General features: G+C 53.3%; 74 protein-coding genes, 1 tRNA gene, 1 other RNA gene and 2 pseudogenes (1 of these 78 cut by a window edge). 51 read left to right on the top strand and 27 right to left on the bottom strand.

What is annotated here, in order from left to right; all coding sequences use genetic code 11:
- Positions 1 to 934, top strand: a 934-nt coding sequence (locus OGY06_RS19980; protein ID WP_286605900.1) for a type IV pilus twitching motility protein PilT, incomplete at its 5' end; no start/stop codon positions are given.
- Here OGY06_RS19980 and ruvX read toward each other — a convergent pair.
- The 8 genes from ruvX to metK all read right to left on the bottom strand — a co-directional run bounded on the left by ruvX (position 931) and on the right by metK (position 8,183).
- Entirely contained in the window at positions 931 to 1,347 is a 417-nt protein-coding gene (gene ruvX / locus OGY06_RS19975; protein WP_286605899.1) for a Holliday junction resolvase RuvX, read from the bottom strand. The two genes, OGY06_RS19980 and ruvX, sit on opposite strands and share 4 nt — an antisense overlap.
- Positions 1,347 to 1,910 carry a YqgE/AlgH family protein gene (locus OGY06_RS19970; RefSeq protein WP_003027086.1) on the bottom strand — a complete coding sequence of 188 codons (564 nt, stop codon included), beginning with the start codon at positions 1,908 to 1,910 and terminating at the stop codon, positions 1,347 to 1,349. The genes ruvX and OGY06_RS19970 overlap by 1 nt, the downstream gene beginning before the upstream one ends.
- A 176-nt stretch (positions 1,911 to 2,086) precedes the next feature.
- On the bottom strand, positions 2,087 to 3,034 hold the full coding sequence (gene gshB, locus OGY06_RS19965; RefSeq protein ID WP_003027083.1) for a glutathione synthase: 948 nt from the start codon (positions 3,032 to 3,034) through the stop codon (positions 2,087 to 2,089).
- A gap of 19 nt (positions 3,035 to 3,053) precedes the next feature.
- On the bottom strand, positions 3,054 to 3,785 hold the full coding sequence (gene rsmE / locus OGY06_RS19960; RefSeq protein ID WP_008785768.1) for a 16S rRNA (uracil(1498)-N(3))-methyltransferase: 732 nt from the start codon (positions 3,783 to 3,785) through the stop codon (positions 3,054 to 3,056).
- A gap of 74 nt (positions 3,786 to 3,859) precedes the next feature.
- Positions 3,860 to 4,567 (bottom strand): deoxyribonuclease I, encoded by a 708-nt coding sequence (endA, locus tag OGY06_RS19955; RefSeq protein WP_003825437.1) that lies wholly within the window; start codon positions 4,565 to 4,567, stop codon positions 3,860 to 3,862.
- Positions 4,568 to 4,661: 94 nt separating this feature from the next.
- A complete protein-coding gene (locus tag OGY06_RS19950) occupies positions 4,662 to 5,159 on the bottom strand; it encodes a SprT family zinc-dependent metalloprotease (RefSeq protein WP_003825440.1) in 498 nt (165 codons plus the stop codon).
- A 76-nt stretch (positions 5,160 to 5,235) separates the two neighbouring features.
- Positions 5,236 to 6,630 carry a galactose/proton symporter gene (gene galP, locus OGY06_RS19945; protein WP_008785766.1) on the bottom strand — a complete coding sequence of 465 codons (1,395 nt, stop codon included), beginning with the start codon at positions 6,628 to 6,630 and terminating at the stop codon, positions 5,236 to 5,238.
- A gap of 398 nt (positions 6,631 to 7,028) precedes the next feature.
- Positions 7,029 to 8,183: a methionine adenosyltransferase gene (metK, locus tag OGY06_RS19940; RefSeq protein WP_020996311.1), complete on the bottom strand. Its 1,155-nt coding sequence runs from the start codon at positions 8,181 to 8,183 to the stop codon at positions 7,029 to 7,031.
- Between the two features lie 542 nt (positions 8,184 to 8,725).
- On the opposite strand from metK, the pseudogene yqgG reads away from it, so the two are divergent.
- From yqgG to speB, 4 genes and pseudogenes are all read left to right on the top strand, one after another.
- Positions 8,726 to 8,827, top strand: a pseudogene (yqgG, locus tag OGY06_RS19935) (small protein YqgG); the annotation flags it as partial.
- Positions 8,828 to 9,085: 258 nt separating this feature from the next.
- Positions 9,086 to 9,217: an acid stress response protein YqgB gene (gene yqgB, locus OGY06_RS19930; RefSeq protein WP_003027062.1), complete on the top strand. Its 132-nt coding sequence runs from the start codon at positions 9,086 to 9,088 to the stop codon at positions 9,215 to 9,217.
- An 8-nt stretch (positions 9,218 to 9,225) separates the two neighbouring features.
- Entirely contained in the window at positions 9,226 to 11,202 is a 1,977-nt protein-coding gene (gene speA, locus OGY06_RS19925) for a biosynthetic arginine decarboxylase (RefSeq protein WP_071692619.1), read from the top strand.
- Positions 11,203 to 11,409: 207 nt separating this feature from the next.
- The gene (gene speB / locus OGY06_RS19920; protein ID WP_003825449.1) at positions 11,410 to 12,330 is read left to right on the top strand and encodes an agmatinase; all 921 of its coding nucleotides are present in this window, start codon (positions 11,410 to 11,412) and stop codon (positions 12,328 to 12,330) included.
- Positions 12,331 to 12,429: 99 nt separating this feature from the next.
- On the opposite strand, the gene loiP is transcribed toward speB, so the two are convergent.
- On the bottom strand, positions 12,430 to 13,188 hold the full coding sequence (loiP, locus tag OGY06_RS19915) for a metalloprotease LoiP (RefSeq protein ID WP_003825452.1): 759 nt from the start codon (positions 13,186 to 13,188) through the stop codon (positions 12,430 to 12,432).
- A 279-nt stretch (positions 13,189 to 13,467) separates the two neighbouring features.
- Between loiP and tkt the strand changes: the two genes are divergently transcribed.
- The 8 genes from tkt to srsR all read left to right on the top strand — a co-directional run bounded on the left by tkt (position 13,468) and on the right by srsR (position 23,094).
- Positions 13,468 to 15,459: a transketolase gene (gene tkt, locus OGY06_RS19910; RefSeq protein WP_003825453.1), complete on the top strand. Its 1,992-nt coding sequence runs from the start codon at positions 13,468 to 13,470 to the stop codon at positions 15,457 to 15,459.
- 491 nt (positions 15,460 to 15,950) lie between these two features.
- Entirely contained in the window at positions 15,951 to 16,979 is a 1,029-nt protein-coding gene (gene epd, locus OGY06_RS19905) for an erythrose-4-phosphate dehydrogenase (protein WP_008785759.1), read from the top strand.
- A gap of 39 nt (positions 16,980 to 17,018) precedes the next feature.
- Complete coding sequence (gene pgk, locus OGY06_RS19900) at positions 17,019 to 18,182, top strand: phosphoglycerate kinase (protein ID WP_003027032.1); 1,164 nt, start codon at positions 17,019 to 17,021, stop codon at positions 18,180 to 18,182.
- Positions 18,183 to 18,270: 88 nt separating this feature from the next.
- Positions 18,271 to 19,350, top strand: a complete 1,080-nt coding sequence (gene fbaA / locus OGY06_RS19895; RefSeq protein WP_003027029.1) for a class II fructose-bisphosphate aldolase — start codon at positions 18,271 to 18,273, stop codon at positions 19,348 to 19,350.
- A gap of 191 nt (positions 19,351 to 19,541) precedes the next feature.
- Positions 19,542 to 20,402, top strand: coding sequence for a small-conductance mechanosensitive channel MscS (locus OGY06_RS19890; RefSeq protein ID WP_003825461.1), 861 nt, complete (start codon positions 19,542 to 19,544; stop codon positions 20,400 to 20,402).
- A 196-nt stretch (positions 20,403 to 20,598) separates the two neighbouring features.
- Positions 20,599 to 21,234: an arginine exporter ArgO gene (gene argO, locus OGY06_RS19885; RefSeq protein ID WP_003027005.1), complete on the top strand. Its 636-nt coding sequence runs from the start codon at positions 20,599 to 20,601 to the stop codon at positions 21,232 to 21,234.
- A gap of 93 nt (positions 21,235 to 21,327) precedes the next feature.
- The gene (locus OGY06_RS19880) at positions 21,328 to 22,074 is read left to right on the top strand and encodes an oxidative stress defense protein (RefSeq protein WP_003825465.1); all 747 of its coding nucleotides are present in this window, start codon (positions 21,328 to 21,330) and stop codon (positions 22,072 to 22,074) included.
- 123 nt (positions 22,075 to 22,197) lie between these two features.
- A complete protein-coding gene (gene srsR / locus OGY06_RS19875; protein WP_286605898.1) occupies positions 22,198 to 23,094 on the top strand; it encodes a LysR family transcriptional regulator SrsR in 897 nt (298 codons plus the stop codon).
- Here srsR and scpC read toward each other — a convergent pair.
- The 5 genes from scpC to argP all read right to left on the bottom strand — a co-directional run bounded on the left by scpC (position 23,091) and on the right by argP (position 29,637).
- Complete coding sequence (gene scpC / locus OGY06_RS19870) at positions 23,091 to 24,557, bottom strand: succinyl-CoA:acetate CoA-transferase ScpC (RefSeq protein WP_257662081.1); 1,467 nt, start codon at positions 24,555 to 24,557, stop codon at positions 23,091 to 23,093. The genes srsR and scpC overlap by 4 nt on opposite strands.
- 24 nt (positions 24,558 to 24,581) lie before the next feature.
- Complete coding sequence (scpB, locus tag OGY06_RS19865; RefSeq protein WP_003825473.1) at positions 24,582 to 25,367, bottom strand: methylmalonyl-CoA decarboxylase; 786 nt, start codon at positions 25,365 to 25,367, stop codon at positions 24,582 to 24,584.
- A 10-nt stretch (positions 25,368 to 25,377) separates the two neighbouring features.
- Positions 25,378 to 26,373, bottom strand: coding sequence for a methylmalonyl Co-A mutase-associated GTPase MeaB (gene meaB / locus OGY06_RS19860; RefSeq protein WP_148361495.1), 996 nt, complete (start codon positions 26,371 to 26,373; stop codon positions 25,378 to 25,380).
- On the bottom strand, positions 26,366 to 28,510 hold the full coding sequence (gene scpA / locus OGY06_RS19855; RefSeq protein ID WP_063940906.1) for a methylmalonyl-CoA mutase: 2,145 nt from the start codon (positions 28,508 to 28,510) through the stop codon (positions 26,366 to 26,368). The genes meaB and scpA overlap by 8 nt, the downstream gene beginning before the upstream one ends.
- A 233-nt stretch (positions 28,511 to 28,743) precedes the next feature.
- Entirely contained in the window at positions 28,744 to 29,637 is an 894-nt protein-coding gene (argP, locus tag OGY06_RS19850; RefSeq protein ID WP_003825477.1) for a DNA-binding transcriptional regulator ArgP, read from the bottom strand.
- Between the two features lie 170 nt (positions 29,638 to 29,807).
- On the opposite strand from argP, the gene rpiA reads away from it, so the two are divergent.
- Positions 29,808 to 30,467 carry a ribose-5-phosphate isomerase RpiA gene (gene rpiA, locus OGY06_RS19845; RefSeq protein WP_003825479.1) on the top strand — a complete coding sequence of 220 codons (660 nt, stop codon included), beginning with the start codon at positions 29,808 to 29,810 and terminating at the stop codon, positions 30,465 to 30,467.
- Between the two features lie 271 nt (positions 30,468 to 30,738).
- Complete coding sequence (gene serA / locus OGY06_RS19840) at positions 30,739 to 31,971, top strand: phosphoglycerate dehydrogenase (RefSeq protein ID WP_003825480.1); 1,233 nt, start codon at positions 30,739 to 30,741, stop codon at positions 31,969 to 31,971.
- 120 nt (positions 31,972 to 32,091) lie between these two features.
- Here the strand turns inward: serA and OGY06_RS19835 are convergent, their stop codons facing one another.
- From OGY06_RS19835 to zapA, 3 genes are all read right to left on the bottom strand, one after another.
- Positions 32,092 to 32,688 (bottom strand): 5-formyltetrahydrofolate cyclo-ligase, encoded by a 597-nt coding sequence (locus tag OGY06_RS19835; protein ID WP_003825482.1) that lies wholly within the window; start codon positions 32,686 to 32,688, stop codon positions 32,092 to 32,094.
- Positions 32,689 to 32,707: 19 nt separating this feature from the next.
- A non-coding RNA gene (ssrS, locus tag OGY06_RS19830) (6S RNA) lies at positions 32,708 to 32,891 on the bottom strand.
- A gap of 41 nt (positions 32,892 to 32,932) precedes the next feature.
- A complete protein-coding gene (zapA, locus tag OGY06_RS19825) occupies positions 32,933 to 33,262 on the bottom strand; it encodes a cell division protein ZapA (RefSeq protein ID WP_003026980.1) in 330 nt (109 codons plus the stop codon).
- 167 nt (positions 33,263 to 33,429) lie between these two features.
- On the opposite strand from zapA, the gene OGY06_RS19820 reads away from it, so the two are divergent.
- From OGY06_RS19820 to OGY06_RS19785, 8 genes and pseudogenes are all read left to right on the top strand, one after another.
- Entirely contained in the window at positions 33,430 to 34,008 is a 579-nt protein-coding gene (locus OGY06_RS19820) for a YecA/YgfB family protein (RefSeq protein ID WP_003026978.1), read from the top strand.
- Positions 34,009 to 34,032: 24 nt separating this feature from the next.
- Positions 34,033 to 35,358: a Xaa-Pro aminopeptidase gene (pepP, locus tag OGY06_RS19815; protein ID WP_063940908.1), complete on the top strand. Its 1,326-nt coding sequence runs from the start codon at positions 34,033 to 34,035 to the stop codon at positions 35,356 to 35,358.
- A complete protein-coding gene (ubiH, locus tag OGY06_RS19810) occupies positions 35,355 to 36,533 on the top strand; it encodes a 2-octaprenyl-6-methoxyphenyl hydroxylase (protein WP_126317436.1) in 1,179 nt (392 codons plus the stop codon). The genes pepP and ubiH overlap by 4 nt, the downstream gene beginning before the upstream one ends.
- Positions 36,534 to 36,648: 115 nt before the next feature.
- The gene (gene ubiI, locus OGY06_RS19805; RefSeq protein ID WP_003825492.1) at positions 36,649 to 37,851 is read left to right on the top strand and encodes an FAD-dependent 2-octaprenylphenol hydroxylase; all 1,203 of its coding nucleotides are present in this window, start codon (positions 36,649 to 36,651) and stop codon (positions 37,849 to 37,851) included.
- 452 nt (positions 37,852 to 38,303) lie between these two features.
- Entirely contained in the window at positions 38,304 to 39,398 is a 1,095-nt protein-coding gene (gcvT, locus tag OGY06_RS19800) for a glycine cleavage system aminomethyltransferase GcvT (RefSeq protein ID WP_286605897.1), read from the top strand.
- Positions 39,399 to 39,423: 25 nt separating this feature from the next.
- Positions 39,424 to 39,813 (top strand): glycine cleavage system protein GcvH, encoded by a 390-nt coding sequence (gcvH, locus tag OGY06_RS19795; RefSeq protein WP_003026965.1) that lies wholly within the window; start codon positions 39,424 to 39,426, stop codon positions 39,811 to 39,813.
- 131 nt (positions 39,814 to 39,944) lie between these two features.
- The gene (gene gcvP / locus OGY06_RS19790) at positions 39,945 to 42,818 is read left to right on the top strand and encodes an aminomethyl-transferring glycine dehydrogenase (protein ID WP_003825499.1); all 2,874 of its coding nucleotides are present in this window, start codon (positions 39,945 to 39,947) and stop codon (positions 42,816 to 42,818) included.
- Positions 42,819 to 42,895: 77 nt separating this feature from the next.
- Positions 42,896 to 43,640, top strand: a pseudogene (locus OGY06_RS19785) (SDR family oxidoreductase).
- A 93-nt stretch (positions 43,641 to 43,733) separates the two neighbouring features.
- On the opposite strand, the gene bglA reads toward OGY06_RS19785, so the two are convergent.
- Positions 43,734 to 45,167 (bottom strand): 6-phospho-beta-glucosidase BglA, encoded by a 1,434-nt coding sequence (gene bglA / locus OGY06_RS19780; RefSeq protein WP_126956613.1) that lies wholly within the window; start codon positions 45,165 to 45,167, stop codon positions 43,734 to 43,736.
- Positions 45,168 to 45,287: 120 nt separating this feature from the next.
- On the bottom strand, positions 45,288 to 46,016 hold the full coding sequence (locus tag OGY06_RS19775) for a MurR/RpiR family transcriptional regulator (RefSeq protein WP_008785744.1): 729 nt from the start codon (positions 46,014 to 46,016) through the stop codon (positions 45,288 to 45,290).
- Between the two features lie 52 nt (positions 46,017 to 46,068).
- Between OGY06_RS19775 and yqfB the strand changes: the two genes are divergently transcribed.
- Together yqfB and trhA are read left to right on the top strand one after the other, a co-directional pair.
- A complete protein-coding gene (gene yqfB, locus OGY06_RS19770; protein ID WP_003825508.1) occupies positions 46,069 to 46,380 on the top strand; it encodes a N(4)-acetylcytidine aminohydrolase in 312 nt (103 codons plus the stop codon).
- A gap of 163 nt (positions 46,381 to 46,543) precedes the next feature.
- Entirely contained in the window at positions 46,544 to 47,206 is a 663-nt protein-coding gene (gene trhA / locus OGY06_RS19765) for a PAQR family membrane homeostasis protein TrhA (protein WP_063940912.1), read from the top strand.
- Between the two features lie 131 nt (positions 47,207 to 47,337).
- Here trhA and ygfZ read toward each other — a convergent pair whose 3' ends face one another.
- Complete coding sequence (gene ygfZ / locus OGY06_RS19760; RefSeq protein WP_286605896.1) at positions 47,338 to 48,321, bottom strand: tRNA-modifying protein YgfZ; 984 nt, start codon at positions 48,319 to 48,321, stop codon at positions 47,338 to 47,340.
- A 257-nt stretch (positions 48,322 to 48,578) separates the two neighbouring features.
- Here ygfZ and sdhE point away from each other — a divergent pair, with 257 nt between their 5' ends.
- Both sdhE and OGY06_RS19750 read left to right on the top strand, forming a co-directional pair.
- Positions 48,579 to 48,845, top strand: a complete 267-nt coding sequence (gene sdhE / locus OGY06_RS19755; RefSeq protein WP_003825514.1) for an FAD assembly factor SdhE — start codon at positions 48,579 to 48,581, stop codon at positions 48,843 to 48,845.
- Positions 48,826 to 49,233: a protein YgfX gene (locus OGY06_RS19750; RefSeq protein ID WP_003825515.1), complete on the top strand. Its 408-nt coding sequence runs from the start codon at positions 48,826 to 48,828 to the stop codon at positions 49,231 to 49,233. Before sdhE ends, OGY06_RS19750 begins: the two co-directional genes overlap by 20 nt.
- Before the next feature lie 101 nt (positions 49,234 to 49,334).
- Here OGY06_RS19750 and fldB read toward each other — a convergent pair whose 3' ends face one another.
- Positions 49,335 to 49,856 (bottom strand): flavodoxin FldB, encoded by a 522-nt coding sequence (gene fldB, locus OGY06_RS19745; protein WP_003825517.1) that lies wholly within the window; start codon positions 49,854 to 49,856, stop codon positions 49,335 to 49,337.
- Positions 49,857 to 49,969: 113 nt separating this feature from the next.
- Between fldB and xerD the strand changes: the two genes are divergently transcribed.
- The 5 genes from xerD to lysS all read left to right on the top strand — a co-directional run bounded on the left by xerD (position 49,970) and on the right by lysS (position 56,059).
- Complete coding sequence (gene xerD, locus OGY06_RS19740) at positions 49,970 to 50,866, top strand: site-specific tyrosine recombinase XerD (RefSeq protein ID WP_286605895.1); 897 nt, start codon at positions 49,970 to 49,972, stop codon at positions 50,864 to 50,866.
- A gap of 23 nt (positions 50,867 to 50,889) precedes the next feature.
- Positions 50,890 to 51,603, top strand: a complete 714-nt coding sequence (gene dsbC / locus OGY06_RS19735; protein ID WP_003825520.1) for a bifunctional protein-disulfide isomerase/oxidoreductase DsbC — start codon at positions 50,890 to 50,892, stop codon at positions 51,601 to 51,603.
- A 5-nt stretch (positions 51,604 to 51,608) separates the two neighbouring features.
- Positions 51,609 to 53,342, top strand: coding sequence for a single-stranded-DNA-specific exonuclease RecJ (gene recJ / locus OGY06_RS19730; RefSeq protein WP_148361504.1), 1,734 nt, complete (start codon positions 51,609 to 51,611; stop codon positions 53,340 to 53,342).
- Positions 53,343 to 53,433: 91 nt separating this feature from the next.
- Positions 53,434 to 54,532, top strand: a protein-coding gene (prfB, locus tag OGY06_RS19725) for a peptide chain release factor 2 (protein ID WP_100194817.1) whose coding sequence is annotated in 2 segments (ribosomal slippage) — positions 53,434 to 53,508 and positions 53,510 to 54,532 — 1,098 coding nt in all. Because the reading frame shifts where the segments join, the coding sequence is not laid out codon by codon here.
- Between the two features lie 9 nt (positions 54,533 to 54,541).
- Positions 54,542 to 56,059: a lysine--tRNA ligase gene (gene lysS, locus OGY06_RS19720; protein ID WP_063940917.1), complete on the top strand. Its 1,518-nt coding sequence runs from the start codon at positions 54,542 to 54,544 to the stop codon at positions 56,057 to 56,059.
- Between the two features lie 95 nt (positions 56,060 to 56,154).
- On the opposite strand, the gene idi is transcribed toward lysS, so the two are convergent.
- Positions 56,155 to 56,703, bottom strand: a complete 549-nt coding sequence (idi, locus tag OGY06_RS19715) for an isopentenyl-diphosphate Delta-isomerase (RefSeq protein ID WP_286605894.1) — start codon at positions 56,701 to 56,703, stop codon at positions 56,155 to 56,157.
- A 166-nt stretch (positions 56,704 to 56,869) separates the two neighbouring features.
- On the opposite strand from idi, the gene actS reads away from it, so the two are divergent.
- Both actS and OGY06_RS19705 read left to right on the top strand, forming a co-directional pair.
- A complete protein-coding gene (gene actS / locus OGY06_RS19710) occupies positions 56,870 to 57,628 on the top strand; it encodes an amidase activator ActS (protein ID WP_032945492.1) in 759 nt (252 codons plus the stop codon).
- A 79-nt stretch (positions 57,629 to 57,707) separates the two neighbouring features.
- Positions 57,708 to 57,781 (top strand) — tRNA-Gly (locus OGY06_RS19705).
- Positions 57,782 to 57,814: 33 nt separating this feature from the next.
- Here OGY06_RS19705 and OGY06_RS19700 read toward each other — a convergent pair.
- Entirely contained in the window at positions 57,815 to 58,351 is a 537-nt protein-coding gene (locus OGY06_RS19700; RefSeq protein WP_191236024.1) for a GNAT family N-acetyltransferase, read from the bottom strand.
- An 816-nt stretch (positions 58,352 to 59,167) separates the two neighbouring features.
- Between OGY06_RS19700 and pgaA the strand changes: the two genes are divergently transcribed.
- From pgaA to OGY06_RS19670, 6 genes are all read left to right on the top strand, one after another.
- A complete protein-coding gene (gene pgaA / locus OGY06_RS19695) occupies positions 59,168 to 61,630 on the top strand; it encodes a poly-beta-1,6 N-acetyl-D-glucosamine export porin PgaA (protein ID WP_003825533.1) in 2,463 nt (820 codons plus the stop codon).
- A gap of 9 nt (positions 61,631 to 61,639) precedes the next feature.
- Positions 61,640 to 63,661 (top strand): poly-beta-1,6-N-acetyl-D-glucosamine N-deacetylase PgaB, encoded by a 2,022-nt coding sequence (gene pgaB, locus OGY06_RS19690; protein ID WP_003825535.1) that lies wholly within the window; start codon positions 61,640 to 61,642, stop codon positions 63,659 to 63,661.
- Positions 63,658 to 64,992 carry a poly-beta-1,6-N-acetyl-D-glucosamine synthase gene (gene pgaC, locus OGY06_RS19685; protein ID WP_003033859.1) on the top strand — a complete coding sequence of 445 codons (1,335 nt, stop codon included), beginning with the start codon at positions 63,658 to 63,660 and terminating at the stop codon, positions 64,990 to 64,992. Before pgaB ends, pgaC begins: the two co-directional genes overlap by 4 nt.
- Positions 64,989 to 65,495 carry a poly-beta-1,6-N-acetyl-D-glucosamine biosynthesis protein PgaD gene (gene pgaD, locus OGY06_RS19680; protein WP_003825542.1) on the top strand — a complete coding sequence of 169 codons (507 nt, stop codon included), beginning with the start codon at positions 64,989 to 64,991 and terminating at the stop codon, positions 65,493 to 65,495. Before pgaC ends, pgaD begins: the two co-directional genes overlap by 4 nt.
- Positions 65,496 to 65,577: 82 nt before the next feature.
- Positions 65,578 to 65,808, top strand: a complete 231-nt coding sequence (yjdI, locus tag OGY06_RS19675; protein ID WP_003825544.1) for a 4Fe-4S mono-cluster protein YjdI — start codon at positions 65,578 to 65,580, stop codon at positions 65,806 to 65,808.
- Between the two features lie 11 nt (positions 65,809 to 65,819).
- Complete coding sequence (locus tag OGY06_RS19670) at positions 65,820 to 66,092, top strand: GNAT family N-acetyltransferase (protein ID WP_003033869.1); 273 nt, start codon at positions 65,820 to 65,822, stop codon at positions 66,090 to 66,092.
- 42 nt (positions 66,093 to 66,134) lie between these two features.
- Here OGY06_RS19670 and OGY06_RS19665 read toward each other — a convergent pair whose 3' ends face one another.
- Entirely contained in the window at positions 66,135 to 67,064 is a 930-nt protein-coding gene (locus OGY06_RS19665) for a LysR substrate-binding domain-containing protein (RefSeq protein WP_003825551.1), read from the bottom strand.
- Positions 67,065 to 67,454: 390 nt separating this feature from the next.
- On the opposite strand from OGY06_RS19665, the gene OGY06_RS19660 reads away from it, so the two are divergent.
- The 7 genes from OGY06_RS19660 (at position 67,455) to OGY06_RS19630 (ending at position 75,958) form a co-directional block, all read left to right on the top strand.
- Positions 67,455 to 68,060: an ankyrin repeat domain-containing protein gene (locus OGY06_RS19660; protein ID WP_003825553.1), complete on the top strand. Its 606-nt coding sequence runs from the start codon at positions 67,455 to 67,457 to the stop codon at positions 68,058 to 68,060.
- A 15-nt stretch (positions 68,061 to 68,075) separates the two neighbouring features.
- Entirely contained in the window at positions 68,076 to 68,975 is a 900-nt protein-coding gene (locus OGY06_RS19655) for an oxamate carbamoyltransferase subunit AllH family protein (RefSeq protein ID WP_082190868.1), read from the top strand.
- A complete protein-coding gene (gene fdrA / locus OGY06_RS19650; protein ID WP_063940924.1) occupies positions 68,953 to 70,500 on the top strand; it encodes an acyl-CoA synthetase FdrA in 1,548 nt (515 codons plus the stop codon). Before OGY06_RS19655 ends, fdrA begins: the two co-directional genes overlap by 23 nt.
- The gene (locus OGY06_RS19645; RefSeq protein WP_003825558.1) at positions 70,500 to 71,918 is read left to right on the top strand and encodes a YlbE family protein; all 1,419 of its coding nucleotides are present in this window, start codon (positions 70,500 to 70,502) and stop codon (positions 71,916 to 71,918) included. Before fdrA ends, OGY06_RS19645 begins: the two co-directional genes overlap by 1 nt.
- 117 nt (positions 71,919 to 72,035) lie before the next feature.
- On the top strand, positions 72,036 to 73,586 hold the full coding sequence (locus tag OGY06_RS19640) for a hypothetical protein (RefSeq protein ID WP_003825560.1): 1,551 nt from the start codon (positions 72,036 to 72,038) through the stop codon (positions 73,584 to 73,586).
- A 26-nt stretch (positions 73,587 to 73,612) separates the two neighbouring features.
- On the top strand, positions 73,613 to 74,563 hold the full coding sequence (locus tag OGY06_RS19635) for a carbamate kinase family protein (protein WP_003825562.1): 951 nt from the start codon (positions 73,613 to 73,615) through the stop codon (positions 74,561 to 74,563).
- Between the two features lie 12 nt (positions 74,564 to 74,575).
- On the top strand, positions 74,576 to 75,958 hold the full coding sequence (locus OGY06_RS19630; protein ID WP_063940928.1) for an amidohydrolase family protein: 1,383 nt from the start codon (positions 74,576 to 74,578) through the stop codon (positions 75,956 to 75,958).
- 45 nt (positions 75,959 to 76,003) lie between these two features.
- Here OGY06_RS19630 and OGY06_RS19625 read toward each other — a convergent pair whose 3' ends face one another.
- Positions 76,004 to 76,906: a nickel/cobalt efflux protein RcnA gene (locus tag OGY06_RS19625; RefSeq protein WP_286605893.1), complete on the bottom strand. Its 903-nt coding sequence runs from the start codon at positions 76,904 to 76,906 to the stop codon at positions 76,004 to 76,006.
- Positions 76,907 to 77,026: 120 nt separating this feature from the next.
- Here OGY06_RS19625 and rcnR point away from each other — a divergent pair, with 120 nt between their 5' ends.
- The gene (gene rcnR, locus OGY06_RS19620) at positions 77,027 to 77,299 is read left to right on the top strand and encodes a Ni(II)/Co(II)-binding transcriptional repressor RcnR (RefSeq protein WP_003825567.1); all 273 of its coding nucleotides are present in this window, start codon (positions 77,027 to 77,029) and stop codon (positions 77,297 to 77,299) included.
- A 52-nt stretch (positions 77,300 to 77,351) separates the two neighbouring features.
- Here the strand turns inward: rcnR and OGY06_RS19615 are convergent, their stop codons facing one another.
- Entirely contained in the window at positions 77,352 to 78,581 is a 1,230-nt protein-coding gene (locus OGY06_RS19615) for an amino acid permease (RefSeq protein ID WP_003825569.1), read from the bottom strand.
- Positions 78,582 to 78,723: 142 nt separating this feature from the next.
- Entirely contained in the window at positions 78,724 to 79,179 is a 456-nt protein-coding gene (locus OGY06_RS19610) for a multidrug/biocide efflux PACE transporter (RefSeq protein WP_003825572.1), read from the bottom strand.
- 101 nt (positions 79,180 to 79,280) lie between these two features.
- On the opposite strand from OGY06_RS19610, the gene OGY06_RS19605 reads away from it, so the two are divergent.
- The 3 genes from OGY06_RS19605 to kduI all read left to right on the top strand — a co-directional run.
- Positions 79,281 to 80,165: a LysR family transcriptional regulator gene (locus tag OGY06_RS19605; RefSeq protein WP_286605892.1), complete on the top strand. Its 885-nt coding sequence runs from the start codon at positions 79,281 to 79,283 to the stop codon at positions 80,163 to 80,165.
- A 102-nt stretch (positions 80,166 to 80,267) separates the two neighbouring features.
- Positions 80,268 to 81,446 carry an acetyl-CoA C-acetyltransferase gene (locus OGY06_RS19600; RefSeq protein WP_003825576.1) on the top strand — a complete coding sequence of 393 codons (1,179 nt, stop codon included), beginning with the start codon at positions 80,268 to 80,270 and terminating at the stop codon, positions 81,444 to 81,446.
- Positions 81,447 to 81,930: 484 nt separating this feature from the next.
- Positions 81,931 to 82,297, top strand: partial view of a 5-dehydro-4-deoxy-D-glucuronate isomerase gene (gene kduI, locus OGY06_RS19595; protein ID WP_003825578.1) — the 5' end (the start) only. The gene runs 470 nt beyond the window's last position; only the first 367 of its 837 coding nucleotides appear in the window; the start codon lies at positions 81,931 to 81,933; its stop codon lies beyond the right edge, outside the window.

The following is an 82,297-nucleotide window of genomic DNA, read 5'->3' as shown; positions in this document are numbered from 1 at the left end:
GGATCTACACCTGTGCAATGCATGGCCTGCGCGCTGGCGCATACGTGGAAAAGTCGAAATCGCACCCTTTACTACGCCTGACGTGGAGAATCTGCTGATGTGCTGGCTCAATGAGCAACAACAGGTACAGTGGCAGGAACAGGGGCAGCTGGATTTTGCTATTGCGCTGGCAGGTTCCCAGCGGCTGCGCGCCAGTGCTTTTGTTCATCAACAGGGAACCTCGCTGGCGCTAAGATTGCTCCCGCTTGATTGTCCACGTTTAGACGATCTCCAGACCCCTGACGTCATACCTGAACTGCTGCGCAGTGAAAATGGGTTAATTCTGGTGACAGGCGCTACCGGTAGCGGTAAATCAACGACCCTGGCGGCGATGGTGGCATATCTTAACCAGCACGTTGCGGGACATATTTTGACGCTGGAAGATCCCATTGAATATCGCTACACCAGCCAGCGTTGTCTTATTCACCAACGGGAGGTGGGCGTACACTGCGCTTCTTTTGCCGCCGGTTTACGCGGCGCGCTGCGTGAAGATCCCGACGTCATTTTGCTGGGCGAACTGCGCGACGCGGAAACTATTCGCCTGGCGTTAACGGCAGCGGAAACCGGGCATCTGGTGCTGGCAACGTTACATACGCGAGGGGCGGCGCAGGCCATCGCGCGGCTGGTGGATACCTTTCCCGCACAGGAGAAAGATCCGGTGCGTAATCAGCTGGCAGACAGCCTACGGGCGGTACTTTCGCAAAAGCTGGAGGAAGATAAGTTGGGAGGACGCGTGGCGCTATTTGAGCTGCTCGTCAACACGCCAGCCGTGGGCAATTTGATTCGTGAAGGGAAAACGCATCAGCTACCCGGCGTAATTCAAACCGGGCAGCAGACAGGTATGCAGACGTTTACGCAGAGCCAGCAGCAGCGCCAGGCGCAGGGTCGGCTTTAGTCGCCCTGCTCGAAATAGCTTTCGAGAATAATAACGGCAGAAGCGGAGTCCACTTTGCCTTTATTCAACGCCCGGTATCCGCCTTGTTCGAACAGGCCGGAGCGGGCCTCGACGGTGCTCAAGCGTTCATCGTGCAGCGTTACGGTTACGCCAAAGCGACCGTGAATACGGTTAGCGAACTTACGCGCGCGTGCGGTAAGGGGCTGTTCTGTGCCATCCATGTTGAGTGGTAGGCCGACAATGATTTCATCCGGCTGCCATTCTTTCAGCAGGCGTTCAATCAAACTCCAGTCTGGCGTACCGTCCTGCGCCTTAATGGCGGGCAACGGTCTGGCCGTACCGGTAATGCGCTGACCAACAGCAACACCAATACTTTTCGTACCAAAATCAAAAGAGAGTAATGTTCCGCTCATCAGGCATGTCCCGCCACGCCAGGCATGGTCTGAATATCTATCCCGATAAGCTTCGCCGCATCGCGCCAGCGGTCGGCAATCGGCGTTTTGAATAAGATGTTGAGGTCTGCGGGCGCCGTGAGCCAGGCGTTATCCAGTAGCTCTTGTTCCAGTTGACCTTTTTCCCATGATGAATAACCCAGAGCAACCAGCACTTCGGACGGTTGTTCTTGCGTGCCCAGGGTTTCTAGTACATCGCGGGAGGTTGTGATGATGGTGTTATCTGAGATGCGAATACTGGAGGCAAAGCGTGACGGTGGAGTGTGGAGAATAAATCCACGGTCTTCCGCCAGCGGGCCGCCGAGCATCACTGGTTTATCCAGACGAATGGCCGGATCGCGTTCTTCTGGGGTAATCTTCAGCTTTTCCAGAATCCCTTCAATTTGTAAGTTTTCCAGAGGCTTATTGACGATAATCCCCATTGCTCCGTTCTCATTATGTTCACAGATGTACACCACGGAACGGCGGAAAATCGGATCCTGGAGAGCAGGCATGGCAATCAGAAAGTGATGCTGTAAATTCATTGTCAGAGGTTCTGTTTCCTGGTTCAAAAAAGCAACAGAGCCCAGTATGTGGGCAAAGCTCGAAGATGTCACCCTCTGAAGATAGCATTGCCGGATGACGGCTTCGCCTAATCCGGCCTGCGGGGTGCAATTCCAGGCCGGATAAGACGCGATAGCGTCGCTATCCGGCAACGTATTTATTTCTGTAAACGCGCCTCAATGGCATCCATCAGCATACCGGTAATCGAAACCGGGAACTCCGCTTCAATTTCACGAATACAGGTTGGGCTGGTAACGTTAATTTCCGTCAGACGATCGCCAATGATATCCAGACCGACAAAAATCAAACCTTTCGCTTTCAGCGTTGGCCCAATGCGACGTGCAATTTCCCAGTCGCTGTCGGTCAATGGACGCGGCTCGCCACGACCGCCAGCGGCCAGGTTGCCACGGGTTTCGCCGCCCTGCGGAATACGCGCCAGGCAATAAGGAACGGGTTCGCCATCGACCACCAGGACGCGTTTATCGCCATCTTTAATTGCTGGCAGATAGTTCTGCGCCATGCAGTAGCGGGTACCGTGCTCGGTCAGCGTTTCAGCAATGACGCCAAGGTTCGGGTCGCCTTCCTTCACACGGAAAATAGATGCGCCGCCCATGCCGTCCAGCGGTTTGAGAATGATGTCGCTGTGTTTTTGCCAGAAGGCTTTCAGCTGCGCTTTGTTACGCGTGACCAGCGTTTCCGGCGTCAGGTCGGCAAACCATGCGGTGAACAGCTTTTCGTTGCAGTCGCGCAGGCTCTGCGGTTTGTTGACGATCAGCGTCCCTTTTTCTTCTGCACGTTCCAGAATATAGGTTGCGTAGATGAACTCGGTATCAAACGGCGGATCCTTACGCATCAGAATAACGTCCAGGTCTGCCAGCGGGAGATCCTGCTCGCTCTTGAACTCATACCATTTGTCGTAGTTCTGCTCTACGCTCAGGGTACGCGTATGGGCGCGGGCTTCACCGTTGATCAGATAAAGATCGGCCATCTCCATATAATGAATTTCGTAACCGCGACGTTGCGCTTCCAGCAGCATAGCGAAGCTGGAATCTTTCTTGATGTTGATGCTTGCGATGGGATCCATCACGATGCCGAGCTTGATCATTTTCTTCTCCGTTTATGCCTTAGCCTAGATCGCCAAAACGCACCTGTAGCGCAGTAATGGCGGTGAGCGCGGTTGTCTCAGTACGCAGAACGCGAGGTCCTAACAGAATATCAGTAAACTGATAACGTGCGGTCATGGCAATTTCATCTGCCGACAACCCGCCTTCCGGGCCAATCAGCAAGCGGATGCGCTCCACCGGCAGCGGCAGCGTATTGATGCTGGCGCTGGCGCGCGGATGCAGGTTCAGTTTCAGACCTTCGTCCTGTTCCGCGCACCATGCTTCCAAATCCATTGCCGGGCGAATTTCGGGCACCCGGTTACGACCGCACTGTTCGCAGGCGGCAATGGCGATTTTCTGCCACTGCTGGAGCTTCTTGTTCAGGCGTTCACTGTCCAGTTTAACGCCGCAGCGCTCAGAAAAAAGTGGCGTAATGAGGCTTACACCCAGTTCGATCGATTTCTGGATAGTAAATTCCATTTTTTCACCGCGCGACATCACCTGACCCAGGTGGATGTGCAACGGCGACTCACGATCGTCGAGTTCAGCGTTAAGTACCTTCACGTCCACGCTTTTTTTACTGGCGTGGGTGATTTCAGCGTCGAATACCTGATTGCTGCCATCAAACAGCTGTAGCGCCTGGCCCGGTCCCATACGCAGCACGCGGCCGATATGGTTGGCTGCATCTTCACACAGTGAAATTTGGCTGCCGGAAGTGATTGGCTCAGGGTGATAAATGCGAGGAATGCGCATAGTTAAACATCCGCGTCATGGCCCTGGGCTACGAAAGACCAGGGCATGGTTAAAAATATTGACGCTAGTGTAGGTTAGCTCTTTTGCGCCTGGCAAGCGCGTTGCACATATGGGTTATGGTTCCCCTGTACCTTTGCAATGCGTTCGTCGCGCTCACACTCCCAGTCGGTGACCGGATATTGCTTATTCCAGGCGTTAAAAAGCTGAGTTTGCTGGCGGGAGAGCGTTAGAGAGTACTGGTCGCGCATGTAAAAATAGGTACGAGCAATGGCACCGCGGGCGCGGGCTGGCGGCTCGGCAACTTTCTCTTTGAAGTCGACCTTCATGGCGCATTGCCCATACTGACCCTCGCCACCGTTCCACTGGCTGTACATGAAGTTAGCGCGATCGCCATTTACCTCACCCACCGCAGGTTGCAGGTTATGCATGTCGCTTTCCATTTTGCGATAGACCGGATCTTTGGCGCAGTTTTTACGCCCTCCGTCCTGCCAGCACTGACGCTGATGACCAAATTGCCAGGCGGGGACAACGTGCTCCCATTCAATTCGACTGGCGCGGTTTTCATTTTTTCGCACTTTATAGCCGCAGGATTCGAGGTCAACGACCCCTTTTTTGCCTTGCCAGTTAATTTTACAACCGCAGTAGAAATCGCCCGGCGCATCGGCGTTAACCTTGACGCCTGCTGCTTTTGCCTGAGAAAAACTGTTGATGCCTTCGGCTAAAACCGGGCCTGAAAACGCAGCGGCTAACAGGGCCGCAGCAAAAGAAAAATGACGGTACATCACAAACTCCGTGTCAAAACGAGCCCGCAACGTAGCGAAAGTTATTCCAGTATGCAATCAGTTAGGTCAGAAAAGTTCCTGATAATTCTGAAGATTATTCTGCAACCAGTGGTTCGCCGCAGTGAACACAGCGGTAGGTGGCCTCACCGCGCACAACGCGGTTATGGCGGCGGACGGTCAGTTGGTGCTCCTGACACTTACAGCGGTAAGTAAAAGTCTTGCGCTGCACCGATTGCAGTTCAAACTGATGCGTGCGCCGGGCCGGTACGCCCAGAACGCTTTCCATCATCCATTTCCACTCTTTCCCGTGTGGCGGCACGCGCCCAAAGTGCTTCCACACCAGTAAATGCGCCAGTTCATGGGGCACAACTTCGTTAATGAATGCGTCGACGTTTTCCATCAGCAGGACGGGATTAAGGCGAATTTCATAGGTTTGTAGCCACGCAGTGCCCGCGGCGGTGCCGCGCTGTTGGTAAACCAGCTTTGGCTCCGGGTATTGGCGTTCAAGCTTGAGATTGGCCTGGGCGAGTTTTTCCCGCAGGCTACGCATAACGGCTTGCTGGATGGCGATAGGGAGACGGGAGGTTTTCATAACGCCAGAGGATAGTGCGACAGGGAAGGGACTGCAAGAGGAAGGCTTCCTCCGCTGGGGAGGAAGCCTTTGGTGATTAGTCGTGTGCGCCAATTTCGCGCAGTTTACGACCCTTCATCAGGTTACGCTCAATGTGTTCCAGAGAGACGTTTTTAGTTTCAGGGATCAGCCACAGAGTCAGGAAGATGAACAGTACGTTCAGGCCGCCGTAGACCCAGAAGGTGTTGGCGCTGCCCAGTGAGTTCAGCATCGTCAGGAAGGTTGCGCCGACGATCATGTTGGCAATCCAGTTGGTTGCAGTAGAGCAGGTGATGCCGAAATCGCGGCCTTTCAGCGGCTGGATTTCAGAGCACAGTACCCAAATCAGCGGACCGGCGCTCATGGCAAAGCCAACGATAAACATCAGCAGCATCAGTACTGCGAAGTATTGTGCGGATGCCGAGTGAATCCCCACGTGCATCATTGTACCCAGCACGCCCATACCAACGGCCATCACGATAAAGCCAAGGATCAGCGTAGGCTTGCGGCCCCAACGGTCAACCAGGCCAATGGCGATAAAGGTTGCCAGCACGTTGGTCAGACCGACGATAACAGTCCCCCACATCTGCTCGGTGGTGTTGGTGTAGCCCGCCAGCTCAAAGATTTTCGGTGCGTAATACATGATGACGTTCATCCCGGTGAACTGCTGCATCACCTGTAACAGAACGCCAAGGAATACCGCGCGACGGAAGTTGCTGTTTTCTTTAAACAGCGCCCAGCCGCTCTGCTTCACCTGCAGACTTTCACGGATTTCATCCAGCTCGCGTTTGGCTTCTGCGCTGGTGTCACGCAGACGCAACAGGACGCGTTCAGCATCAACAAAACGACGTTTAGCTGCAAACCAACGTGGGCTGTCCGGCAGGAAGATAACGCCAACCAGCAGCAGCAGGGCAGGGATGATGATTACACCCAGCATCCAGCGCCATGCGCCGCTGTAGCTAAACGCTGTATCGGAAAGATACGCGCCCAAAATACCGATGGTGATCATCAGCTGATACATGGAGATCATGCTGCCACGAATCTTTTCCGGGGCAATTTCAGACAGGTACAGCGGCGCGGTATAAGACGCAACACCTACAGCCAGGCCGAGCAGCACGCGGGAAACCAGCAGGACTTCAACGTTTGGCGCAGCGGCGGAGAACAGTGAACCCGCAACAAACAAGATCGCACCGATCATCAGGCTTTTTTTGCGTCCCAGTTTGAAGGAGAGCCAACCGCTGCCGACAGCACCTACCGCCGCACCAAACATCATGGAACTCACCACCCATTCCTGAGTGTGCGGGGTAATTTGAAACTCGTCGGTGATGAACGGTAAAGCACCGGCAATAACACCGATATCCAGGCCAAAAAGTAATCCAGCCAGGGCTGCCAGAAAGCAGACAAAAAATGTCATGGCTTTGTTGGAACGCCCCGTTTTTTTATTGTCAGGCATGATGCCCTCCGGTTGGGTAGCTAGTTTTGTTGATGTTAAGGGTAGGTGAGTACGGGGTAAAAAAATGCGAATCACATCACATTAGTGTAATCGCTTACACTGTCATTCATGCGGGTTATTAGTTAATTTATTGAAAGTTAACATTATTTATTGGGATTAAATAATGTTTGTCGTCTGAATTTAAGACAATGATGAAAGATAATGTAACAGTGATGCAAGTGTGCTGGCTAAGAGATGTTAATTCAAGGTAGAGGGAAATATGGTGTGATGTAATCGCTTTCATTTTCATTTAAAGCAATAGTAATCAGCGCGGTTTGGTGATGGATGTGGGAGAGGAAATAGGTATAAAAAAAGACCAGCGCGAGGCTGGTCTTCATAAGCGTTAAGTCTGGTTTAAATTACTTCAGACCGGCAGCGTCGCGCAGCAACTGTGCTTTGTCGGTTTTTTCCCATGGGAAATGTTCGCGACCAAAGTGACCGTAAGCAGCGGTTTCTTTGTAAATCGGGTGCAGCAGATCCAGCATCTGAATCAGGCCATACGGGCGCAAGTCGAAGAACTCACGCACCAAAAGGGTCAGCTGCTCTGAAGGCACTTTTTCAGTACCGAACGTTTCCACCATGATAGATGTCGGTTCTGCCACGCCGATTGCGTAGGAAACCTGAATCTCACAACGGTCAGCCAGGCCTGCGGCAACGATGTTTTTCGCTACGTAACGGGCTGCATAGGCTGCGGAACGGTCAACTTTAGACGGATCTTTACCAGAGAATGCACCGCCGCCGTGACGCGCCATGCCGCCGTAGGTATCAACGATGATTTTACGACCGGTCAGACCGCAGTCGCCCATCGGGCCGCCGATAACGAAACGACCAGTTGGGTTGATGAAGAATTTGGTCGAAGCGGTCAGCCATTCAGTCGGCAGTACCGGCTTGATGATCTCTTCCATAACGGCTTCTTGCAGCGATTTCTGGTCGATATCTTCAGAGTGCTGAGTAGACAGAACAACCGCATCAATACCGACGATTTTGCCGTCGTCATACTGGAAGGTTACCTGGCTTTTGGCATCCGGACGCAGCCAGGATAAGGTGCCGTTTTTACGCACTTCAGCCTGACGCTGCACCAGACGGTGAGCATAGGTAATAGGTGCTGGCATCAGCACGTCGGTTTCGTTGGTTGCATAACCAAACATCAGGCCCTGGTCGCCTGCGCCCTGTTCCAGCGGATCGGCACGGTCAACACCCTGGTTGATGTCCGGAGACTGTTTACCAATCGCGCTCAGTACCGCGCAAGAGTTGGCGTCAAAGCCCATGTCGGAATGCACATAGCCAATTTCGCGAACCGTGTTACGGGTGATCTCTTCGATATCAACCCATGCGCTGGTGGTGATCTCACCGCCAACTAAAACCATACCGGTTTTGACGTAGGTTTCGCAGGCAACGCGTGCTTTTGGATCCTGTTCCAGGATTGCATCCAGCACAGCATCAGAGATTTGGTCAGCGATTTTGTCAGGATGCCCTTCTGATACGGACTCGGACGTAAAAAGGTGTTTTGCCATATTTAATTTCACCTAAGGAGAATTTGGTTAGCTCAAACTGTCGAGTGGAATAGCCATGTGTAGAAGATTCTACCATGAGTCTGCAGATGACGGACACTGGCAGTCTGAGTGTTAATCGGTATAGATGGATTAACATCTGGACGGCTATTTTAGGACAGTTCTTCGCCTGATTTCCAGCTTTTTTTGATTGAGGTCGCATTGTACTGAAAATGTAACTGGAAATTTTTCCTGACGGTGCTGGCAATGTGCATATTTATCTTTTGCTTTTTGACTTTCTTATCGGTATAAAACGCGGCGCGCGGCTCATATCCGTCATACTTCAAGTTGCATGTGCGTTGGCAATACTCGCCCCGTCCCAGTCACTTACTCATGTAAGCTCCCGGGGACTCTCTGCGTTGCCGCCTTCCCACAACTCGAATTATTTAGGATAGATAAAAGCACACGACGTTTTCATCGTGTTGCCACTTCCAGCCGGGTTAAAACTTTAGCTTTGGCTTGTGGGTTCGTTCCGTAAGGAGCAACCGTGGAGGTGATACGAGATAATGAACCGTTGTATTCTGCAGAATCTGTCGCACCGTTCTGGTGTACATATGTCCCCCGCAATCTGCATCTCTGCTTTGCATACCTGTCGATGTTATATACACAAAATCATTTATGCTGCGTCGAGGCGGCAAGTGAATGAGTCCCCTGAACGTACGAGTAGTACGTGACTGGGGCGAATGAGCGTAGCCAACAAAGAGGCTGCATGAAGGATGAAGTGTATACCCATCTCGGCGTATCTCAGGACTCAAGAGCCGGTAACGGTCACTAAGAACTGAACAAGGGCGCTCTTGGTAAACAAGAGTTTTCTCGTGGTTTCGCCGAACCGTCAGCATTAAGTTCGGTTACGTGTTTACTTTGATATGAAAAAGAAACCGGTCGCACAGTCGGAGCGTCAGCACTATCTGCTGCAAATTCTGCCTGTATTTGGGTTGTTATCGCGTCTTCGGATTGCGATAGTAGTCAACTGTTTTACACTTGTTAATAAAATTTGAGGTTCGCTATGTCTGACGACATTTCTTTGGGTTCGCCTTCGTCAGCAGGCGAACACGGTGTACTACGCTCCATGCAGGAGGTTGCAATGAGTTCCCAGGAAGCCAGCAAGATGCTGCGTACTTACAATATTGCCTGGTGGGGTAATAACTACTACGACGTCAATGAACTGGGTCACATCAGCGTGTGCCCGGATCCGGACGTACCCGAAGCGCGCGTTGACCTTGCTGAGTTGGTGAAAGCCCGTGAAGCGCAGGGCCAGCGTTTGCCTGCATTGTTCTGCTTCCCGCAGATCCTGCAACACCGTCTGCGTTCGATTAACGCCGCGTTTAAACGTGCCCGTGAATCTTACGGTTACAACGGTGACTATTTCCTCGTTTACCCGATCAAGGTCAACCAGCACCGTCGCGTGATTGAATCGCTGATCCACTCTGGCGAACCGCTGGGGCTGGAAGCGGGTTCCAAAGCTGAACTGATGGCCGTTCTGGCCCATGCCGGAATGACCCGTAGCGTGATCGTGTGTAACGGTTATAAAGACCGCGAATATATCCGTCTGGCGCTGATTGGCGAGAAGATGGGCCATAAGGTCTATCTGGTCATCGAGAAGATGTCTGAAATCGCTATCGTGCTGGATGAAGCTGAACGCCTGAATGTCGTTCCGCGTCTGGGCGTGCGTGCGCGTCTGGCGTCGCAGGGCTCTGGCAAGTGGCAGTCCTCCGGCGGGGAAAAATCGAAATTCGGCCTGGCGGCAAACCAGGTGCTGCAACTGGTCGAAATTCTGCGCGAGCGCGGTCGTCTGGACAGCATTCAGTTGCTGCACTTCCACCTTGGCTCGCAGATGGCGAATATTCGTGATATCGCCACCGGCGTACGTGAATCGGCGCGTTTCTACGTTGAGCTGCACAAGCTTGGCGTCAATATCCAGTGCTTCGACGTGGGCGGTGGTCTGGGCGTGGATTACGAAGGTACCCGTTCGCAGTCTGACTGTTCTGTAAACTACGGCCTGAACGAATATGCCAACAACATCATCTGGGCTATTGGCGACGCCTGTGAAGAACACGGTCTGCCTCATCCGACGGTAATCACCGAGTCTGGCCGCGCGGTTACCGCGCACCATACCGTGCTGGTATCTAACATTATCGGCGTTGAGCGTAGCGAACACACAGAAGCAACGCCTCCGGCTGACGATGCGCCGCGTGCTCTGCAAAGCATGTGGGAAACCTGGCAAGAAATGCATGAACCGGGAACTCGCCGTTCGCTGCGTGAATGGCTGCACGACAGCCAGATGGATCTGCACGATATTCACGTTGGTTACTCTTCAGGTACCTTTAGCCTGCAAGAGCGCGCGTGGGCTGAGCAGCTTTATCTGAACATGTGCCATGAAGTGCAGAAACAACTCGACCCGAGCAACCGCGCGCATCGCCCGATTATCGACGAGCTGCAGGAGCGTATGGCGGATAAGATTTACGTCAACTTCTCGCTGTTCCAGTCGATGCCGGATGCGTGGGGGATCGATCAGCTGTTCCCGGTAATGCCGCTGGAAGGACTGAACCAGGTACCTGAGCGCCGTGCGGTGCTGTTGGATATCACCTGTGACTCTGATGGCGCTATCGACCACTATGTTGACGGTGATGGCATTGCGACCACTATGCCGATGCCGGAATACGACCCGGAGAACCCGCCGATGCTGGGCTTCTTTATGGTGGGGGCGTACCAGGAGATCCTCGGCAACATGCACAACCTGTTTGGTGATACCGAAGCGGTTGACGTGTTCGTCTTCCCTGACGGCAGTGTGGAAGTTGAGCTGTCTGATGAAGGGGATACCGTGGCGGATATGTTGCAGTACGTGCAGCTGGATCCGAACACCCTGCTGACGCAGTTCCGTGACCAGGTGAAAAACACCGATCTGGATACCGAGCTGCAGCAACAGTTCCTCGAAGAGTTTGAGGCCGGTCTGTACGGTTATACTTATCTGGAAGATGAGTAACGATAAATGCCTGCTGGCGCTACGCTTACCGGGCCTACGAAAGTAGGCCGGATAAGGCGAAGCCGCATTTGTGGCACTTACTTGAATCCGTACAAAATAACGGCGATAATTTGCCGTAAATATGCAGCTACCAAATCAATCCCTTCCTCGTCGGGCTTAACGACGCGGAGGGGATTTTTTTTCATCGATTTTTAAAGAGGTCAGTACATGAGCACCTTAGGTCATCAATACGACAACTCCCTGGTTTCTAACGCCTTTGGTTTTTTACGTCTGCCGATGAACTTCATGCCATACGAAAGCGACGCCGATTGGGTGATCACCGGCGTACCGTTTGATATGGCAACGTCTGGCCGCGCGGGCGGGCGTCATGGTCCGGCGGCAATCCGTCAGGTTTCCACTAACCTGGCGTGGGAACACAACCGCTTCCCGTGGAATTTCGATATGCGCGAGCGCCTGAACGTGGTGGACTGCGGCGATCTGGTTTATGCCTTCGGTGATGCGCGTGAAATGAGTGAAAAACTGCAGGCGCATGCTGAGAAGCTGCTTTCTGCCGGTAAGCGCATGCTCTCCTTCGGCGGCGACCACTTCGTCACGCTGCCGCTGTTGCGCGCGCACGCTAAGCATTTTGGTAAAATGGCGCTGGTGCACTTTGATGCCCACACAGATACCTACGCGAACGGCTGCGAATTCGACCACGGCACTATGTTCTACACGGCGCCGAACGAAGGGCTGATCGATCCGAATCACTCTGTGCAGATTGGTATTCGTACCGAATTCGACAAAGACAACGGCTTTACCGTGCTGGATGCCTGCCAGGTGAACGATCGCAGCGTAGATGACATCATCGCCCAGGTTAAGCAGATTGTCGGTGATATGCCGGTGTATCTGACCTTTGATATCGACTGTCTGGATCCAGCGTTTGCGCCGGGTACCGGTACGCCAGTGATTGGCGGTCTGACTTCCGATCGCGCGATCAAGCTGGTACGTGGTCTGAAAGATCTGAACATCGTCGGGATGGACGTTGTTGAAGTGGCTCCGGCTTACGATCAGTCAGAGATCACCGCGCTGGCAGCGGCTACTCTGGCTCTGGAAATGCTGTACATCCAGGCAGCGAAAAAAGGCGAATAAGTTGTTTTGCCGGATGGCGCTAACGCTTATCCGGCCTACAGCTGGTTGATGTTTGTAGGCCGGATAAGGCGTTCACGCCGCATCCGGCATGATTAACGGTTATTTGATCCCGTCTGCGCTCATGCGATCGCGAATATGTTGCGCACGTTCTGCGGATGCCGGGTGATCGTCAAACATTGAGCTTTGACGTCCAGCTTCCAGTTTGGCCAGTTTCTCAAAGCTGGTGGCTAAACCTGCCGGATTGATCCCGCGTTTGCGCAACAAATCATACGAGTAATCATCCGCCTCGGATTCCTGACGCTGGGAGAACTGCGAGTTCACCAGTTTCTCGCCAAGATCGCCCAATTGCGACTGCGACAGGCTGCCGACAATGCCGCCAGCGGATGCCGCCGCTGCACGTACGGCGTTAGTACCCAGCGCAACCTGCATACCTTTTTTCACGTGACCCAGCGCGACGTGGCCCATTTCATGGCCGATTACCGCTTCGACTTCGTTGTCGGTCATCATATCCATCAGGCCGCTGTACACGCGGATACAGCCGTTTGCCATGGCAAAGGCATTCACATCTTTCGCCATATAGACTTTGTAGTTCACCGGCTGGCCGTTTATGTTATCGCCAAGCGCGGCGGCGATTTTGCCAAGACGCGTTGCGTACTCGCTGCTGGCCGGAGCGATAGTAGCCTTGCTGTCCATATCTTTACAGGCCTGATCGCTCAGCGCTTTTACCTGAGCATCGCTCAGACTGTAGGCCTGAAAAGCCTCCGCGCCAGAAGAAAGCAGTCCGTTGGAGTCCATGTTCTGGCAGCCGGTCAATGCCGCAGCCATGCTCGTAGCAAGCAGTAAAGCGCGAATTTTCATTTTTTCTCTTCCGCACAAAGTCAGGATTATTCTAAAAATTACGTCGTTTGCAGGTGAACCGACGCTCGGCCTAAGTATAAAGAAAAGAACAATACGCGGGCGAGAAGATTGCGCAACTTGCGCGCATGATCCAGAGATTTCTGAAGCGGCAAAAGGATGCTCCATGTACATGACACGCGGCTTGGGTTACATTGTTGGCACTTTTTTCCGGCATAGCCCAAAACGCGCTGTCGTCAAGTCGTTAAGGGCTCAGCCTTCATTATCCGATCTGGAGTCAAAATGTCCTCACGTAAAGAGCTTGCCAATGCTATTCGTGCGCTGAGCATGGACGCAGTACAGAAAGCCAAATCCGGTCACCCGGGTGCCCCGATGGGTATGGCTGACATTGCCGAAGTCCTGTGGCGTGATTTCCTGAACCACAACCCGACTAACCCGTCTTGGGCTGACCGTGACCGCTTCGTGCTGTCCAACGGCCACGGCTCCATGCTGATTTATAGCCTGCTGCACCTCACCGGCTACGATCTGCCGATGTCCGAGCTGCAGAACTTCCGTCAGCTGCACTCCAAAACTCCGGGTCACCCGGAAGTGGGTTACACCGCGGGTGTTGAAACCACTACAGGTCCTCTGGGTCAGGGCATTGCGAATGCAGTGGGTATGGCTATCGCTGAAAAAACGCTGGCGGCGCAGTTTAACCGTCCAGGTCACGACATCGTTGACCACTTCACCTATGCTTTCATGGGCGACGGCTGCATGATGGAAGGTATCTCTCACGAGGTATGTTCCCTGGCTGGTACGCTGAAGCTGGGTAAACTGGTTGCGTTCTACGATGACAACGGCATCTCTATCGATGGCCACGTTGAAGGCTGGTTCACCGATGACACCGCGAAGCGTTTTGAAGCTTACGGCTGGCATGTGGTTCGTGGCGTTGATGGCCACGATGCTGACGCCATTAAACGTGCAGTAGAAGAAGCACGCGCAGTGACCGACAAACCGTCCCTGCTGATGTGCAAAACCATCATCGGTTTCGGTTCTCCGAACAAAGCGGGTACTCACGACTCTCACGGTGCACCGCTGGGCGATGCAGAAATCGCACTGACCCGTGAACAGCTGGGCTGGAAATACGCACCGTTCGAAATCCCGTCTGAAATCTACGCGCAGTGGGATGCGAAAGAAGCCGGTCAGGCAAAAGAAGCTGCATGGAACGAGAAGTTCGCTGCTTATGCGAAAGCCTACCCGCAGGAAGCGGCTGAATTTACCCGTCGTATGAAAGGTGAAATGCCGTCTGACTTCGACGCAAAAGCGAACGAGTTCATTGCTAAGCTGCAGGCTAATCCGGCGAAAATCGCCAGCCGTAAAGCTTCTCAGAACGCGATTGAAGCCTTCGGTCCTCTGCTGCCTGAATTCCTCGGCGGCTCCGCTGACCTGGCACCGTCTAACCTGACGCTGTGGTCTGGTTCGAAAGCGATTAACGAAGATACTGCCGGTAACTACATCCATTACGGCGTGCGTGAATTTGGTATGACCGCGATTGCCAACGGTATCTCGCTGCACGGTGGTTTCCTGCCGTATACCTCCACCTTCCTGATGTTCGTGGAATATGCCCGTAACGCGGTGCGTATGGCTGCGCTGATGAAACAGCGTCAGGTCATGGTCTACACCCACGACTCCATCGGTCTGGGCGAAGACGGCCCGACTCACCAGCCGGTAGAGCAGGTTGCTTCTCTGCGTGTGACCCCGAACATGAGCACATGGCGTCCGTGTGACCAGGTTGAATCCGCCGTTGCGTGGAAATACGGTGTTGAGCGTCAGGACGGCCCGACCGCGCTGATCCTCTCCCGCCAGAACCTGGCACAGCAGGAGCGTACCGAAGAGCAGCTGGCAAACATCGCTCGCGGTGGTTACGTGCTTAAAGACTGCGACGGTCAGCCGGAACTGATCTTCATCGCTACCGGTTCTGAAGTTGAGCTGGCTGTGGCTGCGTGGGACAAACTGACTGCCGAAGGCGTGAAGGCTCGCGTGGTTTCCATGCCGTCTACCGACGCGTTCGACAAACAGGATGCCGCTTACCGTGAGTCTGTGCTGCCGAAAGCGGTTTCCGCTCGCGTTGCAGTGGAAGCAGGTATCGCTGACTACTGGTTCAAATACGTGGGCCTGAACGGCGCAATCGTCGGTATGACCACCTTTGGTGAGTCTGCTCCGGCAGAGCTGCTGTTTGAAGAGTTCGGCTTCACCGTAGACAACGTTGTCGCGAAAGCAAAAGAACTGCTGTAATTTCGATTACAGGTGAAAACGGGTCGCTCAGGCGGCCCGTTTTTTTTTGCTTTTCCGGAACGCGCCGCGCGTTGCGCAATCGCACGGCGCAGTCTGCTATCCAGACCGTCTGCGGCATCGTTGAAGGGCTCCGGGACTCGGACCTCGCGCTGGTGATTAGATGTAGGTTAGGGGGCTTTCTGATTTAAATCAGGGTGTGTAACACGACAACGAAATAATTTTGCTACGGTTATTCGTCATTCTGGAATATGGAATAAATTTAGCGTTGAAGGGCGTTAAAATGTGACGCAAGTCAGATAACTGTGTTCTGTTGCTGGACAATCATTCCTTTTATTCCGCGTTTCGCTTATTCTAGCTGAAGCGTTTCAGTCGATTAAATGTTCGACAATTAACCAATTAGTCGCAGTTTGCGACAGGTAAGGTTTCCCTGAGCGATTTGCTGCATTACTCTGTCTGCCACATCGTTTCTGAGAAATCCTTGCAGGAGACCTATGACCGTACGCGTAGCGATTAATGGTTTCGGTCGCATCGGACGCAACGTGGTTCGTGCTTTGTATGAATCCGGGCGTCGGGCGGAAATCACCGTGGTGGCAATCAACGAACTTGCGGATGCTGCAGGCATGGCGCATTTGTTGAAATATGACACCAGCCATGGACGTTTTGCCTGGGATGTTCGTCAGGAACGTGACCAGCTCATCGTTGGCGATGACGCTATCCGCATTCTGCATGAGCGAACACTCGATGCACTTCCATGGCGCGAACTGGGTGTCGACATCGTGCTGGATTGTACGGGGGTCTTCGGCAATCGCGAACACGGCGAGGCGCATATTGCCGCTGGTGCAAAAAAAGTGCTCTTTTCACATCCTGGTAGTCACGACATCGACGCAACCGTTGTGTATGGCGTTAATCAGGATCAGCTGCGCGCTGAGCACCGGATCGTTTCCAACGCTTCCTGCACCACGAATTGCATAATACCCGTCATTAAATTGCTGGATGATGCTTACGGCATTGAGTCTGGTACCGTCACCACGATCCACTCTGCGATGCACGATCAGCAGGTTATTGATGCTTATCATCCTGACCTGCGTCGCACGCGAGCGGCCAGCCAGTCGATTATTCCGGTTGATACCAAACTGGCGGCGGGCATCACGCGAATTTTCCCGCAGTTTAACGATCGTTTTGAAGCGATAGCGGTGCGTGTACCGACCATAAATGTGACGGCGATCGACTTAAGCGTGACGGTGAAAAAACCAGTAAAAGCCAGTGAAGTCAACCAGTTGCTGCAAAAAGCAGCACAAGGTGCATTTCATGGTATAGTTGACTATACGGAATTACCGTTGGTCTCTGTAGATTTTAACCACGACCCGCACAGCGCCATCGTTGATGGTACGCAAACGCGTGTGAGTGGCGCTCACCTGATCAAAACGCTGGTCTGGTGTGATAATGAATGGGGCTTTGCTAACCGTATGCTCGACACTACGTTAGCGATGGCTGCTATTGGTTTCAGGCTCGACGCTTGAGCGTCGACAAAACTTTATGAATCAACGAGAGGATTCACCATGTCTGTAATTAAGATGACCGATCTGGATCTGGCTGGTAAACGCGTTTTTATCCGTGCGGACCTGAACGTACCAGTTAAAGAAGGGAAAGTAACCAGCGATGCGCGTATCCGTGCTTCTCTGCCGACCATCGAACTGGCCCTGAAACAGGGTGCGAAAGTGATGGTAACTTCCCACCTGGGTCGTCCTACCGAAGGCGAGTACAACGAAGAATTCTCTCTGCTGCCGGTTGTTAACTACCTGAAAGACAAACTGTCTGCTCCGGTTCGCCTGGTAAAAGATTACCTGGACGGCGTTGAAGTCGCTGCCGGTGAACTGGTAGTTCTGGAAAACGTTCGCTTCAACAAAGGCGAGAAGAAAGACGACGAAGCACTGTCCAAAAAATATGCTGCGCTGTGCGACGTATTCGTAATGGACGCTTTCGGTACAGCTCACCGTGCACAGGCTTCTACTCACGGTATCGGTAAATTCGCTGATGTAGCTTGCGCAGGCCCGCTGCTGGCTGCTGAGCTGGATGCGCTGGGTAAAGCACTGAAAGAACCTGCTCGTCCGATGGTTGCTATCGTTGGCGGTTCTAAAGTTTCCACCAAACTGACCGTTCTGGATTCTCTGTCAAAAATCGCTGACCAGCTGATCGTTGGCGGTGGTATCGCGAACACCTTCGTTGCCGCTCAAGGCCACAACGTGGGTAAATCCCTGTACGAAGCTGACCTGGTTGACGAAGCTAAGCGTCTGCTGACCACTTGTGACATCCCGGTCCCGACCGACGTTCGCGTAGCGACTGAATTCTCTGAAACTGCACCGGCTACTCTGAAGTCCGTTAGCGATGTGAAAGAAGACGAGCAGATCCTGGACATCGGCGACGCTTCTGCACAGCAGCTGGCTGACATCCTGAAGAATGCGAAAACCATTCTGTGGAACGGCCCGGTTGGCGTGTTCGAGTTCCCGAACTTCCGCAAAGGTACTGAAATCGTTGCTAACGCTATCGCAGACAGCGAAGCGTTCTCTATCGCAGGCGGCGGTGACACCCTGGCAGCAATCGACCTGTTCGGCATTGCTGACAAAATCTCCTACATCTCCACTGGCGGCGGCGCTTTCCTCGAATTCGTGGAAGGTAAAGTATTGCCAGCAGTAGCGATGCTCGAAGAGCGCGCTAAAAAGTAAGCATTTAATGGGCAGGGAAACCTGCCCAATTATTAGCGCGCTTTAGAGCGCGCGCCCTTTCCAAGGCCGAAGATACAGGATTCGTAATATGTCTAAAATTTTTGATTTCGTAAAACCAGGCGTAATCACTGGTGATGACGTACAGAAAGTTTTCCAGGTAGCAAAAGAAAACAACTTTGCTCTGCCAGCTGTTAACTGCGTGGGTACCGACTCCATCAACGCCGTTCTGGAAACCGCTGCAAAAGTTAAAGCGCCGGTAATCGTACAGTTCTCCAACGGTGGTGCTTCTTTCATCGCGGGTAAAGGCGTGAAGTCTGACGTTCCTCAGGGCGCTGCAATCCTGGGTGCTATCTCTGGCGCGCATCACGTTCACCAGATGGCTGAACACTACGGTGTTCCGGTTATCCTGCACACTGACCACTGCGCGAAGAAACTGCTGCCGTGGATCGACGGTCTGCTGGACGCGGGTGAAAAACACTTCGCAGCAACCGGCAAACCGCTGTTCTCTTCTCACATGATCGACCTGTCTGAAGAGTCTCTGGAAGAGAACATCGAAATCTGCTCCAAATACCTGGCGCGCATGTCCAAAATGGGCATGACCCTGGAAATCGAACTGGGTTGCACCGGTGGCGAAGAAGACGGCGTGGACAACAGCCACATGGACGCTTCTGCACTGTACACCCAGCCGGAAGACGTTGATTACGCATACACCGAGCTGAGCAAAATCAGCCCGCGTTTCACCATCGCAGCTTCCTTCGGTAACGTTCACGGCGTTTACAAGCCGGGTAACGTTGTTCTGACCCCGACCATCCTGCGCGACTCTCAGGACTATGTTTCTAAGAAACATAACCTGCCGCACAACAGCCTGAACTTCGTCTTCCACGGCGGTTCCGGTTCTACTGCTCAGGAAATCAAAGACTCCGTAAGCTACGGCGTAGTGAAAATGAACATCGACACCGATACCCAATGGGCTACCTGGGAAGGCGTTCTGAACTACTACAAAGCGAACGAAGCTTACCTGCAGGGCCAGCTGGGCAACCCGAAAGGCGAAGATCAGCCGAACAAGAAATACTACGATCCGCGCGTATGGCTGCGTGCTGGTCAGGCAACCATGATCACCCGTCTGGAACAGGCTTTCAAAGAACTGAACGCGGTTGACGTTCTGTAATTTACGCCGTTCTACATGACATGAGGCCCGCAAATGCGGGCCTTTTTTATTGCCATTTCAATATGCTGCTGGCAGAGAATTCTGTGATCTGTTTGGCAAAATCCAGGTTTATTGTTTACCCTTGTCAGATTGCCAGTCCCGTTGGGACGGCTTTATTTTTCCCATTTGGGTAAGCAAAAAAGGAATATTGAATGGAAGATTTGAATGTTGTCGACAGCATAAATGGTGCGGGCACCTGGCTGGTCCGCAATCAGGAGCTGCTGTTAAGCTATGCCGTCAACATCGTTGCGGCCATCGCCATTGTCATTATCGGTATGATTGTGGCGCGCATCGTATCAAACACCGTTAACCGCCTGATGGTGGCACGTAAAATTGATGCAACCGTTGCTGACTTCCTCTCTGCACTGGTGCGTTACGGTATTATCGCGTTCACGCTGATTGCCGCTCTGGGTCGCGTTGGGGTACAAACCGCTTCTGTGATTGCCGTTCTCGGTGCCGCAGGTTTAGCCGTTGGTCTGGCGCTGCAAGGTTCGCTGTCCAACCTCGCTGCTGGCGTGCTGCTGGTGATGTTCCGTCCGTTCCGCGCAGGTGAGTATGTAGACCTCGGAGGCGTAGCGGGAACCGTACTCAACGTGCAGATTTTCTCCACGACTATGCGTACCGTAGACGGTAAGATTGTGGTGATCCCAAACGGTAAAATCATTGCCGGGAACATCATTAACTTCTCTCGTGAGCCGGTTCGTCGTAACGAATTTATCATCGGCGTGGCTTACGACTCCGATATCGATCAGGTGAAAAAAATCCTCACCGATATCATTCAGTCTGACGAGCGTATCCTTAAAGATCGTGAAATGACGGTGCGCCTGAATGAGCTGGGCGCTTCCTCGATTAATTTTGTGGTACGCGTCTGGAGCAACAGTAGCGATCTGCAAAGCGTTTACTGGGACGTACTGGAGCGTATTAAACGCGAGTTTGACGCCAACGGTATCAGCTTCCCGTACCCGCAGATGGATGTGAACTTCAAGCGTGTGAAAGAGAGCGCGGCAGAGTAATCGCGTGCCCGGTGGCGCTATCGCTTACCGGGCCCACAGGTTTTATAGACCGGATAAGGCGTCAGCCGTCATCCGGCATTTCCCCCTCCCCCCGTGGTATTAATTCTTCTTATCCCTGATTAAAATTATCCATTTCCGCTAATGTTTTCCCCGCGCTATAGTCTGCTCCTAAGAGAAACAGTTCGGGATGATTAACGTGTTATCGTATTATTTTCAAGGGCTTGCACTTGGTGCGGCTATGATACTTCCGCTCGGTCCGCAAAACGCCTTCGTGATGAATCAGGGGATCCGTCGCCAGTATCACATCATGATTGCTTTACTCTGCGCTATCAGCGACTTAGTGCTGATTTGCGCGGGGATCTTTGGCGGTAGCGCCTTGCTGATGCAGTCACCATGGCTGATGGCGCTTGTCACTTGGGGTGGGGTGGCATTTTTACTCTGGTACGGTTTCGGGGCGTTAAAAACGGCGATGAGCAGTAACCTGGAACTGGCCAGCGCCGAGGTGATGAAGCAGGGCCGCTGGAAAATTATCGCTACTATGCTGGCGGTGACATGGCTCAACCCCCATGTTTACCTGGATACCTTTGTGGTGCTGGGGAGTCTGGGAGGCCAACTGGACGTTGAGCCTAAGCGCTGGTTTGCGCTGGGTACCGTCAGCGCTTCGTTCCTGTGGTTCTTCGGCCTGGCATTGCTGGCGGCCTGGCTCGCTCCGCGTTTGCGCACTGCTAAAGCACAGCGGATCATCAATACCCTGGTAGGATTGGTGATGTGGTTTATCGCTTTTCAGTTGGCAAAAGAAGGTGTTGCGCACGTTCATGCGTTGTTCAACTAAGTGTTGTCTGATGGACAACGCAGCGAGATCGGCTAAGCTTGCCTGCATGTGCCCTGAGTTTCGGGGTAATTAATGAAACATGGAGGAACGACCGTGAAGTTCAAAATAATGGCCCTGGCGGCATTAGTCGGATTCAGCGCACTATCGGTACAGGCAAATGAGTTGCCAAATGGACCGCACATCGTGACTTCCGGAACGGCAAGCGTGGATGCGACACCAGACATCGCTACTCTGGCGATTGAAGTGAACGTAGCTGCAAAGGATGCGGCTTCAGCGAAGAAACAGGCTGATGAGCGCGTGGCACAATATCTGTCCTTCCTTGAACAGAACCAGATAGCGAAGAAAGATATTAGCGCGGCAAACCTGCGCACCCAGCCGGACTACGACTACCAGAATGGTAAAAGCGTCCTTAAAGGCTATCGTGCGGTACGTACAGTTGAGGTCACGCTGCGTCAGTTGGACAAACTCAATGCGCTGCTCGATGGTGCACTGAAGGCCGGTCTGAATGAGATCCGTTCGGTATCGCTTGGCGTTGCCCAGCCGGATACTTACAAAGATAAAGCGCGTAAAGCAGCAATTGATGATGCTATTCATCAGGCTGAGCAGTTAGCTGCGGGCTTTAACAGCAAATTGGGGCCCGTTTACAGCGTGCGTTACCATGTTTCCAATTATCAACCGAGCCCGATGGTACGGATGATGAAAGCAGATGCAGCGCCTGCGACATCCGCTCAGGAAACCTACGAACAGCCGGTTATTCAGTTTGACGATCAGGTTGATGTGGTCTTCCAGATTGAGCCGACGGCGGGGCAACCAGCAGCAACGCCAGCCAAAACCCAGTAATCATTGCAGACCCGGCTTTCCAGCCGGGTTTTTTCTGTGAGCAACTGTAAAAATGAGACCCCACATCCAGTCTTTTTTTTCGCCGTAATGAGGATAGGCCATAGCGATTTTTAAGGGGACGCTATGGATATTTTTATCTCGAAAAAGATGCGTAATTTCATTCTGCTGGCGCAAACCAATAACATCGCCAGAGCGGCAGAAAAAATACATATGACCGCATCGCCTTTCGGTAAAAGCATTGCCGCACTGGAGGATCAAATCGGCTATACGCTGTTTACCCGCAAAGATAACAACATCAGCCTGAATAAAGCCGGACAGGAACTGTATCAGAAGCTGTTTCCCGTTTATCAGCGCCTTTCTGCCATTGATAACGAAATCCATAACGCCTCTCGCCGCTCGCGGGAAATCGTCATCGGGATCGACAATACCTACCCAACGATTATTTTTGACCAGTTGATTAGCCTTGGTGACAAGTATGACGGCGTGACGGCTCAGGCCGTTGAATTCAGCGAGAATGGGGTTATTGATAACCTGTTCGATCGCAAACTGGATTTTATTATCTCGCCGCAGCACGTTTCCCCCCGCGTCCAGGAACTGGAGAATCTGGCGATTAGCGAGCTGCCTCCGCTGCGTCTGGGGTTTCTCGTTTCCCGGCGCTACGAAGAAAAACAGCCGCAGGATCTGCTGCGCGAGCTGCCCTGGCTGCAAATGCGCTTCCAGAATCGCGCCAACTTTGAGGCGATGCTGGATGCATACATGCGACCCTGCGGGATCAACCCGATGATTATCTACCGTCCGTATAGCTTTATGGCCAAGATTAGCGCGGTAGAGCGCGGGCAGTTTTTGACGGTGATTCCTCACTTCGCCTGGCGGCTGGTGAACCCGTCGACGCTAAAGTATTTCGATGCGCCCGGCAGCCCCATGTATATGCAGGAGTTTCTCTATTCGCTGAAAAACCATCGTTATACCGCCACGATGCTTCAGCATATTGCTGAAGATCGTGACGGTGGCGCAAGTTAACCGAGCATCGATCCTGTTTCGAGAAGATTACGATGCAGATCGAACGCATGGCTGAGATCGTGATGGATATGTCCGCCGGGTGCTTTCTCCAGATAGCGGTGCAGATAATCCCGGTAAAGAGGGTGCGCACAGTTATCGATAATCGTGTGCGCCCGCTGCATCGGAGATAGCCCACGCAGATCGGCAATCCCTTGTTCGGTCACGATCACTTTAACGCTATGTTCGCTGTGGTCGACATGGCTGCACATCGGTACGATGGTGGAGATTTTCCCGCCTTTGGCAATCGACGGCGCCATAAAGATAGACAGGTAGGCATTGCGCTCGAAATCCCCGCTGCCGCCGATGCCATTCATCAGGTTCACCCCCGCAACGTGCGTGGAATTGGCATGGCCGTAGATATCAAACTCCAGACCGACGTTGAGCGCAATAACCCCCAGCCGACGGATGATCTCTGGGTTATTGGAGATCTCCTGCGGGCGCAGCACAATCCGGCTGGCGAAGAAGTCCATGTTGTCGTAAATCTTCTGTAGCGACGGGGCTGAAATGGTCAGGCTGGAGGCGCTGGCACCTGTTATCTTGCCCGTTTCCAGCAGATGCACCACCGACTCCTGCAACACCTCCGAATACATCATAAAGGGCGGGATATCCGGGTTCTCGCCCAGTCGCGCCATTACCGCGTTGTTGATATTGCCCACGCCGCTTTGTAAGGGTAGAAACTCAGCTGGAATACGTTTGTGAGCCATTTCTGCCAGCAGGAAAGTGACGACGTTATCGGCAATTTGCTGGCTGACCGGATTGGTTTTATCCGCCGCATTTCCGGCATCGGGCAGCTCGGTATCCACCACCGCAACCACCTTTTTGGGGTCTATCTGCACGCACTGATTGCCTACGCGATCCATGGTATGAAAAATAGGTACGCTGTTACGCCGTGGTGGCGCACCGGGTATCACGATGTCGGCAAACTCCGCCACACGCGGATTATGGTAATGATTTAGCTCGATTATCACCTTTTTCGCCCGCAGCAGCCAGGTGGGTGCATTGCCAATACCGCTGGAAAGCCAAATCCGGCCATCTGGCGCGATAGCGGAGGCTTCAATGACGGCAACATCGATTTCGCCAAAAAAACCGTAATTAACCATTTGCGCCACTTCACTCAAATGGAGATCGACAAACCTCACCTGGCCCTGATTAATTTTCTCGCGCAGGCCCGATGACGTTTGATAAGGCGCACGCCAGGAAACGGCATCCGCCGCGGATAGAACATCATCAGCGGCGGCACCAATTGATGCTCCGGTCAGCAGGCGGATCTGAAAAGGCTGCCCGTTCTGATGCTGTTCGCAGGCGCGTTGGGCAATTGCGCTGGGTAACGCTTTGGGTGAACCCGCAGGGGTAAAGCCGCTAAACGCCACCATATCATCGTGCTGGATAATTTCTGCCGCCTGTTCGGCGCTCATCCGTTTCATGGCCGTCTCCTTCCTCGGACGTGATTAATGGCCAACAAAATTAGGTTTACGTTTTTCCATAAACGCGTTCATCCCTTCCTGATAATCCTCGCTGTCGTACACCGCGCGGCGCATGCCCTGAATACGCTCGAACTCATCGGAATTCATGGTGTGCGCTTCACCCAGCACGCGAAGTTCTTCTTTGATGACGGCGATGGCCAGCGGTGCTTTTTCCGAGATGTGGTGCGCCATTTGCAGAGTGAAATCTTCCAGTTCCTCGACGGGCACGACATGGTTAAGGATCCCGACCGCCATGGCGCGTTGAGCGGTGATGGGTGAAGCGGTAAAAATCAGCTCTTTAACGATGTGAAAACCAGCGTCGCGGGTCAGGTTGTGGATGCCCACCAGGTTATACGGTACGCCAAGGTTGACTGGGGTCATTGAGAAGGTGGACGTTTCAGCGGCGATGATGAGATCGGAACTCATGATCATTTCAAACGCGCCGCCCCAGACGCTGCCTTCGACCATGGAGATCACCGGTTTCGGATATTTTTGGATCATACGGGTTATCTGACGCAGCGGATCGTCATAGGAGAGCGGATCGCGACGTCCGGTCGGGAGTTCATGAATATCATGCCCGGCAGAAAACACTTTGGCCCCGCTCGGGGCGCGCAGAATGATGCAGCGAATGTCCGCACGATTGAGATCGCTCAGCGCCTGCATCAGATCGTCAATAAACACTTTACTCAGGGCATTGAGCTTGCGGGCGTAATTGAACTCAATAACCGCGACTTTCTGGATGATGACCACGTTGACGTATTGATAAGACATAATGTTCTCTTTATTGAAAGTAATGATGCTGAATAAATTCGCTGATGTGCCGCAGACCGGTGCGTGGCGAAAGATCATTGTTTTTGACGGCCTGTAGCGTCTGCTGGAAATAGCGGTCGAAATCAGTGCGGGCAAACAACAGATGCAGGGCTTCTTCTTCAGCCTGCTGGTGTAACCAGTCCACCGCCTGCTGCTGGCGAACTTTTCCCAGTTTACCGCTGGCGGTCAGGCACGTTTTAAAATCGGTTATTGCTTGCCAGACCTCCTCAATGCCGCGTTTTTCCAGGGCGCTACAGGTTAATACCCGCGGCTGCCACTCGTCATATTTACGACGCAGAATATGCAGGGCGGATTCGTACATATGGCGGGCAATGGCAACGCTGGTATGGTTATCACCGTCGTCCTTATTGATGACGACCAGATCCGCCATTTCCATCAGGCCTTTTTTGATGCCCTGTAAATCGTCGCCACCGCCAGCGATTTGCAGTGAGATAAAGCAATCCACCATGCCTGCGACTTCGGTTTCTGACTGCCCTACGCCGACGGTTTCTACAATCACCACGTCAAAGCCAGCCGCTTCGCACAGCAGCATTAATTCGCGGGCGCGCTGGCTGGCACCGCCTAAATGACCGCTGGAAGGGACCGGTCGAATAAACGCAGATTCGGCGCGGGCCAGCTCCGTCATGCGGGTTTTATCGCCAAGAATGCTGCCGCCGCTGACCGGGCTGCTGGGATCGACGGCGATCACCGCTACCCGTAATCCGTGGTGGATAAGCAGCATGCCGAATGCTTCCAGGAAAGTGCTTTTGCCCGCGCCCGGCGTACCGGTGATCCCTAAGCGCAGGGCGTTACCGGTGAACGGCATAATCGCGTCCAGCAATTGCGTACTCAGCGGCTGGTGGCGCGGGTGGTTGCTTTCGACCAGCGTCATCGCCTGGGCGAGCGTAGCCCGTTCACCGAGTCGCAAACGACGGACGGTATCTTCAAGCGTGGCGGCGTTAATCATGATGCTGACTGATACGGGTTAACACATCGCGGACGCTGTCGAGCATTGGCGTGCCGGGGCCATAAATGGCTGCCACGCCATGCTCGTGCAGAAAGTCGTAATCCTGCGGCGGAATAACACCTCCTGCTACCACGCAGATATCTTCACGCCCCCATTTTTTGAGTGCGGTAACCAGTTCCGGGATCAGCGTTTTATGGCCGGCGGCCAGCGATGAGGCACCAATCACATGCACATCGTTTTCTACCGCCAGGCGGGCGATCTCTTCCGGTGTGGAGAACATCGGGCTGAGATCGACATCAAAGCCGAGATCGGAGTAGGCGCTGGCGATCACCTTCGCGCCGCGATCGTGGCCGTCCTGACCCATCTTGGCGATCAGAATACGCGGGCGGCGGCCATTTTCCGCGAGGAACTGTTCGGTTTGCGCAACGATGGTATCGAACTCATCGGCGGATTTATCAGACTGATGATAGCTTTGCGCAATCACTCCGGTGACGCACTGGCTGGGAACCAGATACCGATCAAAAGCGACTTCCAGCGCGTCGGAGATTTCACCCAGCGTGGCGCGAACGCGGGCGGCGTTGACGGCAGCAGCCAGCAGGTTTTCATTATGTTGCGCGGCGTGGGTCAGCGCGGATAGCGCGGTCTTGACGGCATCGTTGTTGCGGGTGGTGCGGATATGTTTCAGCGAGGCAATCTGCTCGTTGCGCACCTTCACGTTGTCGATCTCCAGTACCGACGTCTCGTCTTCTTTATCCAGCTTGTACTTATTGACGCCGACGATAACGCGCTTACCCTGGTCGATCAGCGACTGTTCACGCGCGGAAGCTTCTTCGATCATCCGTTTAGGGAGCCCGGCTTCGATCGCTTTCGCCATGCCGCCTGCCTCATCAATCTGTTTGATGATCGTGCGTGCCTGCTTCACGATTTGATCGGTGAGTGACTCGACGTAATACGATCCGGCCAGCGGATCGACGGTGCGGCAGATCTCTGATTCTTCCTGAATGATGATTTGCGTATTACGCGCAATACGGGCGGAGAAATCGGTGGGCAGACCGAGCGCTTCATCAAAGGCGTTGGTATGCAGCGACTGGGTACCGCCAAGCGTAGCGCCGAGTGCTTCAATGGTAGTACGCACCACGTTGTTGTACGGGTCCTGCTCGGTCAGGCTCCAGCCGGACGTCTGGCAGTGGGTACGCAGAGCGAGAGATTTCGGGTTGGTCGCACCAAAGCTACTGACCGCTTCACTCCACAAATAGCGCGCTGCGCGCAGCATGGCGACGTTCATAAACAGATCCATGCCGATACCGAAGAAGAACGACAGGCGCGGGGCGAAGTCATCAATTTTTAGTCCGGCGGAGAGTGCGGCTTTGATGTATTCAATACCGTCTGCCAGCGTAAACGCTACCTGCTGCACGCAGTTCGCTCCGGCTTCACCCATGTGATAGCCGCTGATGCTGATGGTGTTAAAGCGCGGCATGTTGCCGGAGCACCAGGCGATGATGTCGGCGATAATGCGCATGGACGGTTTTGGTGGATAAATGTAGGTGTTGCGGCACAGGTACTCTTTCAGAATATCGTTCTGAATGGTTCCGGTGAGTTGTTCCGGTGTTACGCCTTGTTCTTCTGCAGCGACGATATAAAATGCCAGCACCGGTAGAACCGCGCCGTTCATGGTCATCGATACCGACATCTTATCCAGCGGGATCTGGTCGAACAGTATCTTCATATCTTCGACGGTATCGATCGCCACGCCCGCTTTGCCGACGTCACCCGCCACGCGCGGGTTGTCAGAGTCATATCCACGATGGGTGGCAAGGTCAAAGGCGACGGAAAGCCCTTTTTGCCCGGCGGCGAGGTTGCGGCGGTAAAAGGCGTTGGACTCTTTGGCGGTAGAGAAACCAGCGTATTGACGAATGGTCCACGGCTGCGCGGTATACATGGTGGCGCGCGGGCCACGCACGTAAGGCGGCAGACCGGGAAGGGTGCCCGTGACTTCCAGATTATCGAGGTCTTCTTCGGTGTACAGCGGCTTGATGGCAATCCCTTCCGCCGTCTGTCTTTCCAGCGACTCGACGGTTTTTTCCCGTCGACTGAGTTCTTTATTGGCGAGTGTTTGCCACTCCTGCACGTTTGCCATTTTTTGCTCCGTATTACGCAATAAGTTGAATCTTTGCGAATACGGTGAGCTTTTTCATTTGGCTTGTCGCCAGCAAAAAATAGCCAACAGGGCGTCGTTTTTTGCCGCGTGGCGTGTTTGATTTTGTGATTTATTTCAAAGACGTGGCGGGAATAGCATGAAAAGAGGGTAAAAGACTTGTCGGCCGGATAGGGCGTTACGCCACCATCCGGCACTCAGAGGTTATGAGCGGTTTAATCCTGACGCAGTACGTTGTGACCATAGGCCAGCAGCGCATCGGTGACGTTGCGCATCATGCGGCTTTCCGGCGCAAAACGGTGCCAGTACAGCATCCGGCGCTGGAACAGGCCCGGCGTTAAGTCGATAAGTTCGCCGCTTTCCAGTTCTTTCTCAATCTGCAAGTGGGGGATCATGCAGCAGGTCGTTCCCTGACGCGCCAATTGAACAAAGGCTTCAGACGAGTTAACGATATGGCACGGCACGCTGCCCGGCGGCAGGTCGAAGTTTTGTTGCAGGAACGCCTGGTGCATATCATCAAGATGGTCAAACGCTACCGCTGGGGCTTTCAGCAGGGCAGAGCGGGTGACGCCGTTAGGGAAATAACGCTCGGCGAAAGGTTTAGAGCCAACAAACAGGTAGTCCAGCGCGCCGAGTTTATCCACCAGACAGCTTGGCAGCGCCTGATGTTGAATACTCACCGCACCGACCACTTCACCACGACGCAGACGTTCCTGAGTTCGGGTTTCATCCTCAACCTGCAGGTTCAGCCGAATCGGCGAATTTGCCAGTACCGGAGCCAGCGCCGGAAGCAACCAGGTCGCCAGACTGTCGGCGTTCACCGCCAGTGAGAGCAGCAGCGGCGTCGAACCGGTTTGTTCATCACCCAGCCACTCGTCTTCCAGCAGTTCAACCTGACGCAAAAGCGCCAGTAGTTTTTGCCCCTGTTCGGTTGGGCGTGGTGGTACGGTACGCACCAGCAGCGGTTGTCCGAACATATTCTCAAGCTGTTTTATGCGCTGTGAAACCGCGGATTGCGTGATGCACAGCTTTTGCGCCGCGCGCTCAAATCCTCGTTCACGAATAACCGCATCCAGTGCTTGTAGTGTTCTGTAGTCCGGACGTTTCATTGCTTTGACGCACTCCTGAAAATTTTGCTTGTTCTGCACTATGACACAAATTTAGGTTGGGTAAAGACGAAATCCGCCGCTTGCGAGCGGGTGTGGGGACATTTTTCTGCACAATGTTCTATAATGCGCGTGAATTTTCCCACCATATTCACACCACAGGCGAAACGATCATGACGCAGGATGAACTGAAAAAAGCAGTAGGATGGGCGGCACTTCAGTATGTACAGCCCGGTACCATTGTGGGCGTAGGTACAGGTTCAACAGCCGCACACTTTATTGATGCGCTGGGCACAATGAAAGGTCAGATTGAAGGTGCGGTATCCAGTTCGGACGCTTCAACCGAAAAACTCAAAAGCCTCGGTATCCACGTGTTCGATCTTAACGAAGTGGACAGCCTCGGCGTATACGTTGACGGCGCGGATGAAATCAACGGCCACATGCAGATGATCAAGGGCGGCGGCGCAGCGTTGACCCGTGAAAAAATTATTGCTTCCGTGGCGAAGAAATTTATCTGCATTGCCGACGCGTCCAAAGAAGTCGATATTCTCGGTAACTTCCCGCTGCCGGTTGAAGTGATCCCAATGGCGCGCAGCGCTGTGGCTCGCCAGTTGGTGAAGCTGGGCGGTCGTCCTGAATACCGTCAGGGTGTAGTGACGGACAATGGTAACGTGATCCTTGATGTACACGGTCTGGAGATCCTCGATGCCATCGCGATGGAAAACGCCATCAATGCGATTCCGGGCGTGGTAACCGTCGGTCTGTTTGCCAACCGTGGTGCGGATGTCGCGCTGATCGGTACGCCAGACGGCGTGAAAACTATCGTAAAATGATCTGACGGGAGTGTCTTCTCCCGTTAAAAAAATTTTGGCAGGGCAAATTTGGTGACTTGTGTCACGTTTATAATATTGTCCTGCCGATCTCTCCAAGGAAAAAGTTATCGCCAGTATTTTCCTCTGACATTTCTCTCTGAATGACATTTCTTCAGCACGGCGACGCAAACGTTCATATTGCCGCAATATTATTTTTTGATATGTTGAAGAGACGGATGAAAATCCCACACACAACACATCAGTTTGAACAAAAAAAGACAGGGTCGGGGAAATGGCAAAGGTATCACTGGAGAAAGATAAGATTAAATTTCTGCTGGTTGAAGGCGTGCATCAAAAAGCGCTCGAAAGCCTTCGTGCAGCAGGTTATACCAACATCGAGTTTCATAAAGGCGCTCTGGACACTGAACAACTGAAAGAGTCCATCCGTGATGCCCACTTCATTGGCCTGCGATCCCGTACCCATCTGACTGAAGATGTGATTGACGCCGCAGAGAAACTGGTCGCGATTGGCTGCTTCTGTATCGGCACCAACCAGGTTGATCTCAGCGCTGCGGCAAAGCGCGGGATCCCCGTGTTTAATGCGCCATTCTCTAACACGCGTTCCGTTGCGGAACTGGTGATTGGCGAACTGCTGCTCCTGCTACGCGGCGTACCCGAAGCAAACGCCAAAGCACACCGCGGCGTGTGGAATAAACTGGCTACCGGCTCGTTTGAAGCGCGTGGCAAAAAACTGGGGATCATCGGCTACGGCCACATTGGTACTCAGCTAGGCATTCTGGCGGAATCGCTGGGGATGCACGTCTATTTCTATGATATTGAAAATAAACTCCCGCTCGGCAACGCCACGCAGGTGCAGCATCTTTCCGACCTGCTCAATATGAGCGACGTGGTCAGTTTGCACGTACCGGAAAATGCCTCCACCAAAAATCTGATGGGCGCGCGTGAGATTGCCTTGATGAAACCAGGCGCACTGCTGATTAACGCCGCACGCGGCACAGTTGTTGATATTCCTGCGCTGTGCGACGCGTTAGCGACCAAGCACCTGGCAGGGGCAGCAATCGACGTATTCCCAACCGAGCCGGCAACCAACAGCGATCCTTTCACTTCGCCGCTGTGTGATTTCGACAACGTGATCCTGACGCCGCACATTGGTGGTTCAACGCTGGAAGCACAGGAAAACATCGGTCTGGAAGTGGCTGGGAAACTGACCAAGTATTCCGACAACGGCTCTACGCTGTCTGCAGTTAACTTCCCGGAAGTTTCGCTGCCGCTGCACGGCGGTCGTCGTCTGATGCACATTCACGAAAACCGTCCGGGCGTACTGACTGCGCTGAACCAGATTTTTGCCGAGCAGGGCGTCAACATTGCCGCGCAGTATCTGCAGACTTCCGCACAGGTAGGTTACGTGGTTATTGATATTGAAGCGGATGAAGATGTGGCAGAGAAAGCGCTGCTGGCGATGAAAGCCCTTCCGGGAACCATTCGCGCTCGTCTGCTGTACTGATTTCCTCTACATGGGCAGGCGGTTGACCTGCCCATCTTTCCTCTGATTTCCCGGCCTCAAAATCTCTTCCTGTCACGCATACATTCTGTTTTCGAGCCTTGCCGCAATTGGCAAAAAAAGCTACCACTCCCAGATTTTGGATGGCGTCACCACCGCAGGCAGTGGGATATCCCATTCTTCGACAGGCAGCTTTTCCACTCGCTGACAATCGTGCGCGTAGCCTACGGGCTGGATCTTATGCTGCTGCCAGTTTTGCAACGTACGGTCATAAAATCCACCGCCCATACCCAGGCGTTGCCCGACCTCATCAAACGCCACTAACGGCGTAATCAGTACATCCAGTTGTGAGAGCGGCAATACGTCACGTACATCAAGTCGTGGTTCCTGGATCTTTAAGCGATTGGTTACCAGATCGCTGTGCGGATGGTAGTGCAGGAACAGCAGGTTGCCAGGGCTGAAGGGATGAAGAACCGGAAGATAGACGCGCTTGCCCGCTCGCCACAGCTGATCTATTAGCGGCTGGGTATCGAGTTCGCCATCGAACGAGAGGAATACCGCCACCGTATGAGCGAGTACAACAGGGGGATAACTGAGCATTCGGGTCGCGGCTTGCTGACCGTATTGTCGTTGCTGTTCGGAGGTAAGCGCACGACGACGTTGCCGAATCAGTTGACGGATTTCTTGCCGGGATAAAGGGAGTTCAGAAAGTAATGTCATGGCTGTTGCCAGGTAGAAGGGAATCTCCGAGATGCCGCCGCAGGCTGTAACCCTTGAACCCTTGGTTCAAGGTGAATGCGTCGTCACAGTTTTAAGGCTTCTCGGACGGGCCGAGCATGCTCACCAACCGTGGAGCGCCACATTCTTGTGGTATGAAATATCGGCTCAGGGGACTGGCCCGCTTGCAAACATCTCAGAGAAATTTTGTCTTCACGGTCACTCTACCACAGTAAACCGAAAAGTGTTATTCAAAGTTTTGGCCCGTTTTTTCGGTTATGCGACCCTGATCAAGCAACGCCTGTTCGATGGTCTGTTGTAGCATCCGAATACGTTGTTCCATGCTCGCCGCGTACTCACGCGTCTTCGCTTTTTCCTGAGTTAATTCATAGCTGATGTTCAACGCGGCGATGAAAACCAACTGCTCAGTATTTGTGACTCTAGTGCGAACTTTCAGATCTTGCAATCGCTGATTGAGATCGTCCGCAGCCTGATTCAACGCATCCCTTTGTTCAGGCGGGCAATTCACTCGCAGTGAACGGCCAAATATTTGGATATCGACGGGTTGTGCAGACATGCCACCTTCCTGCTGATTGACTGCGCTGCCTTCGTCTCCAGACCGTGGGTCCGCGAAGGGGCGACACTATAGCTACCCTGGTATCAAGATACAAGCCCTTTTCTGGTCCACCAGGGTCCAAAGTGGTAGCATACCATGAATATTCCTCCCTTTGATGACGAATGCTTATGTCTATACAGAACGAAATGCCTGGTTACAACGAAGTTAGCCAGTTTTTGAACCAACAAGGGGCTGGATTAACCCCGGCCGAAATGCACGGCTTGATAAGCGGAATGATTTGCGGCGGAAATAACGACAGCTCATGGCAGCCGCTGCTGCACGACCTGACGAACGAAGGTCTGGCCTTTGGTCACGAGCTGGCTCAGGCGCTGCTGAAAATGCACTCAGCCACCAGTGATGCCCTCGAAGACGACGGCTTCCTTTTTCAGCTTTATCTGCCTGAAGGGGATGACGTCAGCGTGTTCGATCGCGCCGATGCGCTGGCGGGATGGGTAAACCACTTTTTACTGGGCCTTGGCGTCACGCAACCGAAGCTCGACAAAGTGACCGGCGAAACCGGGGAAGCGATTGACGACCTGCGCAATATCGCTCAATTGGGATATGACGAAGACGAAGATCAGGAAGAGCTGGAAATGTCGCTCGAAGAGATCATCGAATACGTGCGCGTAGCCGCCTTGCTGTGTCATGACACGTTTACGCGTCAGCAGCCGACCGCGCCGGAAGTCCGTAAACCGACTCTGCACTAAGAACGAAACGCAAAGGAGAGTGTGATGAGCGAGATATCTCAGCAAGAATTCCAGCGTCGTCGCCAGGCTTTACTGGCACAAATGCAGCCCGGCAGCGCCGCGCTGATTTTTGCCGCACCGGAAACGACGCGTAGCGCGGACAGTGAATACCCTTACCGCCAAAGCAGTGATTTCTGGTACTTCACCGGTTTTAACGAACCTGAAGCCGTGCTGGTGCTGATCAAAAGTGATGACACTCATAACCACAGCGTTTTGTTCAATCGGGTTCGCGATCTGACGGCGGAGATCTGGTTTGGCCGCCGTCTGGGCCAGGATGCTGCCCCGGCAAAACTTGGCGTTGACCGGGCGCTGGCCTTCAGTGAAATCAATCAACAGCTGTATTTGCTGCTCAATGGTCTGGACGCGGTATACCACGCCCAGGGCGAGTATGCCTGGGCCGACGAGATTGTGTGCACGGCGCTGGATAAACTGCGCAAAGGCTCCAGACAAAATCTGCACGCGCCTGCCGCGATTATCGACTGGCGTCCGATGGTGCATGAAATGCGCCTGTTCAAATCACCGGAAGAAATCGCGGTCATGCGTCGTGCCGGAGAAATCACCGCACTGGCGCATACCCGCGCGATGGAAAAATGCCGTCCGGGAATGTTTGAATACCAGTTAGAAGGGGAGATTCACCATGAATTTACCCGTCATGGCGCGCGTTATCCGTCCTATAACACGATTGTCGGCAGCGGTGAAAACGGCTGTATCCTGCATTACACCGAAAATGAAAGTGAAATGCGCGATGGCGATTTGGTGCTGATTGACGCTGGCTGTGAATACAAAGGCTATGCGGGTGACATTACGCGTACCTTCCCGGTAAACGGTAAATTTACCCCAGCACAGCGTGAAATCTACGATATCGTACTGGAATCCTTAGAGACCAGCCTGCGTCTGTATCGTCCCGGAACGTCCATTCAGGAAGTCACTGGCGAAGTGGTGCGTATCATGATTACGGGCCTGGTACAGCTTGGCATTCTGCACGGTGATGTCGATCAGTTGATTACCGAAAATGCGCACCGCCCATTCTTTATGCATGGTCTAAGTCACTGGCTGGGTCTGGATGTGCACGACGTCGGCGTTTATGGTCAGGACCGCTCACGTATTCTTGAGCCGGGAATGGTACTCACCGTCGAACCGGGACTGTATATCGCGCCGGATGCTGATGTACCACCGGCTTATCGTGGTATCGGCATTCGTATTGAGGATGACATCCTCATCACCGAGGACGGCAATGAAAACCTGACCGCCAGCGTAGTGAAGAAAGCTGATGACATTGAAGCCTTAATGGCTGCGGCGCGACTGCAATGAGTGTGATTATCGTTGGTGGTGGTATGGTTGGCGCGACGCTGGCGCTGGCCATTTCTCAGCTCAGCCATGGGACTCTGCCGGTTCATCTGATAGAAGCGAGCGAACCTGAAACTGACCGCCATCCCGGGTTTGACGCCCGGGCGATCGCGCTGGCGGCAGGAACCTGCCAACAGCTGGCGCGAATTGGCGTATGGCAGGCGATTGCCGATTGCGCAACGGCCATTAAAACGGTTCACGTCAGCGATCGCGGCCATGCCGGATTTGTGACGCTGGATGCGCAGGAATACCGTATTCCTGCTCTGGGCCAGGTGGTAGAACTGCACGACGTCGGGCTGCGTCTGTTTGCGCTGCTGCGCAAAGCACCGGGTGTCACATTGCACTGCCCCGACCGCGTAGCCAGCGTGTCGCGCACGCAGGATCGCGTTGAAGTGACGCTGGAGAATGGCGAGATGATTACCGGTCGCCTGCTGGTGGCTGCTGACGGCACGCGTTCCGCACTGGCGACTGCCTGCGGTGTTGACTGGCTGCAACAGCCTTATGAGCAACTGGCGGTGATTGCCAACGTCACGACCTCTGTACCGCACGACGGGCGAGCGTTTGAACGCTTCACGCAATATGGCCCGCTGGCAATGCTGCCAATGTCTGACGGTCGCTGCTCGCTGGTGTGGTGCCATCCACTGGAGCAGCGTGATGAGATCATGACCTGGTCCGACGAACAGTTTTGCCGTGAACTACAAACCGCTTTTGGCTGGCGACTGGGACGTATTACCCAGGCTGGTAAACGCAGCGCTTATCCGCTTTCGTTAACTACGGCGCTGAAAGCGATTACCCATCGTACCGTGCTGGTAGGGAACGCCGCCCAGACGCTGCATCCCATTGCCGGGCAAGGTTTCAACCTTGGCCTGCGCGATGTAATGAGCCTTGCTGAGACGCTGACGCAGGCGCAAAACGGCGCGGAAGATGTCGGTGATTATGCGGTGCTGGCACGTTATCAGCAGCGCCGCGAGCGCGATCGCGAGACGACGATTGGTGTGACCAACAATTTAGTGTATTTGTTTGCCAATCACTGGGCCCCGCTGGTTGTTGGGCGCAATGTCGGGTTGATGGCGATGGAATTATTCACCCCTGCGCGCGATGCGCTGGCGGAGCGGACCCTGGGTTGGGTTGCACGATAAATATGACCTGTAGGTCGGATAAGGCAACGCCGACATCCGGCAAGGGTCCCCGCAAAAATGCCTGATGGCGCTGCGCTTATCAGGCCTACGGATTACAGGTTTCGAGGTATAAACAGTGCAAAGTGTTGATGTAGCAATTGTTGGTGGCGGCATGGTGGGACTAGCGGTTGCCTGCGGCCTGCAGGGCAGCGGGTTGCGCGTTGCGGTGTTAGAACAACATGTTCCGCAGCCGTTGGCGGCGGATGCTCCTCCTCAGCTTCGCGTTTCGGCCATTAATGCAGCCAGCGAAAAACTGCTTACCCGTCTTGGCGTCTGGTCCGACATTGTTGCTCGTCGCGCTTGCTGCTACCACGGCATGGAAGTCTGGGACAAAGACAGCTTTGGACGTATTGCGTTTGATGACCAGAGCATGGGCTACAGCCATTTGGGTCACATCGTTGAAAACTCAGAAATCCATTATGCACTGTGGCAAAAGGCGCAGCGTTCAGCGGATATTACGATGATGGCGCCAGCTGAAATACAGCAGGTGGCCTGGGGCGAGAACGAGGCATTTCTGAGCCTCAAAGATGGCGCAATGCTGACGGCGCGTCTGGTCGTCGGTGCCGATGGCGCTAATTCCTGGCTGCGCAATAAAGCGGACATTCCGCTCACCTTCTGGGACTACCGTCATCATGCGCTGGTGGCGACTATCCGTACGCAGGAAGCTCACGGTGCGGTTGCGCGTCAGGCGTTTCATGGCGAGGGGATTCTGGCATTCCTGCCACTCAGCGATCCGCACCTGTGCTCTATCGTCTGGTCGCTCTCGCCGCAGGAAGCAGAACGTATGCAGCAGGCAAGCGTTGACGAGTTTAATCAGGCGCTGAATATCGCCTTTGATAATCGTCTGGGGCTGTGCAGCCTTGAAAGCGAACGTCAGGCGTTTCCGCTGACGGGACGTTATGCCCGCCAGTTCGCGGCCCATCGTCTGGCGCTGGTGGGGGATGCGGCGCATACCATCCACCCGCTGGCGGGTCAGGGGGTTAACCTTGGCTTTATGGATGCGGCGGAACTGATCGATGAGCTTAAGCGGCTACAGCGTCAGGGAAAAGATATTGGTCAGTATCTCTATTTACGCCGCTACGAGCGCAGCCGTAAGCATAGCGCAGCGCTGATGCTGGCGGGGATGCAGGGTTTCCGTGAACTGTTTGCAGGCGAGAATCCGGCGAAAAAACTGCTACGCGATATTGGGCTGAAACTGGCCGATACCCTGCCGGGCGTAAAACCACAACTCATCCGTCAGGCGATGGGACTGAACGATCTTCCCGAGTGGTTACGTTAGTGTCCGTAAGGACAATCTTAAGAGTTTGAGACCCGTCACACTTTCCTCTCCCGGCCTTCGCGCCGGGGTGCTTCTCTCATTTGAAATAATCTAATTCCACTCCTTTTTTCGCATTAGTTTTTCTAATTTTACGTTTTTTTCATAACGCCATTTTTGACATTTTTTCCACATTTAATATGGATTGGTGCTGTAATTTTGCGCTTATATTCGTTTGTTGTTCTGATTAATTGTTATGTGTATGGAGTTTTATTCTGTTAGCGATCTGGCTGTTTTTCGCCATAAGCTAATGTGATGGTTAATTTTGACTTATGGTTTAGCGTCTGTTTCGGTGGTAAGTTCAGGACAAAGAGAACGTTTGCGTCGTAGCCCCTGGAGCGGCTGCGGTGCTGGGTTTCGTGGCGAAAATTTCACCGCGAAAGAGTTGGTAGCCCCGCTTATTCAACGAGGAAAAGATGGCTCAACAGACTCCTTTGTACGAACAACACACGCTATGTGGCGCGCGCATGGTCGATTTCCATGGCTGGATGATGCCACTGCATTACGGTTCTCAGCTCGATGAACACCATGCTGTTCGCACCGACGCCGGAATGTTTGATGTGTCGCATATGACCATCGTCGACCTGCGCGGTAGCCGCACCCGGGAGTTCTTGCGTTATCTGCTGGCAAACGACGTCGCGAAGCTAACGAAGACGGGTAAAGCCCTCTACTCCGGGATGCTCAACGCTTCGGGCGGCGTGATAGATGACCTGATTGTCTACTACTTCACTGAAGATTTCTTCCGCCTCGTTGTAAACTCCGCCACCCGCGAAAAAGACCTCTCTTGGATTACCCAACACGCTGAACCTTACGCCATCGACATCACCGTTCGTGACGACCTGTCGCTGATTGCGGTGCAGGGTCCAAACGCGCAGGAAAAAGCAGCTACGTTGTTTACTGACGAGCAGCGTCATGCGGTTGAAGGCATGAAGCCGTTTTTCGGCGTTCAGGCAGGTGATTTGTTTATCGCAACCACCGGTTATACCGGCGAAGCAGGTTATGAAATTGCCATGCCGAATGAAAAGGCGGCAGATTTCTGGTGTGCGCTGGTTCAGGCTGGTGTCAAACCTTGCGGTCTCGGCGCGCGTGACACCCTGCGTCTGGAAGCGGGTATGAACCTGTATGGCCAGGAGATGGACGAAGGTATTTCTCCGCTGGCGGCCAACATGGGCTGGACCATCGCGTGGGAACCGGCTGACCGCGACTTTATTGGTCGTGAAGCGCTGGAAATGCAGCGTGAAAAAGGCCACGAACAGCTGGTCGGGCTGGTGATGACTGAGAAGGGCGTGCTGCGTAATGAACTGCCGGTGCGTTTCACCGATGCTTCTGGCAACCAGCATGAAGGCATTATCACCAGTGGCACATTCTCCCCAACCCTGGGTTACAGCATCGCGTTGGCGCGTGTGCCTGCGGGTATCGGTGAGACTGCGATCGTACAGATCCGTAACCGTGAAATGCCGGTAAAAGTGACTAAACCTGTTTTTGTGCGTAACGGCAAAGCCGTCGCGTAATTCATCCTTTTTTGGAGATTGATTGATGAGCAACGTACCTGCAGAACTGAAATACAGCAAAGAACACGAATGGCTGCGCAAAGAAGCTGACGGCTCTTACACCGTTGGTATCACCGAACACGCTCAGGAGCTGTTAGGTGACATGGTTTTCGTTGACCTGCCAGAAGTTGGCGCCACCGTCAGCGCGGGCGATGATTGCGCCGTTGCGGAGTCCGTAAAAGCGGCATCCGATATCTATGCGCCAGTAGGCGGTGAGATTGTTGCGGTTAACGATGCGCTCAGCGACTCCCCGGAACTGGTCAACAGCGAGCCGTATGCGGGTGGCTGGATTTTCAAAATCAAAGCCAGCGATGAAAGCGAAATTGAATCGCTGTTGGATGCGACCGCATACGAAGCTTTGTTAGAAGACGAGTAAATACGCTTTTGCCGGATGGCGCTGCGCTTATCCGGCCTACAAAGCATGCGTAGGCCCGGTAAGCGCTAGCGCCACCGGGCACGTAGACAGAGACCATCACGATTCACTGCACGTTTCAGGAACCATCGCCCATGACACAGACGTTAAGCCAGCTTGAAAACAGCGGCGCTTTCATTGAACGCCACATCGGACCGGACGCCGCGCAGCAGCAAGAGATGCTGAATGCGGTTGGCGCCGAGTCGTTAAACGCGCTGATCGGCCAGATTGTGCCGAAAGACATTCAGCTCGCAACCCCGCCACAGGTGGGCGAGGCGGCGACCGAATACGCTGCGCTGGCTGAATTAAAAGCCATCGCCGGGCGTAACAAGCGCTTCACGTCCTACATTGGCATGGGCTACACCGCCGTGCAGTTGCCACCGGTTATTCTGCGTAACATGCTGGAAAACCCAGGCTGGTACACCGCATATACGCCGTATCAGCCGGAAGTCTCCCAGGGACGACTGGAAGCTCTGCTGAACTTCCAACAGGTCACACTGGACCTGACGGGCCTGGATATGGCTTCTGCCTCGCTGCTGGATGAAGCCACTGCGGCTGCTGAAGCCATGGCGATGGCCAAACGTGTCAGCAAACTGAAAAATGCCAACCGTTTCTTTGTGGCGGCTGATGTTCACCCGCAAACGCTGGACGTGGTTCGCACCCGTGCAGAAACCTTTGGCTTTGACGTCATTGTTGATGACGCGGCGAAAGCTCTGGATCACCAGGATGTGTTTGGCGTGCTGTTGCAGCAGGTTGGCACCACCGGTGAAGTGCACGACTACAGCAAACTGATTGCCGAGCTGAAATCCCGTAAAGTTGTGGTCAGTGTCGCTGCCGACTTTATGGCGCTGGTACTGCTGACTGCACCGGGCAAACAGGGCGCGGATATTGTTTTCGGCTCTGCGCAACGCTTCGGCGTTCCGATGGGTTACGGCGGCCCACACGCGGCATTCTTCGCCGCTAAAGACGAATTCAAACGCTCCATGCCAGGCCGTATTATCGGCGTATCGAAAGATGCGGCGGGCAATACCGCACTGCGCATGGCGATGCAGACTCGCGAGCAGCATATCCGCCGCGAGAAAGCGAACTCCAACATTTGTACCTCGCAGGTTCTGCTGGCCAACATCGCCAGCCTGTATGCCGTTTATCATGGTCCGGTTGGCCTGAAACGTATCGCTAATCGCATCCACCGCCTGACTGATATTCTGGCGGCCGGTCTGCAGCAGAAAGGGCTGAAGCTGCGCCATGCGCACTACTTCGACACTCTGTGTGTTGAAGTGGCCGACAAAGCGGCTGTTCTGGCGCGTGCCGAAGCGGCAGAAATCAACCTGCGTAGCGATATCCATAACGCGGTAGGTATTACGCTTGATGAAACCACCACCCGTGAAAACGTGGTGCAGTTGTTCAATGTTCTGCTGGGCGACAGCCACGGTTTGAATATCGATACGCTGGATAAAGATGTGGCGCTCGACAGCCGTTCCATTCAGGACAGCATGCTGCGTGACGATGCGATCCTCAGCCATCCGGTGTTTAATCGCTATCACAGCGAAACCGAGATGATGCGCTACATGCACTCGCTGGAGCGCAAAGATCTGGCGCTGAACCAGGCAATGATCCCGCTGGGTTCTTGCACCATGAAGCTGAACGCTGCCGCCGAGATGATCCCTATCACCTGGCCGGAATTCGCTGAACTTCACCCGTTCTGCCCGCCAGAGCAGGCAGAAGGTTATCACCAGATGATCGGCCAGCTTTCCGAGTGGCTGGTAAAACTGACCGGTTATGACGCCGTCTGCATGCAGCCGAACTCCGGCGCGCAGGGCGAGTATGCGGGTCTGCTGGCGATTCGTCACTATCACGAAAGCCGTAACGAAGGCCATCGCGATATCTGTCTGATCCCGGCTTCTGCCCACGGCACCAATCCGGCATCCGCACAGATGGCGGGGATGCAGGTAGTGGTTGTCGCCTGTGATAAGAACGGCAACATTGACCTGGACGATCTGCGAGCAAAAGCAGAACAACATGCTGCGAACCTCTCCTGCATCATGGTGACCTATCCGTCTACTCACGGCGTGTATGAAGAAACGATCCGTGAAGTGTGCGACGTTGTACACCAGTTTGGCGGCCAGGTTTACCTTGATGGCGCGAACATGAACGCTCAGGTTGGGATCACCACGCCAGGCTTTATCGGCGCAGATGTCTCGCACCTCAACCTGCATAAAACATTCTGCATTCCGCACGGCGGCGGCGGCCCAGGTATGGGACCGATTGGCGTCAAATCACATTTGGCACCGTTCGTACCGGGTCACAGCGTAGTGCAGATTGAAGGAATGCTCACCCGTCAGGGCGCAGTTTCTGCGGCGCCGTTCGGTAGCGCATCTATTCTGCCAATCAGCTGGATGTACATCCGTATGATGGGCGCAGAAGGTCTGAAGCAGGCAAGCCAGGTGGCGATCCTTAATGCTAACTACATTGCCAGCCGTCTGAAAGATGCTTATCCGGTACTGTATACCGGTCGCGACGGTCGCGTGGCGCATGAATGTATTCTCGACATTCGCCCACTGAAAGAAGAGACCGGCATTAGCGAACTGGATATTGCCAAGCGTCTGATCGATTACGGTTTCCATGCGCCGACTATGTCATTCCCGGTCGCGGGTACCCTGATGGTTGAACCGACTGAATCTGAAAGCAAAGTGGAACTTGATCGCTTTATCAATGCGATGCTGGCAATCCGCGCTGAAATCGATCGCGTGAAAGCCGGTGAATGGTCACTGGAAGATAACCCGCTGGTTAACTCGCCGCACACGCAAAACGAGCTTGTCGCGGAGTGGAATCACGGTTATAGCCGCGAAATCGCCGTCTTCCCGGCTGGTGTGGCGAACAAATACTGGCCGACCGTGAAACGCCTTGATGATGTTTACGGTGACCGTAACCTGTTCTGCTCCTGCGTGCCGATGAGCGAATATCAGTAACTTTTCCGCGCAGTAAAGCTTTTGTAGGCCGGGTAAGGCGAAGTCGCCTCCCGGCTTTTTCATATCTGGAGGTATCCATGGGAATCGCACTGGTTACTGGCGGCAGTCGTGGCATCGGGCGGGCAACCGCGCTGCAGTTAGCGCAAGAGGGTTACACGGTTGCGGTTAACTTTCATCACAATATCCGTGCGGCAACGGAGGTGGTGAATACCATTGTCGCTGTCGGGGGAAAGGCGTTTGCTCTACGGGCTGATATCAGCGATGAAAGCCAGGTTGTGGCAATGTTTGAATCTATTGACCGCGAAAGGTGAACCACTGACTGCGTTAGTGAATAATGCCGGGATTTTGTTTGAACAGAGCACGGTGGAAAGCCTAACCGCTGAAAGAATTAACCGCGTGCTGGCGACCAATGTTACCGGCTATTTTTTGTGTTGTCGGGAAGCGGTAAAGCGGATGTCGTTCAAACACGGAGGGCAAGGCGGGGCGATTGTAAATGTCTCTTCGGCTGCATCGCGGCTTGGTGCGCCATTCGAATATGTTGATTACGCAGCCTCAAAAGGCGCTGTGGACACGCTCACCACCGGCCTTGCGCTGGAGGTTGCGGCGCAAGGGATCCGCGTAAACTGCGTGCGACCTGGTCTTATCTACACTGAAATGCACGCATCAGGCGGCGAGCCGGGAAGGGTCGATCGCGTGAAATCGATGTTGCCTATGCAGCGCGGCGGACAACCGGAGGAGGTCGCGCAGGCGATTACCTGGCTGCTGAGCGAGAAGGCGTCCTACGTAACGGGAAGTTTTCTGGAACTGGCTGGCGGGAAGTAGGATTTAATCGCCGGATGGCGCTATGCTTATCCAGCCTACGGGAATTTAATCTGTAGGCTGGATAAGGCGTTTACGCCGCCATCCGGCAAAAAATCAAAGTTTCTCGCCGTTGCTGGCAATCACCTCTTTGTACCAGTTAAAACTTTTCTTGCGTGAACGCGACATATCGCCGGTGCCGTCGTCGTGTTTGTTCACGTAGATAAAGCCGTAACGTTTGCTGTACTGACCGGTGGTGAACGAGACACAGTCGATGCAGCCCCACGGCGTGTAGCCCATCAGGTCTACGCCATCATAGGTTACCGCTTTCATCATCTCTTCAACGTGGGCGCGCAAATAGTCGATGCGATAGTCGTCGTTGATGCTGCCGTCTTCTTCCACTTTGTCGTAGGCACCAAATCCGTTTTCTACGATAAATAGCGGTTTCTGATAGCGCTCATACAGTTCACATAAGGCGTAACGCAGACCGACCGGATCAATCTGCCAGCCCCAGTCGGACGCTTTTACGTGCGGGTTCGGTACGCTGCCCTCAAAACCAGAAATGGCATCGCCGCTGCCGCCTTCCGCTTTTACCGCGTTGGTCATGTAGTAACTGAATCCGAGATAGTCACAGGTGCCTTCACGCAGGATTTGCTCATCTCCGGCTTCCATTCGGATATTGAATTCGCGGCGTTCCCACTCGTTCAGTACATATGATGGATAGTAGCCGCGCAGTTGAACGTCGGTGAAAACGTAGCGCTCACGCATCGATTCCTGCGCGAACATCACATCTTCAGGCTTACAGGAGAACGGGTACAGTGGCACCATCGCCAGCATGCAGCCGACTTTCATTTCCGGGTTGATGCGGTGTGCGGCTTTCACTGCCAGAGCACTGGCCACGAACTGGTGATGCAGCACCTGGTACATGGTTTCTTCCGGGTTTTCATGCTCGGTATACACCACGCCGGAGCAGCAATAACCAAACAGCGGTGCGCGCCAGTTGCGCTGGTTATTGATCTCGTTAAAGGTCATCCAGTATTTGACCTTGTGCTTGTAGCGCTCAAAAACGACTTCAGCGAATCGGACAAAGAAATCGACGACTTTACGATTGGTCCAGCTACCGTACTGTTGAACAAGGTACAGCGGCATTTCAAAGTGGGAAAGGGTGATGACCGGTTCGATGTTGTACTTCAGCAGTTCATCGAACATGTCGTCGTAGAACTTTAGCCCTTCTTCATTCGGCTGGCTTTCATCCCCTTTGGGGAAGATACGGGTCCAGGCGATTGAGGTGCGGAAGCATTTGAAGCCCATCTCAGCAAACAGCTTGATGTCTTCTTTGTAATGACCGTAAAAATCGACAGCTTCGTGGTTGGGGTAGTACTTACCGGGTTCAACTTCCTGAGTGATTTCTCGCGGAACGCCGTGTGCCCCTCCGGTCAGTACGTCGCAAATGCTGGGGCCTTTGCCACCTTTGTTCCAGCCGCCTTCAACCTGGTGCGCCGCAACCGCGCCACCCCATAAAAAATCTTTTGGTAAGGTAAGTTTTTTCATCTGCGCTCAGTCTCAAATTAATACAATCTGATTTTGAGTCTAACAAAGGAAAGATAAATGTCACGATATAACAAAATAGCGCTAATGTGATTTGTTACATCCAAAAAACAGATTGTTTTTTTACGCTATTCTTTTCGCCAACTTGCGGCCGAGTGACTCCAGAATATAAATAACAGGGATTTGCGTGGTTATATCGTATACCCCGGCAATGCGCGTCTGTGGAACGTGCCAGGAGAGATTAAAGTCAGCCAATTTGGCCAGCCGCGAATGTTCATGACTGGTGACAGACAGGACCTTACAGTTATGCAGGCTGAACTGGCTGGCAAAGCGCAGGATCTCTTCTGTTTCACCGGAAACAGAAAGCACGATCGCCAGCGCGTTTCTGGCCATGTCATTCGTTACCGGGAAATAAGGATCATCAATGTGATTACTGAATTTTCCAACGTTTGAGAAAAAACGTGCGCCATATTTGGCTAAGGCTCCGGATGTTCCCGCTCCGACGAATATAATACGTTCGGAAGATAATATAATATCAACAGCCTGATCGAGCAGATTATCGAACTCATCGTTATTAACGCCTTTAAAGAAGCTGATAATTTCGCTGGCACCGAAATTAGCCTGTTGCGGTTCATTCTGCTCTAAATATAATTTGAAGCGCACGCGAAATTCTGAGTAACCTTCACACTTAAGCTTGCGGCAAAAGCGCAGTACGGTGGTAGTGGAAACACCCACGGCATCGGCCAGTTCGCGAATGGTCATGTACATGACTTTGTCACGGTTTTTGATGACATAGTTGTAGACCAGCATCTCAAGATTGTTGAGACTGGCGATGGCAGCGTGGGAGAACATACTCACAATGGCAAAACTCACTCATCAGACTTCATCTACAGGGAATAATAACATGCAGCCAAATGACATCACTTTTTTTCAGCGTTTCCAGGATGACATTCTGGCCGGACGCAAGACCATCACTATTCGTGACGAGTCCGAATCACACTTCAAAGCCGGGGACATTTTACGGGTTGGGCGCTTCGAAGATGACGGTTACTTCTGCACGATTGAGGTTGTAGGCACCTCAACCGTCACGCTGGATACGCTGACGGATAAACATGCCCGGCAGGAAAACATGACGCTTGAAGAACTTAAACATGTCATTGCCGAGATTTATCCGGATCAGACGCAATTTTATGTGATTGATTTTAAATGCCTTTGATTTTAATGGTACGCATGTTAGCTGAAATTTAAAATCTAACACTATGATTTTTAATGATAAATATTTATCTGGTAATTATTTTAGCTAACAGGTGTTCACTGGAACCATTCTCAGTTACGCTAGAGGAGCAATCACGATAGGGTTCGTTTCTCGGGAGTAAGTTATGGTTCAGAAGCCATTAATCGCGCAGGGATATTCGCTGGCAGAGGAAATAGCCAACAGCATCAGTCACGGTATCGGGCTGGTGTTTGGGATTGTCGGACTGGTGTTATTGCTGGTCCAGGCAGTGGATACCAACGCCAGCGCTATGGCGATTACCAGCTATAGCCTGTACGGCGGCAGCATGATCCTGCTGTTCCTCGCCTCAACTTTGTATCACGCGATCCCCCATCAGAGAGCGAAAGTCTGGCTGAAAAAATTCGACCACTGTGCGATTTATCTGCTGATTGCCGGGACCTATACACCATTTCTGCTGGTAGGGCTTGATTCGCCGCTGGCACGTGGGCTGATGATTGTTATCTGGAGCCTGGCGCTGATCGGTATTTTATTCAAACTAACCATTGCGCACCGGTTTAAGGTTCTGTCACTGGTGACCTACCTGACAATGGGCTGGCTTTCGCTGATTGTGGTGTATCAACTGGCGGTTAAGTTGGCGGCGGGAGGCGTGACGTTGCTGGCTGTTGGTGGTGTGGTGTATTCGCTGGGCGTAATTTTCTACGTCTGTAAGCGTATCCCTTACAACCATGCGATCTGGCACGGCTTTGTGCTGGGCGGCAGCGTTTGCCATTTCCTGGCGATCTATCTGTACGTGGGGCAACACGCATAGATTCAGTGCAACCCCGGGGGCGGCGTAAACGCCTCGCCCGGACTGTATTTTATAGGCCGGACAAGCCAACGCCGCAATCCGGTAGCCTGTGCCGAATTGCCTGATGGCGCTGCGCTTATCAGGCCTACCAATTACTCTTCGTCTAACGAATATGGCAGCGGTACGATATGCAGCGTTTTCGCGTCTTCACGAACGCGGAACACGCTGTCGGCCTCCATGTCGTTATTCATCACAACCTGCACCAGTACCTGACCATCAGCCAGTTGTACTGCGGCGAGTACGGTGCCGGTACGGCGCCAGTTCTCGCCCATTTTCAGCTCCAGGTCTTCACCCGCTTCCGGTACTCGACCGGCGGCACCCGCCAAAGTCCACATGGCGCGTTTGTTGGCTCCGCGGAATTTTGCACGAGCCACCATTTCCTGACCGGTGTAGCAGCCTTTTTTAAAGCTGATCCCGCCCAGAACCTGCAGATTGGTAGCCTGGGGAATAAACTGTGCACTGTTGGCTGTATCAATAACGGGGATACCCGCTTCGATATCCAGCGCCAGCCACTGCTGGCTGTTATTTAACTCAGCTTCGCCACGCAGCTTTTCAACCAAGGTTTCTGCTGTGGTGGTATCAACGATCAGCAGAAAACGTTCGGCAGGGTGTTCGAACCACAATACCGTGGAGGCACCTTCGGTAATGACCTGCTTATCACTGTTCGGCAATTCGCTAAAGAGATTGGCCAGCGCTGCACGTGCCTGGAATCCCGCTACGCCCAGCAGTACTCGTTCATCGTCCGGGGCAATCGCCACCTTCGAGAAGACCGCATATTTTTTCAGCTCGCTGAGCTGCGCATCACGCAGGCTACGGCGCTCAAGCCATGCAAAACCGTCGCCCTGGCGGAACAGACGCAGGTTGCTCCACATTTTACCTTTGGCGTCACAATGTGCAGCCAACAGGTGCTGATGCTCGGTCATCTGGCTGACATCCGCCGTGACCTGACCCTGAATATACTTCTCACTGTCGACACCGGTGATGGTGGCGAGCGCCCAGTCATCGAGCGTCATTAGCGTCAGAGGCAAACGCGTTGACGCGAAAGGCTGGCGAGGAGGAAAAGATGTAAAAGCCATAATAATGTCCTGATTTGCTTAACGCAGTGATAATGACTAATGGTAAAAGAGCTATGGCCCATTGCAAGCGGTTTAAACAGGCTATTTGTGCCATATGTTGCGCTTTGCGAGGAGACATCCAAAAATGGTGAATCCTTTGGCTTAATAAGGTTTTATTTAGCGAGCGAGCTTCAGTTTACTGATATTCCCGTAAAAAGAGCGGGAAAAACACGTTACAATAGCGGGATACTTCGTTTTCGCGAGACAGGGAGAAGAACATGGATATTAACAACAAAGCACGTATTCATTGGGCATGCCGCCGCGGTATGCGCGAGCTGGACATCTCGATCATGCCGTTTTTCGAACATGAATATGACAGCTTAAGTGACGAAGAAAAACGTATCTTTATCCGTCTGCTAGAATGTGATGATCCAGATTTATTTAACTGGTTGATGAATCATGGGAAACCAGCTGATGAGCAGCTGGAACAGATGGTGCGACTTATCCAGACACGGAATCGGGAACGTGGTCCAGTGGCAATCTGATTTACGCGTATCATGGCGCGCGCAGTGGCTTTCACTGCTAATTCATGGGCTGGTCGCGGTGTTTATTTTATTGATGCCCTGGCCATTGAGCTACACCCCATTATGGCTGGTTTTGCTCTCTCTGGTGGTGTTCGATAGCGTTCGCAGTCAGCGTCGAATCAACGCCTGTCAGGGTGAGATTCGGCTATTGATGGATGGCCGTCTGCGCTGGCAAGGGCAAGAGTGGTCTATCGTTAGCGCCCCCTGGATGGTTAAAACAGGCATGATGCTGCGTTTGCGATCTGATGCCGGAAAACGTCAACATTTGTGGCTGGCAGCAGACAGTATGGATGATGCAGAGTGGCGGGATTTACGGCGGTTGATGCTGCAAAAGGCGAAGCAAGGGTAACGCATGACGCATGCCTGATGGCGCGCAGCTTGAAGGCCTACAGTTAGGTGCGTCATGCAGGCCGGATAAGGCATTTACGCCGTCATCCGGCAAATCGGTTATCAGGACCAGTGCTCGGCCATTTCCCCAAGAATTTGCTCGCACCAGGCCTGAATGCGTTCATCGCTGAGATCGTACTGGTTCGTCTCATCCAGCGCCAGGCCAACAAACAGTTGTCCATCAGCAATGACGGGTTTATCGCTGGTGAATTCGTAGCCTTCTGTGGGCCAGTAGCCGACAAACTTTACACCTTTAGTGATCAGTTTATCGTGCAGCATACCCAACGCATCCAGGAACCATTCGCCGTATCCCAACTGATCGCCCATACCGTAAAGCGCGACAATCTTGCCTTCCAGGTTGAGGTCGTCCAGTTGCTCCCAGATCGCTTCCCAGTCCTCCTGAATTTCACCGAAATCCCAGGTTGGAATGCCCAAAATGAGCACGTCATATTGCTCCATTAGGGTCGGGGAATCGTCTTTGAGGTTGTGCAGTGTCACCAGTTCGGGACCCAGGATATCGCGGATTTTTTCTGCTGCCATTTCGGTGTAGCAGGTGCTGGAACCGTAAAAAAGACCCATGTTCATGACGTAAACATCTCAATTCTGCTGTAGCGTTGCGGGTAGTGTAACAGAATCGCCGCATTCTCGGCACAATGAGGCATAATGCATCAAAAATGAGAGTGGAATAAGGGGCGCGAGTGGAACAGGATCTGGCGCGCATCGAGCAGTTTCTTGATGCCCTGTGGCTGGAACGAAATCTGGCGGAAAATACATTAAGTGCGTATCGTCGCGATCTGACCATGCTTGTGGAATGGTTACATCACCGCGGCGCTTCGCTTGCGGCCGCGCAAAGTGATGATCTGCAAGCCTTGCTGGCTGAGCGGATGGATGGAGGGTATAAAGCCACCAGTTCCGCACGTTTGCTCAGTGCGACGCGACGTTTTTTTCAGCATCTGTACCGCGAAAAATATCGTGAAGATGACCCCAGCGCCTCGCTTGCATCACCTAAACTTCCGCAGCGCCTGCCTAAAGATCTCAGCGAAGCACAGGTTGAGCGGCTGCTACAAGCGCCGCTTGTTGAGCAACCGCTGGAGCTACGCGACAAAGCCATGCTGGAAGTGCTGTATGCAACAGGCCTGCGCGTGTCTGAACTGGTAGGACTGACGATGAGTGACGTCAGCCTGCGTCAGGGTGTGGTACGGGTGATCGGTAAAGGTAACAAAGAGCGCCTTGTCCCGTTGGGTGAGGAGGCTGTGTACTGGCTGGAAACATACCTGGAGCATGGGCGTCCATGGTTGCTCAACGGCGTATCGATTGATGTGCTGTTTCCTAGTCAGCGGGCGCAACAGATGACCCGTCAGACCTTCTGGCATCGTATCAAACACTATGCTGTGTTGGCGGGAATCGACAGCGAAAAGCTGTCACCGCACGTCCTGCGGCACGCGTTTGCCACGCATCTGCTTAACCATGGCGCAGACCTGCGCGTGGTGCAGATGCTACTGGGGCATAGCGATCTCTCGACAACGCAAATTTATACTCATGTCGCAACGGAGCGCTTGCGGCAACTACATCAACAGCATCACCCGCGAGCGTGAGTGCTGACAGGATAGGATAGGCTATGAAAAAACGTTTTATGATGTTCACCCTGCTGGCGACGGCGTTTTCCGGCATGGTACATGCAGACGACGCGGCAATTCGTCAGTCATTAGCAAAGCTGGGTGTGCAGAGCACCGAGATTCAACCTGCTCCGGTTGCGGGTATGAAAACTGTACTGACCAATAGCGGCGTGCTGTACGTTACCGAAGACGGTAAACATATTATTCAGGGACCGATGTACGACGTGAGCGGCGCAAGTCCGGTGAATGTCACCAACCAACTGCTGATGAAACATCTGAACGCGCTGGAAAAAGAGATGATCATCTACAAAGCGCCGCAGGAAAAACACGTCATTACCGTTTTCACCGACATCACTTGTGGTTACTGCCACAAGCTGCATGAAGAGATGAAAGATTACAATGCGTTGGGGATCACCGTACGTTATCTGGCCTTCCCACGTCAGGGGCTGGACAGTCAGGCTGAGCAGGACATGAAGTCTATCTGGTGTGCTAAGGACAAAAACAAAGCCTTTGACGACGCGATGACTGGCAAGGGCGTGAAAGCGGCGACCTGTGATGTGGATATCGCTAACCACTATGCGCTGGGCGTACAGTTTGGCGTCAGCGGTACACCGGCGATTGTGCTGAGCAATGGTTATGTCGTACCTGGTTATCAGGGCCCGAAAGAGATGAAAGAATTCCTCGACGCACATGCAAAACAGACCAGCGGTAAATAATTCGCGTGAAACAACAGATACAACTTCGTCGGCGTGAGGCCGACGAGACAGCCGAGTTACCTGCCGACTTGCCGCCACTGCTGCGCCGTTTATACGCCAGTCGCGGTGTGCGCAGCGCGCAGGAACTTGAGCGTAGCGTGAAAGGAATGCTGCCGTGGCAGCATTTAAACGGTGTCGAAAAGGCGGTTGAGATCCTCTACAACGCCTTTCGTGCGGGAACTCGCATCATCGTTGTCGGCGATTTCGATGCCGATGGCGCGACCAGCACGGCGCTAAGCATCCTGGCGATGCGCGCGTTGGGCTGCAGTAACGTTGACTACCTGGTGCCAAATCGTTTTGAGGACGGTTATGGTTTAAGCCCGGAAGTCGTTGATCAGGCCCATGCCCGTGGTGCTCAGCTGATTGTTACCGTAGACAACGGCATCTCGTCTCACACGGGTGTCGAACATGCCAGAACGTTGGGGATCCCGGTCGTTGTAACAGATCACCACCTGCCAGGGGATACGCTGCCGGGCGCAGAGGCGATCATCAATCCTAACCTGCACGACTGTGAGTTCCCGTCGAAATCGCTGGCAGGCGTTGGTGTAGCTTTCTATCTGATGCTGGCGCTGCGCACTTTCCTGCGTGACAAAGGCTGGTTTGATGAGCGAGGTATTGCACCGCCGAACCTGGCGGATTTGCTCGATCTGGTTGCGCTTGGCACGGTGGCGGACGTGGTCCCGCTGGATGCCAATAACCGCATTCTGACGTGGCAAGGCTTAAGCCGTATCCGCGCCGGAAAATGCCGCCCAGGTATTAAAGCGCTGCTGGAGATTTCCAATCGCGACCCCCTAAAGCTGGCAGCCAGTGATTTAGGTTTTGCCCTCGGGCCACGGCTGAATGCGGCAGGGCGTCTGGACGATATGTCCGTTGGCGTAGCGCTGTTGTTGTGCGACAACATTGGTGAAGCGCGCGTGCTGGCCAATGAGCTGGACGCACTCAACCAGACGCGCAAAGAAATTGAGCAGGGTATGCAGGCAGAAGCGCTGACCCTGTGTGAAAAGCTGGAACGCAGTAGCGATACGCTACCTGGCGGTCTGGCTATGTATCATCCCGAGTGGCATCAGGGCGTAGTGGGGATTCTGGCATCGCGTATTAAAGAGCGATTCCATCGCCCGGTGATAGCGTTTGCCCCGGCAGGTGACGGTACCCTCAAAGGATCCGGGCGTTCGATTCAGGGGCTGCACATGCGCGATGCGCTGGAGCGCCTGGACACCCTTTATCCGGGCATGATCCTCAAGTTTGGCGGTCACGCCATGGCGGCGGGCTTATCGCTTGAAGAGGCGCAGTTTGAGCGTTTCCAGCAGTGTTTTGGCGAACTGGTAACCGAGTGGTTGGATCCCGCCTTACTGCAAGGTGAAGTGGTGTCGGATGGCCCACTGAACGCGTCGGAGATGACCATGGAGGTCGCACAAATGCTGCGCGATGCCGGACCGTGGGGACAAATGTTCCCAGAACCGCTGTTTGACGGGCATTTCCGTTTGCTCCAGCAGCGTCTGGTCGGTGAGCGTCATCTGAAGGTAATGGTCGAGCCCGTAGGCGGTGGTCCACTGCTGGACGGTATTGCGTTTAATGTCGATACCACCTGCTGGCCGGACAACGGCGTGCGCGAAGTTCAGCTTGCCTACAAACTGGATATTAATGAGTTTCGCGGCAACCGTAGTTTGCAGATTATAATCGACAATATCTGGCCACTTTAGCGTCACTAATCGCTATAAAAAAGGGCGTGGATTAGTTACAATCCCGCTCTTATCACCGCATTTTGACTAGTCCAATAAAAGAAATCAGACAATGTTTGAAATTAATCCGGTAAATAACCGCATTCAGGACCTCACGGAGCGCTCTGACGTTCTTAGGGGGTATCTTTGACTATGATGCCAAGAAAGAGCGTCTGGAAGAAGTAAACGCCGAGCTGGAACAGCCGGACGTATGGAACGAACCCGAACGCGCGCAGGCGCTGGGTAAAGAGCGTTCTTCTCTTGAGGCCATCGTTGATACGCTCGATCAGATGAGCCAGGGCCTGGAAGATGTCTCCGGCCTGTTGGAGCTGGCTGTAGAAGCCGACGACGAAGAAACCTTTAACGAAGCCGTAGCAGAACTCGACACGCTGGAAGATAAGCTGGCCCAGCTGGAATTCCGTCGTATGTTCTCCGGTGAATATGACAGCGCAGATTGCTATCTCGATATTCAGGCAGGTTCTGGCGGTACGGAAGCGCAGGACTGGGCAAGCATGCTGATGCGCATGTATCTGCGTTGGGCTGAAGCGCGCGGCTTTAAGACCGAAATTATTGAAGAATCTGAAGGTGAAGTGGCGGGTATTAAATCCGTGACCATCCGAATTGCTGGCGAATATGCGTACGGTTGGCTGCGTACTGAAACCGGCGTACACCGCCTGGTTCGTAAGAGTCCGTTCGACTCCGGCGGTCGTCGCCATACGTCGTTCAGTTCTGCGTTTGTTTATCCGGAAGTTGACGATGATATTGATATCGATATCAACCCGGCGGACCTGCGTATTGACGTTTACCGTGCCTCCGGTGCAGGTGGTCAGCACGTTAACCGTACGGAATCTGCGGTGCGTATTACCCACATCCCGACCGGGATTGTGACGCAGTGTCAGAACGACCGTTCACAGCACAAGAACAAAGACCAGGCCATGAAGCAGATGAAAGCGAAGCTTTATGAACTGGAAATGCAGAAGAAGAATGCCGAGAAACAGGCGATGGAAGACAATAAGTCAGATATCGGCTGGGGTAGCCAGATTCGTTCTTATGTCCTTGATGACTCCCGCATCAAAGATCTGCGTACCGGGGTTGAAACCCGTAACACGCAGGCGGTGCTGGATGGCAGCCTGGATCAATTTATCGAAGCAAGTTTGAAAGCAGGGTTATGAGGAACCAACATGTCTGAACAACACGTACAGGGCGCTGACGCGGTAGCCGACCTTAACAATGAACTGAAAACGCGCCGTGAGAAGCTGGCGAGCCTGCGTGAGCAGGGGATCCCGTTCCCGAACGATTTCCGTCGCGATCATACCTCAGACCAACTGCATGCTGACTTCGACGCAAAAGAAAACGAAGAGCTGGAAGCGCTGAACATTGAGGTATCCGTTGCTGGCCGTATGATGACCCGTCGTATTATGGGTAAAGCATCATTCGTTACGCTGCAGGACGTTGGCGGCCGCATTCAGCTGTACGTTGCTCGCGATGACCTGCCGGAAGGCGTCTACAACGAGCAGTTCAAAAAATGGGATCTGGGCGATATCCTCGGCGCGAAAGGTAAGTTGTTCAAGACCAAGACCGGTGAGTTGTCTATTCACTGCACCGAATTGCGTCTGCTGACCAAAGCGCTGCGCCCGCTGCCGGACAAATTCCACGGTCTGCAGGATCAGGAAGCGCGCTATCGTCAACGTTACCTGGATCTCATCTCTAACGATGAATCCCGTAATACCTTTAAAGTGCGTTCACAGATTATGGCTGGCATCCGTCAGTTCATGGTTGCTCGTGGCTTTATGGAAGTAGAAACCCCGATGATGCAGGTGATCCCTGGCGGTGCGGCAGCGCGTCCGTTTATCACCCATCATAACGCGTTGGATCTGGACATGTACCTGCGTATCGCGCCGGAACTGTACCTCAAGCGTCTGGTGGTTGGCGGCTTCGAACGCGTATTCGAAATTAACCGTAACTTCCGTAACGAAGGCATCTCTGTTCGCCATAATCCAGAGTTCACCATGATGGAACTCTACATGGCTTATGCGGACTACAAAGATCTGATCGAACTGACCGAATCGCTGTTCCGTACGCTGGCGCAGAACGTTCTGGGAACGACTGAAGTGCCTTATGGTGAAGAAGTCTTCGACTTCGGTAAGCCGTTCGAAAAACTGACCATGCGCGAAGCGATTCAGAAATACCGTCCAGAAACCAACATGGCCGAACTGGATAACTTCGACTCTGCAAAAGCGATTGCTGAATCTATCGGCATCAAAGTTGAGAAGAGCTGGGGCCTGGGCCGTATCGTGACCGAGATCTTTGAAGAAGTTGCGGAAGCGCACCTGATTCAACCGACCTTCATTACCGAGTACCCGGCAGAAGTTTCCCCGCTGGCGCGTCGTAATGACGAAAACCCGGAAATCACCGATCGCTTCGAATTCTTCATTGGCGGACGTGAAATCGGTAACGGTTTCAGCGAGCTGAACGATGCAGAAGATCAGGCGCAGCGTTTCCAGGATCAGGTTAACGCCAAAGATGCGGGTGATGACGAAGCAATGTTCTACGACGAAGACTATGTTACCGCTCTGGAACACGGTCTGCCGCCGACTGCGGGTCTGGGCATTGGTATCGACCGTATGGTTATGCTGTTCACCAACAGCCATACCATCCGCGACGTGATCCTGTTCCCGGCGATGCGCCCGGTTAAGTAAGATGTGAAATGCCGGATGGCGGCTGATGCCTTATCCGGCCTACGTGGAGACGATTCGTAGGCCGGATAAAACGCGTTTGCGTTGCCATCCGGCAATCAATTACGGTTAGCAAACTCGCGCAATAATTCTCGTGCTTTATCATTCGATGCCTGCATTACCATCCACGGGCTAAAAGCCCACGGCGTCGCGTCAATCCCGCTTAAGACATCCTCAAGATTGCTCCACTGGCAATCCATCACTTCATCTGGATTTAGCTGTAACTCGCTGACGATATGTGCGGCATAAACCGGACATACTTCGTTTTCAACTATTCCACTTGGGTCCGTGGCGCGATAACGAAAGTCAGCGTAGACGGGGCTGAGCGCGTCGATGTCTGCACCCAGTTCGAAGCGAGCCCGGCGGACAATAGCGTCTTCGTGGGTTTCACCCAGCTGCGGGTGACCACAGACAGAGTTGGTCCAGACGCCAGGCCAGGCTTTTTTGTGCAGCGAGCGGCGGGTGACCAGCAGTTGGCCCTGCTCGTTAAATATCCAGCACGAGAAAGCGGAATGCAGGGGAGTTGTGGCGGTATGCGCCGCATATTTTTCCAGCGTTCCGCAGGGTTGGTCCTGCTCATTCAATAAAATGACATGTTCCTGTCGCATAGCGTCCACCATCAATCTTAAGCACCCATATTATATGCTTAATTAAGTCAGATTGATTAACAGAGGGTGTGAAATGCCAGGACCGACGGTTCGTTGCGCGATATGATTTGGCATCCGGTTTCTGGCTGCTATGATAAAGCGTCTGAAAATGTTGCGAGGTATTGTTTTGAGTGCAGGACGCCTGAAGAAAAATGGCCTGGGTATCGTGATGTTGCTGTGTGTCGGTCTGCTGTTAGCAGGGTGTTCTGGGAGCAAATCGTCTGATACAGGAAGTTATTCCGGCTCCGTGTATACCGTGAAGCGGGGGGATACGCTATACCGTATTTCGCGCGCTACCGGGACCAGCGTGAAAGAGATCGCCCGCCTGAATAATATTTCACCACCCTATACCATTGAAGTAGGGCAAAAACTGAAGGTCAGCGGTGGCGCGAAAACCAGTTCTAACTCTGGCAAAACAACCAAGAAATCCTCAACCAAAACGGCAGCGGTCAGACCGTCTTCGTCCGTACCGCAGTCTTCCTGGCCACCAGTAGGGCAACGTTGCTGGCAGTGGCCTGCCAGCGGTAAGGTGATCCTGCCTTATTCAACCGCGGACGGCGGCAATAAGGGCATTGATATCTCGGCTGCGCGCGGTACACCGATTTATGCCGCCGGCGCCGGGAAGGTGGTTTACGTCGGTAATCAGCTGCGGGGCTATGGTAATCTCATCATGATTAAGCACAGTGAGGACTACATCACTGCGTATGCGCATAATGACACCATGCTGGTGAACAACGGTCAAAACGTGAAGGCCGGGCAGAAAATCGCGACGATGGGCAGCTCGGATGCGACTACGGTGCGGCTGCATTTCCAAATCCGCTATCGGGCGACAGCTATCGATCCACTGCGTTATTTGCCGCCGCAGGGCAGTAAGCCAAAATGCTGACGGTGATTTAATCGCCAGTCAGTCGGTTAGTCCCTTGCCAAGAAGAGCGTAAGGTTTATAATCCCTTACGCATTTCGATGCGGGCGTAGTTCAATGGTAGAACGAGAGCTTCCCAAGCTCTATACGAGGGTTCGATTCCCTTCGCCCGCTCCAAAATTCTCTCCCTGTAGTTAATCCTTAAAAACGTTAGATAGCGACACCGGAATCCGGTGGTAGCGTGCCGTTACCTTCACCCAGATTACGTTGTAGCAATACCGTGTCGAGCCATAGCCCATGTTTGAAGCCAATGTTTTTCAGTGTGCCGATTTGCGTAAATCCGGCCTGCTGATGGACTTTTAACGATCCCTGATTATTGCTGTCGCCGACGATGGCAATCAGTTGCCGATAACCCTGTGCTTCAGCCCAGCCAATCACATGACGCAGTAAGGCTTTTCCTACACCCTGACGCTGAGCCGTTGGAGCAATATAAATCGAATCCTCAAGGGTATAGCGGTAGGCATAACGCTCGCGATAGCGAGTGAGATAACAATACCCTATGACCTTATCTTCCTGCAGTGCAACAACCCACGGCAGTCCCAGACTGCGGATTTTTTCCAGACGTGCCAGCATCTCGTGTGCATCCGGCGGGTCGGTTTCAAAGCTGCCGGTACCGTGAATAACATGGTGGGCGTAGATATCGCGTATGGCGTGGATGTGCTCTTCTTCTGCGTTAACGATTTTCATTGTTCAGTCCCTGTTGGCGTCTTTGCCCAGATTACCTGAAAGACTGAGGGGAAGGTAAGTGCAAAAAATTATGCTTCTATCAGTTGCTTGTAATGCAAATAGGCTTGCATATTGTAAGGGGAAATAATTGATTGTGGTTGATATTGTCAATAGTACGCAAGGTTGGTAAATATATTAACAGGTAAAGTAATACACAATTATTCACGCACGTATTTGATTGATTTTCCAAATACCTATTATGGTAGGTTTCGAAAAATGATAAATAAAGTTGTTTGATTTCAAAGCATTGTTAATGTATCTAATTCTTCTTGCGTCTGTACCCTTATTTTAATTTCATTGGCCCTGTTTGAGCCCTAAAAATTAAGTTATATTTTGTTGTTAGCAGAGTGCCTATTATCAGATTTTTCTCTGCTCACCTCTCAAAATAGTTACCATGCAAACAGTTACGCGGTGTGGCTATGCTAACCAGCAATAGTAAGCATCGTCACATGACGTCACCGGGCAAACTTTGTTTAAATCCAGAATTCAATCCCAAGAGTATTAGGATAATCTAGTCTAAAATGCTTTTTTGCCTAAGGCTTTTCTTATTACGTAGCCACGAACTACGCAGAGTGATAAAATTCACAAGTTTATGCCTCCTATCCAACGATTAGAGGACGAGGCACAGGTAGTCAATAAGACGAAAGAATTAATAGCTTCATAACCCTATTACGAAATAAGCGGTAGTGCATCTTACATGGTCGGCAACTGTCAGGGATTGACCGTAACTTATTGAAAACGCTTATTTTTACTCTGATGTAAGATATAAGGGCAGATATGTTCAGTATGCGTCGACATGCCAACTTCATTAAACGTTTTAAGTCTGTAAGCTGTTTATTTACGGCAAGCGTTCTTTTCCCTATGCAAATCTCAGCAGCAGTATCAGATTATGACGCTTTGGTTATTGAAGCGCGAGGTGGTAATAGTGCGCCGCTATTGCACTACCTTGAGGATCAGGGAAAGAAAAGTGCGCTAACGCCAAATCAGGTTGCCGACTGGCTGCAAGTTTCTGGTTGGGTTGAGAACAACGATAAAACTACCATTGAAATCTGGCAGCGGTATCGTGGGCAGATGGATGTGCCTGCGCGCGGCAAAGTCGCCGCTGCACGTGCGTACCGTAACCAGAAAAACTGGAATGATTCATTGGCGGTGTGGGAAAGCGTTTTACAGGAAGAGCCTGATAACGTGGATGTACGCACCGGCTGGATAATGACGTTGGCGGATGCGCGCTACAACCAACAAGCCCTTACTGAAGCGAATAAATGGGCTCAGGCACATCCGGGCGCAGATTCCGACGCGCTACTTGCCTACGTATATCATTCTCAGGGGAAAAACTGGGATGCGCTGTTGGTTGCCAGCCAGGCGGATGATGTTGATCCAGGCAATAAAAATGCAAAATCCACGCTGCTATCTGCGCTGTCGGCGAACCGCGTTTCCGGACCCGCTTTAAATATGGCGGAGGTCGTTCCCACGGCTGATCCAGTGAAGCGCCGTCTTGAGCTTGATGCGGCGGCCGAAATGGTCCGATCCTCTTATACGTCCGCACGTAATGAAGAAGAACGTTTTATCGTAGCGGATAAAGCGTTGGCCCGTTATGACCAACTATTGGCGGCCTGGAAAGATGAGCCGTCTGCGCAGAATGATGTCCGTCGGGCGAGAATTGACCGTATGGGTGCCCTGTTGGTGCGTAAGCGTACTGCCGAAGTGATTGATGAGTATGACTCCCTTTCTGCAAGCGGTGAAGTACCAAACTATGCAAAACGCTGGGTGGCATCAGCATGGTTAAGCGAACGTCAGCCGGAAAAAACCGAAGCGATGCTGGCGAGCATCTTCTACCCGAATGGACCTATCCCGGTGACGCCGCTCAGTCCTGAGGATCAACAAGATCTGTTCTACGCGCACATTGATAATGAAAACTTCGATGCTGCCAAAAAACAAGTCGATGATTTGATCAAAGAGAGTCCGTATCTGCGGCGTATCTATGGCTCGCCAACGCCGCAGCCTAACGATAACTGGCTGCTCGGACAGTCGCTACTGACGCAATATCATATCGCTGCCAATGAACTGCCAGAGGCAGAAAAGCTCGCAGAGCATCTGGCACGAACAGGCTCTGGTAACCAGGGATTGCGCATATCTTATGCCTCTGTGCTTGAAGCGCGTGGATTGCCGCATGCGGCGGAGAAAGAGCTTAAGCTGGCGGAAGTAATTGAGCCAAGCAACCTGGAGCTGGAACGTCAGCAGGCTTACGTTGCACTGGATCTTCAGGAGTGGAAACAGGCAGATGAACTGACGGATGACGTTATTGCCCGTAGCCCGGATGATGAAGCGACGCTGCGCCTCGCGCGTATTCGTGATGTCCACAAAATGTCGGAAGTGCGTATTAGCGGAACGCAGGGGATCTCGTCCGATAGCCCGGTCAGCGGTAAGAATGACTTCAACATCAACACGGCTATTTACAGTCCACCGATTAATGACAACTGGCGACTGTTTACCGGATTCAACTTCGCTACCGGTGAATTTGAGGAAGGGAAGGGCATCAGCCGCGATCTGGCGGCGGGTGCAGAATGGACTTCCCGTGATTACTGGGCGGAAATGGAAGTGTCTGGCCGAAATTATGGCGATGGGCAGAAGATTGGTGGGCGTCTATCCGGCTGGCATGACTTCAATGACAACTGGCGCGTTGGTGGTTCGGCCGAGCGCCTCTCTCGCAATACCCCGTTGCGCGCGCTGCGTAGTGGCGTGTATGCCAACGGCGGCGATATGTTTGTTCGCTGGTATCAAAACGAACGACGTGAATATCAACTGTCGTTTGCCGCATCACATTTCTCGGACGGTAACGATCGCATCGAATACGGACTCAGCGGAAAAGAGCGCATGTGGACCACGCCACGCTTCACGCTGGACTTTACGCCGGGCATTGGCGGGAGCACCAACACTAAAGAAAATGTGCCGTATTACAACCCGAAGAGTGATTTTTCGGTTGTCCCTGGCCTGAGCGCAGAGCAGGTTCTTTACCGCCACTATGATACCGTCTGGACGCAGCAAGGTCTGGCTGGCGTAGGTGGCTACTGGCAGCAAGGTGAAGATGCAGGCGCTATCGTCCAGGTGGGATACGGGCAACGGCTTAAATGGAACAACGTCGTAGACGGCGGGGTGATGCTGATTTGGGATAAACGCCCCTATGACGGTAAACGTGAGCGGAATATCTCCCTCGCTTTCGATTTAAATGTCAGGTTTTAAGGATTGTTCATGCTGAAAAGATGCCTGTGGCTTAGCGCATTAATCGCTGGCTGGTTGATGATTACCGCGTGCAGCAGCGCGCACAATACAACGCCTCGCTATGTTCCTCCCGGGGAGAGAACACCGCTGACGGCGGATCATCCGTGGCCGAAAAATAGCTTTCTGGTGCTCGGCTACCATGATGTGGAGGATGGTGCAGCCGACCAGCGCTACCTCTCTGTGCGTACTAGCGCGTTGAGCGACCAAATGGCCTGGCTGCGTGATAATGGCTATCAGCCGATCAGCGTGCAGCAAATTCTGGACGCCCATGACGGTAAAATTGTACTGCCGGAAAAAGCGGTATTACTCACCTTTGACGACGGGTATAGCAGTTTTTATACCCGCGTCTGGCCATTGCTGAAAGCCTACAACTGGCCTGCGCTCTGGGCGCCAGTAGGCAGTTGGGTTGATGCGCCAGCCAACAAAAAAGTCGATTTTGGTGGCTTAATGACCGCGCGAGACAAATTCGCCACCTGGAAAATGGTCGAAGAAATGGGGAAATCGCCGTTGGTGGAAGTCGGTGCGCACACCTGGAACTCGCACTTTGGCGCTGAGGCCAACCCGCAGGGGAGTAAAGAGCCCGCTGTGGCGAACCGCCTGTATGATAAGAAAACTGGCACTTACGAAACGGACGAACAGTACACACGACGTATTAACACGGATATCTCTCTGATCACTAACAAGATCAAAGCGGTGACCGGAAAATCGCCGCGTGCGTGGGTATGGCCTTACGGCGCAGCCAACGGTACAACGTTAAACCTGGCCAAAGAGCATGGCTATAAGATGGCCTTTACGCTTAATGAGGGGTTGGCGAATGCCGCGTTTCTCGACGATATTCCGCGCGTGCTGATCTCTGATAACCCATCCCTTAAGCGCTTTGCCAGTCAGGTCGCTCAGGTCCGTGAACCACAGACGATGCGCGTGATGCATGTCGATCTGGATTACGTGTATGACAAAGACCCTGCTCAGCAGAAGCGAAATATCGATAAGCTGATCCAGCGCGTTTATGACATGCGTATTTCTCATGTCTTCCTGCAGGCGTACGCCGATCCGCAGGGCGACGGGAATATTCGCGAGGTCTATTTCCCCAACCGTTGGCTGCCGATGCGTGCCGATCTCTTTAACTATATCTCCTGGCAGTTACAAACGCGGGCAGGGGTGACGGTGTATGCCTGGATGCCGGTTCTGGCTTTCGATCTCGACGCGTCCATTCCGCGCGTAACCGCATGGGATCCGAAAACGGGACGCACTGCTATCAATCACGAGAACTATGTTCGTCTCTCGCCCTGGGACAGCGAAGCGCGCAAACGCATCACTGAAATCTATGAAGACCTGGCGAAGCACGCCAGTTTCAAAGGTATTTTGTTCCATGACGATGCTTTCCTGACGGATTTTGAAGATGCGTCACCGGAGGCGTTAGCCGCCTACCGTGCCGCAGGGCTTCCAGGCAGTATCGAGCAAATACGTAATAATCCTCAGGCGTTCGAGCGCTGGACTCGCCTGAAAAGTAAGATGCTTATTGACTTCACCAAACAACTGACCCGGACGGTGCGTAATATTCGCGGTCCACAGGTGCAAACTGCGCGCAATATTTACGCCATGCCGGTACTGGAGCCTGAAAGTGAAGCCTGGTTTGCACAAAACCTGAATGATTTCCTCAATACCTATGACTGGACGGCGCCGATGGCGATGCCATTCATGGAACAAATCCCGGCCAATGATGCCAACGCATGGCTTGACCGACTGGTGAATGCCGTTGCACAAACCCCTGGGGCGCTGGATAAAACCGTGTTTGAACTGCAGGCACGAGACTGGCGTAAATCCGGGGATCAGGCTGAAATCAGCGGAAAACAAATAGCCGAATGGATGCGCCAGCTGAAATTAAGCGGTGCAGGTAACTACGGCTATTACCCGGATGATTTCATCAGCGACAAACCTGAGATGTCAGAGATTCGCTCGACGTTCTCCTCATACTGGTATCCGCAAAAATGACCGATCGCATTATTGCTTTCCTGATACTTTGCCTGATGTTCAGCCTGCCGTTTGGCGTGGCTGTCATCTTTACAGGTGAAGTGATGTTGAACTTCGTCTTCTTCTGGCCTTTGTTCATGTCTGCTTTGTGGATAAGCGGCGGGGTCTATTTCTGGTTTTACCGTGAACGTCACTGGAAATGGGGAGATGACACGCCACCACCAACTCTGCCGGGGAATCCACTGGTTTCCATTCTGATCCCCTGTTTTAACGAAGGGATCAACGCGCGTGAAACCATTGAGGCAGCACTGGCACAGCGATATAAGAATATCGAAGTGATCGCCATCAACGATGGTTCGACGGATGACACTCACGACGTGCTGGAACAATTGGCAGTGGAATACCCCAGCCTACGGGTGATTCATCTGGCTGAAAACCAGGGTAAAGCGCTGGCGCTCAAGACCGGTGCGGCCGCGGCGCGCAGTGATTACCTGGTGTGTATTGATGGCGATGCGTTACTGGATCGTGATGCCGTTGCCTATATTGTGGCTCCGCTGATCCAGTTCCCGCGCGTTGGTGCGGTGACGGGGAACCCGCGTATTCGAACCCGCTCTACGTTAATCGGTCGTGTGCAGGTCGGTGAGTTCTCTTCCATTATCGGCTTAATTAAGCGTACTCAGCGAGTCTATGGGCAGATCTTTACCGTTTCCGGCGTAGTTGCGGCGTTTCGTCGTCGCGCGTTGGCCGAGGTCGGTTACTGGAGCCCGGACATGATCACCGAAGATATCGATATCAGCTGGAAGCTGCAATTGCGCCACTGGTCGGTATTCTTTGAGCCGCGCGCTCTGTGCTGGATCCTGATGCCTGAAACATTAAAAGGGCTATGGAAGCAGCGTTTGCGCTGGGCGCAGGGTGGTGCAGAGGTGTTTATCGTTAACATGCGTCGCCTGTGGTCGTGGGAGTTCCGCCGCATGTGGCCGCTGTTTCTTGAGTTCTGTTTTTCTACCGCCTGGTCGTTTGCCTATGCGATCAGTATCGTGCTGTTCCTGTTAGGGCTGATGATCCCGATGCCGGACTCGCTGTATGTACAGCATCTGTTCCCGCCAGCCTTTACCGGACTTATCCTCGGCGTGGTGTGCTTGCTGCAGTTTGCGGTGAGCCTGATGATTGAACGACGCTATGAAAAAGGCATTGGCGCCTCGTTGTTCTGGATTATCTGGTTCCCGGTGGTGTACTGGATGCTAAGCCTGTTCACCACGCTGGTCGCGTTCCCGAAAGTGATGCTCAAACGCAAACGTGGCAGAGCGCGTTGGGTGAGTCCTGACCGCGGTATTGGGAGGATCGAATCATGAACCAGCCACTGATCTTCACGGAGCGGCGTTTGCTGCCGCGCATCATCGATGTGTTGTTGACGGCCATCGCATGGGTTGGATTTATCTATTTGATCTATAAAGGGCTGATCACAGCCCTGGCGCATTCGCCGTATATGGGGGTGCGACCCTTTTTCACCACGCTGGATACGGTCACGTTTTATATCCTTGTCGCCCTGGTCAACGGCCTGGTGCTGATTGGCTGGGCGAAGTACAACCAGTTTCGTTTTCGGGTCGAACGCCGCAGTCGCAGACCCGGGCTTGAAGACCATGAGCTGGCAGAAAGTTTGCGTATTACCCGGGAGCTAGTTACGGAACTGAACAAGGCGAGGGTGCTGACGGTCCACCATCATGAGAATGGCGAAATCAGTCATATCGATGTGGACAGGGATATTGCCGATAACCGCCTCCCGCCGCCGACGCCTGCGATGCTGGAGTATTTGCCGCCAGAGCCGCAGCCGTCGATACAGAAAAAGCCTGAATGATATTTCTGCTTTCAGCCACTTCCTTCAGCCTCGCATAGGTCTATGATTAGACCCAGACAATAAAAAAATGCGAGGCAATGTCGTGGATAAGGAACTACTGGATGCAGGTTACCGGGCCTATACCGGCGAGAAGATTGACGTCTACTTCAACACGGCGATGTGTCAGCATTCGGGCAATTGCGTGCGGGGAAGCGCGAAGCTGTTTAACCTGAAACGTAAACCGTGGATTATTCCGGATGAAGTGGACGTTGCCACGGTCATCAAGGTCATCGATACCTGTCCGAGCGGTGCGCTGAAATATCGCCAAAAATGAGTGAGGGAAGCATGGAAATTCTTGCAGGCCATAACAAGTTTTATGTCAATGATGCTGAGGGCAACCAGGTTGCCGAGATTGTTTTCGTGCCGACGGGCGAGCATCTGAGCATCATTGAACATACCGATGTCGATCCCAGCCTGAAAGGTCAGGGCGTCGGCAAACAGCTGGTGGCGAAAGTGGTAGAGAAGATGCGCGCTGAAAACCGCAAAGTTATTCCGCTGTGCCCGTTTGCCAAACATGAATTTGATAAAACCCGCGAGTACGACGATATCCGCGCCTGATTATCTTATATGCACTGGAAGGTATAACAGCCATCCGGTGCATCACGCCCGATGCAGTAAATCCTGATAAATCCCCGTCAGTATCCCTTGTGGGCCAAACTCTTTTTTAATCCACTGAGTGACACGACCGGTTGCCGAATGCTGGGTTGCCAAAAGCATTCGTGAATCCTGACGTGGGTTGTGGATCTGCCGTGTCACCAGCAACGACTTTTCCATCGCCTCGCGCACCATATAGTCTGGCAGAAAACCGATTCCCTCCCCCAGGATCTGGCACTGGCACTTGGTATTAAAATCGGGAACCAGAATCGACTCTTGACCGTGTAACAGCCAACCAACCTTCTTGTTGATGGTGTGTGCGGTGTCTTCCACCATGATGTTCGGGTACAGGCGCAGTTGGCTCTCAGAGATGGGTTCAGGCATAAACGCCAGCGGATGATCCGGGGCAATCGCAAATGACCAACGGATCGCGCCGATCTCGGTGTAATCAATTCCGCCGCCGTCCAGTAACGTATCGGGCGCGCCAATGGCGATATTGGCCAGGTTGTTGATGATCGAATCCCAGACGCCGTTATACACCTCGGTGGTGACGGTTATCTGGCAGGTCGGAAACTGCTTTTTGAGCACCTGTAATAGCCGGGCAGTGTGCTGTGGGGTATACAACAGCTGGTTAATGCAGATGCGTACCCGGGCTTCAATGCCCTGAGCGATGGTATCAATGCTGCGCTTGATGGCGTGGAAGTCATTCAGCAGGTCAGTTGCTTTGCGAAAGAGATAGCGCCCGGACTCGGTCAGCTCAATGCTGCGAGTACTGCGGGTAAACAGCACCACGTCGAGACCCATTTCCATGCGCTTGATGGTGTAACTAATTGCCGATGTGGTTAAGCCAAGCTCCTCCGCCGCCTTGCTGAAACTGCTATAGCGGGCAGCCATCGTAAATGCCAGTAGGTTTTCCTCGGTAAATATTGAATTCATCTTTCTCCCCTCCGGCAACAATGCGCATCCGCAACACGATGATTGTTGAATGTATTTGTAATCCTTATACAGAGCAATCAGTTTTGAACAGAATTTAACACTAGTTTTACATTTGGTTTGAAGGCAATCACACTTCTGTATTTTAATTGCAGGCCGCTATCCGTGCAGCATACCGCCTGATTTCCCGGACTACTGATTAGTGGCTAAAAGGGCCACAGCCATAAGGGAAAGATTGCACTACAGCACGTTTTGTCCTCATTGTTAAAATTGATTCAATAATCGATGCGCTAACGATGAATGAAATTTAAGCGGATGTTATTCTCTGCACTCTGTTGCTATTCTCAGGTTATCGGATATTTAAAAAGTCTAAAAAACTGCAGGAGAGCGATTATGTCAGAGAAAGAACTCATTACTGAATTTCTGCTGGCGGCAGAACAGGGCAATGTCGATGGATTAAAATCCTGTCTGGCAAAAAATGTGGATATTAACGCCACCAACCGCCAGGGGCGAACTGCCATTATTATTGCCAGCCTGAATAAACATTATGACTGTGTTTCTTTATTGATTGCTGCGGGTGCCGATATTAATAAACAAGATCAAACTTGTTTTAACCCCTTCCTGATTAGCTGCCTGACGAATGATTTAACGCTGTTGCGTACGGTATTACCAGCTAACCCCGACCTCAATTGCCTGAGCCGTTTTGGCGGCGTCGGTATTACGCCAGCCAGCGAAAAAGGCCATGTCGAGATCGTGCGTGAGCTGCTGCTGCGTACCGATATCAATGTCAACCATACTAATTTTGTTGGCTGGACGCCGCTCCTGGAAGCCATCGTGCTGAATGACGGTGGTGCGAAGCAGCAGGAGATCGTTAAGCTGCTGCTCGACCATGGCGCAAACCCGCACATGACGGATAAATACGGTAAAACCCCGCTGGAACTGGCGCGAGAGAAAGGGTACCACGAAATTGCCGAGCTGCTGATTGCGGCCGGAGCCTGACACAGGAGCGCCATTATCGCTACGCCATTACGGCGATGCGTACGGGCGCTAACCGCAGACGGCGCGTTTCTCACTTTCCGGGGAACGGGACGGGTTGAACAGGTTTTTTCCCACGCGGTAAACCTGTTGATACCCGAACAGCAGCGGATGTTGACGTTACTGAGTGAAGATTGTGATAACGCACCTAACAGCTGTCGGGTGGCGCTGACGCATTGTGAAGACCTGTTTCACCCCGGTGAGCGGGTCAGTTTTAGCGGGTCGGGAATAGTTGTTGGCAATGATAAATGGATAGAAACCGCAGGTTGCCTGCTGTGGCGAATACCACGGTGGACATCTGATGCAGCAAGCCTTGCCGCAGTCGGCTGGCAGCATTGGGAAGAGGTTATCCGCCAACAGCTAAAAAGCGACGACACATTATTTCTGTACCGGGGTGACAATCCGTTTTATCAGGAAATCACCCGTCAATTACTCAACCGCCGACAAACATTACTGACGGCGTTGCGTACAGGAGAAAATATTACTACGGCGGTCAGCCATTTAATTGGTTTGGGGATAGGGCTGACGCCCTCATCGGATGATTATTTAGTAGGTTTAAGCACCATTTTATTTATTCCCGGACATCCGCTGAGGAAATATCGAGACGATTTTTTAGCAGCATTACAACGTGCCGGAAATAATACAACGCTACTCAGCAAAATAACGCTAGAGGAAGCATTTAATCAGCGTTATCGGGAAAGCATCGGACGGCTGCTGAACCAATTTATTACTGAGCAACAACCCGTTTCTACGCAATATATTACTGACATTAAAAATATCGGCTCAAGTTCTGGCTGCGACATGCTGTATGGCATGGCGGATGCCTGCGCCCTGAGCCACAGGTCCGGAGGGAATTATGTCGATCAGGATAGTTGTTAAAAAGAACACGTATTTTGATTCTGTCTCACTGATGTCTATCTCTACGCGCGCAAATAAGCTCGATGGCGTTGAGCAGGCATTCGTGGCTATGGCGACAGAAATGAATAAGGGCGTGCTGAAGAATCTCGGCCTGCTGACGCCTGAGCTGGAAGAGGCGAAAAGTGGCGATCTGATGATTGTCATTAAAGGTGCCAGTGAGGCGGCGAACGACCAGACGCTGGTGGCGATTGACGATCTGTTTACGCATAAAGAGCAGGGTGGCCAGCATGAAGCGCACTATGCCACGCTTGCCAGCGCGAAGAAGCATGTTCCCGACAGCAATCTGGCGGTGATCTCGGTCAATGGCCTGTTTGCCGCGCGTGAAGCGCGTCAGGCGCTGCAAAATAACCTCAATGTGATGCTGTTCTCTGACAACGTCTCTCTTGAGGACGAGCTGGCGCTTAAGCAGCTGGCGCATGAAAAAGGGCTGTTAATGATGGGGCCCGATTGCGGAACCGCCATCATTAACGGTGCGGCGCTGTGTTTTGGCAACGCGGTGCGTCGCGGCAACATCGGAATTATTGGTGCCTCCGGTACCGGCAGCCAGGAGCTGAGCGTACGCATTCACGAATTTGGCGGCGGGATTTCCCAGCTAATTGGCACAGGTGGACGCGATCTGAGTGAAAAGATTGGCGGCCTGATGATGCTTGACGCGATTGGCATGCTGGAGGCCGATCCGCAAACTGAGATCATCGCACTTATCTCCAAACCGCCTGCGCCAGCGGTGGCGCACAAGGTGCTGGAACGTGCACGCGCCTGTCATAAGCCCGTGGTGGTGTGTTTCCTCGGACGTGAAGCCGCGCCTGCGGATGAAAAAGGCCTGCAGTTTGCCCGCGGTACTAAAGAGGCGGCGCTGAAAGCGGTACTGCTGACCGGCGTGAAAAAAGAGAGTCTGGATCTGCATCCGCTTAACTGGCCGCTGATTGAAGAGGTTCGCGCCCGTCTGACCCCGCAACAAAAGTACATCCGTGGCTTGTTCTGTGGCGGCACGTTGTGCGATGAGGCGATGTTTGCTGCCATGGAAAAACATGCCGAAGTTTACAGCAACATTCATCCGGATCCGGCGTTCCGCCTGAAAGATCTCAACCGCAGCGTGGCGCATACCTTCCTGGATTTCGGTGATGACGATTTTACCAACGGCAAACCGCACCCGATGATCGATCCCACCAACCGCATTAGTCGTCTGTTACAGGAAGCGCGCGATCCTGAAGTTGGCGTGATCGTGATGGACTTCGTCCTTGGATTTGGATCACATGAAGATCCGGTTGGCGTGATGCTCGATGCGATCGTTGAAGCCAAAGCGATCGCCGCCGCAGACGGTCGTCCGCTTGAGATCCTCGGCTATGTGCTGGGAACCGATCTTGATACGCCGTCGCTGGAAAAACAGTGTCAGATGCTGACCGACGCCGGGGTTATCTGGGCGAGCAGTAGCACCAACACCGGATTGCTGGCGCGTGAATTTATCTGTAAAGGGGAGGAAGCCTGATGAGCCAGACACTGTTTAACCAGCCGCTGAACGTGATTAACGTTGGCATCGCAATGTTCAGCGATGACCTGAAAAAGCAGAACATACCGGTGACCCAGCTCGACTGGACGCCGCCGGGGCAGGGCAACATGCAGGTCGTGGCCGCGCTGGACGAGATTGCCGATTCGCCGCTGGCAGACAAAATCGCGGCCGCTAACCAGCAGGCGCTGGAACGTATTATCCAGTCGCATCCGGTGCTGATTGGCTATGACCAGGCGATCAACGTCGTGCCGGGCATGACCCGTAACACCATCCTGCACGCCGGGCCGCCAATCCGCTGGGAAAAAATGTGCGGCGCAATGAAGGGGGCGGTAACCGGGGCGCTGGTCTTTGAAGGGCTGGCGAAAGATCTGGATGAAGCCGCGGAACTGGCCGCCTCGGGTGAAATCATCTTCTCTCCGTGCCACGAGCATGACTGTGTCGGCTCGATGGCGGGCGTGACATCGGCATCGATGTTTATGCACATCGTCGAGAACAAAACCTATGGCAACCGCGCATATACCAATATGAGCGAGCAGATGGCGAAGATCCTGCGCATGGGCGCGAACGATCAGAGCGTTATCGATCGTTTGCACTGGATGCGCGATGTGCTGGGACCGATGCTGCGCGATGCTATGAAGCTGGCGGGCGAAATCGATCTGCGCCTGATGCTGGCGCAGGCGCTGCACATGGGTGATGAGTGCCATAACCGCAACAACGCCGGGACGGCGCTGCTGATTCAGGCGCTGACGCCGTGGATTATTCAGACCGGTTATCCGGTTGAGCAGCAACGTGAGGTGTTCGAGTTCGTCCTTAGTAGTGATTACTTCTCCGGACCGACCTGGATGGCGATGTGTAAAGCCGCAATGGACGCTGCGCACGGTATTGAATACAGCACCGTGGTGACGACGATGGCGCGCAACGGCGTTGAGTTCGGTCTGCGCATTAGCGGTTTACCGGGCCAGTGGTTTACCGGTCCGGCGCAGCAGGTGATTGGGCCGATGTTTGCGGGCTATAAGCCGGAAGATTCCGGACGTGATATCGGCGATAGCGCAATCACCGAAACCTACGGCATTGGCGGTTTCGCTATGGCGACGGCTCCGGCCATCGTAGCGCTGGTGGGCGGTACGGTCGAAGAGGCCGTTGATTTCTCTCGCCAGATGCGTGAAATCACTCTCGGCGAAAACCCCAACGTCACCATTCCGCTGCTTGGTTTTATGGGCGTACCGACCGCTATCGATATTACGCGCGTAGGCAGCACTGGCATTCTGCCGGTGATCAACACCGCTATTGCGCACAAAGACGCGGGGATCGGCATGATCGGCGCCGGAATAGTTCACCCGCCGTTCGCCTGTTTTGAAAAGGCGATCCTCAACTGGCGCGACCGCTACTGCCAATAACAATAACCGGGGCTAACGCGGTTAGCCCCACAGTAGCGAAGCGAAAAACGTTGCTTACCTGCAGGGCTGGGCGATCTCCGCGATCGCAAACGATGCTTAACCTGTTAAGGATATTCCATGAACAGCATAAAACTAGAATGGAAACGTGGTGACTGGGCGGCTTACTTTGGGCTGATGACCAACAACCTGACTAACCTGCTGACAATGATGGGACTACTCATTTTTGTCGTCGGGATCCCTACCGAAATTGTCTATGGTCGCATTGCGCCTGCCTTTGGTCTGGCGGTGCTGGTGGCCAGCGTCTGCTACGCCTGGTTTGGCCTGCAGATGGCAAAGCACACCGGGCGTAACGACGTAACGGCGCTGCCGTCCGGACCAAGTGCACCGTCAATCTTCACCGTGACCTTCCTGGTGCTGATGCCGGTTTATCAGCAAACCAAAGATGCCAACTTCGCTATCCAGATAGCCCTGGTGTGGTGCTTTGTCGAAGCGTTGATCCTGGTCGGTGGCTCCTTCCTGGGCGAGACCATCCGCAAGATGATCCCACGTACGGTACTGCTTTCTTGTCTGTCCGGCCTGGGGCTGTTGCTGCTGGCGATGAACCCGATGCTGCAGGCATTCGAAGCGCCGACCGTCTCTTTCATCGTCCTGTTGCTGATCTTCATTAACTGGTTCGGTAAGAAGCCGATTTTTGCTCGTATTCCTACCGGTTTGCTGCTGCTGATTGCCGGTACGGCCCTGGCATGGATCTCCGGTTTACAAAGCCCGGAAGCCATTAAAGCGTCGATGTCTTCCTTTGGCTTCAACCCGCCGGAAATTCATGTCGACAGCTTCCTGCAAGGTTTACCGCACGCACTACCGTATCTGGCTTCTGCAGTTCCTTTGGGCCTGGCGAACTATATTTTTGACCTTGAGAACATTGAAAGTGCGCACGCGGCGGGCGATGAGTACAACACCCGTAAGGTCATGATGGCGAACGGCTTTGCTTCCATGCTCGGCTGCATGCTGGGTAACCCGTTCCCGGTGACCGTATATGTTGGGCATGCGGGCTGGAAAGCGATGGGCGCCAGCATCGGCTATACCCTCGCTTCAGGCATCACCATGTTCCTGGTGCCGCTGTTTGGGCTGGGGGCGTTTATGCTCGCCATTATTCCGATGACCGCGATAGTGCCGATTCTGGTGTTTATCGGCGTGGTGACCGCCAACCAGGTGGTGCGAGAAACGCCTAAAGTCGAGGTTCCCGTCATCTTCATCTGTCTTTTCCCGTGGATTGCCAACTGGGCATTGACCATCGTCAACAGCGTGATGGGCGCTGCCGGAACATCCGCGGGGAAACTGGGTAGCGACTTGCTGCACAGCAAAGGTGTCTATTACGACGGACTGGTGCATCTGGGAAGCGGCGCACCGCTGGCCAGCATGCTGTGGGGCTGCGTCGCTATCTTCGCCATTATGAACAAGCCGCTGCGCGGCGCGATTGCCGCAGCCTTTGGCGCGCTGTTATCGCTGTTTGGCGTGATTCACTCCCCTGCGGTTGGCTTTGCGGAAGGCAGCTCGATGATGTTTGTTGTGGCCTACCTGATGATGAGCGGCATGTTTGTCCTCAAGCATGTTCTTGATAGCCGTGAAGCGGTGACTGCGCCTGAGCAGGAACCGACGAAAACGACCTGAATTGCCTGCAAGCGGAAGATAACACTATGAAAGAACTTGTGGTCGTTGCCATTGGCGGCAACAGCATTATCAAAGATAACGCCAGCCAGTCGATTGAACACCAGGCTGAAGCGGTGAAAGCGGTAGCTGATACGGTGCTGGAGATGCTGGCATCGGACTACAACATTGTGCTGACGCACGGTAACGGGCCACAGGTAGGGCTGGATCTGCGGCGTGCGGAAATCGCGCACGAGCGTGAAGGGCTGCCGCTTACCCCGCTGGCAAACTGCGTTGCCGATACGCAGGGCGGTATCGGTTATCTGATCCAACAGGCGCTGAATAACCGCCTGGCGCGGCGCGGTGAGCAGAAGGCAGTTACGGTAGTAACGCAAGTGGAGGTCGACAAAAACGATCCGGGCTTCGCTAATCCGACCAAGCCCATTGGGGCGTTTTTTAGCGAAGCGCTGCGTGATGAACTGCAGCGGGTCAATCCGGGATGGCGCTTTGTTGAGGATTCGGGGCGCGGCTACCGTCGGGTAGTCGCCTCTCCACAACCGAAGCGCATTGTCGAGGCGGAGGCGATCAAAACGCTGACCCAGCAAGGCTTTGTGGTGATTGGCGCGGGCGGCGGCGGGATCCCGGTGGTGCGTAGCGATCAAGGGGATTACCAGAGCGTGGACGCGGTGATTGATAAAGATCTCTCCACGGCGCTGTTGGCACAGGAGATCCGCGCCGACATTCTGGTGATCACCACCGGCGTCGAGCAGGTTTGTATCCATTTTGGCAAACCCAACCAGCAGGCGCTGGATACGGTGGATGTCGCAACGATGACCCGTTACATGCAGGAGGGACATTTCCCGCCTGGCAGCATGTTACCCAAGATCGTTGCCAGCCTGACGTTTCTGGAGCGTGGCGGTAAACGAGTGATCATCACCACGCCGGAATGCCTGCCCGCCGCACTGCGCGGCGAAACGGGCACCCATATTGTCCATTCCTGAGAGGAGACGTGAATGAAGGAAAGTAACAGCCGCCGTGAATTTTTAAGCCAGAGCGGAAAAATGGTGACCGCTGCCGCGCTGTTTGGCGCGGTCGCTCCGGTCGCGTATGCTGCTAATCCTGTCGGGAACACCTGCGGGTCGAAGAGCACAATGACGATTAACGATAAACACTATTACCTGGATAACGTCCTGCTGGAAGCGGGCTTTGATTACGAAAACTCAGTGGTGGTGCATACCCGTACCGCGCTGCAAACCGTTGAAATCCAGGACGGAAAAATCGTTGCGCTGCGCGAGAATAAGCAGCATCCGGATGCGACGCTGCCGCACTACGATGCGGGTGGAAAGCTGATGCTGCCCGCCATGCGCGACATGCACATCCATCTGGATAAAACCTTTTACGGCGGTCCCTGGCGTTCGCTGAACCGCCCGGCTGGCACCACTATTCAGGATATGATCCGCCTGGAACAAAAGCTGCTGCCTGAACTCCAGCCTTATACGCAGGAGCGCGCAGAAAAGCTGATCGATCTGCTGCAATCAAAAGGCACCTCGATCGCCCGCAGCCACTGCAACATAGAACCGGTTTCCGGGCTGAAAAACCTCGAAAACCTGCAGGCGGTACTGGCGCGTCGTCAGCCGGGTTTTGCCTGTGAAATCGTGGCATTTCCGCAGCATGGCCTGCTGTTATCAAAATCTGAACCGCTGATGCGCGAAGCGATGCAGGCGGGAGCGCATTACGTCGGCGGTCTGGACCCAACCAGCGTCGATGGGGCGATGGAAAAATCCCTCGACACCATGTTCCAGATTGCGCTGGATTACGATAAAGGCGTAGATATCCATCTGCATGAAACCAGTCCGGCAGGCGTGGCGGCGGTGAATTACATGGTGGAAACGGTGGAGAAAACGCCGCAGTTAAAGGGCAAACTGACCATCAGCCACGCGTTTGCACTGGCAACGTTGAACGAACAGCAGGTAGACACGTTGGCGGGCCGCATGGCGACGCAGCAGATTACCATTGCCTCGACGGTGCCGATCGGTACCTTGCACATGCCGCTCAAGCAGCTGCGCGATAAAGGCGTGGAAGTGATTACCGGAACTGACAGCGTAATTGATCACTGGTCGCCGTACGGGCTGGGCGACATGCTGGAAAAGGCAAATCTGTACGCGCAGCTCTATATTCGCCCCAACGAACTCAACCTGTCGCGGGCGTTGTTCCTCGCCACCGGCGATGTGTTGCCGCTTAACGAAAAAGGTGAGCGCGTTTGGCCGAAAGCGCAGGATGAAGCCAGCTTTGTGCTGGTGGATGCCTCCTGTTCGGCGGAAGCGGTCGCGCGAATTTCTCCACGCACCGCGACCTTCCATAAAGGGCAACTGGTGTGGGGCAATGTTGAAAGCTAGCCTGGTTTTACGCGCAGCGGCAATCGCTGCTGCGCTCTCTTAGTGTTAACCGACGATCCCCATATAGCCGTGAATCCCCATATATAAACCGACCATCGCAATGAGCACACTGGAAAAATAGGGGGCTTTGCGTGCCATCGTGTTAAATCCGCTCCAGCGTTTGGCCGCCTGCTGCACGCTGATTGCCGCTCCCACGCCCACCGTTACCAGCGTCAGTGCCAGCCCGAGGCTAAAGCACAGCACCATGGTGGCACCCAGCGTGAAGGCTTTGAGCTGGATGCAAATCAGCAGCACCGTAATGGCGGCTGGACACGGGATAAGCCCGCCGGTCAGACCGAACAATAATATTTGGCCGTTGGTGACCTCTTTGCCCGCAAAGCGGCGCTGAATATCGGTGACATGCGCCCGTTCGTGGGCATCCTGATACTCTTTCGAGCCTTCGGTGAGTCCTGCCAGTGCGGCATGGTCGTGATTATGCTCGTGTTCGTGATGGTGATGGTGATGGTGATGGTGATGATCGTCATCGTGGTCATGATGATGGTCGTCATGATCATGGTGGTGGTGATGCCCGTGATCGTGGTCGTGATGCGTCTGGGCCAGCCAGTTCTGCTCTCCCTGCCAGGTTCGCCAGAACATCCAGAATGCGGTCCCGAGAATAATTATCGCCGAGACAAATTGCAGCCAGGGCTCAACGGCCTGGGCGGTAAACGCTTTGCTGATATACATGCCACCGAGCGCAATCAACCAAACTACGGCGGTATGCGACAGCGTTGCTGCCAGCCCCAGCATCACCGCCTGTTTGATGGTCCCCTTAATGGCAATAATAAAGGCCGCCATCATCGTCTTGGAATGCCCCGGCTCCAGGCCGTGTAACACACCCAGTAGAATCGCGCTGGGAATGAAAAACCAGGCGTTGCCTTGCTGAAGAAGCGTAGAAAACTCACCCATGAGAATGATTCTTAGTTGTTTAGTTTCGTCTGATTCTACTCCCCCCCAGTATCAAATACTACCCCCCAGTAGAATGTCGATGGTATTGTCCCTACAGCCAGACGTTAAAAAGGTAAAGTTATGTCACATACGATCCGCGACAAACAAAAGCTGAAAGCCCGAACCAGCAAGATTCAGGGGCAGGTAGCGGCGTTGAAAACCATGCTGGATGAACCGCATGAATGCGCGGCGGTATTGCAGCAAATAGCGGCGATCCGCGGGGCAGTAAACGGATTAATGCGTGAAGTGATTAAAGGTCATCTGACCGAGCACATTGTGCATCAGGGCGATGAAATTAAGCGCGAAGAGGATTTGGATGTGGTCCTGAAAGTGCTGGATTCGTACATCAAATAAGTCAGTTTAACGGCTCATCCGCTTACTGGAATGAGCCGTTAAACAACACGTTCTAGCCAAAAAACATCACAGATACGCACAGCAGACCGACAATCAGGGTGATCAGATTACCCACTGAACGGTACGGCTTCAGCGCCGGGATCAGATAGGTAGACAATGTCGGCATGATAAACAGAATCATGGCAATCAGCGGGCCGCTTATCGCGTAAATCATTGAAATGGCATTAGGATTAATGCAGCAGATGATAAACGTGATAGCCGAGACCAGCATGATGGACAGAGCGCGGTTAAAGGCCCGGCTTTTCTTCACACCCACCTGATGCAACGACGTTTTTACTACCTCCGTTGCCCCTTCAATCACGCCAAAGTAGGTGCCGAGGAACGATTTTGACATCGCTACGACGGCAACGATGATCCCGGAAATCGACAGCCATGCCGGCGCGTTTGGCATCATCGACAGCGCGGAAAGAATCGTCACGCCTTCATTTTTCGCGTCTTCGATATAGTTTGTCGGAATCGAAAGCAAACAGCTGAAGACGAAAAACAGTACGCTCAGGCAGATGATGACGTAGGCTACCTTCATGATTTTTTTGCATTTACCCATGGCCTGCTCGCCGTATTTCTCTCGTCTGTCGATGGCGAACGTAGAGATAATTGGCGTATGGCTAAAAGCGAAAACCATCACGGGAATAGATATCCAAACCTGATGAAGCGTGTGCTGATCGAAAGACATCTGGCCGGTGAGTAGCGTTGGCTGCCAGCTTCCGGTCAGGTAGAGCGAAAGGAACAAAAAGTACGCGATGAGCGGGAACACCAAAAAGCCCATGACCCGAATAGTGGCTTGTCGGCCCATCAGAAAAATCAGGTTCAGCACCAGCACCACGCCAAAGCTGACCAGCATGCGGATCCGCAGATCGATAGTGATATGTTTTGCCAGCTGTTCAGTGAGTGAATTGGTTATCGCTACGGCGTAAATCAGCACCACCACAAAGAAGGCAATAAAATAGAGGGTGGTGATCAGGCTGCCAATCTTCTTGCCGTAGTAGTGAGTAACTGCGCCAGTGATCCCTTCACCAGCCGACGTTTTTGAGGACAGGATAAACTGGCACAGCGCCTTGTGCGGCCAGTAGGTTAAAGGCCAGGCGACGAGAGCGGTGATAAACAATACCACCGCGCCTGCAGAACCCAGCTGTATGGGGAGGAAGAGGGTTCCTGCGCCGACGGCAGTCCCATATAGTGCGAAGCTCCAGAGAGTCTCTTCTTTTGACCAAAATTTCGACATTATTTGAACGTATCAACTATAAAATAAACAAAAAGAAGCGCAATTTACCACAAATGGCAGGGGCTGGGGGAGATGTGAACAAGCGGGCGAGTGAATGGGACAATAGCCGGAACCGAGAAGATTCCGACTATTATTTTAATTATCAGGCAGTAACGCGCTGCTGGCGGCGCTTCATAACGCGCTCGCGTAACGTGTCATAAGCCCAGTTATAGAACATGGTGTACGGCAGGAAGAACAGGAAGAAACCTATTTCCAGCGTGAATGCCTGAAACAGGCTGACGTTTAGCACATACGCCACGATGCTCACCCCGATCACAATAAAACCGCTCTCAAAACCTAAGGCGTGAAATGCTCGCACTTTCGCCGTACGTTTTACCAGGTGTGACGGCCACAAACGGTCAAACAGGGCGTTATAAATGATATTCCAGATCATCGCTGTAGTGGCGAGAAGAATGGTCAGTCCGCCCATTTCCAGCACCGAGCGCTGCATCAACCATGCGGTGGTCGGTGCGAGGATCGCGGTGGCAATGCCTTCAAAGCAGACGGCATGAAAAATACGCTCAACTAACGAGCGGCGTTGGACAGTATCGTGTTGCATAACCTAAAACCTTCTTTGATGCCCGGATAACGGAATGGTGGCAATTTTATCGTTTTATGTGATATCTAAAAGATAGTATCCATCGATAAAGTAGATAGCTCATGCGTTATTCTCCTGAAGCATTAACGGCATTTGCGGAGACCGTTTCCTGCGGTTCATTTTCTGCGGCGGCCCGGCGGCTGCGTAAAAGCCAGTCCACTATCAGTACGGCCATTGCGCATCTGGAAGCCGATCTTGGTTTTGCACTGTTTGACCGCTCATCCCGCCAGCCAACGCTGACCGAAGAAGGTAAGCGGGTGTTGGGCTATGTGCAGGCTATTCTGACGGCCAGCGAACGTCTCGATGAGGCGGCGATCTCGCTGTCGGGTGAAACTGAGGCGCGTCTGACCTTTGTGCTGTCTGACACGCTGCATCCGGATGTGCTGGAAGAGTTGATGGTGCAGTTTGATCGCAAGTTTCCCCATACCGAGTTTGAATGCCTGATTGGCGAAGATGAAGACGTGATCGATCTGCTGCAAAAAGGACGCGCACAGGTGGGGTTGATCGAAGCGCGGGAAGATTACCCGACCGACATGGGTGTTACGCGTCTGCCGATGCAAACCTGGATGGGATTATACGTTGCAGCGTCGCATCCGCTCGCGGCTCAAGAAAAACTGCAGTGGGAGCAACTACACACCTGGCGCGAGCTGCGTCTGAATACCTATCTGGAAAGCGGCACCAACGTGGCGCGCGGTCCCGTCTGGTCTGCTCCTAACTATCTGTTATTGCTGAGTATGGCTGTTCAGGGATTTGGCTGGTGCGCGCTCCCTTGTGCGTTGGTGGAGGAGTTTGCGGCAGAAAAACCACTGGTTCAATTACAACTGCCCGGCTGGCCAAAGGCTATCTCGATCGATCTGTTGTGGAATAAGAAATCACCGCCTGGTGTGGCAGGAAGCTGGTTGCGTGACCATTTGCAGCAGAGTGGCGTTCAGATGACCAATAAGTGATACGAATTTCCTTTGTGATAAAAATCACCGTTTTTAAACAACCTTGATAACTATTTTTAACAATCATCTACTATTGCGGTGTTATTTTGCGCTGAGGTAGTGATGAAAGAGGTTGTGATCGTCGGGGCATTAAGGACACCGATTGGCTGCTTCCAGGGGACGCTGGCGCGCCACTCTGCCGTTGAGTTAGGCAGCATGGTGGTCAAGGCGTTACTGGAACGCACGGGCGTGGACGTTCACGCTGTGGATGAAGTGATCCTCGGACAGGTGCTTACCGCAGGTGCCGGGCAGAACCCTGCACGTCAGTCTGCCATCAATGGTGGGCTACCCAATACCGTTTCCGCCATCACCATTAACGATGTCTGTGGCTCGGGTCTGAAAGCGCTGCATCTGGCGACCCAGGCTATCCAGTGTGGCGAAGCCGACATTGTGATTGCGGGCGGGCAAGAGAATATGAGCCGTGCACCGCATGTCCTTACCGATAGCCGCACTGGCGCACAGCTGGGGAACAGCCAACTGGTCGACAGCCTGGTACATGACGGTCTGTGGGATGCCTTCAACGATTATCACATGGGCGTTACCGCGGAAAACCTGGCGCGAGAATACGGAATCAGCCGCGAATTGCAGGATGCCTACGCGCTGCACTCGCAGCACAAAGCGCGGATGGCAATTGATGCCGGACGCTTTAAAGATGAAATCGTGCCGGTGGTAACGCTGCGTAACGGGCAATCGTTCGTGGTGGACACCGACGAACAACCGCGTACCGATGCCAGCGCCGAGGGGCTGGCGCGTCTGGATCCTACCTTTGACAGGCTCGGTTCGGTAACGGCGGGTAACGCGTCATCCATCAACGATGGCGCCGCTGCGGTGATGATGATGAGTGAGGCCAAGGCGCAGGAACTGAACTTACCTGTGTTGGCCCGTATTCGCGCCTTTGCCAGCGTCGGGGTCGATCCCGCGCTCATGGGGATTGCGCCAGTGTATGCAACGCGCCGCTGCCTTGAGCGTGTGGGCTGGCAACTGGCTGATGTTGATCTTATCGAAGCTAATGAAGCCTTCGCCGCGCAGGCATTATCCGTTGGGAAAATGCTGGAGTGGGATGAACGGCGGGTGAATGTGAACGGCGGGGCCATTGCGCTCGGCCATCCGATTGGCGCTTCTGGCTGTCGTATTCTGGTTTCGCTGGTACATGAAATGGTGAAACGTCGGGCGCACAAGGGGCTGGCAACGCTGTGTATTGGTGGCGGTCAGGGGGTGGCGCTCGCTATCGAACGAGACTAATTTCCCTTCGATTTCTCTGCTTAAACGCCTTTTCTGATGATTTTCTCCTGCATCTATAAAAAAGCCCTCCAACAGGAGGGCAAGGCCAGTTACAGAAACATACACTCTAAACCCTGCCAACATATCAAAACGTTGTTTCATTTCATGTGATTGATAGCGCACTTTGTTAGAAAAGGTGTGTGAATGACGTATGAGCCTGGCTGTATTTTCAATATCTTACCCCTGCCACTAATGATTAACTCTTTTGTGCTTTTATCTATCTAATTGTTTTAAATGATTTTATTGAAACAAATTTTGCGATTTATATGCGCTAGCGTGATCGCACTTACACTTTTGATAATAAGATGCGAAAAAAGTGAAACATCGTTTTAGTTATAATTGAAAACACATTCAGGGAGGGATATCATGAGCGCATAAGATAAAACGGAACAGCGTTTTGCTATTCGTTTAAGCATTCACGGTCAATTTATCACTGGAGGTAAATGTGGACGTAAGACAAAGTATCCATAGTGCGCATGCGAAAACCCTGGACACTCAGGGGCTGCGTAATGAGTTTTTGGTCGAAGAAGTGTTTGTCGCAGATGAATACACCATGGTCTACAGCCACATCGACCGCATCATTGTTGGCGGCATTATGCCAGTGGCCAAAACCGTCTCTGTGGGTGGCGAAGTCGGCAAACAGCTGGGCGTAACCTATTTTCTCGAACGTCGTGAGCTGGGTGTGATCAATATCGGCGGCCCGGGCACGATTACCGTTGACGGCCAGTGCTATGAAATTGGTCATCGCGACGCGCTGTACGTCGGAAAAGGGGCAAAAGAAGTGGTCTTCGCCAGTATTGATGCGGCGAAAC

Source organism: Citrobacter sp. Cpo147, assembly GCF_030332405.1.
In the GTDB taxonomy this organism is placed as follows: domain Bacteria; phylum Pseudomonadota; class Gammaproteobacteria; order Enterobacterales; family Enterobacteriaceae; genus Citrobacter; species Citrobacter portucalensis.
The sequence above is the reverse complement of the archived record's forward strand: the minus strand, read 5'-3'. Positions and strand labels throughout refer to the sequence as shown.

Excerpts from the sequence above, each read along its gene's own strand:
- metK (WP_020996311.1), bottom strand. The coding sequence starts at position 8,183 with ATGGCAAAACACCTTTTTACGTCCGAGTCCGTATCAGAAGGGCATCCT.
- epd (WP_008785759.1), top strand. The coding sequence starts at position 15,951 with ATGACCGTACGCGTAGCGATTAATGGTTTCGGTCGCATCGGACGCAAC.
- fldB (WP_003825517.1), bottom strand. The coding sequence starts at position 49,856 with ATGAACATGGGTCTTTTTTACGGTTCCAGCACCTGCTACACCGAAATG.
- OGY06_RS19645 (WP_003825558.1), top strand. The coding sequence starts at position 70,500 with ATGAGCCAGACACTGTTTAACCAGCCGCTGAACGTGATTAACGTTGGC.
- pgaD (WP_003825542.1), top strand. The coding sequence starts at position 64,989 with ATGAACCAGCCACTGATCTTCACGGAGCGGCGTTTGCTGCCGCGCATC.
- gshB (WP_003027083.1), bottom strand. The coding sequence starts at position 3,034 with ATGATCAAGCTCGGCATCGTGATGGATCCCATCGCAAGCATCAACATC.
- OGY06_RS19835 (WP_003825482.1), bottom strand. The coding sequence starts at position 32,688 with ATGACATTACTTTCTGAACTCCCTTTATCCCGGCAAGAAATCCGTCAA.
- pgaC (WP_003033859.1), top strand. The coding sequence starts at position 63,658 with ATGACCGATCGCATTATTGCTTTCCTGATACTTTGCCTGATGTTCAGC.
- OGY06_RS19700 (WP_191236024.1), bottom strand. The coding sequence starts at position 58,351 with ATGAAAATCGTTAACGCAGAAGAAGAGCACATCCACGCCATACGCGAT.
- tkt (WP_003825453.1), top strand. The coding sequence starts at position 13,468 with ATGTCCTCACGTAAAGAGCTTGCCAATGCTATTCGTGCGCTGAGCATG.
- galP (WP_008785766.1), bottom strand. The coding sequence starts at position 6,630 with ATGCCTGACAATAAAAAAACGGGGCGTTCCAACAAAGCCATGACATTT.
- OGY06_RS19635 (WP_003825562.1), top strand. The coding sequence starts at position 73,613 with ATGAAAGAACTTGTGGTCGTTGCCATTGGCGGCAACAGCATTATCAAA.
- OGY06_RS19630 (WP_063940928.1), top strand. The coding sequence starts at position 74,576 with ATGAAGGAAAGTAACAGCCGCCGTGAATTTTTAAGCCAGAGCGGAAAA.
- OGY06_RS19820 (WP_003026978.1), top strand. The coding sequence starts at position 33,430 with ATGTCTATACAGAACGAAATGCCTGGTTACAACGAAGTTAGCCAGTTT.
- gcvH (WP_003026965.1), top strand. The coding sequence starts at position 39,424 with ATGAGCAACGTACCTGCAGAACTGAAATACAGCAAAGAACACGAATGG.
- OGY06_RS19970 (WP_003027086.1), bottom strand. The coding sequence starts at position 1,910 with ATGAATTTACAGCATCACTTTCTGATTGCCATGCCTGCTCTCCAGGAT.
- OGY06_RS19640 (WP_003825560.1), top strand. The coding sequence starts at position 72,036 with ATGAACAGCATAAAACTAGAATGGAAACGTGGTGACTGGGCGGCTTAC.
- speA (WP_071692619.1), top strand. The coding sequence starts at position 9,226 with ATGTCTGACGACATTTCTTTGGGTTCGCCTTCGTCAGCAGGCGAACAC.
- speB (WP_003825449.1), top strand. The coding sequence starts at position 11,410 with ATGAGCACCTTAGGTCATCAATACGACAACTCCCTGGTTTCTAACGCC.
- lysS (WP_063940917.1), top strand. The coding sequence starts at position 54,542 with ATGTCTGAACAACACGTACAGGGCGCTGACGCGGTAGCCGACCTTAAC.
- scpA (WP_063940906.1), bottom strand. The coding sequence starts at position 28,510 with ATGGCAAACGTGCAGGAGTGGCAAACACTCGCCAATAAAGAACTCAGT.
- pgaA (WP_003825533.1), top strand. The coding sequence starts at position 59,168 with ATGTTCAGTATGCGTCGACATGCCAACTTCATTAAACGTTTTAAGTCT.
- zapA (WP_003026980.1), bottom strand. The coding sequence starts at position 33,262 with ATGTCTGCACAACCCGTCGATATCCAAATATTTGGCCGTTCACTGCGA.
- scpB (WP_003825473.1), bottom strand. The coding sequence starts at position 25,367 with ATGTCTTATCAATACGTCAACGTGGTCATCATCCAGAAAGTCGCGGTT.
- OGY06_RS19660 (WP_003825553.1), top strand. The coding sequence starts at position 67,455 with ATGTCAGAGAAAGAACTCATTACTGAATTTCTGCTGGCGGCAGAACAG.
- OGY06_RS19670 (WP_003033869.1), top strand. The coding sequence starts at position 65,820 with ATGGAAATTCTTGCAGGCCATAACAAGTTTTATGTCAATGATGCTGAG.
- rcnR (WP_003825567.1), top strand. The coding sequence starts at position 77,027 with ATGTCACATACGATCCGCGACAAACAAAAGCTGAAAGCCCGAACCAGC.
- rpiA (WP_003825479.1), top strand. The coding sequence starts at position 29,808 with ATGACGCAGGATGAACTGAAAAAAGCAGTAGGATGGGCGGCACTTCAG.
- OGY06_RS19600 (WP_003825576.1), top strand. The coding sequence starts at position 80,268 with ATGAAAGAGGTTGTGATCGTCGGGGCATTAAGGACACCGATTGGCTGC.
- ygfZ (WP_286605896.1), bottom strand. The coding sequence starts at position 48,321 with ATGGCTTTTACATCTTTTCCTCCTCGCCAGCCTTTCGCGTCAACGCGT.
- srsR (WP_286605898.1), top strand. The coding sequence starts at position 22,198 with ATGGATATTTTTATCTCGAAAAAGATGCGTAATTTCATTCTGCTGGCG.
- OGY06_RS19605 (WP_286605892.1), top strand. The coding sequence starts at position 79,281 with ATGCGTTATTCTCCTGAAGCATTAACGGCATTTGCGGAGACCGTTTCC.
- OGY06_RS19610 (WP_003825572.1), bottom strand. The coding sequence starts at position 79,179 with ATGCAACACGATACTGTCCAACGCCGCTCGTTAGTTGAGCGTATTTTT.
- pgk (WP_003027032.1), top strand. The coding sequence starts at position 17,019 with ATGTCTGTAATTAAGATGACCGATCTGGATCTGGCTGGTAAACGCGTT.
- ruvX (WP_286605899.1), bottom strand. The coding sequence starts at position 1,347 with ATGAGCGGAACATTACTCTCTTTTGATTTTGGTACGAAAAGTATTGGT.
- OGY06_RS19625 (WP_286605893.1), bottom strand. The coding sequence starts at position 76,906 with ATGGGTGAGTTTTCTACGCTTCTTCAGCAAGGCAACGCCTGGTTTTTC.
- pgaB (WP_003825535.1), top strand. The coding sequence starts at position 61,640 with ATGCTGAAAAGATGCCTGTGGCTTAGCGCATTAATCGCTGGCTGGTTG.
- rsmE (WP_008785768.1), bottom strand. The coding sequence starts at position 3,785 with ATGCGCATTCCTCGCATTTATCACCCTGAGCCAATCACTTCCGGCAGC.
- OGY06_RS19665 (WP_003825551.1), bottom strand. The coding sequence starts at position 67,064 with ATGAATTCAATATTTACCGAGGAAAACCTACTGGCATTTACGATGGCT.
- endA (WP_003825437.1), bottom strand. The coding sequence starts at position 4,567 with ATGTACCGTCATTTTTCTTTTGCTGCGGCCCTGTTAGCCGCTGCGTTT.
- ubiH (WP_126317436.1), top strand. The coding sequence starts at position 35,355 with ATGAGTGTGATTATCGTTGGTGGTGGTATGGTTGGCGCGACGCTGGCG.
- argP (WP_003825477.1), bottom strand. The coding sequence starts at position 29,637 with ATGAAACGTCCGGACTACAGAACACTACAAGCACTGGATGCGGTTATT.
- gcvT (WP_286605897.1), top strand. The coding sequence starts at position 38,304 with ATGGCTCAACAGACTCCTTTGTACGAACAACACACGCTATGTGGCGCG.
- OGY06_RS19890 (WP_003825461.1), top strand. The coding sequence starts at position 19,542 with ATGGAAGATTTGAATGTTGTCGACAGCATAAATGGTGCGGGCACCTGG.
- bglA (WP_126956613.1), bottom strand. The coding sequence starts at position 45,167 with ATGAAAAAACTTACCTTACCAAAAGATTTTTTATGGGGTGGCGCGGTT.
- trhA (WP_063940912.1), top strand. The coding sequence starts at position 46,544 with ATGGTTCAGAAGCCATTAATCGCGCAGGGATATTCGCTGGCAGAGGAA.
- gcvP (WP_003825499.1), top strand. The coding sequence starts at position 39,945 with ATGACACAGACGTTAAGCCAGCTTGAAAACAGCGGCGCTTTCATTGAA.
- pepP (WP_063940908.1), top strand. The coding sequence starts at position 34,033 with ATGAGCGAGATATCTCAGCAAGAATTCCAGCGTCGTCGCCAGGCTTTA.
- OGY06_RS19775 (WP_008785744.1), bottom strand. The coding sequence starts at position 46,016 with ATGTTCTCCCACGCTGCCATCGCCAGTCTCAACAATCTTGAGATGCTG.
- fbaA (WP_003027029.1), top strand. The coding sequence starts at position 18,271 with ATGTCTAAAATTTTTGATTTCGTAAAACCAGGCGTAATCACTGGTGAT.
- fdrA (WP_063940924.1), top strand. The coding sequence starts at position 68,953 with ATGTCGATCAGGATAGTTGTTAAAAAGAACACGTATTTTGATTCTGTC.
- OGY06_RS19950 (WP_003825440.1), bottom strand. The coding sequence starts at position 5,159 with ATGAAAACCTCCCGTCTCCCTATCGCCATCCAGCAAGCCGTTATGCGT.
- OGY06_RS19615 (WP_003825569.1), bottom strand. The coding sequence starts at position 78,581 with ATGTCGAAATTTTGGTCAAAAGAAGAGACTCTCTGGAGCTTCGCACTA.
- meaB (WP_148361495.1), bottom strand. The coding sequence starts at position 26,373 with ATGATTAACGCCGCCACGCTTGAAGATACCGTCCGTCGTTTGCGACTC.
- dsbC (WP_003825520.1), top strand. The coding sequence starts at position 50,890 with ATGAAAAAACGTTTTATGATGTTCACCCTGCTGGCGACGGCGTTTTCC.
- yqgB (WP_003027062.1), top strand. The coding sequence starts at position 9,086 with ATGAAAAAGAAACCGGTCGCACAGTCGGAGCGTCAGCACTATCTGCTG.
- yqfB (WP_003825508.1), top strand. The coding sequence starts at position 46,069 with ATGCAGCCAAATGACATCACTTTTTTTCAGCGTTTCCAGGATGACATT.
- loiP (WP_003825452.1), bottom strand. The coding sequence starts at position 13,188 with ATGAAAATTCGCGCTTTACTGCTTGCTACGAGCATGGCTGCGGCATTG.
- scpC (WP_257662081.1), bottom strand. The coding sequence starts at position 24,557 with ATGAAACGGATGAGCGCCGAACAGGCGGCAGAAATTATCCAGCACGAT.
- sdhE (WP_003825514.1), top strand. The coding sequence starts at position 48,579 with ATGGATATTAACAACAAAGCACGTATTCATTGGGCATGCCGCCGCGGT.
- serA (WP_003825480.1), top strand. The coding sequence starts at position 30,739 with ATGGCAAAGGTATCACTGGAGAAAGATAAGATTAAATTTCTGCTGGTT.
- idi (WP_286605894.1), bottom strand. The coding sequence starts at position 56,703 with ATGCGACAGGAACATGTCATTTTATTGAATGAGCAGGACCAACCCTGC.